Source organism: Microbacterium sp. SORGH_AS_0888 (assembly GCF_030818905.1).
GTDB lineage: Bacteria > Actinomycetota > Actinomycetes > Actinomycetales > Microbacteriaceae > Microbacterium.
The window spans coordinates 2945035-3060377 of record NZ_JAUTAZ010000001.1 but is presented as its reverse complement, the minus strand read 5'-3'; the positions used below and the strand labels follow the sequence as shown (position 1 = coordinate 3060377).

General features: G+C 70.6%; 101 protein-coding genes, 2 tRNA genes, 3 rRNA genes and 1 other RNA gene (2 of these 107 only partly in view). 42 read left to right on the top strand and 65 right to left on the bottom strand.

What is annotated here, in order from left to right:
* From QE381_RS14895 to ffs, 3 genes are all read right to left on the bottom strand, one after another.
* Window positions 1-489: the 5' end (the start) of an acetate/propionate family kinase gene (locus QE381_RS14895; RefSeq protein ID WP_307219403.1), read on the bottom strand. Its footprint begins 744 nt before the window's first position; only the first 489 of its 1233 coding nucleotides appear in the window; it begins with the start codon at window positions 487-489; its stop codon lies off the left edge, out of view.
* Between the two features lie 142 nt (window positions 490-631).
* Entirely contained in the window at window positions 632-2740 is a 2109-nt protein-coding gene (pta, locus tag QE381_RS14890) for a phosphate acetyltransferase (RefSeq protein WP_307219401.1), read from the bottom strand.
* Between the two features lie 181 nt (window positions 2741-2921).
* An RNA gene (gene ffs / locus QE381_RS14885) (signal recognition particle sRNA small type) lies at window positions 2922-3018 on the bottom strand.
* Window positions 3019-3097: 79 nt separating this feature from the next.
* Between ffs and QE381_RS14880 the strand changes: the two genes are divergently transcribed.
* Genes QE381_RS14880 through QE381_RS14870 form a run of 3 tightly spaced genes read left to right on the top strand, consistent with a single transcriptional unit; the run spans window position 3098 to window position 7598 of the window.
* Window positions 3098-4108: a MoxR family ATPase gene (locus QE381_RS14880; protein WP_307219399.1), complete on the top strand. Its 1011-nt coding sequence runs from the start codon at window positions 3098-3100 to the stop codon at window positions 4106-4108.
* Between the two features lie 3 nt (window positions 4109-4111).
* Window positions 4112-5413, top strand: coding sequence for a DUF58 domain-containing protein (locus tag QE381_RS14875; RefSeq protein WP_307219397.1), 1302 nt, complete (start codon window positions 4112-4114; stop codon window positions 5411-5413).
* Window positions 5403-7598, top strand: coding sequence for a DUF3488 and transglutaminase-like domain-containing protein (locus tag QE381_RS14870; RefSeq protein WP_307219395.1), 2196 nt, complete (start codon window positions 5403-5405; stop codon window positions 7596-7598). Before QE381_RS14875 ends, QE381_RS14870 begins: the two co-directional genes overlap by 11 nt.
* A 76-nt stretch (window positions 7599-7674) precedes the next feature.
* On the opposite strand, the gene QE381_RS14865 is transcribed toward QE381_RS14870, so the two are convergent.
* The 3 genes from QE381_RS14865 to QE381_RS14855 all read right to left on the bottom strand — a co-directional run bounded on the left by QE381_RS14865 (window position 7675) and on the right by QE381_RS14855 (window position 9058).
* Window positions 7675-8079, bottom strand: a complete 405-nt coding sequence (locus tag QE381_RS14865) for an arsenate reductase ArsC (RefSeq protein ID WP_307219393.1) — start codon at window positions 8077-8079, stop codon at window positions 7675-7677.
* Window positions 8080-8225: 146 nt separating this feature from the next.
* Window positions 8226-8317: transfer RNA gene (locus tag QE381_RS14860), tRNA-Ser, on the bottom strand.
* A gap of 51 nt (window positions 8318-8368) precedes the next feature.
* On the bottom strand, window positions 8369-9058 hold the full coding sequence (locus tag QE381_RS14855; protein ID WP_307219391.1) for a CoA pyrophosphatase: 690 nt from the start codon (window positions 9056-9058) through the stop codon (window positions 8369-8371).
* Window positions 9059-9134: 76 nt separating this feature from the next.
* Here QE381_RS14855 and QE381_RS14850 point away from each other — a divergent pair, with 76 nt between their 5' ends.
* On the top strand, window positions 9135-9494 hold the full coding sequence (locus QE381_RS14850; protein WP_307219390.1) for a nuclear transport factor 2 family protein: 360 nt from the start codon (window positions 9135-9137) through the stop codon (window positions 9492-9494).
* Window positions 9495-9501: 7 nt separating this feature from the next.
* Here QE381_RS14850 and QE381_RS14845 read toward each other — a convergent pair whose 3' ends face one another.
* Window positions 9502-9897: a DUF3054 domain-containing protein gene (locus QE381_RS14845; RefSeq protein WP_307219388.1), complete on the bottom strand. Its 396-nt coding sequence runs from the start codon at window positions 9895-9897 to the stop codon at window positions 9502-9504.
* Window positions 9894-10496: a helix-turn-helix domain-containing protein gene (locus QE381_RS14840; protein ID WP_307219386.1), complete on the bottom strand. Its 603-nt coding sequence runs from the start codon at window positions 10494-10496 to the stop codon at window positions 9894-9896. Before QE381_RS14840 ends, QE381_RS14845 begins: the two co-directional genes overlap by 4 nt.
* 28 nt (window positions 10497-10524) lie before the next feature.
* Between QE381_RS14840 and QE381_RS14835 the strand changes: the two genes are divergently transcribed.
* The 3 genes from QE381_RS14835 to QE381_RS14825 all read left to right on the top strand — a co-directional run bounded on the left by QE381_RS14835 (window position 10525) and on the right by QE381_RS14825 (window position 15241).
* Entirely contained in the window at window positions 10525-12063 is a 1539-nt protein-coding gene (locus QE381_RS14835; protein ID WP_307219384.1) for a bifunctional NAD(P)/FAD-dependent oxidoreductase/class I SAM-dependent methyltransferase, read from the top strand.
* A gap of 66 nt (window positions 12064-12129) precedes the next feature.
* Complete coding sequence (locus QE381_RS14830; protein ID WP_307219382.1) at window positions 12130-13515, top strand: HNH endonuclease signature motif containing protein; 1386 nt, start codon at window positions 12130-12132, stop codon at window positions 13513-13515.
* 241 nt (window positions 13516-13756) lie between these two features.
* Complete coding sequence (locus QE381_RS14825; protein ID WP_307219381.1) at window positions 13757-15241, top strand: MATE family efflux transporter; 1485 nt, start codon at window positions 13757-13759, stop codon at window positions 15239-15241.
* Between the two features lie 6 nt (window positions 15242-15247).
* On the opposite strand, the gene QE381_RS14820 is transcribed toward QE381_RS14825, so the two are convergent.
* The 7 genes from QE381_RS14820 to QE381_RS14790 form a co-directional block, all read right to left on the bottom strand.
* Window positions 15248-16909: an AarF/ABC1/UbiB kinase family protein gene (locus QE381_RS14820; RefSeq protein ID WP_307219379.1), complete on the bottom strand. Its 1662-nt coding sequence runs from the start codon at window positions 16907-16909 to the stop codon at window positions 15248-15250.
* 6 nt (window positions 16910-16915) lie between these two features.
* Window positions 16916-17503: a PadR family transcriptional regulator gene (locus QE381_RS14815; RefSeq protein ID WP_307219377.1), complete on the bottom strand. Its 588-nt coding sequence runs from the start codon at window positions 17501-17503 to the stop codon at window positions 16916-16918.
* Window positions 17504-17554: 51 nt separating this feature from the next.
* Window positions 17555-18598: an adenosine deaminase gene (gene add, locus QE381_RS14810; protein WP_307219375.1), complete on the bottom strand. Its 1044-nt coding sequence runs from the start codon at window positions 18596-18598 to the stop codon at window positions 17555-17557.
* Between the two features lie 8 nt (window positions 18599-18606).
* Window positions 18607-19665, bottom strand: a complete 1059-nt coding sequence (gene gnd / locus QE381_RS14805) for a phosphogluconate dehydrogenase (NAD(+)-dependent, decarboxylating) (RefSeq protein ID WP_307219373.1) — start codon at window positions 19663-19665, stop codon at window positions 18607-18609.
* A gap of 30 nt (window positions 19666-19695) precedes the next feature.
* The gene (locus QE381_RS14800) at window positions 19696-19944 is read right to left on the bottom strand and encodes a DUF6458 family protein (protein WP_307219371.1); all 249 of its coding nucleotides are present in this window, start codon (window positions 19942-19944) and stop codon (window positions 19696-19698) included.
* Window positions 19945-20274: 330 nt separating this feature from the next.
* Window positions 20275-21000, bottom strand: coding sequence for a DUF1361 domain-containing protein (locus QE381_RS14795; RefSeq protein ID WP_307219369.1), 726 nt, complete (start codon window positions 20998-21000; stop codon window positions 20275-20277).
* A gap of 4 nt (window positions 21001-21004) precedes the next feature.
* Window positions 21005-21925, bottom strand: coding sequence for a diacylglycerol kinase family protein (locus QE381_RS14790; RefSeq protein ID WP_307219367.1), 921 nt, complete (start codon window positions 21923-21925; stop codon window positions 21005-21007).
* A 29-nt stretch (window positions 21926-21954) separates the two neighbouring features.
* Here QE381_RS14790 and QE381_RS14785 point away from each other — a divergent pair, with 29 nt between their 5' ends.
* The 3 genes from QE381_RS14785 to QE381_RS14775 all read left to right on the top strand — a co-directional run bounded on the left by QE381_RS14785 (window position 21955) and on the right by QE381_RS14775 (window position 24253).
* Complete coding sequence (locus QE381_RS14785) at window positions 21955-23307, top strand: chloride channel protein (protein WP_307219365.1); 1353 nt, start codon at window positions 21955-21957, stop codon at window positions 23305-23307.
* Between the two features lie 45 nt (window positions 23308-23352).
* Window positions 23353-23946 carry a winged helix-turn-helix transcriptional regulator gene (locus tag QE381_RS14780; RefSeq protein WP_307219363.1) on the top strand — a complete coding sequence of 198 codons (594 nt, stop codon included), beginning with the start codon at window positions 23353-23355 and terminating at the stop codon, window positions 23944-23946.
* A gap of 70 nt (window positions 23947-24016) precedes the next feature.
* Window positions 24017-24253 carry a hypothetical protein gene (locus QE381_RS14775; protein WP_307219361.1) on the top strand — a complete coding sequence of 79 codons (237 nt, stop codon included), beginning with the start codon at window positions 24017-24019 and terminating at the stop codon, window positions 24251-24253.
* On the opposite strand, the gene fdhD is transcribed toward QE381_RS14775, so the two are convergent.
* Together fdhD and moaA are read right to left on the bottom strand one after the other, a co-directional pair.
* On the bottom strand, window positions 24217-25056 hold the full coding sequence (gene fdhD, locus QE381_RS14770) for a formate dehydrogenase accessory sulfurtransferase FdhD (RefSeq protein ID WP_307219360.1): 840 nt from the start codon (window positions 25054-25056) through the stop codon (window positions 24217-24219). The genes QE381_RS14775 and fdhD overlap by 37 nt on opposite strands.
* A gap of 1 nt (window position 25057) precedes the next feature.
* Window positions 25058-26128 carry a GTP 3',8-cyclase MoaA gene (moaA, locus tag QE381_RS14765; protein WP_373426957.1) on the bottom strand — a complete coding sequence of 357 codons (1071 nt, stop codon included), beginning with the start codon at window positions 26126-26128 and terminating at the stop codon, window positions 25058-25060.
* A 196-nt stretch (window positions 26129-26324) separates the two neighbouring features.
* Here moaA and QE381_RS14760 point away from each other — a divergent pair, with 196 nt between their 5' ends.
* Genes QE381_RS14760 through cydC form a run of 4 tightly spaced genes read left to right on the top strand, consistent with a single transcriptional unit; the run spans window position 26325 to window position 32191 of the window.
* On the top strand, window positions 26325-27767 hold the full coding sequence (locus tag QE381_RS14760; RefSeq protein ID WP_307219359.1) for a cytochrome ubiquinol oxidase subunit I: 1443 nt from the start codon (window positions 26325-26327) through the stop codon (window positions 27765-27767).
* A gap of 9 nt (window positions 27768-27776) precedes the next feature.
* The gene (gene cydB / locus QE381_RS14755; RefSeq protein ID WP_307219358.1) at window positions 27777-28808 is read left to right on the top strand and encodes a cytochrome d ubiquinol oxidase subunit II; all 1032 of its coding nucleotides are present in this window, start codon (window positions 27777-27779) and stop codon (window positions 28806-28808) included.
* Window positions 28809-28865: 57 nt separating this feature from the next.
* On the top strand, window positions 28866-30521 hold the full coding sequence (cydD, locus tag QE381_RS14750; protein WP_373426995.1) for a thiol reductant ABC exporter subunit CydD: 1656 nt from the start codon (window positions 28866-28868) through the stop codon (window positions 30519-30521).
* Window positions 30518-32191, top strand: a complete 1674-nt coding sequence (gene cydC, locus QE381_RS14745; protein WP_307219356.1) for a thiol reductant ABC exporter subunit CydC — start codon at window positions 30518-30520, stop codon at window positions 32189-32191. Before cydD ends, cydC begins: the two co-directional genes overlap by 4 nt.
* Before the next feature lie 6 nt (window positions 32192-32197).
* Here the strand turns inward: cydC and QE381_RS14740 are convergent, their stop codons facing one another.
* Entirely contained in the window at window positions 32198-33352 is a 1155-nt protein-coding gene (locus tag QE381_RS14740) for a DUF4190 domain-containing protein (RefSeq protein WP_307219355.1), read from the bottom strand.
* A 102-nt stretch (window positions 33353-33454) separates the two neighbouring features.
* Between QE381_RS14740 and QE381_RS14735 the strand changes: the two genes are divergently transcribed.
* Window positions 33455-35473, top strand: coding sequence for a VWA domain-containing protein (locus tag QE381_RS14735; protein WP_307219353.1), 2019 nt, complete (start codon window positions 33455-33457; stop codon window positions 35471-35473).
* On the opposite strand, the gene QE381_RS14730 is transcribed toward QE381_RS14735, so the two are convergent.
* From QE381_RS14730 to QE381_RS14710, 5 genes are all read right to left on the bottom strand, one after another.
* Window positions 35474-36511, bottom strand: coding sequence for a sensor domain-containing protein (locus QE381_RS14730; protein WP_307219351.1), 1038 nt, complete (start codon window positions 36509-36511; stop codon window positions 35474-35476). It abuts the gene before it with no gap.
* A gap of 98 nt (window positions 36512-36609) precedes the next feature.
* A complete protein-coding gene (locus QE381_RS14725) occupies window positions 36610-37632 on the bottom strand; it encodes an ATP-binding cassette domain-containing protein (protein WP_307219350.1) in 1023 nt (340 codons plus the stop codon).
* Window positions 37629-38441, bottom strand: a complete 813-nt coding sequence (locus tag QE381_RS14720) for an ABC transporter permease (protein WP_307219348.1) — start codon at window positions 38439-38441, stop codon at window positions 37629-37631. Before QE381_RS14720 ends, QE381_RS14725 begins: the two co-directional genes overlap by 4 nt.
* The gene (gene modA / locus QE381_RS14715) at window positions 38441-39250 is read right to left on the bottom strand and encodes a molybdate ABC transporter substrate-binding protein (protein ID WP_307219346.1); all 810 of its coding nucleotides are present in this window, start codon (window positions 39248-39250) and stop codon (window positions 38441-38443) included. Before modA ends, QE381_RS14720 begins: the two co-directional genes overlap by 1 nt.
* 3 nt (window positions 39251-39253) lie before the next feature.
* Window positions 39254-39646, bottom strand: coding sequence for a molybdopterin-binding protein (locus QE381_RS14710; protein ID WP_307219343.1), 393 nt, complete (start codon window positions 39644-39646; stop codon window positions 39254-39256).
* A gap of 110 nt (window positions 39647-39756) precedes the next feature.
* Between QE381_RS14710 and QE381_RS14705 the strand changes: the two genes are divergently transcribed.
* The 6 genes from QE381_RS14705 to QE381_RS14680 are packed head-to-tail and all read left to right on the top strand — an operon-like array spanning window position 39757 to window position 43656.
* Window positions 39757-40845 (top strand): ThiF family adenylyltransferase, encoded by a 1089-nt coding sequence (locus tag QE381_RS14705; RefSeq protein ID WP_307219341.1) that lies wholly within the window; start codon window positions 39757-39759, stop codon window positions 40843-40845.
* Window positions 40842-42071 (top strand): gephyrin-like molybdotransferase Glp, encoded by a 1230-nt coding sequence (gene glp / locus QE381_RS14700; RefSeq protein ID WP_307220555.1) that lies wholly within the window; start codon window positions 40842-40844, stop codon window positions 42069-42071. Before QE381_RS14705 ends, glp begins: the two co-directional genes overlap by 4 nt.
* Window positions 42072-42093: 22 nt before the next feature.
* Complete coding sequence (gene moaC, locus QE381_RS14695; protein WP_307219339.1) at window positions 42094-42570, top strand: cyclic pyranopterin monophosphate synthase MoaC; 477 nt, start codon at window positions 42094-42096, stop codon at window positions 42568-42570.
* An 8-nt stretch (window positions 42571-42578) separates the two neighbouring features.
* Window positions 42579-43166, top strand: a complete 588-nt coding sequence (locus QE381_RS14690) for a molybdenum cofactor guanylyltransferase (RefSeq protein ID WP_307219337.1) — start codon at window positions 42579-42581, stop codon at window positions 43164-43166.
* Window positions 43163-43423, top strand: coding sequence for a DUF6457 domain-containing protein (locus QE381_RS14685; RefSeq protein ID WP_307219335.1), 261 nt, complete (start codon window positions 43163-43165; stop codon window positions 43421-43423). The genes QE381_RS14690 and QE381_RS14685 overlap by 4 nt, the downstream gene beginning before the upstream one ends.
* A complete protein-coding gene (locus QE381_RS14680; protein WP_307219333.1) occupies window positions 43423-43656 on the top strand; it encodes a MoaD/ThiS family protein in 234 nt (77 codons plus the stop codon). The genes QE381_RS14685 and QE381_RS14680 overlap by 1 nt, the downstream gene beginning before the upstream one ends.
* Window positions 43657-43661: 5 nt before the next feature.
* Here the strand turns inward: QE381_RS14680 and QE381_RS14675 are convergent, their stop codons facing one another.
* A complete protein-coding gene (locus tag QE381_RS14675; RefSeq protein WP_307219332.1) occupies window positions 43662-44087 on the bottom strand; it encodes a molybdenum cofactor biosynthesis protein MoaE in 426 nt (141 codons plus the stop codon).
* Window positions 44084-44563, bottom strand: a complete 480-nt coding sequence (locus tag QE381_RS14670; RefSeq protein ID WP_307219330.1) for a molybdenum cofactor biosynthesis protein B — start codon at window positions 44561-44563, stop codon at window positions 44084-44086. The genes QE381_RS14675 and QE381_RS14670 overlap by 4 nt, the downstream gene beginning before the upstream one ends.
* Window positions 44564-44826: 263 nt before the next feature.
* Here QE381_RS14670 and QE381_RS14665 point away from each other — a divergent pair, with 263 nt between their 5' ends.
* Entirely contained in the window at window positions 44827-45099 is a 273-nt protein-coding gene (locus QE381_RS14665; protein WP_307219329.1) for a hypothetical protein, read from the top strand.
* Window positions 45100-45243: 144 nt separating this feature from the next.
* Here QE381_RS14665 and rrf read toward each other — a convergent pair.
* From rrf to QE381_RS14630, 7 genes are all read right to left on the bottom strand, one after another.
* Window positions 45244-45360 (bottom strand): 5S ribosomal RNA (gene rrf, locus QE381_RS14660).
* Between the two features lie 107 nt (window positions 45361-45467).
* Window positions 45468-48569 (bottom strand): 23S ribosomal RNA (locus QE381_RS14655).
* Between the two features lie 378 nt (window positions 48570-48947).
* Window positions 48948-50470: ribosomal RNA gene (locus tag QE381_RS14650) — 16S ribosomal RNA — on the bottom strand.
* The 16S, 23S and 5S rRNA genes sit together here, the layout of an rRNA operon.
* Window positions 50471-51000: 530 nt before the next feature.
* Window positions 51001-52494, bottom strand: coding sequence for an SDR family oxidoreductase (locus QE381_RS14645; protein ID WP_307220553.1), 1494 nt, complete (start codon window positions 52492-52494; stop codon window positions 51001-51003).
* A gap of 181 nt (window positions 52495-52675) precedes the next feature.
* The gene (locus QE381_RS14640) at window positions 52676-55099 is read right to left on the bottom strand and encodes an FdhF/YdeP family oxidoreductase (protein WP_307219327.1); all 2424 of its coding nucleotides are present in this window, start codon (window positions 55097-55099) and stop codon (window positions 52676-52678) included.
* A gap of 94 nt (window positions 55100-55193) precedes the next feature.
* Entirely contained in the window at window positions 55194-55841 is a 648-nt protein-coding gene (locus QE381_RS14635; protein ID WP_307219325.1) for a phosphatase PAP2 family protein, read from the bottom strand.
* A gap of 44 nt (window positions 55842-55885) precedes the next feature.
* Entirely contained in the window at window positions 55886-57193 is a 1308-nt protein-coding gene (locus QE381_RS14630; RefSeq protein ID WP_307219322.1) for a multidrug effflux MFS transporter, read from the bottom strand.
* A 113-nt stretch (window positions 57194-57306) separates the two neighbouring features.
* Here QE381_RS14630 and QE381_RS14625 point away from each other — a divergent pair, with 113 nt between their 5' ends.
* Window positions 57307-57729 (top strand): hypothetical protein, encoded by a 423-nt coding sequence (locus QE381_RS14625; RefSeq protein WP_307219320.1) that lies wholly within the window; start codon window positions 57307-57309, stop codon window positions 57727-57729.
* Window positions 57730-57833: 104 nt separating this feature from the next.
* On the top strand, window positions 57834-58766 hold the full coding sequence (locus QE381_RS14620) for an alpha/beta fold hydrolase (protein WP_307219318.1): 933 nt from the start codon (window positions 57834-57836) through the stop codon (window positions 58764-58766).
* A gap of 49 nt (window positions 58767-58815) precedes the next feature.
* Here the strand turns inward: QE381_RS14620 and QE381_RS14615 are convergent, their stop codons facing one another.
* The 4 genes from QE381_RS14615 to QE381_RS14600 form a co-directional block, all read right to left on the bottom strand.
* Entirely contained in the window at window positions 58816-61248 is a 2433-nt protein-coding gene (locus QE381_RS14615; RefSeq protein ID WP_307219316.1) for an HAD-IC family P-type ATPase, read from the bottom strand.
* An 87-nt stretch (window positions 61249-61335) separates the two neighbouring features.
* Window positions 61336-62307, bottom strand: coding sequence for a carbohydrate ABC transporter permease (locus QE381_RS14610; protein ID WP_307219314.1), 972 nt, complete (start codon window positions 62305-62307; stop codon window positions 61336-61338).
* Entirely contained in the window at window positions 62307-63647 is a 1341-nt protein-coding gene (locus QE381_RS14605; RefSeq protein WP_373426956.1) for a carbohydrate ABC transporter permease, read from the bottom strand. The genes QE381_RS14610 and QE381_RS14605 overlap by 1 nt, the downstream gene beginning before the upstream one ends.
* A gap of 83 nt (window positions 63648-63730) precedes the next feature.
* Window positions 63731-65059, bottom strand: coding sequence for an ABC transporter substrate-binding protein (locus QE381_RS14600; protein ID WP_307219312.1), 1329 nt, complete (start codon window positions 65057-65059; stop codon window positions 63731-63733).
* A 303-nt stretch (window positions 65060-65362) separates the two neighbouring features.
* Here QE381_RS14600 and QE381_RS14595 point away from each other — a divergent pair, with 303 nt between their 5' ends.
* Window positions 65363-66394, top strand: coding sequence for a LacI family DNA-binding transcriptional regulator (locus QE381_RS14595; RefSeq protein ID WP_307219310.1), 1032 nt, complete (start codon window positions 65363-65365; stop codon window positions 66392-66394).
* A gap of 53 nt (window positions 66395-66447) precedes the next feature.
* Here QE381_RS14595 and QE381_RS14590 read toward each other — a convergent pair whose 3' ends face one another.
* From QE381_RS14590 to rplJ, 3 genes are all read right to left on the bottom strand, one after another.
* Window positions 66448-71298 carry an ExeM/NucH family extracellular endonuclease gene (locus tag QE381_RS14590; RefSeq protein WP_307219308.1) on the bottom strand — a complete coding sequence of 1617 codons (4851 nt, stop codon included), beginning with the start codon at window positions 71296-71298 and terminating at the stop codon, window positions 66448-66450.
* 214 nt (window positions 71299-71512) lie between these two features.
* Window positions 71513-71902, bottom strand: a complete 390-nt coding sequence (gene rplL / locus QE381_RS14585; RefSeq protein WP_259606548.1) for a 50S ribosomal protein L7/L12 — start codon at window positions 71900-71902, stop codon at window positions 71513-71515.
* Window positions 71903-71941: 39 nt separating this feature from the next.
* A complete protein-coding gene (rplJ, locus tag QE381_RS14580; protein ID WP_307219305.1) occupies window positions 71942-72457 on the bottom strand; it encodes a 50S ribosomal protein L10 in 516 nt (171 codons plus the stop codon).
* Window positions 72458-72861: 404 nt separating this feature from the next.
* Here rplJ and QE381_RS14575 point away from each other — a divergent pair, with 404 nt between their 5' ends.
* The 4 genes from QE381_RS14575 to QE381_RS14560 all read left to right on the top strand — a co-directional run bounded on the left by QE381_RS14575 (window position 72862) and on the right by QE381_RS14560 (window position 77002).
* Window positions 72862-73524: a YqaJ viral recombinase family protein gene (locus tag QE381_RS14575; protein ID WP_307219303.1), complete on the top strand. Its 663-nt coding sequence runs from the start codon at window positions 72862-72864 to the stop codon at window positions 73522-73524.
* A gap of 139 nt (window positions 73525-73663) precedes the next feature.
* Window positions 73664-75370, top strand: a complete 1707-nt coding sequence (locus QE381_RS14570) for an MDR family MFS transporter (RefSeq protein ID WP_307219301.1) — start codon at window positions 73664-73666, stop codon at window positions 75368-75370.
* Window positions 75367-75873: a MarR family winged helix-turn-helix transcriptional regulator gene (locus QE381_RS14565; RefSeq protein WP_307219299.1), complete on the top strand. Its 507-nt coding sequence runs from the start codon at window positions 75367-75369 to the stop codon at window positions 75871-75873. Before QE381_RS14570 ends, QE381_RS14565 begins: the two co-directional genes overlap by 4 nt.
* A gap of 106 nt (window positions 75874-75979) precedes the next feature.
* Entirely contained in the window at window positions 75980-77002 is a 1023-nt protein-coding gene (locus QE381_RS14560) for an NADP-dependent oxidoreductase (protein WP_373426955.1), read from the top strand.
* 62 nt (window positions 77003-77064) lie between these two features.
* Here QE381_RS14560 and rplA read toward each other — a convergent pair whose 3' ends face one another.
* Both rplA and rplK read right to left on the bottom strand, forming a co-directional pair.
* Window positions 77065-77757 carry a 50S ribosomal protein L1 gene (gene rplA, locus QE381_RS14555; protein WP_307219297.1) on the bottom strand — a complete coding sequence of 231 codons (693 nt, stop codon included), beginning with the start codon at window positions 77755-77757 and terminating at the stop codon, window positions 77065-77067.
* Between the two features lie 14 nt (window positions 77758-77771).
* A complete protein-coding gene (gene rplK / locus QE381_RS14550; protein WP_196384053.1) occupies window positions 77772-78203 on the bottom strand; it encodes a 50S ribosomal protein L11 in 432 nt (143 codons plus the stop codon).
* A 159-nt stretch (window positions 78204-78362) separates the two neighbouring features.
* Between rplK and QE381_RS14545 the strand changes: the two genes are divergently transcribed.
* On the top strand, window positions 78363-79211 hold the full coding sequence (locus tag QE381_RS14545; RefSeq protein ID WP_307219294.1) for a MerR family transcriptional regulator: 849 nt from the start codon (window positions 78363-78365) through the stop codon (window positions 79209-79211).
* A gap of 92 nt (window positions 79212-79303) precedes the next feature.
* Window positions 79304-79657 (top strand): VOC family protein, encoded by a 354-nt coding sequence (locus QE381_RS14540; RefSeq protein ID WP_307219292.1) that lies wholly within the window; start codon window positions 79304-79306, stop codon window positions 79655-79657.
* A gap of 65 nt (window positions 79658-79722) precedes the next feature.
* Here the strand turns inward: QE381_RS14540 and nusG are convergent, their stop codons facing one another.
* The 6 genes from nusG to QE381_RS14510 form a co-directional block, all read right to left on the bottom strand.
* Entirely contained in the window at window positions 79723-80757 is a 1035-nt protein-coding gene (gene nusG / locus QE381_RS14535; RefSeq protein ID WP_307219290.1) for a transcription termination/antitermination protein NusG, read from the bottom strand.
* Window positions 80758-80792: 35 nt separating this feature from the next.
* Window positions 80793-81065, bottom strand: a complete 273-nt coding sequence (secE, locus tag QE381_RS14530) for a preprotein translocase subunit SecE (RefSeq protein ID WP_307219288.1) — start codon at window positions 81063-81065, stop codon at window positions 80793-80795.
* A 45-nt stretch (window positions 81066-81110) separates the two neighbouring features.
* A tRNA-Trp gene (locus tag QE381_RS14525) sits at window positions 81111-81183 on the bottom strand.
* Window positions 81184-81309: 126 nt separating this feature from the next.
* On the bottom strand, window positions 81310-81765 hold the full coding sequence (locus QE381_RS14520; protein ID WP_307219286.1) for a hypothetical protein: 456 nt from the start codon (window positions 81763-81765) through the stop codon (window positions 81310-81312).
* The gene (locus QE381_RS14515) at window positions 81762-82637 is read right to left on the bottom strand and encodes a hypothetical protein (protein WP_307219284.1); all 876 of its coding nucleotides are present in this window, start codon (window positions 82635-82637) and stop codon (window positions 81762-81764) included. The genes QE381_RS14520 and QE381_RS14515 overlap by 4 nt, the downstream gene beginning before the upstream one ends.
* A gap of 21 nt (window positions 82638-82658) precedes the next feature.
* Window positions 82659-83093, bottom strand: a complete 435-nt coding sequence (locus QE381_RS14510; protein WP_307219282.1) for a pyridoxamine 5'-phosphate oxidase family protein — start codon at window positions 83091-83093, stop codon at window positions 82659-82661.
* A gap of 165 nt (window positions 83094-83258) precedes the next feature.
* On the opposite strand from QE381_RS14510, the gene QE381_RS14505 reads away from it, so the two are divergent.
* Together QE381_RS14505 and QE381_RS14500 are read left to right on the top strand one after the other, a co-directional pair.
* Window positions 83259-85142 carry an HSP90 family protein gene (locus QE381_RS14505; protein WP_307220545.1) on the top strand — a complete coding sequence of 628 codons (1884 nt, stop codon included), beginning with the start codon at window positions 83259-83261 and terminating at the stop codon, window positions 85140-85142.
* The gene (locus QE381_RS14500; RefSeq protein WP_307219280.1) at window positions 85139-87934 is read left to right on the top strand and encodes a hypothetical protein; all 2796 of its coding nucleotides are present in this window, start codon (window positions 85139-85141) and stop codon (window positions 87932-87934) included. The genes QE381_RS14505 and QE381_RS14500 overlap by 4 nt, the downstream gene beginning before the upstream one ends.
* Before the next feature lie 6 nt (window positions 87935-87940).
* Here QE381_RS14500 and QE381_RS14495 read toward each other — a convergent pair whose 3' ends face one another.
* Genes QE381_RS14495 through gabT form a run of 5 tightly spaced genes read right to left on the bottom strand, consistent with a single transcriptional unit; the run spans window position 87941 to window position 94533 of the window.
* Window positions 87941-89305 (bottom strand): NAD-dependent succinate-semialdehyde dehydrogenase, encoded by a 1365-nt coding sequence (locus tag QE381_RS14495; protein WP_307219277.1) that lies wholly within the window; start codon window positions 89303-89305, stop codon window positions 87941-87943.
* A 30-nt stretch (window positions 89306-89335) separates the two neighbouring features.
* On the bottom strand, window positions 89336-90886 hold the full coding sequence (locus QE381_RS14490) for an APC family permease (protein WP_307219275.1): 1551 nt from the start codon (window positions 90884-90886) through the stop codon (window positions 89336-89338).
* Entirely contained in the window at window positions 90883-91764 is an 882-nt protein-coding gene (locus tag QE381_RS14485) for a universal stress protein (protein ID WP_307219273.1), read from the bottom strand. Before QE381_RS14485 ends, QE381_RS14490 begins: the two co-directional genes overlap by 4 nt.
* The gene (locus tag QE381_RS14480; RefSeq protein ID WP_307219271.1) at window positions 91761-93119 is read right to left on the bottom strand and encodes an NAD(P)/FAD-dependent oxidoreductase; all 1359 of its coding nucleotides are present in this window, start codon (window positions 93117-93119) and stop codon (window positions 91761-91763) included. The genes QE381_RS14485 and QE381_RS14480 overlap by 4 nt, the downstream gene beginning before the upstream one ends.
* Before the next feature lie 58 nt (window positions 93120-93177).
* Window positions 93178-94533, bottom strand: a complete 1356-nt coding sequence (gabT, locus tag QE381_RS14475; RefSeq protein WP_307219269.1) for a 4-aminobutyrate--2-oxoglutarate transaminase — start codon at window positions 94531-94533, stop codon at window positions 93178-93180.
* 303 nt (window positions 94534-94836) lie between these two features.
* Between gabT and QE381_RS14470 the strand changes: the two genes are divergently transcribed.
* Together QE381_RS14470 and QE381_RS14465 are read left to right on the top strand one after the other, a co-directional pair.
* Window positions 94837-96045 carry a PucR family transcriptional regulator ligand-binding domain-containing protein gene (locus tag QE381_RS14470; protein WP_307219267.1) on the top strand — a complete coding sequence of 403 codons (1209 nt, stop codon included), beginning with the start codon at window positions 94837-94839 and terminating at the stop codon, window positions 96043-96045.
* The gene (locus tag QE381_RS14465) at window positions 95963-96259 is read left to right on the top strand and encodes a helix-turn-helix domain-containing protein (RefSeq protein ID WP_307219266.1); all 297 of its coding nucleotides are present in this window, start codon (window positions 95963-95965) and stop codon (window positions 96257-96259) included. Before QE381_RS14470 ends, QE381_RS14465 begins: the two co-directional genes overlap by 83 nt.
* A 4-nt stretch (window positions 96260-96263) precedes the next feature.
* On the opposite strand, the gene QE381_RS14460 is transcribed toward QE381_RS14465, so the two are convergent.
* From QE381_RS14460 to QE381_RS14435, 6 genes are read right to left on the bottom strand one after another with little or no spacing between them, the layout of a single operon-like run.
* On the bottom strand, window positions 96264-97121 hold the full coding sequence (locus QE381_RS14460) for a MurR/RpiR family transcriptional regulator (protein WP_307219264.1): 858 nt from the start codon (window positions 97119-97121) through the stop codon (window positions 96264-96266).
* On the bottom strand, window positions 97111-97941 hold the full coding sequence (gene phnE / locus QE381_RS14455; protein WP_307219262.1) for a phosphonate ABC transporter, permease protein PhnE: 831 nt from the start codon (window positions 97939-97941) through the stop codon (window positions 97111-97113). Before phnE (QE381_RS14455) ends, QE381_RS14460 begins: the two co-directional genes overlap by 11 nt.
* A complete protein-coding gene (phnE, locus tag QE381_RS14450; RefSeq protein WP_307219260.1) occupies window positions 97938-98735 on the bottom strand; it encodes a phosphonate ABC transporter, permease protein PhnE in 798 nt (265 codons plus the stop codon). Before phnE (QE381_RS14450) ends, phnE (QE381_RS14455) begins: the two co-directional genes overlap by 4 nt.
* Window positions 98732-99550: a phosphonate ABC transporter ATP-binding protein gene (phnC, locus tag QE381_RS14445; RefSeq protein WP_307219258.1), complete on the bottom strand. Its 819-nt coding sequence runs from the start codon at window positions 99548-99550 to the stop codon at window positions 98732-98734. Before phnC ends, phnE (QE381_RS14450) begins: the two co-directional genes overlap by 4 nt.
* Window positions 99547-100524: a phosphate/phosphite/phosphonate ABC transporter substrate-binding protein gene (gene phnD, locus QE381_RS14440; protein WP_307219256.1), complete on the bottom strand. Its 978-nt coding sequence runs from the start codon at window positions 100522-100524 to the stop codon at window positions 99547-99549. The genes phnC and phnD overlap by 4 nt, the downstream gene beginning before the upstream one ends.
* Window positions 100525-100554: 30 nt before the next feature.
* The gene (locus QE381_RS14435) at window positions 100555-101232 is read right to left on the bottom strand and encodes an HAD family hydrolase (protein ID WP_307219254.1); all 678 of its coding nucleotides are present in this window, start codon (window positions 101230-101232) and stop codon (window positions 100555-100557) included.
* Between the two features lie 74 nt (window positions 101233-101306).
* Between QE381_RS14435 and QE381_RS14430 the strand changes: the two genes are divergently transcribed.
* Entirely contained in the window at window positions 101307-101993 is a 687-nt protein-coding gene (locus QE381_RS14430; protein WP_307219252.1) for an amino acid deaminase, read from the top strand.
* Between the two features lie 212 nt (window positions 101994-102205).
* Complete coding sequence (locus QE381_RS14425) at window positions 102206-103942, top strand: APC family permease (RefSeq protein WP_373426954.1); 1737 nt, start codon at window positions 102206-102208, stop codon at window positions 103940-103942.
* A 12-nt stretch (window positions 103943-103954) separates the two neighbouring features.
* Here the strand turns inward: QE381_RS14425 and QE381_RS14420 are convergent, their stop codons facing one another.
* Window positions 103955-105412 (bottom strand): helix-turn-helix transcriptional regulator, encoded by a 1458-nt coding sequence (locus tag QE381_RS14420; RefSeq protein ID WP_307219248.1) that lies wholly within the window; start codon window positions 105410-105412, stop codon window positions 103955-103957.
* Window positions 105413-105553: 141 nt separating this feature from the next.
* Between QE381_RS14420 and aceA the strand changes: the two genes are divergently transcribed.
* From aceA to QE381_RS14400, 4 genes are all read left to right on the top strand, one after another.
* Window positions 105554-106870, top strand: a complete 1317-nt coding sequence (aceA, locus tag QE381_RS14415) for an isocitrate lyase (RefSeq protein WP_307219246.1) — start codon at window positions 105554-105556, stop codon at window positions 106868-106870.
* A 193-nt stretch (window positions 106871-107063) separates the two neighbouring features.
* Window positions 107064-108701 carry a malate synthase A gene (aceB, locus tag QE381_RS14410; RefSeq protein ID WP_307219244.1) on the top strand — a complete coding sequence of 546 codons (1638 nt, stop codon included), beginning with the start codon at window positions 107064-107066 and terminating at the stop codon, window positions 108699-108701.
* Window positions 108702-108817: 116 nt separating this feature from the next.
* Complete coding sequence (locus QE381_RS14405) at window positions 108818-109633, top strand: alpha/beta fold hydrolase (RefSeq protein ID WP_307219242.1); 816 nt, start codon at window positions 108818-108820, stop codon at window positions 109631-109633.
* Window positions 109626-110201, top strand: coding sequence for a TetR/AcrR family transcriptional regulator (locus QE381_RS14400; protein ID WP_307219240.1), 576 nt, complete (start codon window positions 109626-109628; stop codon window positions 110199-110201). Before QE381_RS14405 ends, QE381_RS14400 begins: the two co-directional genes overlap by 8 nt.
* Here QE381_RS14400 and cofE read toward each other — a convergent pair.
* Window positions 110198-110962, bottom strand: a complete 765-nt coding sequence (gene cofE, locus QE381_RS14395; RefSeq protein ID WP_307219237.1) for a coenzyme F420-0:L-glutamate ligase — start codon at window positions 110960-110962, stop codon at window positions 110198-110200. The two genes, QE381_RS14400 and cofE, sit on opposite strands and share 4 nt — an antisense overlap.
* A 51-nt stretch (window positions 110963-111013) precedes the next feature.
* Here cofE and QE381_RS14390 point away from each other — a divergent pair, with 51 nt between their 5' ends.
* Window positions 111014-112213: a pyridoxal phosphate-dependent aminotransferase gene (locus QE381_RS14390; protein ID WP_307219235.1), complete on the top strand. Its 1200-nt coding sequence runs from the start codon at window positions 111014-111016 to the stop codon at window positions 112211-112213.
* A gap of 111 nt (window positions 112214-112324) precedes the next feature.
* Here the strand turns inward: QE381_RS14390 and QE381_RS14385 are convergent, their stop codons facing one another.
* From QE381_RS14385 to QE381_RS14365, 5 genes are all read right to left on the bottom strand, one after another.
* Window positions 112325-112729, bottom strand: coding sequence for an SIP domain-containing protein (locus tag QE381_RS14385; RefSeq protein ID WP_307219233.1), 405 nt, complete (start codon window positions 112727-112729; stop codon window positions 112325-112327).
* A 46-nt stretch (window positions 112730-112775) separates the two neighbouring features.
* Entirely contained in the window at window positions 112776-113912 is a 1137-nt protein-coding gene (locus tag QE381_RS14380; RefSeq protein ID WP_307219232.1) for a UDP-N-acetylmuramate dehydrogenase, read from the bottom strand.
* A gap of 4 nt (window positions 113913-113916) precedes the next feature.
* A complete protein-coding gene (locus tag QE381_RS14375) occupies window positions 113917-114321 on the bottom strand; it encodes a MaoC/PaaZ C-terminal domain-containing protein (protein ID WP_307219230.1) in 405 nt (134 codons plus the stop codon).
* Between the two features lie 97 nt (window positions 114322-114418).
* Window positions 114419-114865 carry a MaoC family dehydratase N-terminal domain-containing protein gene (locus tag QE381_RS14370; RefSeq protein WP_307219228.1) on the bottom strand — a complete coding sequence of 149 codons (447 nt, stop codon included), beginning with the start codon at window positions 114863-114865 and terminating at the stop codon, window positions 114419-114421.
* Window positions 114866-114915: 50 nt separating this feature from the next.
* Window positions 114916-115343, bottom strand: partial view of a sulfite exporter TauE/SafE family protein gene (locus QE381_RS14365; protein WP_307219226.1) — the 3' portion only. Its footprint extends 376 nt past the window's final position; the window shows 428 of its 804 coding nt (coding positions 377-804); its start codon lies beyond the right edge, outside the window; it ends in the stop codon at window positions 114916-114918.

Genomic DNA, 115343 nt, shown 5'->3' with positions numbered 1-115343 from the left:
CGCCGTGTCGAAGACCGCGACGTGGGGGATGTCGCCGAACGCCGCCCGTGCCGCCCGGATCCCCTGTACGGCGCCGGGGTTGTGCAGCGGCGCGAGCATCGAGAGGTCGTCGATGTTGATCTCGACGAGCGGCGTGATGAGCGTCGGCTCGAAGAAGCGCGCGCCGCCGTGCACGACGCGGTGCCCGACCGCGACCGGCGGCCGTTCGGCGAGCGACGGGCCGTTCTCGGCGAACGCCTCGAGCATGACGGCGAAGCCGGCCGTGTGATCGGGGATCGGCAGCTCGCGCTCGGTCGTGGCGTCGAGGACCGTCGGGGCCGCCGCATCCCCCTCGCCGAACGCGGCGGCGGTCACGGTGTGGCGCGCACGCCCGTCCGACTGGCCGATGCGTTCGACCAGTCCGGTGGCGAGCACGGCCTCCTGGGCCATGTCGATCAGCTGGTACTTGAATGATGACGACCCGCTGTTGACGACCAGGACGACGCTCATCGGCTCACTCTCTCCCCACCGCATCCCACATCCGCACACCCCTCCCCACCATGTCCCACTTCTGACCGCTCAGCACCCCGCTGAGCGGTCAGAAGTGGGACATGCATAGGGGGAAAGTGGGACATGGTGGTCATGGGCGGGGTCACTCTCCCTGCGCCTGGATGGCGGTGATCGCGATCGTGTTGACGATGTCGTCGACCAGCGCGCCGCGCGAGAGGTCGTTGATGGGCTTGTTGAGCCCCTGCAGCACGGGTCCGATCGCGACCGCGCCGGCCGACCGCTGGACCGCCTTGTACGTGTTGTTGCCGGTGTTGAGGTCGGGGAACACGAACACCGTCGCACGCCCCGCGACCTGCGAGCCCGGCATCTTCTTGGACGCGACGGCCGCGTCGGCGGCCGCGTCGTACTGGATCGGCCCCTCGACCGGCAGCTCGGGCGCGCGCTCGCGCACGAAAGCCGTCGCCTCGCGCACCTTCTCGACATCCGCGCCCGAACCCGACTCGCCGGTGGAGTAGGAGAGCATCGCGACGCGGGGCTCGATGCCGAACTGCGCCGCCGTCGCCGCCGACGAGATCGCGATGTCGGCCAGCTGCTCGGCGCTCGGGTCGGGGATCACGGCGCAGTCGCCGTAGACCAGCACGCGGTCGGCGAGCGCCATGAGGAACACGCTCGAGACGACGGAGACGTCCGGCCGGGTCTTGATGATCTCGAACGCGGGCCGGATGGTGTGCGCCGTCGTGTGCGCGGCCCCCGAGACCATGCCGTCGGCCAGGCCGCTGTGCACCATCATCGTGCCGAAGTAGGAGGAGTCGGTGATCGTGTCGGCCGCCTGCTGCAGCGAGACGCCCTTGTGCGCACGCAGCCGTGCATACTCCTCCGCGAAGCGGGTGCCGAGGATCGCATCGAAGGGGCTCACGACCTGGGCGTCGCGGATGTCGATCCCGAGCTCGATCGCACGCGCCCTGACCTCGATCTCCTCCCCGAGGATCGTGAGGTCGGCGATGCCACGGGCGAGCACGGTCGCGGCAGCGCGGAGGATGCGGTCGTCCTCGCCCTCGGGCAGCACGATGTGCTTGCGGTCGGCGCGTGCCCGCTCGATGAGGCCGTACTCGAACATGAGCGGCGTGACGACGGTGGGCCGTGCCAGCCCGAGCAGCCGGGTGAGCTCCGCACCGTCGATGTGCTGCTCGAAGAGCGCCAGCGCGGTGTCGTAGCGGCGCTGCGAGTCGGCGGCCAGACGTCCGCGCGCGTGCATGATCCGCACGGCGGTGTCGTAGGTGCCGCGCTCGGTCGTGATGATCGGCAGGCTCGACCCCAGCCCGTCGATGAGCCGGTCGATCGCCTCCGGCAGCGGGAACGGGCCGTTGAGCACGATGGCCGCGAGCGAGGGGAACGTGCCGGAGGCGTTCGCCAGCAGGGCCGCCAGCAGCACCTCCGTGCGGTCGGCGGGGATCACCACGACCGCGCTCTCGGTCAGGCGCGGGAGGACGTTGACCATCGACATCCCCGCGACGACGACGCCCAGCACCTCACGGGTGGTCAGCTCCGGGTCGCCCTTGATGAGCGTTCCGCCGACGGAACGGATGACGCCGCGCACGGAGGGGGCGACCAGGAACCGATCCTCGGGCAGCGCCCAGACCCGCACGCCGTCGCCGACGACGGCGCGGACGGCGGTGACCGTCGTGTCGAGGCGGTCGACCTCGACGCGGTTGGCGACGACCGCGAACAGCTCCGCGCGTGCGCTCTTGAGCTCGGCCAGGGTGAGCGCCGCGACCTGCGCGACCTCGTCGGGGGTGCGGGGGTCGCTCGTGCCGAGCGTCTCCCCCTCCCCCGGGAGCCCTCGACCGCCGAGGACGAGCAGCACGGGCGCGCCGAGGTTCGCGGCGATGCGGGCGTTGTACGCGAACTCGGCCGGGTTGCCGACATCCGTGTAGTCGCTGCCGAGGATCACGACGGCGTCGCACTGCGCCTCGACGGCCTTGAACCGCTCGACGATGCGGGCGAGCGCCGCGTCGGGGTCGGCGTGCACGTCGTCGTAGGTGACGCCGACGCAGTCGTCGTAGGAGAGCTGCACGCCGTCATGGCCGAGCAGCATCTCGAGCACGTAGTCCGGCTCCTCGGTGGAGCGGGCGATCGGTCGGAACACCCCCACACGTGCGACGGCATGGCTCAGCGCCTCGAGCACACCGAGCGCGATGGTGGACTTGCCCGAATGGCCCTCGGCCGAGGTGATCAGGATGCTCTGCGCCACCCGACCAGCCTAGGCGCTGCCCTCGCGGACGGTGCTCCGCATGTCTCGCCGTCGAGCTACCTTTCCCCGCCCGGATCCCCGCCGTTCCCCGCCCGGATCCTCGCCGTGCGCCGACATCCCCGAGTGCTGGGAATGTTCTCAGCAAATGCGGAGGAACCCTCGAAAGCAGGTGCGGGGCAAAAGAAAAGACCCTCCGCGCACCCGACAGAGCCTGGTTACCCTTGCTACGTTTCCGTCCTGGGGGAGTTGGCCTGGGTGCCGCCACGCGGAGAGCCGTGAACAGTCTAGCCCAGCCGGCCGAGGGGGTGCCGACCCGGGTTACGATCGCTGGAAGTGGCCCGACGCGGAGGAGTTCCGATGCCCGAGACAGAGCACGCCGTCGCCCCCGCGGACAGCTCGCACGTGGGTCCCGCCCGCTTCGCCGAGGTCACCGGGCGCATCAGCGCGTCGGTGGAGCGCGTCATCGACGGAAAACCGGATGCCGTCAGGGCCGCCCTCATCGCCCTGCTCGCCGAGGGCCACCTCCTCATCGAGGATGTGCCCGGCGTCGGCAAGACCATGCTCGCCCGCGCGCTCGCGGCGAGCGTGGCGGCCACGGTCCGCCGCATCCAGTTCACGCCCGACCTGCTGCCCGGCGACGTCACCGGCGTCTCGGTGTTCGACCCGGTCGCGCGCGAGTTCGAGTTCAAGCCGGGCGCGGTGTTCGCGCAGATCGTGATCGCCGACGAGATCAACCGCTCCTCCCCCAAGACGCAGTCGGCGCTGCTGGAGGCCATGGAGGAGCGGCAGGTCACGGTCGATGGCCGCTCCTACCGGCTCGCGGATCCCTTCCTCGTCGTCGCGACCCAGAACCCCCTCGACATGGAGGGCACCTATGCCCTGCCGGAGGCGCAGCGCGATCGCTTCATGATGCGCATCTCGATGGGGTATCCGGATGCCGCCGCCGAGGTCCTGATGCTGCGCCAGCGGGAGACCGCGAACCCGCTGGCCGATCTGCGCCCGGTGGTGTCGGCGGCCGAGGTGAGCGGGCTCATCGCATGGGCCCGCGGCATCCACGTCTCCCCCGCCGTCGAGGAGTACGCCGTCGCGCTCGCGCAGGCGACCCGGACCCACCCCGAGCTGAGGCTCGGCGCGAGCCCCCGTGCCACGCTGCAGCTCGTGCGCGCCGCCAAGGTGCAGGCGGCGCTCGACGGGAGGACCTTCGTGATCCCGGACGACGTCGCCCGCCTGGTGGTGCCGGTGTTCGCGCACCGGCTGATCCCCTCGCGCGCGGCGGTCGGGCGCGGCACCGACCCCGGCGAGCAGGTGACGGCGCTGCTCGAACGCATCGTGGGCACGATGCGGGTGCCCCTCGAGCCGCGCGGCTGAGAGATGCGCCGGATCCCGCTGACGCTCCGAGGCGCGGGAGCGCTGCTCCTGGCCGCCGCGTGCTTCGCGCTGGCCGCCCAGGTGGGGCTCGTCGGGCTGCAGATGCTGGGCGTGCTGCTGGTCGCCCTCGTCGCGGCGTCGGTGGTGTGGGTGTGGACCGTGCGCCGGGCAGCGGACGTCGCGCGCGCGGTCGCTCCGGCACTGCCCGCGGTCGGCGACACGGTCACGGTGCGGATGAGGATGCGGATGCGATCGGCGGCCGGGATGCCGGCGGGCCTCTGGCAGGACGCCGTGCCCGCCGGTCTGGAGGGCACGGCGTCGGGCGCCTGGGCCGCCGTGGGCTCGGGGTGGCGCGCGGATGAGCGGACGGCGGAACGCACCTACGCGCTGCGCGCGACCGAGCGCGGCGTCCACCTGATGGGCCCGCTCTCCGTGACCATCACGGACCCGTTCGGGATCGCGCGCCGCACGATCGAGCTCGGCGGGCAGACACGGCTCACGGTGACGCCGTCGCCGATCGGCCTCGCCCCGACGCCGGCGCCGCCCGGGAGGTCGGGCGGCGCCCACCCGACCCCTTCCCACCGATACGGCCAGGGCAACGACGATCTGGTCGCGCGCCCCTGGGCGCCCGGCGACTCCATGCGCCGCATCCACTGGCGCGCGACGGCACACCGCGACGAGCTCATGGTGCGGCAGGAGGAACGCGAGACCTCCCCGGAGGCGACGGTCGTGTTCGACCTCTCCAGCGAGCGGTTCTCCCCCGGCGCGAGCGCGCCCGGCGGCGACCCGCGCTTCGAGGTCGCGGTGACGGCGTGCGTGTCGGTGGCCGCGCGGCTCGTGCACGACGGCTTCGAGGTCGCGGTGACGGACGTGACCGGGCACCCGCTGTGCGAGACGATCGAGGCGGGCGACGAGGCGGGGATCGAGAGGATGCTGCTGGCCGCTGCCGCGCTGCACGTCGACGCCGGTGCGCCGCTGGCCGCGCTCGCCGCGCGCTTCGCGGGCGATGTCGCCGGACCGCTCGTGCTGGTGACCGGCGCCCTGCGGGAGGAGGAGGCGACGGCACTGTCGGCGGTGGCCGCCCACAGCACGCTGCCCGTGCTCCTCGCGATCGGCGCCGAGCCCGCGGTGGCGGGCGCCGCGCGGGGCTGGCGCGGTGGGGCCGTGACGGCGGCCACGGGCACACCCGACGAGGTGTGGGCACAGCTCGCGGGACCGGGCGCCGCGGATCGTGATCGCACGGGCTCGGAGATCGCCGCGGTCTGGTCCGCCGCGGTGGCGGGGGTGTCGCCTCGTGTCGCGTGACGACGCGCGCCTCGACGCCGCGCCCCGGGTGCCCTGGGCCGCTGCGCTCGGGGTCGAGCTCGCGCTGCTCGCCGCGCTCCTGCCGTCGCTGCGGGTGATCCAGTCCGGGCCGTGGCTGATCGGTGCGCTGGCGATGGCCGCGCTGCCGCTGGCGACCGGTCTGGCAACGCGGTGGCTGCGCTGGCGGGCGCCGTTCGTGGCGATCGCCGAGATCGTCGTGTGGGGCCTCGCGACGACGGTCGTGTTCTTCCGCGACACCGCGTGGTTGGGGTTCCTCCCGGACCCGGGTGTCCTGCGGCGCGCGGCCGATGACGTGGCGGCGACGTTCGGGCAGATGACGGTCGAGACGCCCCCGCTGCCGGTCACGCCGGAGGTCGCGTTCTTCCTCGTCTCGGCGACGGCGATGCTCGGGATCGTGCTCGACTACGTCGTCATCACGACCCGGCTGCCGTTGCTCGGCGCGGTCGCGGTCGTCGCGGTCTGGGCTGCGCCGGCGGTGGCGGTTCCCGGCCGCAGCGACGTGTGGAGCTTCGTGCTGCTGGGTGTCGGCATCCTCGTTCTGGTGTGGACCGAAGCCCGCTCGCGTCCGGGTGCGGACCGGCGTCTGTGGAGCGCGGCCGGCGCCGGTGCGCTGGCGATCGGGACGGTCGCGGTCGTCACGGCGCTCGTGGTGACGCCGTTGCTGCCGGCGCCGGTCGCCCGTGTGAGCCTCGGCGGGAGCGGCGGCACCGGGATCGACGCCTCGCTGCAGCTCGGCGACGACCTGCGGCGCCCCAACCCGTCGAAGGTCCTCGAGGTGCGTTCGACGCTCGGCGGGGCGCCGTACCTGCGGGTGGCGAGCCTGTCGCGCCTGGAGGGCGAGAACTGGCAGCCCGACCGCGGTGACCTCGGCGGCGGGTTCGCACCCGTGCCCGTCGACCCGGGGATTGCGACGACGGATGTCGAGACCGACATCGACATCGATGGCTTGCGTTCGCGCTACCTGCCGGTGACGTTCCCGGCCACGTCGGTCGAGGGCCTCACCGGCTCCTGGGGCGTGCTGAGCGAGAACCGCACGGTCGTCGCGATCGATGCGGACTCCTCGGATCAGTCGTACGCGGTGAGCAGCACGGTGCCGCGCCCGACCCTCGAGCAGATCCGCGGCGCCGCGGCCGCCGGAGTCGATCCCGCCTACACGGCGGTGCCGGCCGACACTCCGGAGATCGTGTCGCAGCTCGCGGATCAGGTGACGGCGGGCGCGACGACCGCCTACGACCGGGCGGCGGCGCTGCAGAGCTGGTTCCGCTCGAGCGAGTTCCGCTACTCCCTCGACGCTCCGGTGGCGGACGGGTTCGACGGCTCGGGCGTGCAGGCGGTCGCGGACTTCCTCCGCGTCCGCGCGGGCTACTGCGTGCACTTCGCGTCGGCGTTCACGCTCATGGCTCGGGAGCTCGGGATGCCGACGCGCATCGTCGTGGGCTATCTGCCCGGCACTGCGACCGGCCGCGTCGTCGACGGCAACCCGGTCTATGCGGTCACGAGCGACCTGCTGCACGCCTGGCCGGAGGTCTACTTCGAGGGCATCGGCTGGATCGGGTTCGAGCCGACCAACAGCCTCGGCACGCCGCCGGTGTTCTCAGGCAGCGGCTCCGCGAGCGACGCGCCGACGTCCGCTCCGACGACGGCTCCTGTGCCGACGGCGAGCGCGCCCGCCGCTCCCTCCGCCTCGGCGACCCAGCCTGCGGAGGAGCTCCCCGACGCCCCGGTCGGGACGCCGACTTCACGGGGCTGGTCGGTGACGGGCATCGTGCTCCTCGCGATCGTGATCCTGCTCGCGGTGCCGGGCACGATCGCCGCGCTGCGCCGGCGGCGGCGGATCCGACGCGGCGGGGCCGCCGCATCCTGGCTGCTCGTGCAGGAGACCGCGATCGATCTGTGGATCCCGGTGCGCTCGAGCGACACCCCGCGCGGCCTCGGCGCGCGGCTGACGGCGGCGGGCGCACCGCCGGAGGCCGTCGCGGCGCTCGTCGCGGCGATCGAGGTGGCGGGCTACGCGCCCGCCGACGAGGAGCGCGCCGATCCGTTGCGGGACGCGCTCGCGGTGCGGCGCGGACTGTTGTCCGCGGCGACGCCCGCACGCCGGGCGCTCGCGACACTCGCGCCGCGCTCGCTCGTGGTGCGCCCGGGCACGGCGTTCGCCGGCTGAGCTGTCATCGCGCTGTACGCCGACGGGGGATGCGGCCGCAGGAGGGCTCGGTGCGACGCCGGAGGGCCGCGCCCTCCTACGAGAGGCTGGCGATGAGCTGCTGCACGCGCCCCTTGATGTCGTCACGGATCTCGCGCACGACGTCGACCTCCTGGCCTGCGGGGTCGGTGAGCTGCCAGTCTTCGTATCGTTTGCCGGGGAAGATCGGGCAGGCGTCCCCGCATCCCATCGTGATGACGACATCCGCCTGGCGCACGGCGTCCGTCGTGAGGATCTGCGGTGTCGCGTGCGAGAGGTCGATTCCGTCTTCGGCCATGACGGCGACGGCCGCGGGGTTGACCGTGTCGCCGGGCTCGCTGCCCGCCGAGTAGACGTCGATCCGCTCGCCGGCGAGCGCTCGGAGATACCCCGCGGCCATCTGAGAGCGACCGGCGTTGTGCACGCAGACGAAGAGAACGGCGGGCTTGGTGGAGTCGGGCATCGCGTTCCTCGGTCCGGTCATGGGGGCGACACCATTCTCCTCGCGCGGCGCAGACCCTCGCGTCACGCGCCCCGGCTCACTCCCGAGCCGCGTGCACCGCGAACGCGAGAGTCCCGCCCGAATTCTCGTTCGGACGGGACTCTCCGTGGCGGAAGTGACAGGATTTGAACCTGCGAGACGAGTTACCCCGCCTACATGGATTCCAGCCATGCTCCTTAGGCCGCTCGGACACACTTCCAATCGTCGATCCTATCATCGCGGCGCACCCCGTCCGGTGCGCGGGCTCCGATCACGACGGCAACGGGAGCTCCCGGCTGTGGTCCCAGGGCTCGGTCCAGCCGAGGGCGTCGAAGATGGCGTCGAGCAGCACCGCCGTGAACCCCCACAGCACCCGGCCGTCGCGCAGGCGGAACGCGGGGCCGCGCCTCTGCGCACCGCCGGCGTGCAGCACCGTGACGCCACGGTTGGCGGGGTCGAGGAGATCGGCGACGGGGATGCGGAACACCGCCGCCGACTCGGCGACATCCACCACACCGACCGGCGAGGGCCGTCGCCACCAGCCGATCACCGGCGTGACCAGGTGCCCCGACCGAGCCAGCGGCACCTCCCCGAGCGTGCCGAGCACTTCGACGCCCTCGATGTCGAGTCCTGTCTCCTCCCGAGCCTCGCGCAACGCCGTCGCCGCCGGGTGTGCGTCGGCGGGCTCGGCCCGCCCGCCCGGGAACGCGATCTGTCCGGGGTGGGACCGCAGGGTCTCGGCGCGCGCGAGCAGCAGCACGTCGAGATCGGCCGAGACCGCGGCATCCTGGGCTGCTCGATCGCTCGGCCGCGCATCGAGAACCCCGAAGAGGATCAACACGGCGGCGCGTCGAGCATCGTCGCCCACGGGAAGCCGGTTCAGGACGCGCAGGTCCGCGCCGTCCGCGGCGACCAGGGCGGCCAGCTGCGCCCGCGCGGTGGAGGGGGCGTCGTCGGGCACCCGATCAGGCTACGCCGCACGCCGCCCCGGCGCGGTGAGGTGGACCGGAGCTCGCCGTGCGGGTAGACAGGAGAGCATGACGAGAGCGAGCGACTGGCTCGACGCCTACCTGCGGGCGTGGACGACGAAGAAGCCGAAACACGTACGAGCCGTCTTCACGGACGACGCAGAGTACTGGTTCCGGCCCGACGACCCGGCACCGGTGACCGGCATCGACGCGATCCTGGAGATGTGGGCCCGGGACGACGAGCCGTGCGAGCCGCGGATCGATCTTCGCGTGCTCGTCGAGAGCCCCGAGATCGCCGTCATCACCGGCAGCGTCGACTATCCGGGGCACCAGACCTACCTCAACATGTGGGAGGTCCACCTCGCCGAGGACGGTCGCGCCCGCCGCTTCGTCGAGTGGTTCATGACGCCCCGCAAGCGCGGAGCCTGAACCCGCGTCAGCCGCGTCGCGCACCCCGGCGGATGAGCGCGGCGAGCGTGCGCCATCCCACGAGGAACAGCAGCAGCACGATCGAGGCCACGATGACGAACGCGAGCTGCACGCCCTGACCGGAGATCGCGCGCAGGAGCATTCCGCCGGCGACCGTCACGCCCCAGACGCCGATGCCGGTGCGGACGGGAGCGGTCGGCGCGCGCCAGCCACGGGTGACGAGCCAGCCGGCGACGAGGCCCGCCAGGAACGGCCAGGCCGTCAGCGCCACCCCTCCGACCGAGACATCCTCGCGGTGGCTGGCGCGGCCGATCACGGCGAACACCACCACGAGCACCACATCCGTCGCGAACGACGTGGCGAGGGGGCGGGCGGCGAGAGTGGGGCGATCGGGCGACGTCACTCTCCCATCCTCCCCCCGCTCGCGCCCCGCACGTGCATCCGCGCCCCGTCGCCGTTGAAGATCGACAGGATCTCCGCCGGCCTGCTTCCGGCGGACCACATCGCGTGCGGGGTTCGGGTGTCGAACTCGGCCGCCTCACCGCGACCGAGCACGAGCTCCTGCGCTCCGAGTCGCAGACTCAGTCGGCCCGAAAGCACGTACAGCCACTCGTAGCCGTCGTGGACGCGCGGCTCCGGGGCGGTCCCTCGCGGCGGGTAGGTGATCTTGAACGTCTGCACCGGCGACTGGTCCGCGGTCAGCGGCGCGATGAGGACTCCATCGCGCGAGACCGCCGGCCGCCGCACCCGCGGGTCGCGTTCCGGCTCCGGCAGCAGGTCGTCGATGCGGATGCCGAGCTCTCTCGTGAGCGGAACGAGCAGCTCGAGGCTCGCCTGACGCTTGCCGGACTCCAGCCGGGACAGTGTGCTCGCCGACATCCCGGCACGCTCCGCGAGCTGCTCGAGCGTCCATCCACGGCCCGTGCGCGCGGAGCGCAGACGAGGCCCGACCTGTTCGAGCACGACGGCCCTCCTTGCTGATTCTGCAAACGAGTTTGCCATGTTGCCGAGCACGCGACACGGTGGGCACATGGATGTCGACGTGATCGTTGTCGGCGCGGGGCCTGCGGGCCTCAGCGCCACGCTGATGCTCGCCCGCTCCCGCCGGAGCGTTCTCGTGATCGACGACGGGAGGCCCCGCAACCGCTTCGCGGCCCACATGCACGGGCTCGTCGGTTACGACGGCACACCGCCCGCAGAGCTCACCGCGCGCGGGCGCGCCGATGCCGAGCGCTACGGCGTCGCCTTCGCCGACGACCGCGTGTCGGCCGCGACTGCCGGAGGCCGGCACATCACGCTGACCACGGCCGGCGGCGCGACGCACCGCGCACGCGCAGTCGTCGTCGCGTCCGGCATCGCGGACGTGCTGCCCGACGTTCCGGGACTCGCCGAGCGGTGGGGAACGACGGTGCTGCACTGCCCCTACTGCCACGGCTGGGAGGTGCGCGAGCAGCGCCTGGGCGTGCTGCTGACCTCGTCGATGGGTCTTCACCAGGCCGAGCTCGCACGCCAGCTCAGCGACTCCGTGACGGTGTTCACGAACGACGTCGCGATCGACAGCGCAGCACGCACGCGCCTGGCGGCACGATCGGTCACGATCGTCGACGGCTCCGTGTCCGCCGTGACGCAGGAGGCGACGGTGCACCTCGCGGACGGCGGGGTCGTCACGATCGATGCGCTCTTCACCGCCGGCACCCCTCGACCGCACGACGACTTCGCAGACGCGCTCGGCGCCCGTCGCGTGGACGATCTGCTCGAGGTCGATGCGCTGCACCGCACGAGCCATCCGCGGCTCTGGGCGTGCGGCAACGCCGTCTTGCCGTTCGCGAACGTGCCCCTCTCGCTGGGCGACGGCGCGATGACGGGAGCGGCGGTCAACGCCGCACTCACGGCCGAGGACTTCGATCACGCCGTCGCCGCGGCCGACGCGGCCCGGACGCAGACACCGGCGGAGCACTGGGACGGTCGCTACTCCGCCGCCGACCGCGTCTGGTCCGGCCGTGTGAACGCCGCGGTCGCCGACATCGCGGGCACCGTCGGCCCGGGAGCCGGCCGCACCTCCCTGGACCTCGGATGTGGCGAGGGCGCCGACGTGATCTGGCTCGCCGAGCACGGCTGGTCGGCGAGGGGCGTCGACATCTCGTCCGTCGCGGTCGCGCGGGCGACCGAGGCCGCTCGCGAGCGCGGTGTGCCCGCGCGGTTCGAGAGCGCGGATCTGTCCACGTGGGAGCCCGAGGACACCGTCGACCTCGTGACCGCGAGCTTCCTCCACTCGACCGTCGAGCTGCCGCGGGAGGACATCCTCCGCCGCGCCGCGACCTGGGTGGCCCCGGGAGGCCATCTCCTCATCGTCTCTCACGCCGCCCCGCCGCCCTGGTCGCATGCGCACCACCACCCGACGCTCCCGACGCCCGAGGAGGAGCTGCACGCCCTCGCCCTGGACGCCTCCTCGTGGGACATCCTGCTCTCGGAGGTGCGCGAGCGTACGACGACGGGGCCGGACGGCGAGCCCGCGGTGCTCGAGGACGGGATCGTGCTGGCCCGGCGTCGCGACGTTGGCTCAACGTAGATCTTTTCTTCGCTTATTATTCTGACATTCTGTTCACTTCATCGAATCTTTGTTCTATAATGAAGCATGGTCTCCCCCTCGACACACGACACGCAGACGACACCGGTCGCTGACCGCGTGCCGTGGGATGACGAGTCCTATCCGTTCGAGCTCGATGCGATGCTGTGCCCCGAGCCCCTCGACCGCGTGCAGGAGATCAGCACCCTGATGGGCGTGTTCCTGGCCGAGCGGGCGATGTGGATCGCCGCGATGTGCCGCGACGCCTTCGCGGGCGCCGGCGGATTCGGCGAGGCGGCGCCCGCCGTGCTCCTGCGCTCGCTGCGCCTGGAACTGGCTGCCGCCCTGCGCGTCACCGAGTACGTCGCAGGAGACCTGCTGCGTCGGTCCGTCGCCCTGTGCGATCACTTTCCGGAGGTGCTCACCGCGCTGAGCACCTCCCGCATCACGGAACGTCACGCCGACCTGCTGATCGACGCGCTCGAAGAGATCGAGCCGGAGCACTCGGGGCGTCTTCTCGAAGAGGGCCTCGCCCTTGCCGAGCGGCAGCCGGTCGGCACGTTTCGACGCGCGCTTTCCGCGCTCAGCAACACCCTGCGGGCCGCCACGCTCGAGACCCGGCACACGGAGGCGGTAGCGCATCGCCTGACCTCGATCGAAGCCGCCGCCGACGGCATGGCCTGGTTCCACCTCTACGGCCCGCACGTCGAGGTCCTGGCGATCCAGAGCCGCCTGACAGCCATGGCCTCCTCCCTGCGGGCCGGAGACGACGAGGAGACCCGCACGATCGATCAGCTGCGTGCCGATGTGGCCTGCGACCTGCTGATCGAGGGAGACACCCGCCTGCACCCCGCCGACGCGCGCGGCGTGCAGGCGACGGTGTCCGTCACGGTACCGGCCCTCTCGCTCCTGGACGAGGGCCGCGCAGGCTCCGCACCAGCGACGGTCGAAGGCATCGGGCCGATCCCGATCGCACGGGCCCGTGAGCTGTGCGGCGCGGCGAAGGGGTGGATGCGGGTGCTCACCCATCCCGAGACCGGCGTAGCCCTCTCCGTGGGCCGCGTGCAGTACCGCCCGCCCGCCGACATGGCGCGGTTCGTGAAGTGGCGAGCCGGCCGATGCATGGCGCCCGGATGCCACATGCCCGCAAGCCGGTGCCAGATCGATCACAACATCGCCTGGGAGCACGGCGGCTCGACCTCGGTCGACAATCTGACAGCGCTCTGCCAGGGACACCACACACTGAAGCACCACGGGGCCTGGAAGATCCGGCAGCTCGAGGGCGGAGTGATCGAGTGGACGTCGCCGACGGGGCGGATGTACCTCGTCGAGCCGCAGCGGCGCTTCCCGACGTTCCGCGACGACGGCGTGACGGACGATCCGCATCCGCCGAAGGTCTCGGACGCTCTCATACACGCCGGAGCCGACGCGACATCGGATCCACCACCCTTCTAGCCCCCACATCGGGCCCGAGCGACGGGGCGCGTAGGCGCACTCGCCTCAGGCCGCCGTGTGGCCGGGCCCCGCACCGACCGCCGGACCCCGTGTTCGACATCGTCGCGCAGCTCGAATCGATTCGATACACTGGGAGGACGGTCCTCACAGCCCTGCTCGGCGCGCCGTCGCCCGCGCTCCTGGTCGGCCGCCCCGATCACCCCTCGGTTTCGACCGCTCTCTTTCGACCCTTGAGTTTCGTATGTCCAGAATCCTGACCACGGGCAGCCCGTGGCGCGTCATCCTCGCGTTCTCCGTCCCCCTGCTCATCGGCAACGTCGTGCAGCAGCTCTACCAGTTCGTCGACGCGATCGTCGTCGGTCGTGAGCTGGGAGTCGATGCCCTCGCCGCGGTCGGCGCGACGGGGAGCATGCTGTTCCTGCTCATCGGTTTCGCCTGGGGCCTCACAACCGGCTTCGCGATCCCGACCGCGCAGGCCTTCGGCGCCGGCGACCACGCCGCCGTGCGTCGCTCGGTCGCGACGGGCACGGTGCTCACGGGGGTCACGAGCATCCTGCTCACGCTCGTCGCGCCGCTCATCGCCGGCCGCATCCTCGAGCTGCTGCAGACCCCGGCCGCCCTGCTCCCCCAGGCGACGACGTTCGCGCAGGTGAGCTTCCTCGGGGCGGGCGCGACCATGTTCTTCAACTACCTCTCGGCGATCATCCGCGCGATCGGCGACTCCCGCACGCCGCTCGTGTACCTGACGCTGGCCTGCGTGCTCAACGCCGGGCTGGTCGTCCTCTTCGTCGGACCGCTCGGACTCGGCGTCGCCGGGGCGGCGCTCGCCACCGTGGTCTCGCAGGCGGTGTCGGTCGCCCTCTGCCTCGCGCACGTGCGGCGCCGGATCCCCGTGCTCCACCTGCGCCGCAGCGACTGGCGCATCGGTCGGAACGACCTCGCCCTGCACCTGCGCCTCGGCCTCCCGATGGGGTTCCAGGCCTCGATCATCGCGATCGGCGCGCTGGCCGTCCAGGTGCGACTGAACGCGCTCGGAGCGGATGCGGTCGCGGCATACACGGCGGCCTCCCGCGTCGACGGGCTCGCCGTCGCGCTGCTCCAGTCGCTCGGCCTCGCCGTCTCGATGTTCGTCGCCCAGAACCACGGCGGCGGCCGACCCGACCGCATCCGACGGGGCGTCGCGCAGGCGAGCGTCATGGCCCTCATCGGCTCGGTCGCGCTCGGCATCGTGCTGGTGGTCTTCGGAGCGAGCATCGTGCGGCTGTTCGTCGGCGACGCCTCGGGCGACGTCGTCGACCTCGCGCACGTCATGCTCGTGATCAACGGCGCGACCTACGCGCTCCTGGGCGTGCTGTTCGTCACACGCGGAGCGCTGCAGGGACTCGGCCACGCCATGATCCCGACCGTGACCGGGCTCATCGAGCTCGGGATGCGGCTGGGCGCGGCCGTGATCCTGGGCGCAGCCCTCGGGTTCGTCGGCGTCGCCTGGAGCAACCCGCTGGCGTGGCTCGGCGCCGTCGCGGTGCTCGTCCCCGCGTACCTGCACGCGCATCGCGCGCTCGCCCGGCAGCCGCTCGGCCCGACCGACGCCGTCACGGCCGAGACCACTCCGATCCCGGTCATCGGCCCGGTCGACGGGTCGATGACCGTCGACGCCGTGGTCACGCGCCCGGTGCCGATCCAGCCGCAACGGGCCCGGCGCAGAACTCGGATGACTCGGCGCTGATGCCCGTCACGGCCGTCGGCGACGCGCGCCGAACAGGGCGTACAACAGCGGCGCGGCCGACACGACGAACATGACCCCGGAGAAGACGGGATCGCTGGCGCGCAGCAGCACGGCGGCCAGCAGGAACGCGGTGAACAGGACGCCGCCGAGGATCCGCTGCGCCAGCCGCTCCAGGCGCCCGAGCCGATCGTCCAGCCGCGACAGGTCGACCTGGAGCCGTCCGTCCTCGACCCGGGTGATGACGGTGTCCAGCCGCCGCGGAAGCCGCCAGAGCGCGGAGGCCGTGAGAACGCCCTGCTGCGCGAGATCTCGGACGACGCCGCTGCCCTGGTCCCGCAGCAGCCGCGCGGCATAGGGCTCCACGGAGTCCCAGACGTTGTAGTCGGGATCCAGCGTGCTGCACACGCCGGAGGTCATCGAGGCCGCCCGGATGACGAGCAGGAAGTTCTCCGGCAGCTGGAACGGCAGCGAGCGCATCACCTCGCCGAACTCGTCCGCGAACACGCGCATCTCGCGCGGGTCCACGTCACGCAACTGCGCGAACCCCATCCCGCCGAACCGCGCGAACAGCGCCGTCATGGCGCGTTCGAGCTCACGCGTGTCCGCCGACGGGAGCAGCACGCCGATGTCCTGGATGCCGGCGATCAACGCCGAGCCGTCGCGGGACGCGACCGCGATCAGCACCGTGCGCAGCCCATCGCGCACCGAGGGCGAGATCTCGCCCATCATGCCGAAGTCGATGAACGTCAGCCGCCACGCGCCCTGCGGCAGGGGCGTCACGAAGACATTGCCGGGATGGGGATCCGCGTGGAAAAACCCGTGCGTGAAGAGCTGGTCGAACATGACGGCGGCGAAGACCGTCGCCACGGCAGAGGGGTCGATCCCCGCCTCGCGCAGCGACGCGACATCCGAGATCTTGAGGGCGGTCACGTCCTGCAGCGTCAGCACCCGCCGAGTCGTGCGCTCCCACGCGATGGCGGGGACGCTCACGCGGTCGTCCTCCGCGAAGTCCGCCGCGAAGCGTTCGGCGTTCGCGGCCTCGTGCAGATAGTCGATCTCCGCAAGGCTCGTCTGAGCGAACTCCTCGACGAGCGCGGGCGCATCGACGCGCTGGGAGACGACGCGCACCCGCATCAGCCAGCCCGCCACCCGGCGAAGCGCCGCGAGGTCCACCTCGATGATCTGCTCGATGCCGGGACGTTGGACCTTGACGACCACATCGGCGAAGCCGGCGTCCGCCGCGAGTCCGGGAGCCAGCCGCGCACGGTGCGCTTGGCCGAGGGATGCGGCCGCCAGCGGCGACTCCTCGAACCGCTCGTAGGCGCGCGCCAACGGCATCCCGAGCTCCGCCTCGGCGAGCGCGCGGACCTCGGCGAAGGCGACCGGGGGCACCTCGTCCTGCAGTCCCGACAGCTCTTCGGTGATCTCCGGCGGCAGCACATCCAGTCGTGACGACATGAACTGGCCGACCTTGATCATGAGACCGCCGAGCTCGACCGCGAGCGCGTGGAACCGCCGGGCGAGGCGACGCATCCGCGCCTCCCGACCCTGCGCGGCGAACCGGGCGAAGCCGAGACGCGGCAGCGCCAGCTCGAACCACCACACCGAGACGAGCGCGCGGGCGGCGAACCTCAGGATGCGACGCGAACGAGCCGTCTGCGGGGCCACTCGCTCTCAGTCCTGCGCGAGGATGCCGTACAGCTTGCGCCGCGCCTCGTCGAGCACGTCGACGGCCTTCACGACCTGCTCCGAGCTGCCGGTGCGCGCAACCTGCGCGGCGACCTGTGCGAGCTCCATGCCCGCCTTCGGCAACGCCGTGACGCGGCCGCTGTCGCGCAGCCCCGAGCTCTCCCACGGCGCCTGCTTGTCGGCGGCCGCCTCCGCCTCGGCACGGCCGACCTCGGTCAGGGAGTAGGTCTTGCGACCGTTCGACTCCGAGGCCTCGATCATGCCCTCGTCGGAGAGGAGCTGCAACGTCGGGTAGACGGACCCGGCGCTCGGCTTCCACACGCCGCCGGAACGGTCCTCGATCTCGCGGATGATCTGGTAGCCGTGCATCGGCTGCTCGAGCAGGAGCGCGAGGACCGCGGCCCGCACGTCGCCGCGCCCCATACGGGGTCCGACACGCTTGTCGAACGCCGTGCGCAGCTGGTCGAACGCCTCACGCAGCCCGTCGGCACCGGGGATGCCGCCCAAGCCGTCGGCGAATCCCCCGAACCCCCGCGAGCCGCCGCCGAATCCCCCGCCGAACGTTCCACTCATGATGACCTCCCGATCCGTGAACGATACCTAACGATATATCGTTCATGGTCGTTATGGAAGGTCCCGGGCTCCCGCCAGCGCAGCGACGAGACCGTCGAAATCGGCGAGCCGCCGCCGCTTCTCCTCGTCGTCGCACCACGCCGCCTCGAAACCCGCGCGCGCCAGGCGCACCGCGTCCGCCAGCCCGACTCCCATCGCGGTCAGCGCCACGGTGTATTCGCGCCCGACGTCCGTCTTGAACAGCACGGCGTCGTCGGTCGCGATCGTCACGAGGAGACCCTCGCGGATCATCCGGGCGATGCGATGCCCCGGCTCGAGCTCCCAGTGCGACAGCTCGTACGTGGAATGCGGGGTGCAGGTGAAGGCGACGCCGGAGGAACGCGCGAACGCCAGCACCTCGGCATCGTCGACGACGCGGTAGCCGTGGTCGACACGGTCGACGTGGAGGGTCTCGATCGCATCGCGCACGTTCTGCGGGCTCGCCGCCATCGTCTCGCCGACGTGGGCGCTGCGGCGCAGACCGTGCCGCTCGGCGAGCGCGTAGGCCGCAGCGAAACGGAGCGGATCCTCGTCGAGCTCGGGCGTCAGGTAGTCCTGTCCGATGCCGACCACGGCCGGATGCGGGTGGGCGATCACCGTCTGGACCATGGCGACCGCCGCCTCCGGGCCCAGCGACCGGTTGATGGCCGCGATGATCCGATAGCCGACGCCGAGCTCCCGCTCCGCGCGCCCGAGTCCGTCGACGAGCGCATCGACGAGGCTCGGGTAGTCGACGCCGAGGGCCGCGAAGTTGTCGGGGTTGACGAAGTACTCGCGATAACGCAGATTGCCGGCGCGCACCGCGTCCACGACGCCTTCGTACGCGACCCGGGCGATGTCGGCCGGATCGCGCAGGACCTCCTGCGCGACCTGGAAGACGTCGAGGAAGTCGGGAAGCCCGCGGTAGTCGAGCAGTTCCTCGAGATCGTCGGTACGCAGGCGGACGCCGTAGCGGTGGGCCAGCTCACGCAGCGTCGTGAGCCGCATCGTCGCCACGAGGTGGCAGTGCAGCTCGGCCTTCGGCAGCAGCCGCAGGATGTCGGCGTCGCTGAGCACCCGCGGACCTAGGAGGTCGCGTCGGAGTGGGCGGCGCCGGCCTCCAGCCGATCTCCGGACGGCAGCTCCTGGTGACCGCCGAACTGCAGACGCATCGCCGAGAGCAGCTGGTTCGCGTAGTGGTCCTCGCCGCGGGAGGCGAACCGCTCGAACAGGGATGCCGCCAGCACCGGCGCCGGGACGCCCACGTCCACCGCCGCCTTGACGGTCCAGCGCCCCTCGCCCGAGTCGGACACGCGCCCCGCCAGTCCGTCGAGCGTCGGGTTCTGCGCGAGGGCCGCCGCCGTCAGGTCCAGCAGCCAGGACGAGATGACCGAGCCGCGGCGCCAGACCTCGGCGACCTTGGGAACGTCGATGTCGAACTGGTAGAACTCCGGCTCCTCGAGCGGCGCGACCTCGGCCGAGTGCGTGGCCTCGCGCACTCCCGCATCCGCGTTCTCGAGGATGTTCATGCCCTCGGCGAGCGCCGCCATGATGCCGTACTCGATGCCGTTGTGGACCATCTTCACGAAGTGGCCGGCACCGCTCGGGCCGCAGTGCAGGTAGCCGAGCTCCTCCGGCGCGTAGTCGCCGCTACGACCCGGGGTGCGCTCGACGTCGCCGGCGCCCGGCGCGATCGTGCGCAGGATCGGGTCGATGAGGGCGACGGCCTCGTCGGGTCCGCCGACCATCAGGCAGTAGCCGCGCTCGAGCCCGAAGACCCCGCCGCTCGTGCCGATGTCGACGTAGTGGATGCCCTTGTCGCGCAGGGCGGCGGCGCGGCGCACGTCGTCCCGGTAGTTCGAGTTGCCGCCGTCGATGATGACGTCGCCCGCCTCCAGGACCTCCGCGACCTGCCCGGCGACCGTTCCGGTGAGCCCGGCCGGGATCATGAGCCACACGACCCTCGGTCCGGTCAGCTTCGCCGAGAGGTCCTCGAGCGAGGAGGCTCCCGTGAAGCCCTCCTTCTCGAGCGCGCTCACCGCATCCTGGTTCACGTCGTAGACGACGCAGTCGTGACCGTCGCGCTGGAGTCGACGAACGATGTTGGCACCCATGCGGCCGAGGCCGATCATCCCGAGTTGCATGGCGGCAGTCTATTCCGGCCGGTCCCCCTGCTAGACCTCGTCGGTCCGCGTGGACTGCTCGGTCACCCGCTGCTGACCGCCCGGGCCGACCTCGCGCACGACCGAGCTGCTCGTGCGCTTGCGGGCGAGCAGGACGATGCCCAGGAGGGCGACGACGACTCCGGCGCCGATCAGGATGTATCCGACCAGGTGCAGATCCACCCAGGAAAGTTCGACGTCGAGTGCGAACGCCAGGATCGCGCCGATCACGATGAGGGCGATGCCCGCTCCGATGCTCATCTCCGACTCCTCCCCGGCGCACGGTGCGCCGATCACCCGCGATGCTGCCATGCGGGTGCGCGCTCACGCGGAGGGCTTGACAGCGCGGGCTACCGCCCTGGCGCCCCCGAGCGCTCAGCCGAGCGAGACGAAGCCGAAAACTCAGCCGAGCGAGGCGAAGCCAAAAACTCAGCCGAGCGAGACGAAGCCGAAAACTCACCCAAGCGAGACGAAGCCAAAAACTCACCCAAGCGAGACGAAGCCAAAAACTCACCCAAGCGAGACGAAGCCAAAAACTCACCCAAGCGAGACGAAGCCAAAAACTCACCCAAGCGAGACGAAGCCAAAAACTCACCCAAGCGAGACGAAGCCAAAAAGATACAGTGGCGCGTAGACGAGGGCGATCAGCAGCGCATGGGTCAGCACGAAGCCGCCGGCCTCGAGCGCCTTGCCGCGCTGCCGCAGATGTGAGACGAGCTTGCTCGCCATCGACCGCGGATGCCGCACGTCCCAGCTGTTGAACCTCAGATAGCGGCCGAGGTAGACGCCGACGGCGCCGAGCACGATCACGACCGCCGCGAACGCCCAGCTGGAGGCGGGCGGCACCACCCACGGCGTCGGATCGACCACGACGAGCACGAAGCCGGTCTGGATGACGGCGAGGCTCAGCACGGCGTTCGCGATGCCCGAGAGGGTGAGGGTCAGCGTCTGCACGATGTCGTACCAGAGCGGCACGGGATCGCCGTCCTGCCGATGGCTGAAGTTGAGCTCGGTGATCAGGTAGATCGAGTTCGGGAAGAACAGCAGCCACAGCAGGGTGCCGACGACGAGATAGGTCCAGAGGATGCCGGCGGAGAGACCGGTCGACAGGTTCGCCGCGACGGCGACCACGGGGCCGAGCACCGCGAGCCCGGCGACGGCGAGGACGGCCGCGAGCACCGGCACGGCCGACAGGCCGATGTTCACGAGCATCGGCCGGTAGAGCCGGACCCCGTAGACCGCGCTGCGCAGCCAGACCAGCACCGCCGCGTAGAGGTTCAGCAGGACGACGGCCGCCGCGGCGACGAGGATCGTCATGCGGTCAGCGCACCACGAGCGCGCCGGCGTCGATGGACGCGGTGAACGCGCCGACCTCGCCGACCTCCTCGCCGTCGATCTCGAACGCGCGCGGCTCGGGCAGCTCCACGCGCACCCGGCGCGCCTGCGCGTGGTCGACCGTCTGGGTGCTGGCCGCCTTGCGGTCCTTGTCGAACAGGCGGAGAAGGCCGTTCTCCCAGACCATCGAGCGCAGCGTGTCCATCCACTGCAGCACGCCGTCGCTGCGCACGACGAGCGTGTCGAGCACGCCGTCGTCGGGGACGGCGTCCGGCAGCAGCGTGATCCCGCCCTGCAGGGTGCCGCAGTTGCCGACAAGCACGGTGTGCGCGCTCGTCGCGACGGGGTCGCCGTCGTCGATTGCGATCGTCACGTCGAGCACGTCGGAGGCCGCCAGAGCGCGCCCCATGGCCTCCACGTAGGCGAGCCATCCGGCCTTGGACTTGAGGTCGTCGTCGGTCTCGGCCAGCATCTGGGCGTCCAGGCCGAAGCCGACCATGACGACGAACGCCTGACGGTCGCCGGTGTCCGTCTCGACCCAGCCGACGTCGATCGCACGCGCCTCGGCATCCGCGATCCGCCGCAGCGCCGCGGAGACGTTGCCGAGCGGCACACCGAGGTTCCGGGCGAGCAGGTTCCCGGTGCCCTGGGGCACGATCCCGAGGTGGACGCCCGTGCCGGCGAGCACCTCGGCGACGGCCCGGACGGTTCCGTCGCCGCCCGCCGCGATCACCAGATCGCAGCCGGCGTCGACCGCTTCCCGTGCCATGCCCTGTCCCGGGTCCTCCGGGGTCGTCTCGAACCAGTGGGTGTCGGCGTCGCCGCCGACCTCTGCCCAGGCCTTCTCGAGCGGCTCTCGCTCGATCTTGCTGGGGTTGAAGACGATTCCCACGCGCGACTGAGTCATGGGACCCATCATGCACACTCGCCGCGACCATGCGCACGCTTCCCGCGGCGACCCTTACGATGTGGCGGGTGATGGTCGAGCCCCCGCAACCCGACGAGTTCGGCGGAACCCGGCGCTCGCTGCTCGTGCTGGTCGTGGTCTGCGCGGTCGCCGGGGTGCTCGCGGGCCTCGTCGGCGGCGCCTTCCGCTGGCTGCTCGAGCGGGCGGATGCGGTCCGGTCCGGGATCGCGGAGTGGTCCCATACGCTGCCCGGCGGTGTGTTCGTCCCCGTCCTGCTGGTCGCCCTGTGCGCGGCGCTGGCCGCCGCGATCGTGCGGCTCTCGCCGCGGGCCGCGGGCAGCGGCATCCAGGATGTCGCGGCGGTCGTGCGCGGTCAGGTCAAGGCGCCGCCGGTCAGCGTGCTGCCCGCTCGATTCGCCGGCGGACTGCTCGCGATCGGCGGCGGACTCGTGCTCGGCCGGGAGGGCCCGACGGTGCACATGGCGGCCGCCATCGGGGCGACGGCCGCACGCGGCGGCCGGCTGCCGGTGACCGATGTGCGCACGGCCCAGAGCGCCCTGGCCGGAGCGGGGCTGGCGGTGGCGTTCGGCGCCCCGATCGCGGGCGCCGTGTTCGTCTTCGAGGAGATCACCCGCGCCGTCACGCTGCGAACCGCCCTGGCGACGCTCGCGGCGGTGGGCGGGGCGATGGCGGCGGCGCACCTCCTGGTCGGCGATGCGCTCGAGTTCCGGCTGCCGATCGTTCCGGAGGCGCCGCTGCACACGCTTCCGCTGATGGCCGCGCTCGGCGTCGTGCTGGGGGTCCTGGGGGCCGGGTACAACATCCTCGTCGTCGCGGCGACCGCGTCCGCGGCGCACCTGCGCCGACTGCCCGTGACCGTCCGCGCCGCGCTCATCGGCGCGCTCGTGGGCGGCGCCCTGTTCGTCGACCCGCTGATGGTGGGCGGCGGCGACGCGCTGACGCAGCTGCTGCTGGCCGGTCACGCCGTGGCTCTGCCAGTCCTGCTCCTGTACCTCGGCGTACGGTTCGTCGCGGGGCCGCTCTCGTATGCGGCTCGTACCCCCGGCGGCCTGTTCGCGCCGCTGCTGGCTCTCGGCGCCCTCGGCGGCACCGCGATCGCGGAGGTGTCGCGCGCGTTCGATCCGAGCCTCGGCACCGGGTTCTCGGTCGCGATGGCCGTCGTGGGGATGTCGACGATGTTCGCCGCGGTCGTGCGCGCGCCGGTCACCGGGATCGTCGTCATCATCGAGATGACGGGCGCGAGCATGCTGGCACTGCCCATGATCGTCGGGGCCGCGGCCGCCGTGCTCACGGCGACGATGCTGCGTTCACGTCCCGTGTACGACAGCCTGCGCGAGCTCATGGTCGCCGGCAAGCCGTGACCCGTTCCCCTGCCGCGCGCCGACCGGGCCGTGGATAATGGGGGCATGGCCGCCTACAGCGCGATCTCGAGCTACTCCCGCGTGCAACTGCTGCATCTGCTGCAGGGGCGTCCGCAGCGCTCGATCGCCGAGCTGTGCGAGGCGACGGGCCTGCACGCCAACACCGTTCGAGAGCACATGCAGCGTCTGATCGACGGCGGCTACGTCGTGGCCGAGACCGAGAAGCGCACGGTTCGGGGACGCCCCCGGGTGCTCTACAGCGCCGCGTCCCCCGACGAGGCGAGCCCCATCGCACAGCGCAAGGCGCGCGACGCGGCGCGACGCGGCGACCTCATGCGCCGCGTCCTCCCCGGCGCGCACGCCGCGGGCCTGCCCACCGAGGCGCTCCACCAGCTCGACGCGCTCACCGACGACCTCGGCGACGCCGGATTCGACCCCCTCGTCGACGAGTCGGCGCTCACGGTCGACCTGTCGCCGTGCCCGCACGGGACCGCGACGGACGCCGACCGACGGGTCCTCTGCCACGTGCACCTCGGGCTCATGGACGGCGTGCTCGCGCAGGCCGGTGGGCCGCTGCGGGTCGCGGGCATGGCGCCTTCGTGCGATCCCACGCAGTGCGTGGTGCGACTCGCGGGCTGAGCGCACGGGCCCACGGGCGCTGTGGATGACGGGGGGTCGCCGCCGCGCGCGGATCGTCAGAGCACCGGGCGTGGAGATCGCGATCACCGACTCCCGACGGGGACAGGAGACGCAGAGCGACCGGGAGGCGCTGGTCACGACGGCGCTCGCGATCCTCGACTGCAGACCCGGGCGGCGCCAGGGACACGACCGGCGGCGCCGGAGGACGGTGAACGCCTACGAGATCCTTGTCTCGGAGCAGACCATGGGTCGATCAGACCGTGCGCTCGATCATGGCTCGACCGTGATCCGCTCTGCGCCCGCGTAGACGTTCATCGACTGCCCGCGCACGAAGCCGGCGAGCGTCAGCCCACTGGCGGCGGCGAGCTCGACCGCGAGCGAGGAGGGCGCCGACACCGCCGACAGGATGGGGATGCCGGCCATGACGGCCTTCTGCACGAGCTCGAAGCTCGCGCGCCCCGACACCTGCAGCACGGTCCCGCCCAACGGGAGTCGGTCGTTCAGCACGGCCCAGCCGACGACCTTGTCGACGGCGTTGTGCCGGCCGACGTCCTCGCGCAGCACGAGCATCTCGCCCGTGGTGGCGTCGAAGAGCGCGGCCGCGTGCAGCCCGCCCGTCTTCTCGAACACGGCCTGCCCCGCCCGGAGCAGCTCGGGCAAGCGCGCGAGGGATGCCGCCGCCACCGTCGTCTCGTCGGCGGCGACGTCGTACGCGGACACCGTCTCGACCGCGTCGATCGAGGCCTTGCCGCAGACGCCGCAGGAGCTCGTCGTGTAGAAGTTGCGCGACAGCGCCGACTCGGGCAGCCGCACGCCGGGAGCGAGGGTCACATCGAGCACGTTGTACGTGTTCTCGGCGCCGCCGGTTCCGGGACCGCCGCAGTGGATCGCCCCGAGGAACTGGGCGCCGTCGGCGACGACGCCCTCCGAGACGAGGAATCCGGCTGCGAGCTCGACATCCGCGCCGGGAGTGCGCATGGTGACGGCCAGGGGCTCGCCCGCGACACGGATCTCCAGCGGCTCCTCGACAGCGAGCACGTCGCCGCGACGCCGAGGCTGCTCCCCGAGGGTTATCCGCACAACAGGACGTCGAGCGGTGATGCGCCCCATGTCAGCCTCCGATCGCATTCATGCCGCGTGCCGGCTGCAGGAACCCCGGGTCGTCGATCGCATGTCCCGGGAGCTTGCGCAGGATGCAGGCGCGCAGCATCCCGTCGAGGTCGTCGTCGCCCGCGCCGCCCCGCAGCAGCGGCACGAGGTCGAACTCGGTCGTCGAGAACAGGCAGTTGCGCAGCTGGCCGTCGGCGGTCAGCCGCAGTCTGTCGCAGTCGCCGCAGAAGGGGGCGGTGACGGAGGCGATGACCCCGACCGTGTCGGGGCCGCCGTCGAGTCGCCAACGTTCGGCGGGCGCGCCGCCACGGCCCGGGACCGGCGTCAGCTCCCACCGGGCCGAGAGCGCGCCGAGGATCTCCTCGCGCGTCACCATCTGCGCGCGATCCCACGTGTGGCCGGCATCGAGGGGCATCTGCTCGATGAAGCGCAACTGGGCCCCCTGCGAGACGGCGAACTCGACGAGCTCGACGAGCTCGTCGTCGTTCACGCCCCGCATCGCGACGGCGTTGAGCTTGAGCGGGCGCAGATCGGAGGCCGCGGCCGCCGCGATGCCCTCGAGGACCTCGGGCAGGCGATCGCGGCGCGTGAGCGCGGCGAACCGGTCGCGGCGGATCGTGTCGATCGAGACGTTGACCCGGGAAAGCCCCGCCGCGACGAGGTCCGGCAGCAGCTCGGGGAGCCGGATGCCGTTGGTCGTCATCGCGATCTGCACCGGCCCGTCGGGGCCTCGGACCGCCGCGAGCCGGGCCACGACGTCGACGACGTCGCGGCGCAGCAGCGGCTCGCCGCCGGTGAGCCGGAACGTGGTCACGCCCGCCGCGGCGGCGATCCGCGCGACGCGCTCGATCTCGTCGACCGTGAGGATGCTCTCGCGCGCGAGCCACTCGTTGCCCTGCTCGGGCATGCAGTAGGTGCACCGCAGCGAGCAGCGGTCGGTGAGCGAGATGCGCAGATCGCGGTGCACGCGGCCGAAGGTGTCGACGAGCGGCGCCCCGGGCGCCGCCTCGTACGCGGACGGATCGATCTCCGGAAGGCGGGCGCGCGGCATTCCGACGTTCACCGCGCTCATCGCGTCGCACCCGTGCCGAACCGCATCTTTCGAGACTACGGCGTCGGAGATGTCTCGGCTCCGAGACATCTCGATTATTCACGGCGCCGGTCCGACGGAACGCCGAACAAACGTTGAGACAATCTGAAGGAACCGTGTCGGGCCGTCCCGTCCGTGGGGTCGGTGCAGCGTGGCCGATGCGGAGAAGGGCACGGCTATGGACCTCCTCGATCCGCTCATCCTTGCGCGGTGGCAGTTCGGCCTCACGACGTTGTACCACTTCCTCTTCGTTCCGCTCACCCTCGGGATGGGGCTCGTGGTCGCGATCTTCCAGAGCGCCTGGGTGCGCACGGGGAACACGACGTGGCTGCAGCTGACGAGGCTGTTCGGCAAGATCTTCCTCATCAACTTCGCCATGGGCGTCGTGACCGGCATCGTGCAGGAGTTCCAGTTCGGCATGAACTGGTCCGCCTACTCGCGGTTCGTCGGCGACATCTTCGGCGCACCGCTCGCGTTCGAGGGTCTTCTGGCGTTCTTCTTCGAGGCGACGTTCATCGGACTGTGGATCTTCGGGTGGGACCGACTGTCGAAGCGCGTGCACCTGGCGACGATCTGGATGGCGTGGATCGGTGCCACCCTGTCCGCCTACTTCATCCTCGCCGCCAACGCGTTCATGCAGAACCCGGTCGGCTACACGATGGCCGAGGACGGTCACCGAGCCGAGCTGACGGACTTCTGGGCCGTGCTGACCAACAAGGTGGCGCTGGCGACGTTCCCGCACACGATGTTCGCCTCGCTCATGTTCGCCGCCGCCGTCGTGATCGCCGTCGCGGCCTGGCACCTCGCGCGCCACCAGCACCTCGACATGATGCGCTCCGCACTGCGGTTCGGGATGTGGACCATGCTGATCGCGTTCGCCGGCGTCGCCCTCGCGGGCGACCAGCTGGGCCTCGCGATGGTCGAGACCCAGCCGATGAAGATGGCCGCTGCGGAGGCGCTCTACAACACGGCCACCGGGGCCAACGCATCCTTCTCGATCTTCTCGCTCGGGACGCCGGACGGCTCCAGCGAGATCTGGTCGCTGCGTGTGCCGTACCTGCTCTCGTTCCTGTCGACGCACAGTCTCGACGGCACGGTCGAGGGCATCAACGACCTGAACGCGCTGTACGCGCAAAGGTGGCCGGAGCTCGCCCAGCAGCTCGCCGCCCGCGGAGACAACTTCGCACCCACGATCTGGGTCACGTACTGGTCGTTCCGCTGGATGATGGGCTTCGGCGGTCTCGCCGCCCTCGTCTCGGTCGTCGGCCTGTGGCTGACGCGCAAGAACGCGAAGCGCGCGGTGCCGCAGTGGGCGTGGCGGATCGCGATCTGGTCGGCGCCGCTGCCGCTGCTCGGGAGCCTGGTCGGCTGGGTGTTCACCGAGATGGGCCGTCAGCCATGGATCGTGTTCGGGCTGATGCTCACCGAGGACGGCGTCTCGCCGTCGGTCCCCGGCTGGAACGTGCTGATCTCGCTCATCGCGTTCACCGCGATCTACGCCGTGCTCGCGGTCGTCGAGTTCGGCCTGATCCTGAAGACCGCCAAGAAGGGCCCCGAGCCCCTCCCCGACCCCGAGACGGCGTCCGAGGATGCCGCGAACGTGCCCACCACGGTGTACTAGGAGCCCCTCATGGATCTCGCATACCTCTGGTTCTTCATCGTCGGGGTGCTGTTCGTCGGCTACTTCGTCCTCGACGGCTTCGACTTCGGCGTCGGCATGTCGCTGCCCTTCCTCGGGAAGGACGACGTCTCCCGCCGCCAGATCATCAACACGATCGGCCCGGTCTGGGACCTCAACGAGACGTGGGTCATCGTCGCGGGCGCCTGCCTGTTCGCCGCGTTCCCGGAGTGGTACGCCACGCTGTTCAGCGGCTTCTACCTCGCGCTGCTGCTGATCCTGCTGGCTCTCATCGCCCGCGGCGTCTCATTCGAGTACCGCCACCAGCGCGACTCGCTGCGGTGGAAGAAGGGCTTCGACACCCTGATCGTGGTCGGCTCGGCGCTGCCGGCCTTCCTCTGGGGCGTCGCCGTCGCGAACATCGTGCACGGGGTTCCGATCGACGCGAACCACGAGTTCACCGGATCGCTGCTGACCCTGCTCAACCCCTACGGGCTGCTCGGCGGGCTCACGACGCTGCTGCTGTTCTTCACGCACGGCGTGTACTTCGTCGCGCTGAAGACCGATGGCCAGGTGCGCCAGGACGCCCGTCGGCTCGCGACGCGCTCGGGCATCCTCACGGTGGTCGTCGCGGCGGCGTTCCTCATCTGGACGGTCGTGAACGCCGCATCCGGCAGCGCCCCGGCGCTGGCGCTCGTGATCGCGTGCGCAGCGCTCGCCGCGGTCCTGCTGATCGGATCGGTCGTCGCGAACCTCGCCGGCCGCGAGGGCTGGGCGTTCGGCTTCGGCGCGGGCACGGTGGTGTTCGCGGTGCTGACGCTGTGGCTGGCGCTCTTCCCGAACGTGATGCCCTCCACGACCGACCCGGCCTTCAGCCTCACGATCGAGAACGCCTCCAGCACCGACTACACCCTGACGATCATGTCGTGGGCGGCGCTCATCTTCCTGCCGCTCGTGCTGCTCTACCAGGGCTGGACGTACTGGATCTTCCGCAAGCGCGTGTCGCGGTCGAGGATCGAGCAGGCCGCCGCGCAGGCGCACTGACCGATGCCCGGCGCGGGGGGACGTCGGGCATCCGCATGACAGGATCGAAGAGTGACGATCGACACCGCGGCGGCGCCCACGCGCCCCCGTAGCCGCCCCGTCGACCCTCGCCTGCTCCGCTACGCGACCGCCGCCCGCGGGTTCCTCGGGATCACGGGCGCGATCGTGCTGGCCCAGACCGGCGTCATCATCGGCTTCTCCTACGCGCTGAGCCGAGCGCTCGTCGGAGTCATCGAGGGCGAGCCCCTCGCGGAACTGGTCCCCTGGATCCTCGGCGGAATCGCTTTCACCGTCGTGCGCGCACTGCTGATCGCCGCCTCGGAGCGCACGTCCGCAACCGGAGCAGCGCGGTCCTCCCTGCAGCTGCGCGACCGGCTCGTACGCGCCGTCGAGAAGCTCGGACCGGGCTGGCTGGCGCGCCGAAACAGCGCCGCCCTGGCCGTGACAGCGGGTCACGGACTCGAGGCGCTCGACGCCTACTTCGGCCGGTACCTGCCGCAGCTCGTCGCCACAACCATCACGATGCCGATCCTCATCCTCGCGATCCTCGTGGCGGATCCGCTCTCAGGACTGACGGTGATCGTCACGATGCCGCTCATCCCCATCTTCATGGTGCTGATCGGACTCGCCACCCGAGCCGTGCAGAACAAGCAGTACAGCACGCTGCGAGTGCTGGCAACCCGCTTCGCGGACACCGTCGCGGGGCTGTCGACCCTCAAGATCTTCGGCCGCCAGCACCGCGCAGCGGCGACGATGGAGCGGGTCACCGCCGACTACAAGCGCGAGACGATGGCCGTCTTGCGTGTGTCCTTCCTCTCCGGTTTCGCGCTGGAGTTCCTGGCCTCGATCTCAGTGGCGATCATCGCGGTCACGATCGGGTTCCGGCTTCTGGCGGGCGAGATGCCGCTGCTGGTGGGACTGTTCGTGCTGTTGCTCGCACCGGAAGCGTATCTCCCGCTGCGCCAGGTCGGAGTGCAGTTCCACGCGGCAGCCGAGGGCGTCGCCGCCACCGGCGAGATCTTCGAGACGCTCGACGCCGCCCGCGCTCTCCGTCCTGCTCCCGGGGGTGCGAGCACCCCCGACGCGCGAACGACACGAGAGCTGATCGCCGCGCGGGGTCTGACGATCCGACGCGGCGAGCACCTGATCGGTCCGATCGACCTGCGCGTGGATGCGCGTGAGATCGTGCTCCTGGCCGGACCGAGCGGGGCCGGGAAGTCGAGCGTGATCGCGGCGCTGCTCGGCTTCGCGGATGCCGAGGGCACGATTCTCGTGGACGGGCACCCCGTCGCGGACGCACGGGACGCGCTCGCTTGGGCCGGACAGCGCCCTGGCCTGATCTCGGGCACGGTCACGGACAACATCACGCTCGGCGACTCCGCCCCCGATGCCGCTCTCGTGGCTCGATGCCTGGCGGACGCACTCGTCGACGTGCCGCCCGGGCTCGAGCTGGGGGCGGCGGGAGCGGGCCTCTCCGGCGGGCAGGCCCAGCGCGTCGCGGTGGCACGCGCGCTCTACCGACGGCGTTCGAGCGACGCTCGAGTGCTCGTGCTCGACGAGCCCTCGAGCGCGCTCGATGCGGCGACCGAGAGCGAGCTGTGGCGGATGCTGCGGGCCGAGGCCGACGACGGCGCCGGCGTGCTGCTGATCTCGCATCGCCTCACGGCGCGGACGATCGCCGATCGTGTCGTCGCCCTGGAGGTTGCACGATGAGGACGAGCGAGGTGCTCCGATCGGCGCAGCCTCCACTACGCCGGTTCTGGTGGGCGATCGCGGCGGGCACGGGCACGGCGGTCAGCGCGATCGCACTGCTGGCGGCGAGCGCGTGGCTCATCACCCGCGCCGCCGAGCAACCCGAGGTCATGTACATCAGCGCGGCCGTCGTCGCCGTGCGCGCCTTCGCGCTCGGGCGCGGCACCTTCCGCTACCTCGAGCGTCTGACCAGCCACGACGCCGCGCTGGGGCAGCTCGCCTCGGTGCGGGCGGGCCTCGTGCGCCGTATCGTCCCGCTCGCGCCCGACGGCCTGGGAACGACGAGGCGCGGCGCCCTGCTCTCGCGCCTGGTGGATGACGTGGACGAGCTGCAGAACCTGTCACTGCGTGTGGTCATGCCGCTCGCCGTCGCGGGACTCGCGTCGCTGGCGAGTGTCGTGTTCGTCGCGTTTCTCTCGCCCGGCGCGGCAATCGTGCTCTTCGGCTGTCTCGCCGGCGCGTTCGCCCTCGCGGTCTGGCTCGGATGGATCGCGGGCGGCCGCGCCGAACGCGACATTGCGCCGCTGCGCTCCCGCCTCTCCGATGCACTGCTGGACGAGTTCGTCTCGCTCGAGGTGCTCACCGCTTACGGCGCGACCGGAGCGGCCCACGAGCGGGTCCGCGCCGCCGACGAAGCGCTCCGGCGGGCGACCGTTCGGCGGGCGACCGCGCAGGGGCTGACCGCAGGCGCCGTGTCTCTGCTCGCGGGCGTTGCGTCGTTCGCCGCGCTGCTGGTCGCGTTGCCCGGTCTGGCCGCCGGAGGGCTGACGGGCCCGGTGCTCGCAGTCGTCGTGCTGCTGCCGATGGCGGTGTTCGAGGTGTTCGGCCCGGTGCCGCTCGCGCTCGCATCCTGGCGACAGGTGCGTTCCGCCGCCGAGCGGATCGCACGGACGGTGCCGGACGACGTACCTGCGGGTCTCCCCCGGGATGAGCCTCCTGCGGAGGGGAGGGGTCCTGTGCTGGGCGACGGCATCCGTCTCGCGGGACTCGGTGCGCACTGGCCGTCGCGCGGCGGAGAGTCGGCCGATGGGGGCACACTCCACCACGTCGATCTGGAGGTGGCGCCGGGCGAGCGGGTCTTGGTGACCGGGCCGAGCGGTGCCGGCAAGACGACGCTCGCCCACGTTCTCGTACGGTTCCTGGACTACACCGGCTCATACCGGATCGGCGGCCGAGAGGTGCGGGAGCTGAACGGTGACGACGTGCGACGCACGATCGGCCTATGCGAGCAGTCCCCCTATCTGTTCGACGAGTCACTGCGTCAGAACCTCCTGTTCGCGCACGACACGGCGGCCGATGACGAGCTGTGGGAGGCTCTGGACCGGGTGGGGCTCGCCGAGTGGGCGCGCGAGCACGGCGGCCTCGACACGCCGCTCGGCGAGCGGGGCGGGCTCGTCTCGGGCGGTCAGGCGCAGCGCATCACGCTGGCCCGCGCGCTCCTGACCGGCTTCCCGGTGCTCGTGCTCGACGAGCCCACGGCGGGCGTGGACCCTGCGGCATCCGATGCGCTGTTGCGCGACCTCCTCCAGGCGGTCGATACGGATCGCGCCGTCGTGCTCGTCTCCCACGTCGCGATCCCGGAGGGACTGGTCGACCGCGAGGTTCGGATCGAGGGCGGTCGGACGGTCTGATCGGCCTCAGAACCGCAGCATCGCCCCGACCACGATCAGGTAGAAGAGCACGACCACGGCCCCAAGCCCGACACCGATGTAGCCGAGCACGAGTCCGGCGACCGCGAGACCGCGGCCGGACTCGCCGGTGCGCGCGATCTGGGCCAGCGCGATGTGCCCGAAGATGATGCCGAGCAACGAGACGACGAAGGCCGAGACCAGCGCCATGACGGCCATGGTGTTCGTGCGGCTCGTGGCCGGGATCATGACGTAGGCGACCTGCGGCGAGCCGGGAGCGGCGGGCGCGATGGCGAACGGCATCTGCACAAGACCGGTCTGGGCGGCCGCTACCGGACGCTGCACCAGGCGTCGCTCCGACACGCGGCTCAGGGTGCGTGCGATCCAGACGACCAGCAGGGCCGCGGCCGCGCGGATCAGAACGAAGAGGACCCCGAACAGTACCGGATCGCCGACCACGACGGAGAGCGCGAAGGTACTCCAGGTCACCGTGACCGCCAGAAGGACGACGATCGGAACCGTGGCATAGGCCGCACCGCGGAGGGGACGACCGATGGCCCAGCCCAGGAAGAGGAGCACGCTCATGAGGACGGAAAGGAGGACCGCGGTGGGCAGCCCGAAGAAGACCGGCGTGATGTCGAGCGTCACCGGCAGATAGAGGGCCGCGGACACCAGACCCATGGCGACGGCACCCGCCTTGCGCCCGGCTGTGGGGGCAGCGATACCCGCGCATACAGCAAGGGCGACACCCGGTGCCGAGACGGCGAAGCGAGCCCCGAGCTCCGCGAAAGCGAAGAGCACGTCGTTCTCCGCGTAGACGAGGAAGGCGAGGTTGTCGAACAACATGGTGACCGCGGGCGCCACGAGCACGACGACGAGCACCGCGATCCACAGCGTGCGCCGGCGCGTACGAGCGGCGGGCCGGGGGAGTCTCGGCGACCGATCGGCCGCCGGATCCCCGAACGGCGAGGGTGCGACGGTCTCGGCGACCCGTGGCGCAGGCGCCTGGTCCCGGGCCCACGCGACGAGTGCCGGGTACGCGTTCGGATGCCGCCCCACGGCGTCGGCGAACTCGGGGTACGTCCCCGCGATCTCGGCAAGCGCCGCCGCGTCCGTCGCCCGCTCGTGCAGCATGGACCACGCGGCATCACGTTCGTACACCATCCCCATCCCCCGTTCCCCTGGGCTCATCATGCCGTATCGGCGCGCATCGCCGCACAGCTCAGGCGCTAGCCTGGTGCCGGGCAGCGTCGACGGGGGAACGGCATGGGGAAGCGCGGCACACGCGGGGTCATCGCGATGATCGGGGCCGCGACGATCGCGGCGGGCGTCCTGGGAGGCGTCGCGCCCGCATCCGTCGCCGCGGGCACGGACACCCCGCCGCCGGTCGTGTTCATCGTCGACGCCTCCGGCTCCATGGTGCGCAAGACCCCGAGCGGGCAGACCCGCATGGATGCCGCCAAGTCGGCCGTGAAGACCTCGATCGCCGCGCTGCCGTCGGGCAGCCAGGTGGGGCTGCTCGTCTTCGGGACGGGCACCGGAAACACGGATGCCGAGCGCACGTCCGGCTGTTCGGACGTGAAGACCCTCGCGCCCCTCGGGGCCCTCGACGCCGCGGCGATGTCGGCTCAGGTGGACTCGATCAAGGAGTCGGGGTTCACCCCGATCAGCACGGCGCTGCGCCAGGCGTTCGGCATGCTGCCCGCCGGCCAGAGCGGCAACGTCGTGCTGATCTCGGACGGCGTGGACACCTGCTCTCCGCCGTCGTCGTGCGAGGTCGCCGCCCAGCTCCACGCGCAGAGCCCGCAGATCGCGATCAACGTCGTCGCGTTCGGGGTGGACGACGACGAAGAGGCGCAGCAGCAGATGACCTGCATCAGCGGCGTGGGCGGCGGGGTGGCCTCCTCGGCCACCGACACGACCCAGCTCGCGGCGCAGCTGCGCGCGGCGACCAGCAGCCGGAACGCGCTCGGCACCGCCGGGATGAACGGCATCCGACTGGGGATGACCCTCGCCGAGGTGCGGCACCTGATCGACGGCGCGACCGTGAGCGCGCCCACGACGACCGACGGGGTGGAGATCGTGTACGTCGACTGTTCGTGGGGGCGCATCGAGCTCCACGACGGCCGGGTCTATGCGATCGCTCCTACCGAGACCTCCGTCGCGACGGCCGACGGGATCGCCCCGGGCGCGTCGTTGTCGGACGTCGAGGCCCTCTACGGCAAGCCCGTCGACACCGGCTCCGACTCGAACGTGTACCAGCTCGCCCGCGGCAGCAGGGACGCCTACCGGGTCTACACCGACTCCGCGACGCGCACCGTGAAGCGCGTGATCCTCTGTCGCTGCGCACCGATCTCGGCCGTCTCCACGAACGCCGCCGATTGGGAGATCACCTTCGACGGCGTCGGGCCCCTCCGGCTCGGCATGACCCCGGAAGCGATGTCGGCGGCGGTGCCGAGCATCATCCCCGGATCGCGTGGTCAGGTGTTCACACTCGGCGACGTCTACAGCGGGTCGTTCTGGCTGACGGCGAACGTCGAGAACAACGCGCTCGTGAGCATCGCGGTGCGTGACCCTCGCGCGACGGCGACAGCCGTCTCAGGCCTGGGCTACCCGGCAGCGTCCGGCATCCGGCTGGGAGAGAGCATGTCGACCGTGCTCAGCGCCTACCCGGGCGGGATGTTCTACCGCAACTACGCGGGCGGGATGAGCGACTACGTCGTGACCGATCGTGAGGGCCACGTGCTCAGCTTCGCGGCTAGTGGCGGCACGGGCGGCAGCTCCACCGACTTCGCCGGGAGCATCCGCACCGGGCGCCTCCGTTCGGTGACGCTCGAGGACGCGAGCGCGACACGGGCGCCCGCGCCGCCCGCCGCTGTGCCCTCACCCACGGCAGCAGCATCGCTTCCGGGTCTGCCGAGCGACCTGGACGGCAAGTGGTGCTCGAAAGCCGGCGCCGACTGCCTGTCGTTCGCGGAGCTCGCGGCAAAGCGACCGGATGCCTGGGTCGCCAGCACCGAGAAGACCTCGTATGGGTCGACTCGTCTCTCCCTCTGTCTCCACGACGACTTCGGCGATCGGACGTGCACCACGGCCTCAAGCATGTACCTGGAGTACTTCCCGGCGGGCGTCGCGTGGAACTGCCCCGGCCAGAGCGGCTTCACGACGTGCAAACCGGACTACACGAGCGAGCACGACACGTCCCGGGCACGTCTCGTCGTCCGCCTCAATCATCAGCAGGACTCCTCCTACACCGACGTGGAACCGAAGTACAAGGTCGGCTGACTACCGGTAGCCGATCTCGTCGGTGAGACGGGCACGTGCCTGAGTCGTGAGGTCCGTGAGTGCCTTTCCGTAGGCCGCCGCATCTACCGCGGCAGAGCTGTCCGGAACCGAGACCACCACGATCACGTTCCCCTCTCGTGCGAGCGCACGGGTGGTCTTGCCGTCGTCGTCCGTCTCCCGCACGACGAAGTATGAGCCGTCGTCCGTGGCCCCTGCGGCGAGTTCGAGCGTGAACGTGCGGTACGCGGTAGATCCGGATAGCAACTGGAACCGGGAGCAGCCGGCGACGGTCTCGGCGAATGAGCGGTAGTACGCCTCGGCCTGCGCATCGGTGGGGAACTGCAGCGCACTCCAGATGGCCCTGTCCGTCGCGCCGTTCACCTGCCAGGTCGCGCGGCGAACCCCCACGATGCTGTTGTCGTCCGTGAGGATCCACCGTATGCACGCGCGCACATCGGTCGCCGCACCCTCGCTCTCGCCCGAGGTGAGGTACGACGCATCCTTCTCGGTCTGCGATCCCCCCGGCGACAGGGAGTTCCGCTGCGCGTCGTCCAGCAGGAACCAGTCGAGCTCGTCGCCGATGTAGACGGGGTCGCCGGGGAGCGTCCGAGTGGGCGCAGGGGAAGTCCCGCCCGCCGCCGCATCCGTCGGCGAGGACGTGTCACCACCCCCGCCCCAGAGCGTGGGCAGCAGCGCTGCGGCCGCCCAGCCGGCCCCGCCGAGCACGAGCACACCCGCCGCGACGGCGCCGCCGATGACGGCCCACCGCGGCGCCCGGCGCCCGGCGGGACGGTTCGGCTCGGCGAAGGGGTTGCGCGGTGCGATCTCGGGCGACGCGGCCGGTGCGGGCGAAGCATCCGGGGCAGACACCGGCGAGACGATCCCGTTCGCCCAGGCGATCAGTTCCGGATACGCGTTCGGATGGCGCGCCACGGCCTCGGCGAACTCCGGATAGGCCGCGGCGATCTCGGCGAGCGCCGCCGCATCCGTCACCGGGTCGTGCAGCATCCGCCACGCGGCATCGCGCTCGATCGGCATCCCCATCCCCCGTTCCCCTGCGCCCATCATGCCGCATCGGTCGTCACGCCGCATGGGTCGTCACGCCGCATGGGTCGCGGGAGGAAAAGGTCGGGGGCTCAGCCCGGCAGGGATCGCAGGCGCCCGGCGTCGACCGACACATGGACGTCGTCGCCCGGGGCGAACGGATGGCGCGCCCACTCCTCGAGCGTCAGATCGCAGGCCACCTGCGGCTCGGCCGTCACGACCCGCACGCCGCCGAGCGTCTGCTCGACCCGCACGACCCGCGCTCGCCACCCGATGCCCCGAGCACCGGAGCCGTGCGCACCGGAGACGTCCGGACCCGCGGCAGAGAGCCGCACGGAGCTCGGGGGGAACACCGCGACTCCGGGCTGACCAGCGAGCCCCGCAACGCGGTTGAGCCCGGCCTGCTCGGCGACGAACGGCGTCGCGGGCGCGGCGAGCACCTCGCGGACGCCGCCCTCCTGGGTCACACGCCCCGCCTCCAGCACGACCAGCCGGTCGGCGAGCGCGACGGCGTCGACGGCGTCGTGGGTCACCACGACGCACGTCGTGTCGACGAGCAGCTCGGCCAGGAGGGCCCGCACCGCGCTCGCGGTCACGCTGTCGAGCGAGGTGAGCGGCTCGTCCAGAAGCACGAGGCGCGGCGCGGCGGCGAGCGCTCGGGCGACCGCGACGCGCTGCTGCTGTCCGCCCGAGAGCGCCGCCGGACGCCGGTCCGCAGCACCCGCGAGCCCCACTCGCTCGATCAGGTCGTCCGCCCGCGCGTTCGCCTCGGCGCGCGCCACCCGCCGTGCGCGCAACCCGAATGCGACGTTCTCCCGGATGGTCAGGTGCGGGAAGAGCCGCGCGTCCTGCCCGAGCAGCACGGTCCCGCGCGCCGCAGGCTCGACCCGGCGCCGCACCGTCGACAGCACGCGTCCATCGATCCGGATCTCGCCGTCCGTGAGCGGCGCGAGCCCGGCGAGGGCCGCGAGCAGCGTCGACTTCCCCGCGCCCGAGGGCCCCATGACCGCGACCGTCTCCCCGGCCGCGGCGTCGAGGCGCGCGTCGAGGTCGAAGCCGGAGCCTCGCTCGACGCGGAGCCGCGCCGTCAGCGTGCCCGCGGCATCGCCCGTCACCGCACGCTCCCCGGGCGCCATGCCCGCACGAGCAGCAGCACGGCGATCGCCGTGATCAGCAGCAGCAGCGACAGCGCGATCGCGGTGCCCTGGTCGACTCCCGCGCCGTTGAAGGCGGTGTAGATGGCGAGCGGCATCGTCTGCGTCACCCCGGGTGCGTTGCCCGCGAACAGCGCCGTCGCCCCGAACTCACCGATCGCGCGCGCGAAGCACAGCACGGTGCCGGCGATCAGGCCGGGCGCGGCCAGCGGCAGCGTGATGCGCCGCAACACCGTCCAGCGGCCGGCGCCGAGGGAGGCGGCCGCCTCTTCGAAGCCGGTCCCGGTCGAGCGCAGCGCCCCTTCGACCGAGAGCACGAGGAACGGAAGCGCGACGAAGGTCTGGGCCAGCACGACCGCCGCCGTCGTGAACGGCAGACGCACCCCGATGGCGCCCAGCAGATCGCCGAGCCAGCCGTTGCGGCCGAAGAGGAACAGGAGCGCGACACCGCCCACCATGGGCGGCAGCACGAGCGGCACCGTCACGAGCGCGCGCAGCAGCGCGGCGGTGCGCGGCGCACTGCGGGCGATGAGGATCGCCATCGGCACCCCCACGGCGACGCACACGGCCGTCGCGGTGACCCCGGTCGCCAACGACAGGCCGAGCGCCGAGACCGCAGCCTCGGAGGTGATGTCCGTCCACAGCGTGTCCACCTGAACGCGGGCGACGAGCGCGGCGAGCGGGACGAGCAGGAACGCGAGGCCCACGACCGCGGGCAGGACGAGGATGCGGGGCGCGTAGCCGCGTGCTCGTCCGCCGTCGACCGGCATCAGGGCTTTCCGAAGCCCAGCTCGGAGAGGATCGCCTGCCCGTTCTCGCCCACGACGTAGGCGACGAACGCCTTCGCCACGGCGGCGTCGGGCGCACCGTTCAGGGCGACGATCGGATAGGTGTTGACGACACCGGCCGCACCGTCGGGGACGATGGAGGAGACATCCTTCCGACCGATCACATCCGTCGCGTACACGAGCCCCGCGTCCGCCTCTCCGGCGGCGACCTTCGTGAGCACGGCCGTGACGTTCTGCTCGCTGCTGGCGGGGGTGACGGCGAGCCCGGCGTTCGACAGGAGCTTCTGCGCCGCCGTGCCGCACGGCACGCCGTTCGCGCAGAGCACGACCTTCACTCCGGGCTTGGCCAGATCGGCGAGCGTCGTGATGCCGGCGGGGTTCGCCTTCGGCACCGCGATCACGAGGGTGTTCGTGGCGAACGGCTGCGGGTCCTGCGCGAGCCCGGCACCGGTGACCTTGGCCATGTTCGCCTCGTCGGCCGACGCGAACACGTCCACCGACGCGCCGCCGATGATCTGCGTCGCGAGTGTCGAGGACCCGTCGTACGAGATCGGCTCGATATCGACGCCCGGGTTGTCCTGCACGAACGCCTTCGCGATCTCGTCGAACCCCGTCTTGAGGGATGCCGCCGCGTACACCGTGAGCCTGCCGGTGAGCGCCTCACCGCTGGCGGAGAGCGCGGGCGCCGGAGCCGGCGCGGCACTCCCTGCCGCGCAGCCGCTCAGAGCGACGAGGGCGGCAAGGGCGCCGGCGAGCGCGGCGAGGAGACGGGATGGGGTGCGTCTGGACACGGGTCAGCCTTTCGGGGTCTCGACGACGACAGTGGTGGCTTTCACGACGGCGACGGCGAGCGAACCGGGTTCGAGCGCGAGGTCGCGGACCGCCTCGGCCGACATGAGCGAGACGACGCGGTGCGGACCCGACTGGAGGTCGACCTGGGCCATGACGCCGTCGATCTGCACGCGTGTCACGAGCCCGGTGAACCTGTTGCGGGCGCTGGAGAGCACGTCCGTGGGGTCCGCGGCCGCGTGGGCGAGCTCGACGGCCCGGGCTGCCAGGTCGGCTCCGGGGATCTCGACGGGACTCGAGCCGTTCGTCGACAGCACGCCCTGATCGATCCAGCGACGTACCGTGTCATCGCTGACGCCGAGCAGGCGGGCGGCGTCAGCGATGCGATAGCTCGTCATCCGCCCAGCATATCCGCATGTACGGATGAATGAATTCATCTGATCCGCATCTGCGGATCACTGACCGGGCGACCGGCCGCAGCTGTTCCGTCGCGGGCTAGCCTGTCGTCATGCCCCTGTCGCTGCCGCCGCTCGTCGCGCCCGTGGCGTCCCTCAGTGACGCCGAACGAGCGCGCACGCTACGCCACGCCGCCCTGCGCGGCTTCGGCGAGCTCGCGCAACGCCGACTCGCCGCGGCTCACGTCGCGATCGTCGGCGCGGGCGGCCTCGGCTCCCCCGCCGTCCTCGCGCTGGCGGCGGCCGGGGTCGGCACCCTCACCGTGATCGACGACGACGAGGTCGATGTCACGAACCTCCAGCGGCAGGTCCTGCACCGGATGTCGGACGTCGGGGCGCCGAAGACCGACTCCGCCGTGCGCGTGGCCGCCGATCTCAGCCCCGAGACCCGCGTGCAGGCCGTGCGGCGCCGGATCGACGCGGATTGCGCCGATGAGCTGCTCGCCCCGGCGGACCTCGTGCTCGACGGCTCGGACACCTTCGCGACCCGCGCCGTCGTCGCCGCGGCCTGCGAGCGCCTGGGCGTCCCGCTCGTGTGGGGCGTCGTGCAGGAGTTCCATGCGCAGGTGACGGTGTTCTGGTCCCGCCCGCCCGCCGGACACGTGCCGGTCGTCCTGTCCGACCTCCATCCGCCGGAGGCGGCGGGCGAGGCGCCGAGCTGCGCCGAGGTGGGCGTCCTCGGCGCCCTGACCCTGCAGGTCGGCTCGATCATGGCGACCGAGGCGATCAAGCTCCTGACCGGCGTCGGCGAGCCGCTGCTCGGCCGCGTGCTGCTCATCGACGCGCTCCGCGCCCGCCACACCGAGGTGCCGCTGCGTCCCGCCACAGCCACCGCCGCCGTTCCGTCCGAGCGCCCCGGCATCCCCCTCGTCACCGCCGAGGAGATGCTCGCGGCCCAGTCCGCGGAGGGCGCGATGCTGCTCGACGTGCGCGAGCCGTGGGAGACGGCGACGGGCACGGTCGAGGGGTCGATGCTCGTCCCGCTCGCGGAGCTCCTCCGAGACCCGGACCAGATCGAGGCGTCCCGTCCCGTCGTGGTGATCTGCGCGAAGGGGATGCGGGCGCTCACCGCGGCGCAGGCCCTGCGCGAGCGCGGGGTCGAGGCGCGCGTGCTGGCCGGAGGGCTCTCCGCATGGGCATGAGCCCGCTGGCGACGGTGGAGGACCATCTCGCGCACGTCCTCGATGCGGTGCGACCGCTGCCCGCCGAGACGGTCGACACGGCGGACGCGCGGGGGCGCGTGCTCGTGGAACCCGCGCACGCCGCGATCGACCTGCCGCCCTTCGACAACTCCGCCATGGACGGCTTCGCCGTCCGGGCCGCCGATGTCGCCGGTGCGACCCTCGCCGCCCCCGTGCGGCTGACGGTCGCGGGGGACCTCCCCGCCGGCACGGCGGAGGACCCGCCCCTGTCCCCCGGCCAGGCCATCCGCATCATGACGGGCGCGCCGATGCCGGCCATGGCGGACGCGATCGTCCCCTTCGAGGACACGCTCGGCGGACTGGCCGACTCGCTCGGCGAGATCGCCGTCACGGCCGCGCCGGTCGTCGGTGCTCACCGGCGTCGCCGCGGCGAGGACACGCGCCGCGGCGACGCCGTGCTGGCAGCGGGGGTGCGGCTCGGCCCGCTGCAGCTGGGGGCGCTCGCGGCGGCCGGGGTCGCCCGTCTGACGGTCTCGCAGCGCCCGCGTGTCGTCGTGGTCGCGACCGGCAGCGAGCTCGTGCCGCTCGGCGAGCCGCTGCGACGCGGTCAGATCCCGGAGTCGAACGGCACGATGCTCGCGGCCCTCGCGGCCGAGGCCGGCGCCTTCGTCGTGCGCCGGGAGAGCGTCGACGACGAGGGCAGTGCCCTCGCCTCGCTGCTCGCCGAGGTCACGACGGGCGAGGACGCCGCCGACGCGGTCGTCTTCAGCGGCGGCGTGAGCGCCGGCGCCTACGAGGTCGTGCGCACCACGGTGTCGCAGATGCGCTTCGGCGGCGTCGCGATGCAGCCCGGCAAGCCGCAGGGCTTCGGGGTCGCGGGCCGCACGCTCCTGTTCGGACTGCCGGGCAACCCCGTCAGCTCAGCGGTGTCGTTCGAGGTGTTCGTGCGCCCCGCCCTGCTGGCGATGCAGGGGGCGACGGAGCTCCGCCGCCGGCGACTGCGCCTTCCCGCAGGGGCCGGGTGGCGCACGCCGCCCGGCCGTCGCCAGTACCTCCCCATCGTGATCGACCGGACGGACCCCGCCGCGTGGAAGGCGGTCCCGGCGTCCTCCGGCGGCTCGCACCTCGCCGGCCGGCTCGGCGGTGCGGAGGCGTACGCGATCGTGCCCGCCGAGGTCACCGCCGTCTCCGCCGGCGATCTCGTCGACGTCATGCTCCTCGATTGACCCCGCCACGAAGGACACACACATGAGCTTCACCCACCTGGATGCCGCCGGCCACGCCCGCATGGTCGACGTGACCGAGAAGCAGCCCACCGTGCGGTCGGCGACCGCCGCGGGCTTCGTGCGCTGCGCGCCCGCCGTGATCGCGGCCCTGCGCGAGGGAACGGCGCCCAAGGGCGACGTGCTCGCCGTCGCCCGCATCAGCGGCATCCAGGCGGCCAAACGCGTGCCCGATCTCCTCCCCCTCGCACACGTCATCGGCGTCCACGGCGCCGTCGTCGACCTCGAGGTCACCGACGACGGGGTCGAGATCGAGGCGACCGTGCGCACGGCCGACCGCACCGGGGTCGAGATGGAGGCGCTCACGGCCGTCGCGGTCGCGGGGCTCGCCGTCGTCGACATGGTGAAGGGCATGGACAAGGGCACGGAGATCGAGAGGGTCCGCCTCGTCCGCAAGACCGGCGGGAAGAGCGGCGACTGGACCCGGCCCGACGAGTCCTGAGGCACGCCATGATCCTCACCGCGATCCTCCTCGCCGGCGGTCGCGCGAGCCGCCTGGGCGGCGCGTCCAAGCCGCAGCTCGAGGTCGGCGGCCGCTCGCTGCTGCAACGTGCGGTGTCGGCGGTCGAGGAGGCGGGCGCGACCGCCGTCATCGTGGCAGGTCCCGAGGCGGGGCCCGCGCTGCCCGTCACCTGGGTACGCGAGGACCCCCCGTTCACGGGGCCCGCGGCCGCGATCGTCGCCGCCATGGCGCACGTCCCGGCCGACTCCGACTGGACGCTCGTGCTGGCGTGCGACCTCGTGAACCCCGACGCCGCCGTGCGGCGCCTGGCGACCGACATCGCGCTGCTCCCCGAGGTCACGGACGGGATGTGTCTGGGCGACGCGGGCTCGCGACCTCAGTGGCTCACCGGCGCGTACCGCACCGCGGCCCTGCGCCGCGCAACGGCATCCGTCGCAGATGCGGGCCGCGACCTCCCGGTCCGAGCGCTGATCGACGACCTGGCGGTCGCGGTCGTGCGCGTGGACGACGACGTGGTCGCCGACGTGGACACGTGGGAGGATCTCGAACGAGCTCGCGAGAAGGAGAACACATGAGCACGCACCTGCCCCCCGAGGCGCTTGACGCCTGGGCCGCCGCACTGCGCGACCGGCTCGGCCTCGGCGAGGAGGATCTGCCGATCGCGCTGATCCTCGACCTGGCAGCCGACGTCGCCCGCGGCGTCGCGCGTCCCGCGGCGCCTTTCAGCGCCTTCGCCGCCGGTCTCGCGGCCGGCCGTGCGGGCGGCGCCCCGGAGCAGGTGCGCGAGACCGTCGCGGCCATCTCCGCGCTGGCGGCGGAGTGGGAAGCCTGATGGCCCGGGTGCGGTACTTCGCCGCGGCGGAGGAGATGGCAGGCCTCGCCTCTGAGGAACGGAGCGAGCAGACCCTCGGCGAGCTGCGGGCGGCTCTCGCCACGGAACGGTCGGGGCTCGGCGGCATCCTCCCCCGCTGCGCCGTGCTGGTCGACGGCTCACGATCGGACGACGACGCGCCTCTCTCGCCGACGACCGTCGTCGACGTGCTCCCACCGTTCGCAGGCGGATAGGCCGGTCAGCCGCCGATCCCCTTCCACAGCGACTCGCCGTCGGCGGTCCACTGCTTCTTCCATACCGGCAGCTCGCGCTTGATCTGCTCGATCACGGTGCGGCAGACGACGAACGCATCGTCACGGTGCGCCGAGGCCACGGCGATGACGACCGCGAGGTCGCCGACGACGAGCCGGCCGACACGATGGCTCACGGCCACGAGTGCCCGACGATCTCCGATCGCGTCCGCCGCGATGCGCCGGAGAGCGGCTTCGGCGTCCGGGTGCGCCGAGTACTCCAACGCCACGACCGGGGTCTGCGCATCGGGGTCCTCCACGCGTACGCGGCCGGCGAAGCTCGTCACCGCTCCCACCCATGGCTCCTCCACGGCGAGGAGGTGGGCGTCGAGGTCGAGCGCGGACTCCGAGATCCGCGCGATCGTCACGGTCATCGGTGATCGGCTCCCTCGACCTGGCCCAGCACGTGGGCGGCGACGGACAGGACGACCGGCATCCCGGAGGCCACCGCGCGCGGAGAGCCGGGAAGGTTGACCACGAGCGCGTCCCCGGCGATGCCCGCACGGCCGCGCGAAAGCATCGACGCCGCCGTGTCGGCGAGGCCGACTCGGCGCAGCTCCTCGGCGATCCCGGGTATCTCACGATCGAGCACCCGGCCCGTGCCCTCGGGCGTCTCGTCACGGGGCGAGAGTCCCGTGCCGCCGGACGTCACGATCAGGCGTATGCCGTCGGCCATAGCGGTCCGGATCGCGCGCTCGACCGAGCTCGCACCGTCCGGCACGATCACCGGATCCGCGCAGTCGAATCCCGCCTCACGAAGCGCCGCGACCGCGACGGGGCCGCTCGTGTCCTCTCGCTGTCCGGCCGCGGAGCGGTCGGACACGGTGATGACACGGGCGATAGCGGGCACCGAGCAACCCTATCGCGCGAACGCGCACCCACACCGCTCGCGCATGACGCTCCGCCGGCGCTCGAGCCGGTGGACCGGAGGGAGACGCTCGCCGCATCCGACGCGAGGCACGCGCCGGAACATCCGGGATCGACGTCCTGCCCGATCGATGTTTCCGGGTTTTCCGGATCGGGCAGAAGTCGCCGATCTCGCCGACACGTCGTTGTTACTGTCGCGAATGCCGCCGGCTCGCGCGGCAGTTCACCCTCACCCATGGAGTCGCTGTGTTCATAAGGAAGGTCTCCGCGCCGATCGTCATCCTCCTCTCCGCCGCCCTGCTGTTGAGCGGTTGCGGAGGATCGAAGGACGTCACCTGCGGCGACTATAAGAAGATGAGCTCAAATGATCAGAAGTCGGCCATCAAGAGCTATTACGCCGCGAAAGGAGAGAACAACCCGAGCAACGGCAAGATCCTGCTCACGCAGCAGTCCGCAAAGCTGTACTGCGCCACGGCTGGACATGATTCCGACCCGATCAGCAAGATCGATGGCAACTGAGCAGCGGACCGACCGCACTCTCCGGCCGCGGAAGGTGCGGAGCGCGTCCGCACTTCGAAGCGCGTCGACGTCACGCTCGGTGACGCAAAAGCTCTGTTAACGGGGAATGGCCACCCTGCGTTGGGTGGCCATTTCCTGAAAGAAGTCCGGCGGTGTCCTACTCTCCCACAGGGTCCCCCCTGCAGTACCATCGGCGCTGAGAGGCTTAGCTTCCGGGTTCGGAATGGGACCGGGCGTTTCCCTCTCGCTATGGCCGCCGAAACACTATTGATGTTTCAACCAAAAACACACAACAAAAGTCGTTTGTCGTGTGGTTCTCGACCGTACATCGAGAACCACTCAGTGGACGCGGGCACCTAGAACGGTGTGTTATCAAGTCATCGGCTTATTAGTACGAGTCAGCTGCACGCATTACTGCGCTTCCACATCTCGCCTATCAACCCAGTAGTCTGGCTGGGAGCCTCTCACCCGAAGGTATGGAAGTCTCATCTTGAGGCCGGCTTCCCGCTTAGATGCTTTCAGCGGTTATCCATCCCGAACGTAGCTAATCAGCGGTGCTCCTGGCGGAACAACTGACACACCAGAGGTTCGTCCAACCCGGTCCTCTCGTACTAGGGTCAGATCCTCTCAAACTTCCTACGCGCGCAGCGGATAGGGACCGAACTGTCTCACGACGTTCTAAACCCAGCTCGCGTACCGCTTTAATGGGCGAACAGCCCAACCCTTGGGACCTACTCCAGCCCCAGGATGCGACGAGCCGACATCGAGGTGCCAAACCATGCCGTCGATATGGACTCTTGGGCAAGATCAGCCTGTTATCCCCGAGGTACCTTTTATCCGTTGAGCGACAGCGCTTCCACAAGCCACTGCCGGATCACTAGTCCCGACTTTCGTCCCTGCTCGACCTGTCAGTCTCACAGTCAAGCTCCCTTGTGCACTTACACTCGACACCTGATTGCCAACCAGGTTGAGGGAACCTTTGGGCGCCTCCGTTACTTTTTGGGAGGCAACCGCCCCAGTTAAACTACCCACCAGGCACTGTCCCTGAACCGGATTACGGTCCGAAGTTAGATATCCAGAGTGACCAGAGTGGTATTTCAACAATGACTCCACACGAACTGGCGTCCATGCTTCACCGTCTCCCACCTATCCTACACAAGCCACACCGAACACCAATACCAAGCTGTAGTAAAGGTCACGGGGTCTTTCCGTCCTGCTGCGCGTAACGAGCATCTTTACTCGTAATGCAATTTCGCCGAGTTCGCGGTTGAGACAGTTGGGAAGTCGTTACGCCATTCGTGCAGGTCGGAACTTACCCGACAAGGAATTTCGCTACCTTAGGATGGTTATAGTTACCACCGCCGTTTACTGGGGCTTAAATTCGGAGCTTCGCTTACGCTAACCCCTCCTCTTAACCTTCCAGCACCGGGCAGGCGTCAGTCCGTATACATCGTCTTGCGACTTGGCACGGACCTGTGTTTTTAGTAAACAGTCGCTACCCACTAGTCTCTGCGGCCACCACACCCTTTTCGGAGCACGTCCGTATAAGTGGATGGCCCCCCTTCTCCCGAAGTTACGGGGGCATTTTGCCGAGTTCCTTAACCACGATTCTCTCGATCTCCTCGGTATTCTCTACCTGACCACCTGAGTCGGTTTGGGGTACGGGCGGCTAGAACCTCGCGTCGATGCTTTTCTCGGCAGCATAGGATCACCCACTTTTCATCCGCATCGTGTCTCAGCCTTCACGAGTGACGGATTTGCCTATCACTCAGCCTACGCACTTGCACCAGGACAACCATCGCCTGGCTTGGGCTACCTTCCTGCGTCACACCTGTTAATACGCTAACCGCACCAGCATGGGGTCATGCGCTAGCCCAACAGCCGCTCCCCGAAGGGTTGAGCCACTGGATTCGGGCACTTAGCACCACTGGATTAGCTTGGGCGGTTCTTCGCCGGTACGGGAATATCAACCCGTTGTCCATCGACTACGCCTGTCGGCCTCGCCTTAGGTCCCGACTTACCCAGGGAAGATTAGCTTGACCCTGGAACCCTTGGTCTTTCGGAGGACGTGTTTCTCACACGTCTTTCGCTACTCATGCCTGCATTCTCACTCGTGTCGCGTCCACGGCTGGGTCACCCCGCCGCTTCACTCGCGACACGACGCTCTCCTACCCATCAACACGGCTGGACCACGAAGGCCTACCAAAAATGTCAATGCCACAACTTCGGTGGCGTGCTTGAGCCCCGTTACATTGTCGGCGCGGAATCACTTGACCAGTGAGCTATTACGCACTCTTTCAAGGGTGGCTGCTTCTAAGCCAACCTCCTGGTTGTCTAAGCAACTCCACATCCTTTCCCACTTAGCACGCGCTTAGGGACCTTAGTTGGTGGTCTGGGTTGTTTCCCTCTCGACTATGAAGCTTATCCCCCACAGTCTCACTGCTGCGCTCTCACTTACCGGCATTCGGAGTTTAGCTGACGTCAGTAACCTTGTAGGGCCCATCGGCCATCCAGTAGCTCTACCTCCGGCAAGAAACACGCAACGCTGCACCTAAATGCATTTCGGAGAGAACCAGCTATCACGAAGTTTGATTGGCCTTTCACCCCTATCCACAGCTCATCCCCTCAGTTTTCAACCTAAGTGGGTTCGGCCCTCCACGACGTCTTACCGTCGCTTCAGCCTGGCCATGGATAGATCACTTCGCTTCGGGTCTAGGACACGCGACTCAATCGCCCTATTCAGACTCGCTTTCGCTACGGCTACCCCACACGGGTTAACCTCGCCACGTATCGCTAACTCGCAGGCTCATTCTTCAAAAGGCACGCTGTCACCCCTACCAAGGAGGCTCCAACGGTTTGTAAGCAAACGGTTTCAGGTACTATTTCACTCCCCTCCCGGGGTACTTTTCACCTTTCCCTCACGGTACTTGTCCGCTATCGGTCATCTGGGAGTATTTAGGCTTATCAGGTGGTCCTGACAGATTCACACGGGATTTCTCGGGCCCCGTGCTACTTGGGATACTCTTCACGCCAAGAGAAGCATTTCGACTACGGGGTTGGCACCCTCTATGACCTGGCTTTCAAACCAGTTCGTCTATACCTTCTTGTAACGCCGACCACTCGGCAGAATGATCAGAAAAGTCCCACAACCCCCAACGTGCAACACCTGCCGGCTATCACACACGCTAGGTTTAGCCTGTTCCGGTTTCGCTCGCCACTACTCACGGAATCGCGGTTGCTTTCTCTTCCTGTGGGTACTGAGATGTTTCACTTCCCCACGTTCCCTCTACCCGCCCTATATATTCAGACGGGAGTCACCAGGTACGCACGCGCCCTGGCGGGGTTTCCCCATTCGGACACCCTCGGATCAAAACTTGCTTATCAGTTCCCCGAGGCTTATCGCAGATTGCTACGTCCTTCTTCGGCTCCAGATGCCAAGGCATCCACCGTTTGCTCTTAAAGACTTGAAATCACATGAGTTCGAATCGTCAATCGAAATTGACTAATGATCTTTAAGATCATCTTCACGAGATGAAAAATCATCTCGAAGATGCTCGCGTCCACTGTGTAGTTCTCAAAGTACGGGCGGTACCCTCCCCCACCCCCCAAAAACAGGAGACAAGAAAAGGCCCAGAAGTCCCAGTTCGACCAAAAGGCCGGCCCGGTCCCTCAGGACCCAACAGCGTGCAGCCGCCCGCTTGCATCCCCCACCGTTCCCGATCCGAAGACCGTACTAACTGGAGTCAACCGCGCTGACGGCATGTCAAATGTTCCACCCATGAGCTCCCAGCGAAGAACATACGCCTTCGACCTGGGTTCTGGACTCCGAAGAGTCAGATGCTCCTTAGAAAGGAGGTGATCCAGCCGCACCTTCCGGTACGGCTACCTTGTTACGACTTAGTCCTAATTACCGATCCCACCTTCGACGGCTCCCTCCACAAGGGTTAGGCCACCGGCTTCAGGTGTTACCGACTTTCATGACTTGACGGGCGGTGTGTACAAGACCCGGGAACGTATTCACCGCAGCGTTGCTGATCTGCGATTACTAGCGACTCCGACTTCATGAGGTCGAGTTGCAGACCTCAATCCGAACTGGGACCGGCTTTTTGGGATTCGCTCCACCTCACGGTATTGCAGCCCTTTGTACCGGCCATTGTAGCATGCGTGAAGCCCAAGACATAAGGGGCATGATGATTTGACGTCATCCCCACCTTCCTCCGAGTTGACCCCGGCAGTATCCCATGAGTTCCCACCATAACGTGCTGGCAACATAGAACGAGGGTTGCGCTCGTTGCGGGACTTAACCCAACATCTCACGACACGAGCTGACGACAACCATGCACCACCTGTTCACCAGTGTCCAAAGAGTCCCGTATTTCTACGGTGTTCTGGTGTATGTCAAGCCTTGGTAAGGTTCTTCGCGTTGCATCGAATTAATCCGCATGCTCCGCCGCTTGTGCGGGTCCCCGTCAATTCCTTTGAGTTTTAGCCTTGCGGCCGTACTCCCCAGGCGGGGAACTTAATGCGTTAGCTGCGTCACGGAATCCGTGGAATGGACCCCACAACTAGTTCCCAACGTTTACGGGGTGGACTACCAGGGTATCTAAGCCTGTTTGCTCCCCACCCTTTCGCTCCTCAGCGTCAGTTACGGCCCAGAGATCTGCCTTCGCCATCGGTGTTCCTCCTGATATCTGCGCATTCCACCGCTACACCAGGAATTCCAATCTCCCCTACCGCACTCTAGTCTGCCCGTACCCACTGCAGACCCGAGGTTGAGCCTCGGGATTTCACAGCAGACGCGACAAACCGCCTACGAGCTCTTTACGCCCAATAATTCCGGATAACGCTTGCGCCCTACGTATTACCGCGGCTGCTGGCACGTAGTTAGCCGGCGCTTTTTCTGCAGGTACCGTCACTCACGCTTCTTCCCTGCTAAAAGAGGTTTACAACCCGAAGGCCGTCATCCCTCACGCGGCGTTGCTGCATCAGGCTTCCGCCCATTGTGCAATATTCCCCACTGCTGCCTCCCGTAGGAGTCTGGGCCGTGTCTCAGTCCCAGTGTGGCCGGTCACCCTCTCAGGCCGGCTACCCGTCGACGCCTTGGTGAGCCATTACCTCACCAACAAGCTGATAGGCCGCGAGCTCATCCCTGACCAAAAAATCTTTCCCACCAATGACCATGCGGCCCTGGTGCATATCCAGTATTAGACGCCGTTTCCAGCGCTTATCCCAGAGTCAGGGGCAGATTGCTCACGTGTTACTCACCCGTTCGCCACTAATCCAAGGTGCAAGCACCCCTTCATCGTTCGACTTGCATGTGTTAAGCACGCCGCCAGCGTTCATCCTGAGCCAGGATCAAACTCTCCGTAAAAGAAAAAAGCCACACCATCGGGAAAACGACAATGCAGCGAGTTCAATCTGACCAAAGCTGAACCATCAAAACTGACGATCCAAACGCCTCCCCCACAAAGAAGGAGGACTTTGATCCAAAGGAATCTCAACCCAACCAAAAAGGCCAGGACGAGGTAAAATTGGCATTTGACAAGTGCACGCTGTTGAGTTCTCAAGGAACGGACGCTCCAACCATCAAGTCTCACGACCATCACCGCTGGGCAACCTCACTACCTTATCCGACCCCATCAGCGAGTCAAAACGGCGCTTCGCCTCGGATAACCGACGCAGTGGTCCCAGATCTGACCCGGATGAAACCGGACCCCCAATCTTAGACACAAGAAGCGGAAAACCGCAACCAGATCTTCGAAGGTAAAGGGGGATTCGTTCTCCGCTTGAGGGGGCGCAGGCTCTCGGCCTTCTCGCTCTTCCCTGTGGGGCTAACAAGTAATAACCTACGCCGACCCCACCCATCCAGCAAATCGCACCCGCATCCCGGGCGTGTCGCGCTCACGCCTCGGCGGCCGCCGTGATCCGGTTGGCCATCCCGCGGAAGATGAAGCCGTGGAACGGCAGCACGCCGAGCCAGTACAGCCGCCCCGCCAACCCGCTCGGGAAGAACACGGCGCGTTGCCGGTAGCAGGCTCCGGTCTCCCCCGCCGGTGCGGGTTCGCAGACCAGATCGAGCCAGGCCAGGCCGGGCACCTTCATCTCCGCACGCAGGCGCAGCAGATGCCCCGGCTCGACGCGCTCCACCCGCCAGAAGTCGATCACGTCTCCCACCGCCACGCGCGAACGACGGCGCCGGCCACGGGCGAGCCCCACTCCCCCGGCCACGCGGTCCATCCACCCGCGCAGCGCCCACAGCACGGGAGAGGAGTACCAGCCGTTACGTCCTCCGATGCCCTCGATGACCGCCCACAGTCGTTCCGGCGACGCGGTCGTGCGCGCCGTCCGCACATCGGTGAACACGGTGCGCCCGGCCCAGTCCGGGTCGCTCGGCAGCGGGTCCGAGGGCGCACCGCCGACCTCGGCATCCTGCCAGCTGGTCTCCACATCGTCGGCCTCGACGCGACCGAGCGCGAGGCTGACGGCGCGGCGGTACGGGGTCAGGCCCGTCGCCGGCGGCGGGATCAACGCGTCCACGGAGCGGTCCTTGACGATGCACTCGTTCTCGAGTGAGGCGATGAGCGGGCGCGCGATCGGCACCGGGACCGGCGTCACGAGCCCCACCCACAGCGACGCCAGCCGGGGCGTCAGGACGGGAAGCGCCGCGATCGCGCGCTGCCGCAGCCCCGCCTCGAGGGCATAGCCGTTCATCATCTGGCCGTAGCGGAGAACGTCGGGGCCGCCGATGTCGACCGCACGATTCACCTCGGGCGCGACGCGGGCGGCCCCCATGAGGTACCAGAGCACGTCGCGGACGGCGATCGGCTGGATGCGGTTGCGCACCCACCGCGGCGCCGGCATGTACGGCAGCACCTCGGTCAGGTGACGCACCATCTCGAACGAGGCCGAGCCGGATCCGATGACGACGCCCGCCTGCAGCACGAGGGTCGGCACGCCCGAGCGCAGGAACACCTCGCCGACCTCGACGCGCGAGCGCAGATGCGGCGACAGCGTCACGTGCTCGGGGTGAAGCCCGCCGAGGTACACGATCCGGGACACGGATGCGGCCGCCGCCCCCTCGGCGACGGTGCGCGCCACGCGCAGGTCGGTCTCCTCGAAGCCGGCGCCCGCGCCCATCGAGTGGATGAGGTGGAACACCACGTCGACGTCGCGCATCGCGAGGCCCACCGCATCCGCATCGTCCGCGGAGCCTTCGACGATCTCGACCTGGTCGCCCCAGGGAAGGCCCGTCACGCGCGCCGCATCGCGAGCGAGCACCCGCACGCGGTAGCCGGCGTGGACGAGCCGCGGCGTGAGGCGTCCGCCGATGTAGCCCGTCGCGCCCAGCACGAGCGCCCGCGGCGGCTCACCGTCCTCGCGCGGGCGGGCCCGCAGCGCGGACTCGAGCCCGGTGGGAGAGCTGAGATCCTGCGCCCGCGTGGCATCGCTGGCGTCGGCGGGCTCGGTGTCGGTGTCGGTGTCGGTGTCGTCGGCGAGGTCGCTCACAGCGTCACGGTAGAGCCGCGACCCGAGGGACAGGCCCCCCTTGACTCCGCGCGATTCGTCGCTCGCTCCGCTAGGCCGCCCGCTCCAGACGGACGACGACCGCCTTCGAGGTCGGTGTGCCCGAGACGTCCGCCACCGACTCGAGCGGCACCAGCACGTTCGTCTCGGGGTAGTAGGCGGCGGCGTTGCCCCGCGGCGTCGAGTACGCGACGAGCCGGAAGGCCGGCGCCCGGCGCTCCTGCACCGCGCCGTCCGGCGCCGTCCACTCCGAGACGAGATCGACGACGTCGCCGTCGGCGAAGCCGAGCTCGACGATGTCGTCGGCGTGGAGGAGCACCACGCGGCGGCCGTCGTGGATGCCGCGGTAGCGGTCGTCCTTGCCGTAGATCGTGGTGTTGTACTGATCGTGCGAGCGCAGCGTCTGCAGCAGCAGACGGCCCTCGGGGATGTGCGGGTACTCGAGCGGGTTGGCGGTGAAGTGCGCCTTGCCGTCCGTCGTCGCGAAGCGTCGTCCGTCGCGCGGCCCGTTGGGCAGGAAGAACGTGCGGCCCTTGTCGATCCGGCGCTCGTAGTCGTCGAACCCCGGGATGACGTTCTGGATGTGCGTGCGGATGAGCGCGTAGTCGTTCTCCAACGCCGACCAGTCGGCATGCGGCACGTTCGCCGGGTGCGCGAGGCCGACCGGATCGACCTGCGAGGCCTGCTCGACCGGATCGCGCTCGACCTGGTGGCGATCGACATCCCCACCATGGGAGGCCGAGGCATCCGGAGCCGAGCCGCTCTCGCCGAACAGCAGCCCGCACAGCCGCGCGATGATCGCGACCTCGCTCAGCAGATCGTCGGAGGGCGGCGTGAGCCGGCCCCGTGACGAGTGGACCGCCCCCATGGAGTCCTCGACGGTGATGCGCTGCTCGCGTCCGCCGCGCACGTCGCGGTCGGTGCGCCCGAGGACCGGGAGGATGATCGCGCGCTTGCCGGTGACGACATGGGAACGGTTGAGCTTGGTCGAGACCTCGACGGTGAGGTCGAGGGTCGCGCGGGAGCGCTCGACGATCTCGGTGTCGGGGGTCGCGGAGACGAAGTTGCCGCCCAGAGCCATGAAGAAACGGGCCTTGCCGGCATCCATCGCCCGGATCGCGGCGACCACGTCGTAGCCGTGCTCACGCGGCGAGGAGAACGAGAACTCGGCGTCCATCGCGTCGAGGAAAGCGTCGGCAGGCTTCTCATAGATGCCGACCGTGCGGTCGCCCTGCACGTTCGAGTGCCCGCGCACCGGGCACACGCCCGCTCCGGGCCGCCCGATGTTGCCCTGGAGCAGCAGAACGTTGACCACCTCGCGCAGCGTGGGCACGGAGTGCTTGTGCTGCGTGAGCCCCATCGCCCAGCAGACGATCGTGGCCGGAGAGGTGCGCACGGCCTCCGCGATCTCCCGCATCTCGGCCTCGGACAGCCCCGTGGCCGTCTCGAGCTCCGACCAGGATGCCGCGGCCATCGCGCTCGTGTACTCCTCGAAGCCGCTCGTGTGCGCGGCGATGAACGCGTGGTCGAGCACGCCGCCCGCGCGCTCCTCGACCTCGAGGAGGTGCTTGCCGATCGCCTGGAACAGCGCCTGGTCGCCGCCGAGACGGATCTGCACGAAGCGGTCGGCGATGGCGGTGCCGCCCAGCAGCACCCCCTTGACCGTCTGCGGGTTCTCGAAGCGCATGAGCCCGGCCTCCGGCAGCGGGTTCACGGCGATGATCGTCGCGCCGTTCTGCTTGGCCTTCTCGAGCGCGCTCAGCATCCGCGGATGGTTGGTCCCGGGGTTCTGGCCGGCGACGATCAGGAGCTTCGCGGTGTGGATGTCCTCGATCGAGACCGTCCCCTTGCCGATCCCGATCGTCTCGGTGAGCGCGGAGCCGCTCGACTCGTGGCACATGTTCGAGCAGTCCGGCAGGTTGTTGGTGCCGAGGCCCCGCACGAGCAGCTGATAGAGGAAGGCCGACTCGTTCGAGGCGCGTCCGGAGGTGTAGAAGATCGCCTGGTCCGGGTCGTCGAGACCGCGCAGGGTGTCGGCGATCTCGCCGAGCGCCTCGTCCCAGGAGGCGGGACGATAGTGCGTGGCCCCCTCGTCGAGGATCATCGGCTGCGTGAGCCGCCCCTGCTGACCGAGCCACCAGTCGTCGTGCGTGCGCAGCTCGTCGAGCGAATGGGACGCGAAGAACTCGGGGCCGACCGTGCGCAGTGTCGTCTCCTCCGCGACGGCCTTGGCGCCGTTCTCGCAGAACTCCGCGACGTGACGGTGGTCGGTCTCCGGCCAGGCGCATCCGGGGCAGTCGAATCCGTCCTTCTGGTTGACGCGCAGCAGGGCCCGCGCGCTGCGGACGACGCCGGCCTGCTGGTACGCGATCCCGAGGGCGTGCATGACCGCGGGGACGCCCACCGCGACCTTCTTCGGGTGCCCGACGCGCAGCTTCGCCTCGTCGATGTCGTCCTTCGGTGCCTTCGTCGCCATGCCCCGATGCTACCGCCGGACCCGCGAGACCAGTCCGCGGCGCCGAGACCGGCGGTTTTCTCGCCGGTCTCGGCGCGCCGGACTGGTCTCGCGGTCAGAGGACGGGGCGACGCGGGAGCGGGGCGGAGGGGAGCGGGGGCGGGGGCGCGAAGGCGGCGGCCACCACGAGCGCCGCGCCGGCCCCGACCAGCGCTCCGCCGAGCACGTCGCTCAGCCAGTGCGCGTGCACGGACGTGCGACTGAGGCCCATCACCACGATCCAGCATGCGCCCAGGGCGCCCACCCACCACCGCCCGAACACGACGGTGGCGACGACCGCCACGGTCGCCGCTGCCGCCGTATGGCCGGAGGGGAAGGAGCCGTAGTCGCTCAGGACGAGGATCTCCTCCGGGCGCGCGCGGCCGAAGAGGTGCTTGAGCACCTGCACCGCCACGGCGCTGACCAACTGCGCCGCCACGAGGTAGAGCGCCGCCCACCGTCGCCCCACGGCGACCAGCGCGGCGGCGCCCCCGAGCGTCACGAGCACGATGCTCACCCACACCCCGCCGAGCACGCCCAGCACGCGACCGAGACCGTGGACCACCGGCGAGTCCAGGTCGACGAGCAGGGTGTTCCACCAGGCGTCGATCGCGAAAGGGCCCGAGCCCCGCAGGAGCACGGCGGCTCCGAGCACGCCCGCCAGCAGCAGGAGAAGGATGCCGACCACGAGCGTCCGCGTCGGCGGGTGCGGGACACCGTCCATCGCCCCATTGTGCCGCCCCGCAGGGCTCAGGACGTGAGCAACGCTCAGGGCGCGAGCAACGCCACGGTCCGCGGCCGCACGACGAGCCAGAGCGCCGCGACCGCGATCACCGCGCACCCGACCATGACCGACGCCATGGTCGTCGCCGTGATGCCCGCATCCTTCGCGATCCACCCCACGAGCGGCGACACGAGGCCGGCGACCCCGAAGTTCGTGGCGCCGATGATCGACTGCGCCGTGCCGGCCGCCGAGCCGTGGCGATCGAGCGCCAGCACCTGGACGCACGGCAGCGTGAACCCGCACGCCGTGATGAACACGAACAGGGGAACGATCGTGCCCCACAGCCCCCAGCCGAGCTGGTCGGTCACGATGATGGCCGCGCCGGCGACGACGAGGACGGCCGTCGAGAACGCCATGACCCACTGCGGCCCGAACCGCGCGGCGAGCCGCGACGCGGCCTGCACTCCGATGATGATCCCCAGCGAGTTGACCGCGAACAGCAGCCCGTACTGCTGCGCGTCGAATCCGTAGCTCTGCTGGAACAGGAACGAGGATGCCGAGAGGTAGGAGAAGAGCCCGGAGAAGCTCATGCCGCCGATCACGAGCACCCCGACGAACACGCGGTCGCCGAAGACGCTGCGGTAGCGCTGCCACACGGTCGTCGAGCCGCGCTCCTCACGCCGCGCCTTCGGCAGCGTCTCGGGGACCAGGAACAGCGAGCACACGAGCATGACGGCGCCGTACAGCGCCAGCACGACGAAGATGCCGCGCCACGGCATGACCCCGAGCAGCCACGAGCCGACGAGCGGGGCGAGCACGGGCGCGACGCCCGAGACGAGCGCGAGTCGCGACAGCATCACGACCAGCCGCTTGCCGCCGAACAGATCGCGCACGATCGCCGCCGCCACCACGCCGCCCGCCGCCGCGCCGGCGCCCATGACGACCCGGGCGACGCCCAGCAGCAGGAGGTCGGGGGCGATCGCGGCCGCGACGCTCGCCACCACGTGCAGGGCCGTGACGGCGAGCAGCGGCACGCGACGCCCGACCTTGTCGCTGAGGGGCCCGACGATCAGCTGACCGACGGCGAAGCCGATCATGGTGCCGGTGAGGGTGAGCTGGATGGCGGCCGCGGTCGTGTGGAAGTCGGCCTCCAGCACCGGGAACGCCGGCAGGTAGAGGTCGATAGTGAAGGGGCCGAGCGCCGTGAGCGCCCCCAGCAGCACCACGTAGACGGCGCGACGGCGGGCCGTCATGGCATCTCCGGGGTGCAGCACGAGCGGGGCGGTGCGCGGGTCGCGCCCCAGGGCGCGGATCGCGCCGGTGGACGGCCGCGGGTCGACGGATTCGGGCACGTCAGTTCCAGTTCACGAGAAGGGGGACGGCGGTCGAAACGATTCGACGCCGGTGTCCGATGCTACCGGACGCGGCCGCCTTCCGCTCCGGGCGGGCGCGCTATCGTGGGGCCGTGACGGAGAAGCACGTGCGCCGCCCCCTCGTGGTGACCCTCGCTGTCGTGCTCGTGACGGTGAGCGGGCTGCTCAGTGTCGGCCTCGGCATCCTCATCCTCCTCAGCCGCTACCGGGTCGCCGAGTCCGACGTCCTGACGGTCTCGCTCGTGGGGGCGGGAACCATCCTCTTCGGGCTGCTCACGCTCGCCGTCGCAGGCGGCATCCGCAGGGGCAGCCGGCTGTCGCGGCTCCTCGTCACCCTCTACGCCGTGCTCGAGCTCGTCCTGCACGTCGTCACGATCGTGACGAGCGACACCTGGGACGCGTCCAGCGCGCTCGACATCCTGCTCGGCCTCGCCCTGCTGGTCGTGGTGTGGGCGCCGCCCGGGTCGCGCTACTTCGTCTCCCGGGAGCCGGCGCCGGATCCGATGGCGGTCTGATCGACCGCGTCCGGCGCCGCGCGGTTCTAGGCTGGAAACGCGGCCGTCCTGCGGTGTCCCCGCGTCCGGCGGGCACGCGGCGCGGCGCGGACGAGGAGAAGACGATGGCGTTGCACGAGGTCGAGTTCGCTTCCGCGAACGGGCGGGACACGATCTTCGGATGGATCTACGAGCCGGTTCGGCCGGCCCGCGGCATCATCCACCTCATCCACGGGCTCGGCGAGCACTCCCGCCGCTACCTGCCCCTCATCGTGACGCTGCTCGACGAGGGATTCGTGGTGGTCGCCGGCGATCACGCCGGTCACGGCAAGACCGCCATGACCAGCGGCGTGTGGGGCGATGCGGGCGACGACGCCGACCGCGTGGTCGTCGAGGACGAGTGGACGCTGCAGGAGCTCGCGCGGGACCGGTTCCCCGAGCTGCCGGTCGTCGTGTTCGGCCACTCGTGGGGCTCCATGATCGCGCGCGGGCTCGCGCAGACGCCGCGCGCCGCACTGGCGGGCCTGGTCCTGGGCGGGATCGCCGCGCAGATGGAGGGCATCGAGCAGCGCATCGATCGCGTCGCCCTCGCGGCCGAGACCGACACCTCACGCCCGGCGCCGGACGCCTACGGCATCGCGATGTTCACCGACTTCACCAGCCGCTACGGCGAGGGAGCCGGCCCCACGGACTGGATCGCCGCCGACGCGGACGTCGTGCGCGATCACGGGCGCGACCCCCTCAACAACTTCGGAGCGCCGCTGACGACGCGGTTCCTGCAGGGGTTCGTCGCGCTCTACGACCGGGTGAACGGGGACGATTGGTACGGCGGCGTCCCGGCCTCGCTCCCGGTGCTGATCCTCGCGGGCGACGCCGACCCGGTGGCCAACTTCGGCGAGGGCGCCTACCACGTCGGGAACCGTCTCATCGACTCGGGCCATGCCGACGTGCGGGTACGGGTGTACTCCGGCTTCCGCCACGAGGTGCACAACGAGCCCGAGATCCGGGCCGACGTCGCACGGGAGATCGTGACGTTCGCGTCGCGCGCGACGAGCTGACGGGCCGGCCGGCCGACCGGCCGACGGTCAGACCTCAGACGGGCAGACCTCAGACGGCGGCACGATGGGCGGCCGTCGCCCGCAGATCGCGCCGCACGAAGCGCAGATGGAACAGCCGCACGATCTCGATCAGACAGATCGCGGCGATCGTGTAGCCGGTCAGCACCCACGCGGCCGCCTCGCCCGGATCCGTCAGCTCGAAGAACACCGAAGCGAGCGGGATCGTGAACAACGCCGTCAGGGCGATGAACATGGCTCCGATCACGACGACCTTGTAGCGGTTGAGCGGGCGGGAGAGGACAGCGAGCACCCAGATCCCGACGATCGCGAGGATGATGGTCGACCCCGTCCGCAGCTGCGGCATCTCGACGCCGAGCGCTCGGCAGGTGAGGGTGTACCCCGCGAGCGTGAGGGCCACGACGATGCCCGAGGGGATCGCGAACGACAGCGAGCGGCGGAGGAACCCCGGCACGTAGCGGCGCGCGTTCGGCATGAGCGCGAGGAAGAACGCCGGGATGCCGATCGTCAGGCCGTCCGTGATCGAGAGCTGCCGCGGCAGGAACGGGAACTCCAGCACGAGGCAGCCGAAGAGGATCGCGAGTCCCGTCGCATAGGTGGTCTTGGTGAGGAACAGCATCGAGACCCGCTCGATGTTGGCGATCACCTGTCGACCCTCCGCGACGACGTCGGGCAGGTGCGAGAACCTGCCGTCCAGCAGCACGAGGCGCGCGACCGCCTTGGTCGCCGCGGCGCCCGAGTTCATGGCGATGCCGATGTCGGCGGTCTTGATCGCGAGGGCGTCGTTGACGCCGTCGCCGGTCATCGCCACCGTGTGCCCCCGGCTCTGCAGCGCCACGACCATGTCCTTCTTCTGGTCCGGCGTCACCCGGCCGAACACGGTGTGCCGCTCGAGCACGTCGGCGAGCGCCTCCTGGTCCTCCGGCAGCATCCGCGCGTCATAGCCCTCATCGACCTCGACCCCCACCTCTCGGGCGATCGCGGCGACGGTGCGGGGGTTGTCGCCGGAGATGATGCGGATGCCGACCCCCTGCTCACCGAAGTACGCCAGCGTCCGGGCGGCGTCCTCGCGCACCTGCTCACGGAACGTGACGACCGCCACCGGCTCGACGTCAGCCGGCAGGAGCTCGGCCTCCTGCTCGGCCGGGGTCAGCGGATGCGGCGAGCGGCCGAGCACGAGCGTGCGCAGTCCGGTCGAGGCCAACCGGGTGACGGCCGCGCCCAGCGGGTCCGCGACATCCGTCGCCCGCGCGCCGAACACCATCTCCGGCGCACCGAGGACCCAGGTGCCCGTGTCGCCGAGGGTCGCCGCGCTCCACTTGCGCGCGGAGGAGAACGGGATCGTGGCGGACGCGACGAGACGGGGGTCGGGATAGGCCTCGCGGAGGCAGCGCGCCGTCGCGTTGGCGTCCGGGGCCGCGCCGTACCAGCCGAGCGCCGACTCCCAGCCGGGCACCGCGTCCGGCAGCGCGAGCGCCCCGTCGTACGCGATCTCGCCCACCGTGAGCGTGCCGGTCTTGTCGAGACAGACGACGTCGACGCGCGCCAGTCCCTCCACGGCCGGCAGCTCGTTGACGAGCACCTGCTTCGAGGCGAGCCGGGCTGCTCCCACCGCGAAGGCGATCGAGGTCATCAGGACGAGTCCGAGCGGGATCATCGCCGTCAGCGAGGCGACGGTGTTCACGACGGCCTGAACCCAGCGACCGCTCTGGAAGACGCTCCCCCAGCCGCCCGCGACCTGCACCTGGGCGTTGAGCACGAGAAGCCCGATCGGCCCGATCGCCCACCCGACCCAGCGCAGCACCCGATCGATCGAGGAGCGCAGCTCGCTGCCGACCATCGAGAAGCGCTTGGCCTCGGCCTGGAACGCGTTCGCGTAGGAGTCGGCGCCCACCCGCACGACACGCGCCTCGCCCTCGCCCCCGACCACGACCGAGCCCGACAGCGCTTCGCTCCCCGCGGGCTTGTCCACCGCATCCGACTCGCCCGTGAGCATGGACTCGTCGATCTGCAGGGCACGCGAGCCGAGCACCTCGGCGTCGGCGGCGACCTGATCCCCGGCGCGGAGCACGAGGATGTCGTCGAGCACGACCTCGGCCGGCGCGATCTCGATCTCGGCGCCCGAGCGTCGCACGCGCGCGCGGGGCGCGTTCAGCAGGGCGAGCCGATCCAGCGCCGCCTTGGCACGGAACTCCTGGACGCATCCGATGATCGCGTTGGAGAACGCCGCGAGCCCGAACAACGCGTCCTGCCACCGGCCGACCAGCAGCAGCACGAGGAAGCATGCCCCCACGATGCCGTTGAACAGCGTGAAGACGTTGGCGCGGACGATGCTCCAGACCGAGCGACTCGTGTCGGCGTCATAGGCGTTCGTGCGTCCCGCGGCGATCCGCTCCGCGACGTCGGCTTCGCCGAGCCCCGTCGTCGCCTGGCCACCCGCCGTCTGGTCCCCCGCCGTCGCCATGGCCTTCACCCTATCCGCGAGACCAGGTCCGCGCGCTGAGACCGGCGGGCTCATCGCCGGTCTCAGCGCGTCGGACTGGTCTCGCGGTCAGCCCTTCGTCGCGCCGGCCAGCAGACCGCGGACGAAGAACCGCTGGAGGGCGAAGAACACGATCAGCGGCACGATGATCGAGATGAAGGTACCGGCCGACTGCAGGTACCACTTGTTGCCCCACGACCCCGACAGCGAGTTCAGCGTCTGGGTCAGCGGCAGCGACGAGCTCGGCGCGAAGATCGTGGCCACCAGAAGGTCGTTCCACACCCACAGGAACTGGAAGATCGCGAAGGACGCGATCGCCGGCATCGCGAGCGGCAGGATCATCCGGAAGAAGATCTGCCCGTGCCCGGCCCCGTCGACGCGCGCCGCCTCGATCAGCTCGCCGGGGATCTCGCGGATGAAGTTGTGCAGCAGGAAGATCGCCAGCGGCAGCGCGAAGATCGAGTGCGCGATCCACACGGTCGCGAAGCTGTGCTCCACGCCGCGGAGGGCGAAGCCGGGGAAGATGTTCACGTCACCGATCGTGAGGCCGCGCGAGAAGAGGCTCAGCAGCGGCACGAGCGCCATCTGCAACGGCAGGATCTGCAGCGCGAACACGAACGTGAACACGGCGCTGCGCCCCTTGAAGGGGATCCACGCGAACGCGTAGGCGGCCAGCGACGCGAGCGCGATCGGGATGACGGTGGCCGGGATCGAGATCGCGAGCGAGTTGACGAACGACTGGCTGAGCGTGAGCGCCGTGCCGCCCGAGGTCAGCGCCTCGACGTAGTTCTGCAGCGTGAAGCTCGGGTCGACGAAGACGGTCCACCACCCGGTCGAGTTCGCGTCGGCGCCGGGCCGGAACGACGTGACGAACAGGCCGAAGGTGGGGATCGTCCAGAAGATCGCGATGACGATCGCCGTGATCGTCGCGCCCTTGGACGTGAGGCGCTTGTGCGCCTCGCTCTCGCTCTTGCGTGCGCGGCGCGCCTCGTCGCGCACGGCCTTGCGGCCGATCGTGGGGACGGTGTCGATGGAAGCCATCAGCGGATCTCCTCCTGCTTGCGCATCTGCCGCACGTTGTACACGATCAGCGGGGTCACGATGAGGAACAGCACGACCGCCAGCGCGGAAGAGTGGCCGTAGCTCTGGAACCGTTGCTGCTGGTTGACCATCTCGAAGGCGAGCACGGTCGAGTTGGAACGACCGCCGGTCATGACGGCGACGATGTCGTAGACCTTGAGGGAGGCGATCGTGATCGTGGTGAGCACCACGATGAGCGAGGAGCGGATGCCGGGCACCGTGACGTTCCGGAACCGCTCCCAGGCGTTCGCGCCGTCCAGCTGGGCGGCTTCCAGCTGCTCCGTGGGAACGGCCTTGATGGATGCCGAGAGCACGACCATCGCGAAACCGGTCTGGGTCCAGATGAACACGACCAGAAGGCAGAAGGTGTTGATCAGCGGCTGCGCGTCGAGCCAGCTGACGGGCTCGCCGCCGAACATCGTGATGATCGCGTTCAGGATGCCGACCTGCTGGCCCTGCCGGTAGTCGTACACGAACTTCCAGATGATGCCGGCGCCCACGAACGAGATCGCGTAGGGCATGAACAGGAAGACCTTCAGCAGCTTCTCCCCGCGTGCACGGTCGATGAAGGCGGCGTAGGCCAGCCCGATCGTGGTCGAGAAGATCGGCGCGACGACACCCCAGATGAGGGTGTTGATGACCGACCAGAAGCCCTCCGGGTTGGTGAAGGTCCAGATGTAGTTCTCGAACCAGACGAAGGTGTCGCCCGTCTTGTCGAAGAACGACTGGTAGACCGTCGAGATGGCCGGGTAGACCAGGCCGACCAGCAGCATCGTCGCCGCCGGCGCCAGGAAGATGACGAGCTGGAACACGTAGCCGGAACCGGCTCGTGCACGGTAGTCGGCGAAGAACAGCAGCGCGCCGGCGAGGAGGGCGATCGCCACGACGTACACGACCGCGTTCTGGTAGGGCCGCAGCAGCAGGAAGGCGATCAGCGGGACCACGATGCTCGCGGCCAGCCGCAGCCAGAAGTAGCCCCGCCCGGCCCGCGGCGCGTACTCGATGAGCACGAGGATGACACCGACGACGACGCCGAAGACCACCAGCACGAGGGGGATCTGCACGAGCGGGTTCAGCCCGCCCAGCCAGACGAAGAAGCTGTTGAGCGAGAAGCCGATCGTGGTGGGAGCGGCATCTTTGTTCCCGCCACTGGTCAGCAGCAGGATCAGCATGACCACGAGGCCCAGACCGGCGACGACCGCGACGATGCCGGCGATGCGTCTCATGGTCCCGGATGGCGCGCCCTCCGGCGCCTCGGAGGTCACGGGCGGTGGAGCTTCGGTGGTGGTCGGCGTCGACATGTACTCCCCTTGGTTCGGGCTCGCTCAGGTGAGAGGGGTGGGGCCACCCGCGGAACGGGCGGCCCCACCGTGCGAGCGATCGATCAGTTGTTGTAGCCCGCCTGGATGTCGGACAGCACCTGGTCGGTCGGCTTGCCGTCGATCCAGTTGACCATGCCCTTCCAGAACGATCCCGAGCCCACCGACGCCGGCATGAGGTCGGACGCGTCGAAACGGACGACGGTCTTCGGGTCCTGCAGCGTCTTCATCGCGTCCACGAGGAAGGGGCTGGAGGCCAGCGAGGCGTCGGCGTTCTTGTTGGCCGAGATCACACCGCCGAGCTTGACGCGGGCGTTGGCGAAGTCGGGGCTTGACATGTACTCCAGGACCTTCTTGACGTTGTCCGAGTCGGAGAACGCGGTCACGAACTCACCACCGGCCTCGACGTAGGTGTCGCCGCCGGCCTTGACGCCCGGGAGCAGGAAGGCGTAGACGTCGCCGTCCGGCGCGACCGTCGGGGTCTTGCCGTCGGCGGTCTTCACGTCGAGGAAGTTCGACGAGAGGAACGAGGCCTGGTGCGTCATCGGGCAGGTGCCGTCGGCGACCTTGGCGGCCACGTCCGCGAACGCGGTCGAGTTGATGCTCTTGACGTCGCCGAAGCCCGCGTTGACGTAGCTGGGGTTCAGCAGGATGCCGCCCAGGGCGTCGAAGGCGTCCTTGACGGGCTGGTCGGTGAACTTGACCGTGCCGGCGACCCACTGGTCGTACACGTCGGGGCCGGACTGGCGCAGCACGAGGTCCTCGATCCAGTCGGTGCCGGGCCAGCCGGAGGCGTCGCCGGAGCTGAAGCCGGCGCACCAGGGAGCGGCACCCGTCTTCTGCTGGATCGTCTGGGTGAGCGTCAGGAGCTCGTCCCACGTCTTCGGGATGGAGACGCCCCACTCCTTGAACTTCGCCGGGGAGTACCAGACGTAGCCCTTGACGTTGGCGAGCATGGGCGCCGCGTAGAACGTGCCGTCGACCGTGCCGTAGGTCTTCCAGTCCGAGGACCAGTTCTCGTCGACGTTCTTGGAGACCGCGTCGGTGGCGGGCTTGACGTCCCCGGTCCCGACGAGGCTCTTCAACAGACCGGGCTGGGGCACGATCGCGATGTCGGGCGCCGAGCCTCCGGCGACCTTCGTGACGATGTTGCCCTCGAAGCTCTTGTCGCCCGTGTACTCGACCTTGATGCCGGTGTCCTTGGTGAACTGCTCGAACGACTGGTTCAGCAGATCGGCCTCGGACCCCGTGATGCCTCCCGCGATCTGGACGGTCCCGCCGCCCGCGTCGCTGCTGCCGCCCGAGGGGCTCTCGGCGCAACCGGCGAGTGCGAGACCGGCGATGCCGGCCAGGGCGATCGGCACCAGGACGCGGCGCCGTGTTGTTCTGAGCATGTGATTCCTCTCCTCATTGAGTGCGGACGTCTGTTGTCCGACACATCAGATCCACTCAGGAACCGATTCCACGCAACAGTAGGGGAATCGGACCGGGATCACAATACAACCGGATCACGACTCGGTAAAGGTCGCGATGGGAGCGCTCCCTTTCGAAAATATGAGAGATGGGAGCGCTCCCTCGGCACGACACGCGTCCATGGGAGCGCTCCCCAGCGATGGCCACAATCCTGAAACCGATTCCACATTGTGCGAGGAGCCCCTAACATGTGAGAGGGTCATCGCGGACACGGAGGAGCACACATGAGCGGGATCGTCGACGTCGCCCGCCTTGCCGGGGTGTCGAAGTCGACCGCGAGCCGTGCGCTGAGCGGAGCGGGCTACGTCTCCCCCGCGACCCGCGATCGTGTCGAGCGGGCGGCGACATCCCTCGGCTACGTGCCCTCCACCAACGCGCAGAGCCTGTCGACGGGGCGCACCCAGAACGTCGGCGTGGTCATGCCCTACGTCAACCGGTGGTTCTTCTCCGAGGTCCTCGAAGGCGTGCAGTCCGCCCTCCTCGCCCGCGGCCTCGACCTCACGCTGTACGACGCGACGCCCGGGTCGCAGCGACGGCGGCTGATCTTCGACGACTTCCTGGCGCGCAAGCGGTTCGACGGGCTGCTCGCGATCGGCGTGGAGCCGGAGGAGGACGAGCTGGACCGGATGCTCTCGCTCGGCAAGCCCGTCGTGAGCGTCATCGGCCCGAGCCCGCGCACGAGCGTCATCACGATCGACGACGAGGATGCGGCGCGGCGCGCGACCGAGCATCTGCTCGCCCTCGGTCACCGCCGGATCGTGTTCCTCGGCGCGGGCTCCGAGACCCGCTGGCCCCACGTCGAGTCGGCGCGGGTGGCCGGCTACCGGGCCGCGATGACCGACGCCGGGCTCGCCGACGAGATCCGTCAGGTGCCCGCCGTGCTGTCGATGCCCGACGGCTACGCGGCCGCCGTCGACATGCTCAGCGACGCCCGCTCACGGCCCACGGCGATCGTCGCCGCGTGCGACGAGGTCGCCGTCGGCGCGATCGTGGCCGCCCGACGTCTCGGCATCCTCGTGCCCTCGAGCCTCAGCGTGATCGGGATCGACGACCACGAGTACGCCGACATGTTCTCGCTCACGACGCTGCGTCAGGTGCCGCGCGAGCAGGGGATCACGGCGGTCGAGCTGCTGGAGCAGCACATCGAGGACCCCTCTCGTCCCCCGGAGCAGATCACCATCAAGCCGCGGCTGATCGTGCGCAACTCCACGGCGCCGATCGGCCAGGGGGCGATCCCCCGCATCGACCTGGCGTGATCACGACGGAGGGGGAACCGGTTCCGGCTCCCCCTCCGTCGTCGAGCGTCTGCTCAGGCGCGGCGTCGACGCGTGACGATCCGGGCGCTCAGCCCCAGCCCCAGCAGCAGCACCGCGGCGAACACGATGCCGCCCAGCGGGCCGCCGTCGCCGCCCGTCGCCGCGAGCTCGCGGATGCCGACGGCCTGCCAGCCGATGACGTTGCCCGCCGCGTCCTGCACGACCAGCCGGTGATCGCCCGACACGTTCGCCGGCAGGGTGACGGTCACGTTGCCCGCCGCATCCACCTGCTTCCATCCGAGGAACACCGGGTCGGAGTGCAGCCAGACCGCGACCCACTGGCCGGCGTAGGCGACGCCGATGTGGATCGTGATCGTGGCGCCCACCGAGAGCTGGCCGCCGCCGGCGTTGATGATGTTCTGCAGCGTCGAGGTGAGCGCGCTCTCCGGCGCGGGGGTGCTCGGCTGCGTGGGCTGGCCACCGCTCGCCCCGCCGCCGTCCCCGCCGCCCGTCGCGGCGAGGACCGTGAGCGGCAGTCGCACGACCGTTCCGCTGTCGGGAGCGGTGAGCACGATCTCGACGGCGCCCGTGACCCCCGAGGGGAGCGTCAGCGCGACGTTCGCGATCCCGTCGTGCACCGCGATGGGCGCGTACGCCGCATCGCCGATCCGGGCCTCGAGCGTCGTGTTGACGGGCGAGCCGAGCGAGGTCAGGTCAAGACCCGAGACCTGGAAGCTCACGAGGCCGCCTTCGGCGACGGCCGCCGGGAGCCCCGTGACCTGGGCGCTGCGGCTCGCGAACGAAGGCGAGAGCGGCGAGTTGGTCTGCAGGTACTGGATCCACGCATCCCGGTCGATGAGGCCCGAGTCCCGCGTGTCGGTCCCCTGGGCGAGCGTGCGGAAGTTGTCGCCGCCCTGGAGCAGGAAGCTGAACGACCCGACCCGGTACGACTTCGCAGGATCCAACGGCACGCCGTCGATCCAGACGCTCGTGATGTGCGAGCCCTGCGGCGCCTGCGCGTCGTAGGTGTACGACACGTTGTCCGAGAGCCCGAGCTGCAGATAGGGGCGCGAGGGCACGTTGCCCTTGTCGTCGAGCTGCCACTGCTCCTCCAGCACGCTCTTGAACTGCGCTCCCGTCAGTGTCGTCGTCCACAGGTTGTTCACGAACGGCAGCACGGCGTTCGCCTCGGCGTAGGTGATGACGCCGTCATCGCCCTTCCGCAGCTCGGCGCGCAGACCGCCGGGGTTCACGATCCCGATCTCGGCGCCACCGCGGTCCGCGGCGCTCAGCGACGAGACCAGCGAGTCCGCCACGAGGTTGCCGAGCGTGGACTGCTTCGCGCGGTTGTCGCGCACCGAGCCCACGTACGCCGTCGTGATGTCCGCGGTCACGGAGCCGACCGGCTGGTTGCCGATCAGCGTCGCCGCGGCGATCGCCGCATCCACGATCCCCTTGACCTCGGCCACCCGCGGGTAGGTCGCGGTCAGCGTGGCGTCATCGGTCGTGGTGCGCGCCACGTTGCGGACCGTGGACGAGAGCACGCGACCGGTGGTCGGGTCGAGCGTCAGGACGACCTGACCGATGTTCTCGCCGTAGCTCCCCGTCTGCAGGACCGGGCGCGTGGCACCGGGCACGCCGGGCACCGGCGCGTTCCATGCGTACTTCTTGTGGGTGTGCCCGGTGAAGATCGCGTCGACGGATGCGGAGGTGTTCTGCACGATCTGCGCGAACGCCTTGCCTGCGGCGAGCTCGTCCGCCAGCGAGGCGCTCTCCGCGTCGCCCGCGGCCGCGCCCTCGTGGTACTCCGCGATGATCACCTGCGCCTCGCCGTTGCTCGGGTCGCCGTCGGTGAGTCGCGCAGCCACCCGGTTGACGGCCTCGACGGGATCGCCGAAGTCGAGCCCCGAGATCCCGCCGGGCGCGACCAGCGAGGGCGTCTCCTGCGTCACGGCACCGATGACGGCGACCGTGAGCCCCTGGACCTCGAAGGTCGTGTACTCGTCCAGCGCGGGTGTCGTCGTGCCTTTCACGTAGACGTTCGCCCCGAGGTACGGGAAGTCCGCCTCGTCCGCCACCCGGCCGCTGAGGTCGGAGAAGCCCTTGTCGAACTCGTGGTTGCCCACCGCGGAGGCATCCAGTCCGAGCGCGTTCAGCACGTCCAGCGTCGGCTTGTCGTCGGCGGACGACGAGGCGAACAGCGAGGCACCGATGTTGTCACCGTCCGAGAGGAACAGCGTGCTGTCGGGGTGCTGGGCGCGCAGCTGCTCGATCGTGCCGGCGAACTTGACCGTGTTGGTGTCGATCCGACCGTGGAAGTCGTTGATGTTCAGCAGGTTCAGCTCGACCGGTGCGACCTCCGGCAGGTCGACGCCGACGACGATCGGATCGTGGTCGCTCGACCGATAGGGCGAGGCGTCGTAGAAGTTCGTCGCGTTGTAGTTGTACCGGCTGTACTCGAGCGCGATCGACTCGCCCGCGTTGATGTTCCAGATGTCGGCACCCGTCACGGCCTTCTCCGCGTCCGGGGACGCGAGGATGTGGTCGAGCGAGCCCGACGCGCCGTCGAACGAGTAGCTGTACTTGCCCGTCTTGGAGCCCTGGTCGACGTACCCCGCATCCGTGAGCACCCGGATCGGGTCCTCCTTCGTGTACGCGTTGAAGTCGCCGATCAGGAAGACCTTCGTCGTGCCGAACTTCTGCTGCAGCGTCGAGGAGAAGCTCAGGAGCTCCTTCGCCTGGGCGACGCGCGCACCGTTTCCGGCACCCTGACCGTCACCGGCGTCGCCGTCTCTGCTGCCGCTCGCGCGCTTCGACTTGAAGTGGTTGACGATCGCGATGAACGCCTGGTCGTCGGACGCGCCGACGCGCGCGAACGCCTGCGCCAGCGGCTGCCGTGCGTTCTGGAACGCCTCGGCATCATCGATCACGCTCTCGCCGACCGGCTTCACGGCGGCCTTCTTGTAGATGAAGGCCGTGCGGATCACATCCTCCTTGGCGGGCACGGCGGCGGGCGAGGGCACGTACGCCCACTCCTCGGCACCGAGTGCGGCGTTGAGGGCCGCCACCAGGGTCGCGACCGCGGCGTCCCGGTCCTTGCCCGCGATGGTCGAGTTCTCGATCTCCTCGAGGGAGACGACCTCGGCGCCGAGGCCGTTGATCGCGGCGACGATCTTGGCCTGCTGCCGGGCGAGGTTGGCATCGTCGGCCGCGCCGCGCACCGAGGGACCGTTCGAGCAGGTGTTGACCGTGATCGGGTTGCCCTCGCGGTCGTTGTAGAACGTGCAGGAAGCGCCGGCGGCGACCGCATCCTCACCCGTGGTGGGGAAGTAGTTCAGCACGTTGAAGCCGGCGATCTGGATGTCGCCGCCGACGTCCGCGGGAGAAGACGTGCGCGTGTTCGCGAACGTGGCCGGCTGCACCGAGGCGGCGTTGTCGACCGTGAGCTGCTGGGTCGGCTGCAGGTTCCACTGGCTGTTGCGGTACTCGAGGACGACGGGGCGCGTGAAGGTCACCGCGGCCCCGACGCGCACCGGCGCCGTGGTGGAGAGGTAGGGCAGGGGGATGGACGTGTTCGCCGCGGAGGTGAAGTTCAGCGACGAGCCGTCGTCGAGCGTGACGGCACGAGCCGCGTTGTCGGCGACGGCCGCGGTGTACGCGTCGGTGCCGGGGGCGGCGACCTCCGTGGGCGTGAGCAGCGGCCGGTCGCCGGCGGCGAGGCCGATCGAGGCGTAGTAGTTCGTGTCGTAGGTGTCGCTGACGGTGAACGCCCCCTGGGGCGCCAGCAGCATCCCTTCGAGGCGCTCCCGCTCGGCGTCGGTGGCGGGCCAGGAGACCGCGGCGGGCGTGACCGGCGCGACGCTGTCGGAAAGCACCGTGACCCCCGAGGCGGCGGGGCTGATCTCGGTCGTGCCCCGGTATTCACTCACCGGGCCCGTCACCTCGACGTAGTCGCCGACGGCGACCTTGGCGACGGCGGAGGAGCCGAAGACGAAGACCGCGTCGGATGCGGTGTGCGCAGCCGTGTCGATCGCCCCGCCCGTGCCGGGCGTCTGGATGTAGAAGCCGTTGAACCCGCCGCGCGGGTAGGCGGCCGTGACGACACCGCGGGTCGTGACCGTGGTGCCGGCCAGCGGGCTGGTCTCGCCCGTGCCCTGGATGGCGGCGATCGGGGTGACGCCGTCGGGTGTGGTCGGAGCCGAGCCGGACTCGCTCGGCTCGGGCTGGGGCTCACCGGACTCGCTCGGCTCCGGCTGCGGCGTCGACCCGCCCGATCCCGAGGACTGCGGGGTGGGGGCGGCGACGGTGAAATCGGCCGAGTTGACGTTGGTGTCGGCGCCGTCCGTGCGTGTCGCTGCGGTGGTGTTGCTGAGCTTCGCCGCTGCAGACCCCTCGAAGGTGTTCGCGCCGTAGCCGATGAGATCGACGACCTGCGCGGCGCCGACCACACTGCCGGTGCCCGGGTTGATCGCCTCGGTCGTGTCGGCGAGCCACACCGTGCCGGCGGTCCCGCTCATCGCGATCGTGCCGGTCGCGTCAGGGGTCGGCAACGGCGTAGTCCCGCCGGATCCGGCCGCCTCCGCGACCAGGTAGGTCGCGCCGGGCTCGATCGAGCCGGTCAGCGCCGTCACCCCCGTCGCCGCTCCCGTGCCGGTGCCGCTGCGGTACTGGACCGAGTACCCCTCGAGCGAGAGGGCGGTGTCGCCGGCGTTGTAGAGCTCGATGAAGTCGTTCGTGTAGGTCGCGCCGTTGTTCCCCCCGCCGCCGTAGACCTCGTTGATCACGACGCGAGCGCCGGTCGCGGCGCTCGCGGGGATCGGAACGAGCACGGCCGCGCCGAGGACGGCACCGACCCCGAGCGCGGACGTGAGGGAGAGGCGACGGCCTCGCTGGGAAAACAACATGAGTCTCCTCTGGATTCCTGGTGCAGACCCGTCGAGGCTACGAGTCGAACCGTGACGGTTTCGGGTCACAACGGAACACGCAGGTAAACAACAGAGGAGAGTTCTCTCATCTTTTCGGCAGGCCGAAATATCGTCGTCGACACCGCACCGGGAGACGCACGAAGCCCCCGGATGCACACGGCATCCGGGGGCTTCGTGAAGAAGGAACGAGTCCTTACTTGAGGGTGACGGTCGCGCCGGCCTCTTCCAGAGCGGCCTTGGCCTTCTCGGCGGTCTCCTTGTTGGCGCCCTCGAGGACGGCCTTGGGGGCACCGTCGACGACGGCCTTGGCCTCGCCGAGGCCGAGCGAGGTGAGCTCGCGGACGACCTTGATGACCTGGATCTTCTTGTCGCCGGCGGCCTCGAGGACGACGTCGAAGGAGTCCTTCTCCTCGGCCTCTTCGGCGGGGGCGCCACCGGCGGGGGCGCCGGCAGCGGCGACCGCGACGGGCGCGGCGGCGGTGACGTCGAAGGTCTCCTCGAACGCCTTGACGAACTCGCTGAGCTCGATGAGCGTGAGCTCCTTGAACGCGTCGAGCAGCTCCTCAGTGCTGAGCTTTGCCATGTTTTTCTCCTTGTTCGGGGTTGTTCAGCCGGGCCTGACTCAGGCCGCGGACTCCTGCTTCTCGCGCAGCGCGTCGACCGTGCGAACGGCCTTCGACGGAAGCGCAGTGAAGACGTATGCCGCCTTGGTCATCGTCGCCTTCATCGCACCGGCGAGCTTCGCCAGCAGGACTTCACGGCTCTCGAGATCGGCGAGCTTGTTGACCTCTGCAGCGGTCAGGGGGGCACCGTCGAAGTACCCGCCCTTGATGACCAGCAGAGGGTTAGCCTTGGCGAAGGCACGCAGGCCCTTGGCGACGGCGACCGGGTCACCGTGCACGAAGGCGATGGCGGACGGGCCCTTGAGCTCGTCATCCAGGCCCGAGACCCCCGCGTTTGCCGCGGCGATCTTGGTCAGCGTGTTCTTCACCACGGCGTACTCCGCGTCCTGACGGATGCTGTTGCGCAGCTCCTTGAGCTGTGCAACCGTCAGACCGCGGTACTCGGTCAGCAGAACGGCGGTCGAGTCCTCGAAGTTCTTCGTGAGCTCGGCGACCGATGCATCCTTCTGCGCCATGGCCACTCCTTGTGTGTACGAGGCGCTCCGCGGTGGCGGAGCGCCGGCCTGGACCGCTGCATCGAGAGCTCGGCACCCATGACAAAAGCTCCGGCGCAAGCGCACGGAGCTTCAAGTCCGGAATCCCGGAGAATCGTTCGTGACACCTGCGCGGGCCCCTGCTGAGCAGAGCTTCGATCGACCTGCGCTTTCACGCATGACGATGACCAGCGGTCTTCGGCTTCGTACACTGTACCCCATGACGTCCGCTCCGCCGAATCGTCCGAGGTTCGGAGGATGCCGGCGCATCGCCGGTCGTGATCGCGGCCAAGGCGCGGGGGCTCGTGCTCTTCGCGGGAGGGGCGGTGCCGCTCGCGGGGTGTCGCAGGAACGCCGCGGCGCGACGCCGGGTTAGCCTCGAAGGCATGACTCCGGAGGCCTTCGCCCGCATCGCCCCGGACCTCGCCGCACGCATCGTCGCGGACTCCCGCGACCGCGTCGGCTGGCTCCGCGCCCGCTCGCGCGGCATCACGGCGACCGACGTCGCCCAGCTCACGAGCCCCGCGGCCATCGCCCGCGCCGCGGACGCCAAGCTCGGCGCCGGCCGCGGCTTCTCCGGCAACGCCTACACCGACCACGGACGCCGCCGCGAGCCGGCCATCGCCGCGTGGGTCGCGGCGACCCACGGCATCCATCCCTCCAGCGCGCTCTTCCACGCCGAGATCGAGAAGCGCCACCTGGCCACCCCGGACGGCATCGCGGTCGACGCCGAGGGCCGCGTCACGCTCGCCGAGATCAAGACCACCAACAAGGCGTGGCGGTCCATCCCGCGCGGCTACCTGCGGCAGGTCTGGTGGCAGCAGCACGTGCTCGGCGCGGAGCGCACGCTCGTGACCTGGGAGCAGCACGACGGCTTCGTCCCGGTGGACGACGAGCCCCGGTGCGCCTGGGTCGATCGCGACGAGAGCGAGATCGCCCGCCTGGTCGCTCTCGCGACAGCCCTCATCGACGAGCTCCACCGGCGCACCCGCCCGCCGCGCGTCGCCATGGACCGCGACGCCTTCCGCGCCCTCGCGCTCGCCGACTGATCCTCGGCGCCGCGCACCGCCCCGCGGCGCCGTCGCGTCGCACGCCTCCGCAGCCACCGGGCGATAGTTGACGTATCGCAACCTTCGGGTTTATGGTTGACACGTCTCAACATTTGACGTCCGTCAACCAAGGATCTCCATGACTCTCCCCTCCCCCACTCTCGGCGACACGGCGAGAACGCCGCGTCGCGTCCTCGAGGCGCTCTCCGGACTCCTGCTCGGCATGTTCGTGTCGATGCTCGCCTCGACCGTCGTGTCGACCTCGCTCCCCGTCATCATCCATGACCTCCAGGGCGGCCAGAGCGCCTACACCTGGGTCGTCACCGCGACGCTGCTCACCACCGCGATCTCGACGCCGATCTGGGGAAAGCTCGCCGACCTCTTCAACCGCAAGGTCCTCTTCCAGCTGGCGATCGTGATCTTCGTGCTCGCGACCGCCGCGGCCGGCTTCTCCCAGACGCCCGAGATGCTGATCGGCTTCCGCGCGGTGCAGGGGCTCGGCGCGGGCGGGCTGGCGGCCCTGAGCCAGGTGCTCATGGCCGACATCATCAGCCCCCGCGAGCGCGGCCGCTACATGGGCCTGTTCGGTGCTGTGATGGCCGTCGCGACCGTCGGCGGACCGCTCCTGGGCGGTGTCATCACGGACGCCTGGGGATGGCGCTGGAACTTCTACGTCGCGCTCCCCTTCGCGGTCGCGGCCCTCCTGATCGTGCAGCGCACCCTCACGCTCCCCGCGCACCCCCGGCGCAAGGTCTCGATCGACTACACCGGGATCGTGCTGCTGTCGGCCGCGGTCTCGCTGCTGCTCATCTGGATCACGCTCGCCGGAGACTCCTTCGACTGGTGGAGCGCGCCGACCGCATGGATGGTGGGCGGCGCGGTCGTGGCGACCGTCCTGTTCGTGCTCGTCGAGCTGCGCGCGAAAGAGCCGCTCATCCCGCTCTCGCTCTTCCGCAACCGCACCTTCACGCTCGCGGTCATCGCCTCGCTCGCGACGGGGATCGCGATGTTCGGCGCCTCGATCTACCTCAGCCAGTACATGCAGCTCGCACGCGGAGCGACCCCGACCGAGGCCGGTCTCATGACGATCCCGATGATCGCGGGCCTGCTCGTGTGCTCCGTCGTCGGCGGCGCCCTCATCACCCGGTTCGGCCACTGGAAGCCCTTCCTCGTCGTCGGCGCCGTGCTCATGATCGCCGGCGCCTCCCTGCTCGCGACGATCCACTACGACACGGACTTCGCGCTCGTCTCGCTCTACATGTTCCTGCTCGGTGCGGGCGTGGGCCTCACGATGCAGAACCTGGTCCTGGTCGTGCAGAACACCTCCCAGCCGACCGAGATCGGCGTCGCGAGCTCGGGCGTGACCTTCTTCCGCAGCCTCGGCGGCACGGTCGGCGTCGCCGTCATGGGTGCAGCCGTCGCCTCACGCGTGACCGGCCTCGTCTCCGACCGGACGGGCGACATCCGCGCGGCTCTGGCGACCCTCGGCGATCAGGCGCAGACCTGGGCGACGGCGCTGCAGTCGGGCTCGCTGCCCCAGGTGTCCGCCATGCCGCAGGCGCTGCGGGTCGTGTTCGAGGACATCTATGCGAACGGCATCTCGCACTCGTTCTTGATCGCGGTTCCGTTCGCTATCCTGAGCCTTGGCGCCATCCTGTTCCTCCCGAACAAGCCGCTCACCCGAATGACAACGAGCGAGCGGATCGCCGCCAGCGAGGCCGACCTCGCCACGGTGTCGGTTCCCGAGGCCATGGACACGCTCGCCACCGCCGGTGGCGTCCGCCTCCCGGACGATGCGAAGGATGCGGAGGAGCCCCCCACCACTTCACACGATCGGAAGCGATGACCCAGCCCGCCGCGGACCGCCCCGACCAGACCCGCGAACGGGCGGTCCGCGACCTCGAGGAAGCCTTCGCCGAGCTCATGCGGGAGTTCCGGAGCATCTACGCGCAGGCCGCGACGACCGCCGCGCCGGGCATGCTCCCCGGCACCTTCAAGACCCTCATCGTCATCGCACGGCAGGGACCGCTCACGCAGTCGGTGCTCGCCGAGCGGATCGCGGCCGACAAGGGGCTCGTCAGCCGGCAGGTCACCGAGCTCGAGGGCCTCGGCATGATCGCCCGCACCGCGGATCCCACCGACGGCCGCGTGCGGCTGATCGAGATCACGGAGTACGGCCGCGATCGGGTGCGGACGGCGCTGGACCCGTACCAGTCGATGCTGCTCGGCGCGCTGAAGGACTGGCCGCTCGTCTCGATCGAGCGTCTGACGAGCCTCATCCACGCCCTCGCCGCCGGCGTCGCTCCCCACGCCGACGACGTCTTCGAGTCCCCGCAGCGCGACGCATAGCGTCTTTCCCTCGTCTCGGCGGCGTAACACCGCCGAGACAATCCCGCGCTTGACTGGTGATCCCGGCACGCGCGGCGAGCCCCAACGGCACGTGGAAGGAGCATCGATGCGATCCCGACCCCTGGTGCACGATGCATCCGGCCCGAGCGCCGCGACGGCGCCGCCCCTCAGCATGCGGGCGGCCGTGGTCGACGGCCCCGGCCCCGCCGACGCACTGCGGCTGGCCGAGCTGCCCGTGCCGGAGCCCGTTCTCGGCGAGCTGCTCGTGCGCGTCGTCGCCGCCGGCGTGAACCCGATCGATGCGAAGACGCGGGCCGGCGCCGGCGTCTCCGGGCAGCTGGGCGGGACGCCCGCCGCCCTCGGGTACGACTTCAGCGGCGTCGTCGTCGCAGCGCCCTACGAGACCCACCCGCTGCAGCCGGGGACCGAGGTGTTCGGGATGGTGCCCTTCCCGCGCACCGGCGGCACCTACGCGGAGTACGCGGTCGTGCCCTCGCAGTCGGTGAGCCGCAAGCCGTCGCTCCTGTCGCACGTCGAGGCGGCGGGCGTGCCGCTCGCGGCGCTCACGGCGTGGGGCGTCGTGGTCGAGATCGCACACGCGCACGAGGGCCAGCGCATCCTCATCCACGCCGGCGCCGGCGGGGTGGGACACTTCGCCGTGCAGCTGGCGGCCTACTTCGGCGCCCACGTCACGGTCACGGGCTCGGCACGCAACGCGGCGTGGCTGCGGGAGCTCGGCGCCGCCCGCGTCATCGACTACACGAGCGAGCGGTTCGAGGACGTGGTGAGCGACCTGGATGTCGTGATCGACCTCGTCGGCAACGCGCACGACGACACCGGCACCCGCTCCCTTCAGGTCCTGCGCCCCGGCGGTCTCTATGTCATCGTGCCCACGGGGGCGTACCCGGGATACGCGGACGCTGCGGCCGCAGCCGGCGTGCGTGCGACCTCGTACAAGGTGATCCCCGACGGGGACGTGCTCGCGACCCTCGGCCGGCTGTTCGACTCGCGGTCGATCCAGGTGTACGTGGACCAGGTGTTCGGACTGGATGCGGCGGCCGCAGCGCACGCCGCGATCGAGAGCGGCCACACGCGCGGCAAGATCGTGCTCCAGGTGAGCGAGGACTGACCGGCGCAGACCCGAAGGGGCACCCGCCGGATGTCGGCGGGTGCCCCTTCGTGTGCGTCGGGTCAGGCGAGCGCGTTGACGTCCAGCGGGATGCCGGGGCCGAACGTGGTCGACACGGCACCCTTCTGGATGTAGCGCCCCTTCGAGCTCGACGGCTTGAGCCGGACGATCTCGTCGATCGCGGTGGTGAGGTTCTCGTTGAGCTGCTCGGCCGTGAACGAGGCCTTGCCGACGACGAAGTGCACGTTGGCGTGCTTGTCGACGCGGAACTCGATCTTGCCGCCCTTGATCTCCTCCACGGCCTTCGCCGGGTTGGGGGTCACGGTGCCGGTCTTGGGGTTCGGCATCAGGCCGCGGGGACCCAGCACCTTGCCGAGCCGGCCGACCTGTCCCATGAGCTCGGGGGTCGAGACGGCGGCGTCGAAGGACGTGTAGCCCCCGGCGACCTTCTCGATGAGCTCGGCGCCGCCGACCTCATCGGCGCCCGCCGCGATCGCCGCCTCGGCCGCGGGGCCGGTCGCGAACACGATGACGCGGGCGGTCTTGCCCGTGCCGTGCGGGAGGATGACGGTGCCGCGCACCATCTGGTCCGCCTTGCGGGGGTCGACGGAGAGCTTGAGCGCGACCTCGACGGTCGAGTCGAACTTCTTCGAGCCGGTCTCCTTGGCGAGGGCGACGGCCTCGCTCGTGGAGTAGAACGTGTCGCGGTCGATCTTCGCCGCGGCGGCCTCGTAGGCCTTGGACTTGGTAGCCATAGTCGTTATCCCCCTCAGTCCTCGACCGTGATGCCCATGGAACGGGCGGTGCCGGCGATGATCAGCGAGGCGGCCTCGATGTCATTGGCGTTCAGGTCGGGCATCTTCGTCTCGGCGATCTGACGCACCTGGTCCTTGGTGAGCTTGGCCACCTTGGTCGTGTGCGGGGTCGGCGAGCCCTTGGCGACGCCGGCGGCCTTCTTGATGAGCTCGGCGGCCGGCGGGGTCTTCAGGATGAACGTGAAGCTGCGGTCCTCGTAGACGGTGATCTCCACGGGGATGACGTTGCCGCGCTGCGACTCGGTCGCGGCGTTGTACGCCTTGCAGAACTCCATGATGTTGACGCCATGCTGACCGAGCGCGGGGCCGATCGGCGGCGCCGGGTTGGCGGCACCGGCGTTGATCTGAAGCTTGATCAGGCCGGTCACCTTCTTCTTCGGTGCCATTCTTCTTCCTTCTGTCGAGCGCACGTCCGACGGGACGGTGCGCGCTTCCACGCATCCGGCGGACCCGGATCGTGGTGGGACGTCGCGCAACACGTGCGCAACCTGTCAAGGATACCCCATCAGTCCTCCCACCGGGAGGGCTCGGCCAGACTGGACGGCATGGACGACGGCATCCGGGCACCGCTCATGAACATCGGCGACTTCTCTCGGTACTCGGGGCTGAGCGTCCGGATGCTGCGCCACTACGCGGATCGGGGCGTTCTCGTGCCGGCCGAGCGCGACGGGAGCAGCGGGTACCGCCGCTACTCGCCCGCGCAGCTGCGCGAGGCCGCGCGGGTACGGCTGCTGCGGGATGCCGGGTGCGGCATCCCCGTCATCGCCGAGCTGCTGCCGCTGTTCGCGGAGCCCGACGCGCTCCGGGGACGGCTGCGGGAACACCTCGATGAGCTCCGCGCGCAGGCCCGTCGGATCGCGGATCAGCAGGCTCTCGCGAGCCGCCTGCTCGGCGAGCTCGACGCGCGTGCGGGGCATCCGGAGGTCGTCGAGCGACTCTTCCCCGCCGTGCGCGTGCTGCTGCTGCGCCGCACCGTCGCGGACTACCCGGCGGAGGGAAAGCTGTGGGACGGCTTCCGACAGCCCGCAGCCGCGCTCACGGCACACGATCCCGGGGTCTTCGGCGACACCGTAGGGGCGACCTACTACGACGACGAGTATCGGGATGCCGACGTGGAGATGGCGATCTGGCGCGAGTACCGCGGCCGTACCGCGCCGGAAGGCGGCTACGAGATCGTCGAACTGCCCGCTCAGCACGTGGCCACCGTGACCCATCGCGGCAGCTTCGAGACCATCAGCGAGGCGACCGCCGCCGTCGGCACGTGGATCGCCGATCGGAAGCGTGTCCGCACGGGCCCGATCTTCACCGTGTACGTCTACGGGCCCGGACGCGATCCGGACCCCGCGACCTGGATCACGGAGGTCAACGTGCCGATCGCGCCCTCCGCCGTTTGACTCTCACACTGCTTGACTCTCACACTGTGGCAGGCCCGAGGCTCGCAGCAACCGGCCAGGAGGCCGGCCACCCCGCGAGAGAGGACCCGACGATGACCGACCACGTGACCTACTTCGAGATCGGCACGACAGACCCCGGCGCTGCGCAGGCCTTCTACGGCGCGACGTTCGGGTGGGCCTTCGGCCCGATCACACCGGGCGGCTATCGCATGATCGCCGGCGCCGGCAACGGCGGCGGACTGTGGGACTCCACCGATGTCGGCGGCGAGGGGTGGGCCGTCTTCTACGTCGAGGTGGACGACATCCACGCGAAGATCGCACAGGCGTCCGCGAACGGCGCGGACACCGTGATCCCGCTCGTCGACAACGGCGCCATCCTGTTCACGCACCTGCGCGATCCGCTCGGCAACCGTTTCGGGCTCTGGCAGCGCAAGACGGCCGACTGATCCGCCTCATACGAGAGAGGGGGCGGATGCCTGCGCATCCGCCCCCTCTCCCATGAGTGCCGTGGCTAGAGCTTGGTGACCTGGTCGAAGGACAGCTCGACCGGGGTCTCGCGCTCGAAGAGGGAGACGAGGACCGTGAGCTTGCCGCTCTCCGGCTTGATCTCGCTGATCGTCCCGGGAAGACCCGCGAACGAGCCCTCCTTGATCGTGATGGTCTCGCCGATCTCGTAGTCGACCTCGGCGGGGATGACGCGCGCGGCGGCCGGCGCGCCCTTGGCGGCTCCGCCCTTGGCGGGCGCGGGCTCGGCGACCTGGACGAGGGACTTCAGCATGTTGAAGGCCTCTTCGAAGCGCAGCGGAGTCGGGTTGTGGGCGTTGCCGACGAACCCGGTGACGCCCGGCGTGTGCCGCACGACCGACCAGGTGTCCTCGTTCAGCTCCATGCGCACGAGCACGTAGCCGGGGATCCGGACGCGCGTGACCATCTTGCGCTGCCCGTTCTTGATCTCGACGACGTCCTCCATCGGGACCTCGATCTGGTAGATGTCCTCCTCGACCTCGAGCGTCGACTTGCGCTGCTCGATGTTGGCCTTCACCTTGCGCTCGAAACCGGCGTAGGAGTGGATGACGTACCACTTGCCGGGCAGCTCGCGCAGCTCGGCACGGAAGGCCTCGTAGGGGTCGAGGTCGTCCTCGGCGGCGTCCTCGACGAAGTCCTCGTCGAGGACGGGCTCGTCCGGCTCGCCGTTCACATCGGGGCCGTCGTAGGGCGTGACGTCGTCGGCGAGCGCGGCGCCGCGCTCGGACTCCTCCTCGGCGAGCGCGTCGGTGAGGACCTCGGCGGCGGCCTCGGCCTCGCTGGTCTCGTCGATCTCGAGTGCGTCGTTCACGATGGCGTCCGCCTCCGGGTCGTCAATCTCGATGTCCTCGTCGTCACCGAGGTCGTCTTCCTCGCCCTCGATGTGGACGGCAAGGTGCTCGGCGGGCTCGGAGTCGCGCTCCTGGGCGGCGAGGATCTCGCCCTCCTGCGCCTCGTCGTCCTCGCTGGACTGCTCGGCCGCAGTGGCCCAGTCGACGTCGTCGCGGTACTTCTCAGACACTCGTTACTCTCTCGTTCCTGCGGCGGGTGCCGCCCTCAGGCGGCGCCGACGGGCGTTCCGAACACGACCGTCGTCAGCCAGACGAACAGGGTGTCGAGCCCGTAGACGACAGCCATCATCACGAGCACGAAGCCCAGAACGACCGCGGTGAACTTCAGAAGTTCCTTGCGGGTCGGCGTGACGACCTTGCGGAGTTCGGCGAAGACCTGACGGATGAAGACGACGATGCGCACGAAGAAGTTCGGCTTCTTCTCGCGCGTGCCGCCGCCTGCTGCGACGACTTCGCCCTTCGAGGCGTCCTGGATCATGAACCCACCTGAATCACTTGTGGTGTGCCAGCATGCGCTGACGCGCAGGGCGGACAGGAATCGAACCTGCAACCTGCGGTTTTGGAGACCGCTGCTCTGCCAATTGAGCTACCGCCCTAGGGGGCCTTTCGACCCCGAAGACCGCACTCCAGCCATGAACCTGATGGGGGGATGCCCTTCGGGCACGGCAAAAGAATGCAGACTTCAACTGCATGTCCAGTGTAGGGCATGGTCCACGAGGTGGCTAACCGGCGGCGAGGCACGGTGTGAACACGGCGATCGCGATGACCGGCCCGTCGGCGGTCACCGTGGCGACGGTGCCGTCCTCGTCGGTCCACGCCGACTGCCGAGGCTCGGGCGCGCGGATGGTGTCCCAGCGACCGGGGTCGAGCCGGGCGGCGACGGCGTCCACGACGAGGGACGCGTCGGCGTCGGCCGCCTCGACCGCCAGGGTGCCGCGCGCGGTGTAGACCCGCTGCACGCTGCCCTCGGGACGGGCGCAGGCCAGCTCCGAGGGGTCGTCGACCTCGAGCGTGCGCAGCACGGCGGTGTCGACGCGGCCGGCGGCGGCGACGAGATCGTCGAAGACCGCGGATGCGGCCTCCTCCGCCGCGCGGGGATCGCGGGGCGCGCAGGCGGCCAGCCCCGCCACGAGGACCAGGAGCGCGCCGCCGACGGCGAGACGACGAGCCGCGTTCACGGCCGGATCACCTCGCTCACCTCGTACGCCGCGGCGACGGGCGGCGTCGTCACGGCGCCGAGAGCCACGAGCCGATCCGGCAGCCAGCCCTCGTACCAGTCGTCGACGTCGCACGGGGACGACGAGTCCTCGTAGTCCTCGCGGGGGATCCCATGGACGAAGACGGCGCGGCAGCTGGCATCGCTCTCGATGTCGTGGGCGTAGTCGTCGTGGAAGATGCCGGCTCGCGCGGCACGGACGAAGACCGGGTAGTAATGCTCGTACTGGTACCAGTGCATCGCCTCGTGCACGAAGACCGACCTCACGAGCGACTCCGCGCCCGGGTCCCACGCGAGGAAGAGACGATTGCGGTAGTCGGAGTCGTAGCATCCACCGGCCGCGTACGACCACCCCTCGTCCCCGCCCGCGTTGTAGCCGCAGTTGCCCGGTCCCGCATCGAAGACGAGCTGCACCGCGGTGGCACCGATCGAGTCGAGGAACGCACGGCCGGTCGGGTCGTCGCCGGGCATGCTCTGGCCGCCCGGGTTCGCGACGCCCGCAGGCGGCACGTCGTCGCGCGCCCGCCACGCGGCCACCTCGGCCTCGTCGGCGTCCCAGGCGGCGACGTCGGCGCGATAGGCAGCGCGCTGGCTCGCGATGCGCTGCGCCGTCTCGCCCTCGCCGGCGATCGCCGCGGCGATCGCGCGTTCCTGCGCGGGACTCACGGCGCGCGAGGACAAGGCGGCCTCGCGCGCGCCGAGCACGAGGGCCAGGCCGGCGCCGGCGACCGCGAGCGAGACCACGAGTCCCGCGAACGAGACGAACCACGGCCACACCGGCGGGCGACGCGATGTCGTCGAGGCCTCGAGCACCGGCGCTTCATTGAGGGGCATGAGCCCGAGGATAACGCCCCGTCAGCTGCTCTCGACGCCGTAGCGGTCGGGCTCCGGCCCGCGGAGGAACGCCCGGCCGGAGACCGCGTCGGGTGTGATCCGCACATACGTGTACTTCAGGGTCGGGATCCACGGCCGCAGCGGCAGCTCATCCGCGGCCTCGACCGCGTCGGAGGTGTCGAGGCGTTCGGCGGCGCCGCGCACGACGACGCTCCACGCGTCATCGTCGGTGTGGTCGTCGACCTCGAACAGCACGTCGTCGTTCGCGGTCAGCTCGAACAGCTTGCTGCCCTCCGCCGTGCGGAACACGATCGTGCGCTCGTCGACGACGTAGTTGACGGGGAAGATGTCGATCACCGCCCCGACGCGCGTCACGATCCGACCGAGCTCCTGCGAGGCGAGGCGCTCCCAACACTCCCGATCGTCGAGGCGGCTGACCGCATCCGTGGTGTCCATGGCTCCATCCTGCACCCGGTCCCCGCGCCGGTGCGCGGCGATTCTCAGAGTTACCCACAGATCCCCGCACGCGCCCGTTCGTGCCGGCGACGCCTGGCTAGCCTGGGAGGACCCGATCCCGACGCGCCTCCCCCGGCGCGCGCCGGACGAGCCCGAGGAGCGACACTGGACCAGGACACGGCGGCGCATCAGTTCCAGGTCGATCTCCGCGGGGTGATCGACCTGCTCAGCCGGCACATCTACTCGGGGCCCCGGGTCTATCTGCGCGAGCTCCTGCAGAACGCGGTCGACGCCATCGCGGCACGCGTGCAGCTCGACGGCCGCGGCGGCCGCGTCCGGATCACCCCGGTGAGCGCCGCGTCGGCCGAGTTCGTGATCCGCGACGACGGCGTGGGACTCACCGAGGCGGAGGTCGCCGATCTCCTGGCCACGGTGGGACGCAGCTCGAAGCGCGACGTCCTCGATCTGCCGCGCAGCGACTTCCTCGGGCAGTTCGGGATCGGCATGCTCTCGTGCTTCATGGTGTGCGACACCATCGTGATCCGTTCGCGCAGCGCCGCGGGCGGCGACGCCGTCGAGTGGACCGGGCACGCGGACGGCACGTTCACGGTCGGCGCGTGCGCGGACGAGATCCCGGTGGGCACGAGCGTTCACCTCGCGCCGCGCGCCGACACGCTCTCGCTCGTGAGCACGCCGACGGTCCTCGACCTGGCCGAGACGTTCGGTGCCTACCTGCCCGTGTCGATCGTGGTGGACCTGCCCGGCGGCGGAGAGACCCCGATCACCGGCCCCGCCCCCTTCCTCGCGGACGACGCCGAGACACGGCTGCGGTACGGACGCGAGCTGATCGGCGCCGAGCCCTTCGACGCGATCCGGCTGTCGGTCCCCGCCACGCAGACCCGCGGGACCGCGTACGTGCTCCCCTTCGCTCCCCCGCCGGCGGCGCGGCAGAGCACCCGGGTGTACCTGCGCGGCATGCTGCTCACCGAGCGGGCCGACGACATCCTGCCCGACTGGGCGTTCTTCGCCCGCGCCGTGATCGACGCCGGCGGCCTGCACCCGACGGCGAGCCGGGAGTCGCTCGTCGACGACGACGCGCTCGAGCAGACGCGGCGCGAGCTCGGCGACGGCGTGCGGCGCTGGATCCTGGACCTGGCGCTGCACGAGCCCGCCCGGCTGGCGCAGTTCGTCGCGATCCACGAGCTCGCGCTCAAGTCGCTCGTGCGCCACGACGACGAGCTGGCGCGGTTCATCGTGCGCTGGCTGTCGGTCGAGACGACGCACGGGCGGCTGCGCATCGACGACCTGGTGCACCGCTTCCCGCACGTGCGCTACGCCGAGACGGTGGACGAGTTCCGTCAGGTGGCCAGCGTGATCGACGCGGGAACCGTGCTCGTCGACGGCGGGTACGTGTACGACGCCGAGCTTGTCCGGATGCTCCCCGATCTCTTCGACGAGGTCACGGTCGAGCGCGTCGACGTGGTGGGAGAGCTCGACCGGCTCGACCTGCCGCCCCTGGACGACAGGGATGCGGCGCTGTCGCTCGAACGGCGAGCGCATCTGGCGCTGCCCGAGGTCGAGGTCCTGGTGCGCTCCTTCGCCCGCACCGAGCTGCCCGGGCTCTTCGTCGCCGACCCGGATGTTCTGCGCGCCCTCGACCGCGGACGCGCGCGCAGCGCCGGAGGGGCGCTGTGGGGCGGCGTGCTCGACCGTGCCGCGGCCGCGGCGCCGCGTTCGGGGGGCGCCGCCGCAGCGCGCCTGTGCCTCAACTGGTCGAACGCCCTCGTGCGGCGCCTCGCCGCGGCGGAGGGCGGGCGCGTGTTCGACGCGAGCGTGCGAGTGCTCTACGTGCAGTCGCTGCTCGCCGGCCATCATCCGCTGGGCCCGGGCGACCGGGCGGTGCTGACGAGCTCGCTGTCCGAGCTGCTCGACCGCGCCCTGGGCGCCGGAGCGTCCGAGGATCCCCATCCCCACAGGGGAGACAGGGGAGAACACGACCCCCACGGCTCACAGCACGACCCCCGCAGGAACGACGAAGGACCGTCATGACGAGCTATCCCACCCGCCTCCGGACACTGTTCGACCAGATCGACACCACCCCCTGGGGGCCCGCGGAGCGCGCCCTGGTGGCGCAGGCGGTCGCGCTCGCGCAGGAGAGCGGCGACGAGCGGCTCGAGTACGAGGCCCGCATGCGCCAGACGGCGAGCGCGAACATGACCGGCGACACGGATCTGATGCTCACCTCGTTCGCCTGGTGCCTCGCTCACCACGACACCGACCCCACCCGTTTCCCGGCGGTCGTCGATCCCGCGGGCGACCTGATGTGGCAGTTCAAGTGGATGGCGGGCGCGTTGCGCGACTCGCCCGAGTTCGCCTCGGAGCAGATCGCCGCCGTGCTCGACGACATGGAGGAGCACTACCGCCGCGCGGGGATCGGGCCGAGCGGTGTGCTGATGGCGCGGTTCGAGGACGCGTGGTCCGCGGGTCGCATCGCGGAGGCGACGGCGCTGCAGGAGCGGCTGGCGGCGACGCCGCGCGACGATTACAGCCACTGCGACGCATGCGTGCGCAGCAACGTCGCGGCGTTCTTCGCCGAGACCGGCCGCGAAGAGGCGGCCATGGGGCTCGTCCAGGAGATGCTCGAGGGAGGGTTCTCGTGCGGTGAGGAGCCCGAACGGGCGCTCGGCCGCATCCTGCTGCCCTATCTCCGCGCCGGCCGGCTCGACGAGGCCCGGACGGCGCACCTGCGCAGCTACCGGCTCGCGCGCGAGAATCCCGCCAACCTCGCGATCATCGCCGACAACGTGGTCTTCTGCGCGGTCACGGGCAACGAGGCCCGCGCGCTCGCGCTCGTCGAGAGGCACCTGCCCTGGCTCGTCCACGACGGGCTGGATGCCGCAGCCCACGAGACCGCGCTGGCCTCGTTCGCGATCGCCCTCGACGCCGTCGCGGTCGCCGGCCACCCCGATGCCCCCGTCCGCGGGTCGGATGCCGAGGACCTGGCAACCGTGTTCGGGCCGCACGAGGGCCCGTGGCGCGCCGCCGAGCTGGCCCGGCGCGCCTGGGACGAAGCCGAGCGCATCGCGGCCAGGTTCGACGCCCGCAACGGCACGGACGCCCACGCGGGCGCACTCCTCCGGCTGCGCGAGAGCGCCGCGGTCCGCTACGACGTGCCCATCCGCTCGCACGAGTTCGGGGCATCGCCCGTCGCCGCGCCCGCGCAGACGCCCCGCGAGCGCATCGAGCGCGCGCTCGCCCTCGCCAGCGCGGCCTCGGTCGCAGCCATCCCCGCCATCGAGGCGGCGCTGCCGGACGCCACGGACGAGGAGGCGGTCACGCTGAGCTCGCACCTCGTCGCAGCCCTCGTCTCCGCCGACCGGATCGAGGATGCGACCACGGCGCTGGCCGAGCGCCTGCGCGTCCTGCGCCGTGCGGGGCACGACGCGCAAGCCGATCTCGAGCAGCGACGGGGCCTCGTGCTGTTCGGCGCCGAGCTGGAGGCCTCGCTCCCGCTCCTGCGCGCCGACCTCGACGAGCTCGGCGAGCGCCATGACGAGGTACGTGCCGACCTGCTGCTCACGCTGGCGATGGGACTGCTGTGGTCGGGCGCGCACGGGGAGGCGGCCATCTGCGCACACCGCGCCGCTGCGCTGTTCGCGGGGTGCGGCGACCTCCGACGATCGCACGGGGCGCAGCTGCTGGAGGTCGACGCCCTCGCGGCCGGTGGGGAGCTCGAGCAGGCGCGCGAGGCGGCCGAGGCGCTGATCGCGCTCGAGGGACTCGACGACGGACGCCGGGCTCGTGCGCTGGCGACCCGCGCCCAGCTGCGCGGCGGAGCGGAGGAGTACGAGGCGGGGGCGGCCGACGCCGACGAGTCGACGCGTCTGCTGCTCGCGATCGGCGCGGACGACCGCACGGTCGCCGACGCGTTCTTCCTCGCCGGCGCGCTCCATGAGGACGCCGGCGAGCCGGCCGCGGCCGTCAGCCGCTACCGCGTCGCGGCGGAGCGTCGAGAGGCCGCCGGTCTCGGCTCGATCGAGCTGCGCTATCGCCTGGGCCGGGCGATGCTGTCGAGCGGGCTCTCCCAGGAGGCCGTCGACGTGCTGGACGAGGTGCTCAGGGACGAGAGCGAGGCCTCGGTCGAGCCCGCCTCGCTGGCCGTGACGGCGGGGCTGCTGGCCCGCGCGTACGCGGCCTCCGGCGACATCGGCACCGCGATCGGGGCGTGGGGCTACGCGGCAGAGCTGCAGGAGGAGGCGGGCGAGGCCGCCGGCCGCGCCTTCGCGCTCGTGGAGCGCGGAAGACTGCTGGGCCGCGTCGGTGCGGTCGATGAGGCACTCGAGTCCTTCGCCGAGGCCGCGGGTCTCGTCCGCGGCGACGACGAGCAGGTGGGTCTGCTCGCCGAGGCTCTGCACCTGCTCGCCCAGGCCCACCAGCAGCGCGGCGACGATGAGGCGTTCACGGTGCTCGACGAGGCCCTGACACTCGGCCGTGCGCACGAGGCCGACTGGTTCGTCGCCGACGTCCTCGACACCCGTGCGCGCCTGCTCGTCTCCCGCGACCGTGTCGAGGAGGCGGTGGCGTGCGCGTTGCAGGCCTCCGACGGCTTCGCCGCCACGGGAGACCTCGGGGGCGCGGCGAGCGCGGAGCTGGTCGCGGCGCGCGCACTGCGCGACGCGGGCCGTGAGGCGGATGCGGTCGCCCTCTACCGCGCCGCGTGGGAGCACGCCGCAGACGTCGCCGAGCTCCAGCATGCCGCCGCCCTGGAGCTCGGCGACGTGCTGGAGCAGCTGGGACGCCACGGGGAGGCCGCCGACATCCGCGCGACCCTCCCCGCGTGACGGCGCTCAGCCGGCGACGCGGATGAGCTTCTTGTTGACGAACTCGTCCGCTGCCAGCAGCCCCATCTCGCGGCCGGTGCCGCTGCGCTTCACTCCGCCGAACGGGAGCTCGGGCGAGTCGGCCAGCACGCAGTTGACGTAGACCATGCCGGCGTCGATCCGGTCGGCGACGCGCTCGGCCTGCGCCGGGTCGGTCGTGAAGATGTAGGAGCCGAGCCCGAAGCCGGTGTCGTTGGCGAGCGCGACCGCCTCGTCCTCGTCGCTGACCCGGTACACGACCCCGACCGGCCCGAAGAACTCCTCGCGGTAGGCGTCCATCGCGGGCGTCACCCCGGTGAGCACGGTGCCGGGGAAGAAGGCGCCGTCCCGCGTGCCGCCGGTGACCAGCTGCGCGCCCTGCGCCACGGCACGATCGACCTGCTCCTGCAGCCGCTCCGCGGCGGCGAGCGAGGAGAGCGGACCGAGCACGGTGTCCTCGGCCATCGGGTCTCCCACGACGGCGGCGGCCATGGCGGCCGTGAACTTCTCCAGGAAGGCGTCGTAGAGCCCGTCGATCACGACGAAGCGCTTCGCCGCGTTGCAGGACTGCCCGACGTTGTCCAGTCGTGCGTCGACGGCCGCCTGGACCGCGGCGTCGAGGTCATCCGTGGAGAAGAGCAGGAAGGGGTCCGAGCCGCCCAGCTCGAGGGCGACCTTCTTGAGGTGGCGTCCGGCGATCTCCGCGACGGCTGCGCCCGCGCGCTCCGAGCCCGTGACCGACACGCCCTGCACCCGGGGGTCCGCGATGACGGTGGCGGCCTGGTCGTTGGTGGCGTAGAGGTTCAGGTAGGCGCCCGCGGGAAGCCCGGCATCCCGGTAGATCTCCTCGATCGCGGCTGACGACTCGGGGCACTGCGGAGCGTGCTTGAGGAGGATCGTGTTCCCGAGCACGAGATTCGGCGCCGCGAAGCGCGCCACCTGGTAGTAGGGGAAGTTCCACGGCATGATCCCGAGCAGCACCCCGAGCGGGGCCCGACGGATGACCGCGGTGCCTTCGCCGAGGATGTCGAGAGGGGCGTCGCGCGTGATCTCCTCGGCGTGGTCGGCGTAGAACTCCGTGATGTCGGCGGCGAAGTCGACCTCCCCGTACGCGGCCGAGAGCGGCTTGCCCATCTCGCGCACGATGATCTCCGCCAGCCGGTCCCGGCGCTCACGGTGGAGCTCGGCCGCGCGCCGCACGATGGCGGCGCGCTCCGGCACCGGCACGGTCCGCCAGTGGCCGAAGGCGGCGTCCGCCTCGGCGATCTTCTGCGCGAGCTCCTGGTCGGTGAGGGTGGGGTAGGCGGCCAGTCGGCGGCCGTTCGCCGGGTTGACGACGGCGTAATCGCTCATGGGTGTCTCCGATCGTTCTCGAACATGCGGTCAGCGGCGGGCCCGGCGCAGGCTGGGCGGGGCATCCAGGGACAGCGTCTCTCCCCGGAAGAAGGCGGGACGCCGGATGGACTGCCAGATCATGATCACGATACCGAGCAGGATGATCACGACGCCGAGCACGAACACCAGCCCGACCCCGAGGACGTCCGTGCCGCTGCCGTACGCGGGGTCCATGCTGTCCACGAGCGTGGTCACGAACAGCACCGCGAGGATCGCGCCGCCCACGAGCGGGAACAGGAAGGTGAACAAGACGTTGCGCACCGAGTCGAACCACTGCTTGCGGAAGTACCAGACGCACGCGAACGCCGTGAGGCCGTAGTAGAAGCAGATCATCATGCCGAGGGTCAGGATCGTGTCCTGCAGCACGTCCTTGCTCAGGAAGCGCATGACGGCGTAGAACACGGCGGTCACGATCGCCGAGGCGAGCGTCGCGTAGCCGGGGGTGAAGAACCTCGGGTTGACGCGGCCGTAGGCGGGCGGCAGCGCCCCGTAGTGCCCCATCGCGAGCAGCGTGCGGGCGGGCGAGACGAACGTCGACTGCAGGGATGCGGCGGAGCTGGTGAGCACGGCGAGCGAGACGAGGAACGCGAGCGGCCCGAGGATCGGCCCCGACAGGTAGAAGAACACGTTCGACTGGATGTCGGGGTTGCCCAGACCGAGCTCGCCGTCGCCGACGCCGGCGAACATGATCAGCGCGATGCCGAGCATGAGGTAGAGCAGCACGATCGTCACGACCGTGATGGTCGCCGCCCGCCCGGGCGTCTTGTCGGGGTCCTTCGTCTCCTCGTTCATCGTCAGGGTGACATCCCATCCCCAGAAGATGAAGATCGAGAGCGAGAGGCCGGCCGCGAACGCGCTGAAGGAGCTCACCGCGAACGGGTTGAACCAGTTCCCGTCGAACGGGGTCGGGTCGAACGCGTCGCCGTCGACGGCGTGGAAGATCGCGACGGCCGCGAAGAGGACGAGCACGATCAGCTGGAAGCCGACGAGGACGTACTGGAGCTTCTGGGTCGTCTGCACGTCCCGGTAGGAGACGAAGGTCGCGGCGGCCACGAAGGCGAGGCACACCGCCACGTTCACGATCGGGATGCCGGTGATGTCGGCGAGTCCGGCGTTGCCGGTGATCTGAGCCAGGAGCAGGAAGAGGAAGTCCACCGCGATGCCGGCGAGGTTGGAGAGCACGATGATGGTGGCGGCGATGAGACCCCATCCGGCCATCCAGCCGATCCACGGGCCGAACGCCCGCGTCGCCCAGGTGAAGGACGTGCCCGAGTCGGGCATGCGGTTGTTGAGCTCGCGGTAGCCGAAGGCCACCAGCAGCATCGGGATGAAGCCCACGAGGATGACGGCGGGCACCTGGGTGCTGACCGCGGACGCCGTGGGGCCGACCGCAGCCGTGAACGTGTAGGCCGGGGCGACGCAGGAGATGCCGATCACGACGGCGCCGATCAGCCCCACCGTCCCGGCCGACAGGCCCTTCCGGGACAGCCCGCCGGTGACCGGATCGGACGCCGGGACCGACCGCTCGGGAGCGCTCATCGCCCCTCCCCCTCTCCCCCGCGCGTGCGCGGGACGACGATCATGGGGACCGGGAGCACGTGCAGCATCTTGGACGCGGTGGACCCGAGGAAGAGCCGCCGCGGCTGGGCGAGCCGGCTCGAGCCGACCATCGCGACCTCCCCCGGCTCCCACACGAGCGCCTCGACGGCCTCCTCGATGCCGGCTCCCGTCCCCACGACGGCGTCGGCGTCGACGCCCGCCGGCAGCGCGGCGCTCGCCTGGGCGAGCACCGCGTCCGCGTGCGCGGCGCCGGCGAGCCGGATCACCCCCGTGTCGACACCGGAGGGCATGTCGACGGTCGCGAGCGAGACGAGCCGGAGCGGCACCCGCGCGGCACCCGCGAGGGCGACCGCCTCCTCCAGGAGGACGTCGCCGCCCGGGCGGGTGCCGATCGCCGCCGTCACGCGGTCGATGCCGGGGCCGACGTGCAGGTCACGGCTTCCCGCGGGGGCGAGCGCGACGGGGACGTCGGAGAAGTGCACGAGCTCGGAGGCGACGGTGCCGATGCGGTGGCGGCCGCGGAGCCCGCCGTCGGCGCCGATGACGATCATCCCCGCGCCGAGCTCCGCCGCGGCGGCGACGAGTCCCTCGGCGGCGGACTCGGCGTGACGCAGGTGCGCGAGCGGGGTGAGATCGGCCGGGACGGTGGCCGCGGCATCCCGCAGCCATCCCTCGGCCGTGTCCCGCACGAGCCGGTCGTAGGAGGCGTCCGGCGGCACGATGACGCTGCGCTCCTCGGAGGGCAGGACCAGCACGAGGTGCAGGGGCGCCCCGGTCGCGCGGGCGAGGCGGACACCCAGCGCGAGCGCGTCGGCGCCGGCCTCCGTCGCGGTGTACGCGACGAGGACGGGGCTCATGACCCCAGGCCGTCCGCGATCTGGGAGGCGACCAGGTGGCCCATGCGGATGGCGCCGTCCACGTGCTGGTAGCCGGCGCCGGCCATGTCGCTGCACGCGAAGTGGATGGGCCCGACCGCCGAGCGGAGGTCTGCGCCGTAGCGGTGCAGACCGCCGAGGTCGAAGCTCGCGGCATACGCGCCGCGCGTCCACTCCTCCGACCCCCAGTCGCTCTCGTAGTAGACGACGGGGTCCTTCGCCTCGGGCCCGTAGTAGTGGCTGAGGGACTCGAGGATGCGCTCCTTGCGCTCCTCGGCGCTCAGCCGGAACAGGTCGTCCGCGGTGCGGTCGGAGACGAAGCCGACGAGGGTCCCCCGTTCGTCGCCGTGGTTGGTGTTGTCGTACGCCTCGTGGGAGAGCTCGTACGGGCTGAAGGCGGTGCCCGACAGGCCCTGCTCACGCCAGAACGGGCGGTCGTACACGGCGTGCACCTTGATCACGAAGCCCATCGACAGGTGCTGGTGCAGCTGGTGCTGCAGACGCGGCAGCGGCGGGACGAACCCGATGCGCTGGTAGAGCACGGGCGCGGCGGCGAGGATGACGCGCCGCGCCCGCACCGTCATCGACTCCGCGTGCACCGTGACGGCGTCCTCGCTCCACTCGAGCGTGCGGACGGGCTGGTCCAGGAACACGTCGTCCCCGAGTCGCTCGGCCAGGAGGATGGGGACCTGCTGGAGTCCGCCGACGACCCGCTTGTCGAGGATGAAGTCGGCATCGACCAGGTTCGAGTAGGACCCCGCGCTCGCCGCCATGAGCAGCGACTGCAGCAGCGAGAACGAGTGCGTGGGCTTGGTGAGCATGGCCGAGCCGGTCGCGAACGCGAGGTTGCGCACGGCCTCGTCGTCGTCGGTCTGCTGCCGCAGCCAGGCGTCCCACGAGACGGTGTCCCACTCGGCGGCCTTCTCGTGCGCCCAGGGACGGTCGGGGTCGATCTCGGCGACCATGGCGTCCAGCCGCTCGGTGACCTCGGCGATCACCTGCGCGGTCGAGGCGGCGACGGGGAACATCTCGCCCGTGAAGCGGCGGGCGACCCCGTCCGGTCCGACGTAGACGCTGTCCCCGTCGCGGTAGCGACTGAACGTCTCGAGTCCGAGCTCCGCGATCGTGTCGATCAGCGCGTGCTGGTCCGGCGAGACCCACTGGCCGCCGATCTCGAGCATGGCGCCCTCGATCGTGTCGGTCCACAGGCGGCCGCCGACGCGGTCGCGGGCCTCGAGCACGGCGACCGACAGGCCTCGTGCGCGCAGGTCGTTCGCGGCGGTGAGACCGGCGGCGCCCGCGCCGACGATGACGACGTCTCTGGTGATCTCGGTCATGCTGACTCCTTCGTCCGGTGTCGTTCTCGTGTCGTTGGTCGGTGCGCGCACGCCGCGCTCAGCTCGTGGCGAGGGCCCGGGCGACGACCTCGAGGCCCTCGCTCAGCAGCTCGTCGGGGATCGCCAGCGGCGGGAGGAAACGGATGACGTTGCCGTAGGTGCCGCAGGTGAGCACGATGACGCCGTCCGCGATGCAGGCCTTCGCGACGGCCGCGGCGAGCGCCGCGTCGGGCTCGCCGGTGTCCGGGAGCACGAACTCGACCGCCACCATGGCGCCGCGCCCGCGGACGTCGCCGATGCGGGCGTCCTGCTGCTGCAGCGCCGTGAGGCGCGAGACGAGGATGTCGCCGACGGCGCGGGCACGCGGGATCAGCCCCTCGTTCTCGAAGACGTCGATCGCCGCGAGCGCCGCCGCGCAGGCGACGGGGTTGCCGCCGTACGTGCCGCCGAGGCCGCCGAGGTGGGAGGCGTCCATGATCTCGGACCGGCCCGTGACGGCAGCCAGCGGCATCCCGCCCGCGAGTCCCTTCGCGGTCGTGACGAGGTCGGGGACGATCCCGAACAGCTCGCTGGCGAACATCGCACCGGTGCGGGCGAACCCGGTCTGCACCTCGTCGGCGATGAAGACGACACCGTTCTCGCGACACCACCGCACGAGCTCGGGCAGGAACCCGTCGGCGGGGACGATGAAGCCGCCCTCACCCTGGATGGGCTCGATGATGACGGCGGCGAGGCCGGCCGCGCCCACCTGCTTCTCGATGACCGAGATCGCGCGGCGAGCCGCGGCGGGCCCGTCGAGGCCGTCGCGGAAGGGGTAGGACAGCGGCGCGCGGTAGACCTCGCCGGCGAAGGGCCCGAAGCCGCTCTTGTACGGCATGGCCTTGGCGGTGAGCGCCATCGTGAGGTTGGTGCGCCCGTGGTACGCGTGGTCGAAGGCGACGACGGCGGGTCGGCCGGTGTGCTTGCGGGCGATCTTCACGGCGTTCTCGACCGCCTCCGCGCCGGAGTTGAACAGCGCGGTCCTCTTCTCGTGGTCGCCGGGGGTGAGGCGGTTCAGCGCCTCGGCGACGGCGACGTAGGACTCGTAGGGCGAGACCATGAAGCAGGTGTGGGTGAACTGGGCGACCTGCGCCTGGACCGCCTCGACGACCTTGGGGTGGGCGTTGCCGACGGTCGTGACGGCGATGCCGCTGCCGAGGTCGATGAGGGAGTTGCCGTCGGCGTCGACGACGACCCCGCCGCCCGCCGCCACGGCCTCGATCGGGACCGTGTGACCGACGCCGGCGGAGACCGCCTGGGCCTTCCTGGCGAGGAGTGCCTGCGAGCGGGGGCCGGGGATGGCCGTGACCAGGCGACGCTCCTGCGGGAGCGTGGGGCCGCCGAGGGGAAGGGTGGGCGCGTCGGTGAGGCTCATGGCGCGAGCGTAGAGGCCGCGTGCCGCCGACAGCACTCGCCCGCACGTACATGAATCGGATACGTTGGTGCCACCACGTACATGCGGTCGCAAGAACGCAGGGACGTCGCACCATGTCGGCGGAGCCCTGCGACATCCGCGTGGTTCTGCGACGCACGCGAGACGACGAAGGGACGCTGGTGCCGATACCGGCCGAGGAGCCGACCCTGCGCGCGCTGCTGGCCCGCCGCGAGCTCGACCCTGCGCCTCGCCTCGACCGAGGCCGCGCTCGACCCGGGAGCGCTGGACGCCCCGCTGCGCTGGGTGCACAGCTCCGACCTCGCCGACCCGACCCCTTTCCTCACCGACGACCTGCTGCTGCTGACCACCGGCACCCAGTTCGCCGGAGCGGACGAGGACGCCCCCTACCGGGCCTATGTCGCCCGGCTGCGCACGCGCGGCGTGCGGGGGCTCGGGTTCGGCACGGAGGTCGTGCGCGACGGCATCCCACCCGCGCTCGCCGCCGCCTGCCACGACGAGCGGATGCCGCTGTTCGAGGTGCCGTACCGCACACCGTTCATCGCGCTCGCCCGCGCCAACGCCGAGGCGATCGCGGCTCAGTCCTATGCGCGCCGCACCTGGGCGCTCGCGGCGCAGCGGGCCATCTCGCTCGCCGCCCTCCGCCCGGACGGCCTCGGCGCCACCATCGGGGAGCTCGCCGGCCAGCTCGAGGCCTGGGTCGGACTCTTCGACGCTGCCGGCTCCCTCATCCGGAGCGCCCCGGCTGCATCCCCGGGCGAGGAGCTGCTCGCCGCGGTGACCGAGGAGGCGCGGGTCGTGCTGCGGCGGGGTGCGCTCGCCGCGTCCTCGCTCGAGATCGCCGGGCACCGCGTGACGATGCAGACGCTCGGACGCGGCGGCCACCTGCGCGGGGTCGTCGCGATCATCGGTCCCGAGCTCGATCTGGAGGCCCGCAGCGTCGTGACCTCCGTCGTCGCGATGACGGGACTCGCCCTCGAGCAGGGGGTGGGGCTGGCCCGTGCCCGCTCCGCGCTGCGCTCGGGGCTGCTGCAGACGCTGCTCGGCGACGACCCGCAGCTCGCCCGCCGCGTCTCCCGCGAGCTGTGGGGTCCGCTGCCGCCGGCGCCGGTGACCGTGTCGGTCGCGACGGTGGCGCCGAACCGGATGGACGCCGCGGTCGACTGGCTCGAGCTGCGCGCGGCCGAGGGCCGCGGCATCCCCTTCCACGCGCGCAGCGCACAAGGGGCTCGTCGTCGTCGCTCCCGCGGCGGACGACCGCACGTGCGCCGCGCTCGCGGAGCTGCTCGACGCCGCCGTCGGCGTCTCCGACCCGACCGACTACGCGGGCTTCTCCCGCGCTCACGCGCAAGCCCTCGCGGCACTGCGCGACGCCGCCCCCGGCACGGTCGCGCGCTTCTCCGACGCGGCCGTGCGCGGCCTGCTCGCGAGCCTCGACTCCCCGACCGCCCGCGCGATCGCCGACGCCCGGCTGGAGCCGCTGCGCGCGCATGACGCGGCAGCCGGCAGCGCGCTGCTCGAGACCGTGCGCACCTGGCTCGCGCACGACGCCCGGATCGACGAGGCGGCGCGCGTCCTCGGCGTCCACCGTCACACGGTGCGCGCCCGCGTCGCCCAGGCCCAGCAGCTGCTGGGCGTCGACCTGTCGAGCTTCCCCGCGCGGGCGGAGCTGTGGGCCGCGCTGGTGGCGGCCGACGCGACGGCGTGACGGCTCAGGCCTGCGAGTCGCCGAGGTTCTCGGAGAGGATGCCGAGCACCTGCGCACGGACGATCCGCGCACGTTCGGGCATCGCCTCGGCCACGCGGTCGACGAAGGCCTCGACGAAGGCGGCGTGGGCGACGCGCGAGGTGTGGGCGAGCTCCTCCCGGAAGCTCACCCCCGTGGGGGCGATCACGAGCGAGAGGTCCGACAGGTCCGCCAGCGGACACGAGGCGAACGACGTCACCGCGATGACGCGTGCGCCCGCGGCCTTCGCGCCGCTCGCGGCCCGCAGGCTCGACTCGTTGGCGCCGGACCCGCTCACGACGACGCAGACGTCGGCCGCCGTCAGCTGACGTGCGGCGATCTGCTGCGCGATCGCGTCCGGGATGACCTCGGCGGGTCGCCCGACCGCGGTCAGCCGCATCGCCAGGTCGCTCGCGACCGGAGCGGACAGGCCGTTGGCGACCACGAGCAGGCGCGACGCCCCCGACACGAGCGCGATCGCCTCGGCGATGTCGGCATCCGACATCATGCTCGTCGCCGTGGCCAGGGACTGCGCGGTGCGCGCGAGCGCCGCGCGCACCGCGCCGAGCGGGCCGTCGCCGTGGTCGTCCGCGCGGTCCGACTGGGCCCCCAGCTCGGCGGCCAGCGCCACCCGCAGCTGCGGATATCCGCGATAGCCGAGGGACTGGCACGCCCGCACGACCGAGGAGCGCGCGACGCCCGCCCGGTCGGCGAGCTGCTGCGCCGTGAGCTCGACGACGGCATCCGGCTCGGCGACGATGAGGTCCGCGACCCGCCGCTCGGTCGGCTGCAGGGCGTTGCGCAGCGCGGCGATGCGCACCGTGGTCGGAGCGTCAACGGGCACGCGGACCCTCCATGATTCGCCGGCGGAGCACGCCGCTTGCGGCATCGATCGCCATCGTCACGACGATGACCACGATGAGCAGCATCCCCACGGTGGACCACTCCCGGTACTGGGTGTAGGAGGTCAGCATATCGCCGATGCCCCCGACGCCGATGAGCCCCAGCACGGCCGAGGAGCGCACGTTGATCTCGAAGCGGTACAGCCAGAACGAGAGGAAGACCGGCTGCGCCTGCGGCCAGACTCCCCACCGCAGCACCTGCGGCGTCGAGCCCCCGGCGGCCCGCGCCGCCTCGATCGGACCGACCGGGACCGCCTCCACCGCCTCGTAGCCCCACTTGCCGAGGGTGCCGATGCCGCCCACGGCGAGCGCGAGGGCACCCGTGAGCGGGGTGAGTCCGGTGACCGAGAGGATGATGATCGCGATGATGAGCTCCGGCACGGCCCGGATCACCGAGAACATGAGCCGCAGCGCGCCGCGCAGCCAGACCGGGCCGAACCCGCGCGCCGCGAACAGGCTCACGGGAGTCGCCACGAGGATGCCGAGGACCGTGCCGACCCAGGCCATCTCGACGCTGCGCCACGTCTGCCAGAGCGCCTCGGGGAGCTTGGACCACTCCGGCGAGGAGAACATGAGCCAGGTGTAGCGGGCGAGATCCGCGGGCAGGTCCGCCAGGTGATCCCACGGCACCTGCACCGACCAGAACGCGACGACGACAACGATCGTGACGCCGATCGTCGAGATCGGGCGCCAGACCGACCGCGGGCGGACGGGGACGACGCGGGATGCGGCCGCGGCAGAGCGGGCGAGCGTCGCGCTCATACGAGCCTCCTGCGGATCGCGTCGCTCGCGACGTCGATCGCGATGACCACGACGAGCACCTCGAGGATGATGAGCGAGAGCTGGTCGTACCGGTAGAACGTGCGGACGGCGTCGATCAGCAGACCGATGCCTCCCGCGCCGACGAGTCCGAGGACCGTGGACGCGCGGACGTTGAGCTCGAAGACGTAGAGCGTCTGCGAGACGAACGCGGGCCACGCGTCCGGAAGGGCGATCGCGCGGTTGATCTGGGCCTGCGTGCCGCCCGCTGCCCGCCCGGCCTCGATCGCGCCGACATCCGTCGCGTCGATCGACTCCGAGACCAGCTTGACGATGATGCCGATGTTGAAGATCGCGAGCGCGATGATGCCGGGGAGCGCGCCGACGCCCACCATCGCGACGATGATCGCGGCGTAGACGAGCTCGGGAACCGCGCGGATGACGTTGAGGACCGTGCGGACAGCGCCGCGGAACACCGGTTGGGGGTTGGTGGGTCGCGCGGCCCACATCGACAGCGGGAGGGACACGGCGGCCCCCACCACGGTTCCGAGGACGGCCATCTGCAGCGTCTCCACCATCGGCGCGACCGTGCGCGGGAAGAAGGACCAGTCGGGCACGAGCAGCTCGGCGATCTTGTCGGTGCCGTTGCGCCAGTTCGCCAGGATCGGGGCGAGGTCCAGGCCCACACCGATCCCCGGCAGGCAGGTGACGACCGTGATCGCGACGACCGCCGCGAGCGCGACCCACACGCCGGCACGCGGCCGAGGCCGCGGCGGGACGACGAGCGGGCCGCTCACCGGTCGAGCCGATCGTCGCCCGTGAGGGAGCGGCCGTAGATGTGCTCGAAGTCGGCGTCGGTGGCCTCGGCGGCGAGCCCGTCGAAGACGACCTCGCCCGCCCGCATGCCGATCAGCCGGGTGCCGTACTGCCGCGCAAGGTCGAGCAGGTGGATGTTGACGAGCACCGTGATGCCGAGCTCGGCGTTGATGCGGCGCAGGTCGCCCATGACCCCGTGGGCCGTGGGCGGGTCGAGGCTCGCGACGGGCTCGTCGGCGAGCACGATGCGCGGCTGCTGCGCGAGAGCACGGGCGATCGCCACGCGCTGCTGCTGCCCGCCGGAGAGGGCGGAGGCGCGCTGCCAGACCTTCGGGAGGATGCCGACCCGATCCAACGACTCGAACGCGATCTGCTTGTCGGCCTCGCGATACGCACCCACGAGGGTGCGCCACCTCGGGGTGTGGGTGAGTCGCCCGACGAGCACGTTGTTCAGCACGGTGGTGCGACCGGCGAGGTTGAAGCTCTGGAACACCATTCCGATCTGCCCGCGGAGCCGGCGCAGTCGCGACCCGCGGGCCGTGTCCACGCGCTGCCCGCCCACCGTGACGGCGCCCTCCGTCACGGGCACGAGACCGTTGATGGTGCGGATGAGCGTCGACTTGCCCGAGCCGGAGAGCCCGACGATGCAGACCATCTCGCCCGCGGCGATCTCCAGATCGACGCCGCGCAGCCCCACGGTGCCGTTGGGATAGCGCACGGTGACGCCGTCCAGGCGGATGCCCCAGGGCGTCGAGGCGACGGCCTCGACGCCCTGGGTGTGAACCGGATGCGTCACTGGAGTCCCAGCTGCTGCGCGGCGCGCGCCACGACGTCCAGGGAGGCGGGGTCGGCGGGGGCGAGCTTGGTGATGGAGTAGATGCTCTGGAGCACCTTGGAGCCGTCGTCGGTGTTCGAGTAGGACTCGAGCGCCTGCGTGATCTTGTCCTGCAGGGCGGGCGAGAGCTTCGAGGAGACCGCCACGCCGTCGTTCGGGATCGGGTCGCTCAGCGCGAAGACGACGACCTTCTGGCCCACGTCTGGGGTGTCCTTCTTGACGAGGGTCCGCGCGTCCCAGAAGCTGAAGCCGACCTCGGCGTCGCCCTTGTACACGGCCATGACGGAGGCGTCGTTCGCGGTGACGGGGATCTTCTGGAAGCCGTTGTCGATGTCGACGCCCGCCTCCTTCAGCGCGAGCATCGGGTAGATGTAGCCGGCGGGCGAGCCGGGCCCGAGGACGGCGACCTTGGCGCCGGCGACCTTGGTGATGGCGTCGAGACCGCTCGGGGTCGCGAGCGAGTCGGTGCCGTTGCAGTACAGCATCCCGTCCTTGTCGACCGGGGTGTCGGAGCAGTACTTGCCCGGGTTGTTCGTCATGAACTGGGCCGGGTAGGTGATCGCGCCGTTGCGCTCGGTCTGGAGCACGACCTTCGCCCCGTAGCGGTCGTTCGCCTGCCACAGCTGGAGCGAGGGGAGGAAGCCGATCTGGGCCTGGTCGGCGCCCATCGCCTCGACGGCGGCCTGGTAGTCCTTCGAGACGACGCCCGTGACGGGGATGCCGAGGGTCTTGCTCAGCATGTCGGTGAGCGGCTTGGCGGTGTCGACGAGGCCGGCCTGGTCCTGCGAGGGGACGAGGGCGAGCACGAGCGAGGAGGGGTCGGCGGCGGCCCCGGAGCCGGCGGGGTCCGAGCTGCCGGCGCAGCCGGCGAGGGCGATCGTGGCGGCCAGCGCCGTGATCGTGGCCGCCGCGAGGCGGGAGCGGGTGAGTCGCATGGGATTCCTTCTGTGTCGGGTGGGGCGGGGTCAGCGGGTGCGGGCGGGGGCCTGCACCCATTCGGTGAGGGCGGGGAGGAGCTCGGGGAGCGTGCGGGCCCGGAAGGTCGGGGTCGCCAGCGGGTCGGGGTAGCCGCCCACGAGGGCGGTCGCGTGGCCGCGCTCGTGGGCGGGGGCCAGATCGTTGCGCCAGATGTCGCCGATCGCGAGGACCGGTGCGGCGGGGTCGATCGCGTCGAGCACGCGGCCGAGGCCTTCCGGCTTGGCGGCCTCCGCGACGACGCGGTCGAAGCATCCGTCGAGTCCGAGCGCGGTGATCGCCTCGGGCAGGCGCACGGCGGGCGCGTTCGTCACGAGGTAGCGGGCCGCGTCGACGCCCTCGAGGAAGTCGGCGAGGCCCGCTGCGACCTCGATCGGGGCGTCGGGCGTGGCGAGCAGCGCCCGGCTGGCGGCGTACCCGCGGGCGAGCGCCTCCGACGATGCTCCGGCCGCCGTCGCGAGCAGACGCACGAGATCGTAGGCGTCGATCGCCGCCTCCCCTCCCGAGGGCGCTCCGACGTCGCCCGGCGCGAGGCGCGCCGCGACGTCGTCGACGAAGGCGGGCCCGAGGCCCGCCTCATCGGCGACGGCGCGCGCATAGGCGCGCACGGGCCCGTCGCCGAGGGCGACGGTACCGTCGAAGTCGAAGATCAGGATGGGACGAGGCACGGGACTCCTTGGGCGTTTCTGCGAGGCGCGCCCGGTGGACGCTTCGTCCATGGTGCAGGAGAATTGTGGACGAAATGACCGCTTCCGGTGAACAGCATGTGAAATCCTTCGACGCGGAGCTGGCCCGGCTCGACGCCGCGGCCCGTATCGCGCCGGAGGATCCCGCATCCGCTCTCCGCTCCCTGCCCTGGCTCGTGGCATCGATCCACGCCGATGCGCGGGCCGGGCGGTTCGCACACTGGGGCCGCTCCCGCGCGATCGACGAGAACACCGGGACGGCGACCGTGCCGAGGCCCCTGTTCGACGAGCTCCACCGGGCGGCGGGCCTGGCAGGACGCTTCCCCGACGGGAACGCCGGCCTCCTCCACGTCTACGGCTACCTGCTGTCCACCGAGCCGACGCCCTACGGGCTCAAGCGGGAACGCTGGCTGGACGGGACACTGGCCCAGGCCTACGACCTGCCCCCGGTCGCCTTCCTCCCGTGGAGCCGCGCGACGCCGGGCACCCTGCTCGACCGCGTCACCCGGGCGGCGGATCGCCTGCTCGACGAGCATCCGCGGCGCACCCAGGACTGGGGCGGCGCGGTCGCCACGATCGCGATCGGCGCCGGCACCCCGGCAGCGCTCGCGTGCTCCCTCACCCGGCACGGGGAGCGCCGGATCATCACGACCTTCCCGGTCTCCGACCCCGAGGCCGTTCTCGCCGCGCTGGACGCCGAGCCGCCGCGCCCGCGATGGAACGCCGCGCCCGACGAGGGGTGAGCCGCACCGCCGCTATCGCCGACGTGCACGGGTATTCGTTCCACAGAAAGACATAGGCGACGGAAACCGTCGCGAAACGCCGTGGAAACGATCATTTTCCTTGTCCGGCGCGCGGAGGCGGAATAGCTTCTCGCTAGGCCCGACGCTGCCACGAGGTCGACGCCGCATCCACCGACGCTCCGCCCCACCCGAGTTCCGCGAGCAGGAGAAGCATGACCAGCGTGGCCGAACCCACCCCATCCACCGAGGACAAGGGCCTGCGAAAGGGGGCGGTGGGCCTGCTCGGAAGCGTCGTGATCGGCATGTCGTCGACGGCGCCCGCGTACAGCCTGGCCGCGAGCCTCGGCCTCGTGGTCGCCAGCGGCGGCGCAGTCCTGGCCGGCGTCAAGGCGCCGGCCATCATGCTGCTCGCGTTCGTGCCGATGTGGATGATCGCGGTCGCCTACGGGGAGCTGAACAAGGCCGAGCCCGACTGCGGCACGACCTTCACCTGGGCAGCGCGCGCGTTCGGCGCCGTGACGGGCTGGCTCGGGGGCTGGGGCATCATCGCCGCCGACGTCATCGTCATGGCCAATCTCGCGCAGATCGCCGGATCGTACGGCTTCACCCTGGTCGGGACGATCGCGCAGGACGACGACATCACCGCGCTCTCGGGCGACACCCTCTGGTCCACGGTGGCCGGGGTCGCCTGGATCGTGATCATGACGGTGATCTGCTACATCGGCGTGGAGGTCTCCGCCCGTCTCCAGTACGCCCTGCTCGGGATCGAGCTCGTCGTCCTCGTGCTGTTCGCCGTCGTCGCGCTCACCCGCGTCTACACCGGGAACGGCACGGCGGACTCCCTGACCCCCTCGCTCGACTGGCTCTGGCCCGGCGGCCTCGACTTCGGCGACGTCATCGCGCCCGCGATGCTGACGGCGATCTTCATCTACTGGGGCTGGGACACGGCGGTGTCGCTGAACGAGGAGACGAAGGACCCGAAGAAGACGCCGGGACGCTCCGCGATCATCTCGACCCTCCTGCTGCTGGTCACCTACGCGCTCGTCTCGATCGCGGCGATCGCCTTCGCCGGCGTCGGCACGGACGGGATCGGCCTCGGCTCGCAGGAGAACGCCGCCGACGTGTTCTCCACGATCGCTCCGACGCTGTTCGGCGACAGCGTCTGGGGCAAGGCCGCCGTCGCGCTCCTCGCCTTCTCGATCCTCACGTCCGCATCCGCCTCGACGCAGACGACGATCCTGCCGACGGCCCGAACGGCACTGTCCATGGCCGCGTTCAAGGCGATCCCCTCGCACTTCGCGCGCGTGCACCGTCGGTTCCTCACGCCGACGTGGGCCACGATCGGGATGGGGGTCGCCTCGATCGGGTTCTACGTGCTGTTCACCGTCATCTCGCCCACCCTGCTGACCGCGCTCATCGGCTCCGTGGGGCTCATGATCGCCTTCTACTACGGGCTCACGGGCTTCGCCTGCGTGTGGTTCTACCGGCGCACCCTCTTCTCGAGCGTCCGCAACGCCCTGATGCGCGGTCTCGTGCCCCTGTTGGGCGGCATCATCCTCGCCGTCACGTTCGTCTACGGGCTCGGACAGTTCGCCTCTCCGAGCTGGCTGCAGGATGCCGACGGCAACGACGTGACGATCCTCGGCATCGGAGCGGTCGCCGTGGTCGGCATCGGGGCGATCCTGCTCGGCGTCGTGCTCATGCTCGTGTGGTGGGCCCTCTCGCCGGACTACTTCCGCGGACGCACGCTCAGCCGCGCCCAGGCCGTGTTGGTCCTGGAGGGCGTCGACGACGAGGGTCCCACGTTCGGGCTCCCCGACTCGGGGCGGGAGCCGACCGTGATCTCCCCCGACCTGTCGAACCTCCCGACCGGACGCATCGCGATCGACGAGCTGACCGGCATCGAGTACCGCCGCGAGAAGCCGCGGGGCCGAGGCGCCGGCGACTGATCCCCGCGCGGGTCAGCGCGGCGCGTGGGCCGCGAGGAACTCGTACACCTCGGTCGTGTCGACGCCCGGGAACGCCCCGGTCGGCAGGGTCGCCAGCAGCGTCCGCGGCGTCCGCACGTTCGGCCACGCGTTCTCGCGCCATTGAGCCTCCAGCTCCGCGGGGGCGCGGCGGCAGCACACCTCGACCGAGTGCTTCGACACCCCCCGGTTGGGGGTGTCGCGCCCGAGGAACCACTTCGTGTCGTCGAAGCGCACACCCACGCTCACGGAGTGGAGCCCCTCGCTGGAGTTCTCCACCCTCGCCGTGCACCAGTAGGTGCCGTTGCCGGTGTCGGTGTACTGGTAGTACGGGTTGAACCGGTCGTCGACGTCGAAGACCACGCGGCTGGTCCAGCGACGGCAGCACATCTGTCCCTCGATCGCCCCGAGACGATCGGTCGGGAAGTTCACGTCGTCGTTCTCGTAGGCCTTCGTGATCGTGCCCGACTCGTGCACCTTGAGGAAGTGCACGGGGATGCCGAGGTGCACGGTGGCGAGGTTGGTGAACCGGTGGGCGGCCGTCTCGTACGACACGGAGTACCCGTCGCGAAGGTCCTCGATCGAGATGGCCTTCTGCGCCTTCGCCTCCTGCAGAACGGGGACGACGTGGGACTCGGGGATGAGGAGCGCTCCGGTGAGGTAGTTGGTCTCCACGCGCTGCCGGAGGAACTCCGCGTAGCTCGTGGGCTCGCGGTGTCCGAGGATGCGGCTGGACAGCGCCTGCAGCACCGCCGTGCGGGGGTCGCCCTTGGCCGCGACGCGACTCGAGAGGTAGAGCCGGCCGTGGGCCAGATCGGCGACGCTCCGCGTCGTCTGCGGCAGGTCGGGCACGTAGTGGAGCGTGAACCCCAGGTGGGCGGCGATATCGCTCGCCGTGCGCTGGGTGAGGGGGCCGCCCGGGTGGCCGACGGCATCCAGCAGCTGACGGGCCTGCCGCTCGAGGTCGGGGAAGTAGTTGTTCTCGTCGCGCATGAGGTGCCGCAGCTCGACGTTGGCGCGGCGGGCCTCCTCGGGCGTGGCCGAGCGCTCGTCGCGCAGGCGCTCGATCTCGCCCTGCAGCGCCAGCAGGGCGCGCAGCGCCTCGTCCGGCACCGTCTTGCCGATGCGGAACGGCGCGATGCCCAGCGCCTGGAACGTCTGCCCGCGCATGGCGCGCTCGAGCGCGACCTCGAGCGTCGCGCGCTCGTCGAGCGGCTCGGCCTCCAGCAGCGCGTCGATCGAGGTGCCGAGCGCCTTCGCGATCGCCCGCAGCAGGGTGAGCTTGGGCTCACGCTTGCCATTCTCGATCATCGACAGCTGGCTCGGCGCACGCTCGACCGCGGTCGCGAGCTCCTCGAGCGTCAGGCCCCGCTGCGTGCGCAGCTGCCGGATCCGGCGACCGATCGTGAGGGCGTCGGCCTCGGGTTCTTCGATCTCTTCTGCGATCGTCATGGCCGCGATTCTGTCACAGGAGGAGAAATATCGACAAAATTCTCATGGGAAATGTTCTTTCCACGTGCCGTTCTTCACCGAAAGTGGTTCTACGACATACGGGACAGCGAGCGTCCCGCCACCCGACCGTAGGAGATCGAGATGAGCATCACATCCACCCCCGGAACTCCCCCGCTGCGCGCCGGGGACCAGACCCAGACCGCCGCGGAGCTCCAGGAGATCTGGGACACCGACCCCCGCTGGGACGGCGTCGCCCGCACCTACACCGCCGAGGACGTCATCCGGCTGCGCGGCTCGGTCCGCGAGGAGAACACCCTCGCCCGCCGCGGCGCCGAGAACCTGTGGAACCTCCTGCACACCGAGGACTACATCAACGCGCTCGGCGCCTACACCGGCGGCCAGGCGGTTCAGCAGGTGCGCGCAGGCCTCAAGGCCATCTACCTGAGCGGCTGGCAGGTCGCGGCCGACGGCAACCTCGCCGGCCAGACCTACCCCGACCAGAGCCTGTACCCCGCCAACTCGGTCCCCGCCGTGGTTCGGCGCATCAACAACGCGCTGATCCGCCAGGACCAGATCGAGCACGCGGAGGGCGAGATCACGCGCGACTGGCTCGCCCCCATCGTCGCCGACGCCGAGGCGGGCTTCGGCGGCCCGCTGAACGCCTACGAGCTCGCACAGTCGCTCATCCAGGCCGGTGCCGCCGGCATCCACTGGGAGGACCAGCTCGCGAGCGAGAAGAAGTGCGGGCACCTCGGCGGCAAGGTGCTCGTGCCGACCCAGCAGCACGTGCGCACCCTCAACGCGGCACGTCTCGCGGCGGATGTCGCGGGGGTCCCGACCGTCATCATCGCCCGCACCGACGCCCTGGCGGCCGACCTGCTCACGAGCGACGTCGACGAGCGCGACCAGGCGTTCACGACCGGCGAGCGCACGAGCGAGGGCTTCTACCGGGTGCGTCCCGGGCTCGAGGCCGTCATCAGCCGAGGCCTCGCCTTCGCCCCCTACGCCGACCTCATCTGGGTCGAGACCGGCGAGCCGGACATCGAGCTGGCCCGCGAGTTCGCCAAGGCGATCCACGCCGAGTACCCCGGCAAGATGCTCGCCTACAACTGCTCCCCCTCGTTCAACTGGAAGCGTCACCTGAACGACGAGCAGATCGCGACCTTCCAGAAGGAGCTGGGCGAGCTGGGCTACGCCTTCCAGTTCATCACCCTGGCCGGCTTCCACGCCCTGAACTACTCGATGTTCGAGCTCGCGAAGGGCTACGCCGAGAGCGGCATGACCGCCTACGTCGAGCTGCAGGAGAAGGAGTTCGCCGCGGAGGCCCAGGGTTACACCGCGACCAAGCACCAGCGCGAGGCGGGCACCGGCTACTTCGACTTCGTCTCCACCGCGCTCAACCCCGACAGCGCGACCCTGGCCCTGGCCGGCTCCACCGAGACCGCCCAGTTCCACTGACCCCATCCATCCACCGTTCCCCCGATGTCCCACTTCCCTACGGGGGATGTCCCACTTTCTCCCGCTCCGCGACCCCGCGAGCGGCAGAAAGTGGGACATGGGGCATCAGACAGACCGTCAGAGACACCGACAGACAGTCCGTCGCAGACACAGACACAGACACAGACCGTCAGAGATACAGAAAGACAGGGCCATGACTCCCACCGCCACGGGCATCGCGCCCGAGACCACGACCCCCACGATCGAGATCACCGGACCGCTCCGCGAGCGCTACGACGAGATCCTCACCCCCGAGGCGATCGCCTTCCTCGCCGAGCTCCACCACCGTTTCGCCGGACGCCGCCACGATCGCCTCGCCGACCGCATGCGTCGCCGGTACGAGATCGGCAACGGCCACGACCCGCGTTTCCGCGACGACACGGCGCACATCCGCAGCGACCGCAGCTGGAAGGTCGCGGGCGCAGGCCCCGGCCTCGAGGACCGCCGCGTCGAGATCACGGGCCCCACCGACCCCAAGATGACCATCAACGCGCTGAACTCCGGCGCACGCGTATGGCTCGCCGACCAGGAGGACGCCACGAGCCCCACCTGGAAGAACGTCATCGAAGGACAGCTGTCGCTGCGCGACGCCATCCGCGGCGAGCTGTCGTTCACCTCCCCCGAGGGCAAGCAGTACACGGTCACCGCCGAGCGCACGCCCACGATCGTGATGCGCCCCCGCGGCTGGCAGCTGCCCGAGCAGCACATCGCGTTCACCGACCGGAACGGCCGCACGACGTCCGCCTCCGGCTCGCTCGTCGACTTCGGCCTCTACTTCTTCCACAACGCGAAGCGGCTGATCGAGAACGGCACCGGTCCGTACTTCTACATCGCCAAGCTCGAGTCGAGCGAGGAGGCGAAGCTGTGGGACGACGTGTTCACCTTCAGCGAGCAGTACATCGGCATCCCGCACGGCACGATCCGCGCGACGGTGCTGATCGAGACGCTGCCCGCCGCCTTCGAGATGGAGGAGATCCTCTACGAGATGCGGGACCACATCGCAGGCCTGAACGCCGGACGCTGGGACTACATCTTCTCGATCATCAAGAACTACCGCGGACGCGGTGCCCGGTTCGTCCTGCCGGATCGCAGCGAGGTGACGATGACGGTGCCGTTCATGCGGGCCTACACCGAGCTGCTGGTGAAGACCTGCCACTCCCGGGGCGCGTACGCGATCGGCGGCATGAGCGCCTTCATCCCCAACCGCCGCGACCCGGAGGTGACCGAGCGCGCGTTCGAGAAGGTCGCCGCCGACAAGAAGCGCGAGGCCGGCGACGGCTTCGACGGCACGTGGGTGGCCCACCCCGACCTCATCCCGACCGCGATGGCGGAGTTCGACGCGGTCCTCGGCGATCGACCGAACCAGCTGGAGCGCACGCGCGACGACGTGACCGTGACGGCATCGCAGCTGATCGACGTGCACATCGGGCGCCCGATCACGGCGGGCGGCGTGCACGGCAACGTGTCGGTGGCGATCCGCTACATCGAGGCGTGGCTGCGCGGACTCGGGGCCGTCGCGATCGACAACCTGATGGAGGATGCGGCGACCGCCGAGATCTCCCGTTCGCAGATCTGGCAGTGGATCCACCAGGACCGCCAGACCGACGACGGCACGGCCATCACGCGCGAGTACGTGGAGGGCCTGATCGATCAGGTCCTCGGCGAGGTGACCCGCTTCGACGGCGACCGCTTCGACGACGCGGCCGACGTGTTCCGAGAGGTCGCACTCCAGGAGGAGTTCCCGGCCTTCCTCACGACCCCGGCCTACATCCGGTTCCTCGCCGACTCCTGACCGCGCGAGAGGGCCGGTGCGCAGCGACGACCTCGTGGCGCACCGGCCCTCTTTTCCGTGTCCCGACACGCTTCTGCGTCTTGACACATTTGGCTAACGCAATTAGCTTTTAGGCTATGACGACGAGCCTGGCTGTCCACCGCCTCTCGCGACCGGGTGGCCGCATCGCCTATCGGATCGAGGGCGAGGGACCTCTCGTCGTCTGCATCCCCGGCATGGGGGAGCTCTCCTCCTCGTACCGTTTCGTCGTGCCCGCCCTCACGGCCGCCGGCTTCCGGGTGGCCACCATGGACCTCCGCGGCCACGGCGACAGCGACACCACCTTCGACTCCTACGATGCCGCCGCGGCAGGCTCCGACGCGCTCGCCCTGCTCGCCCACCTCGGCGGCGACGGCATCCTCGTCGGCAACTCGATGGGCGCCGGAGCCGCCGTCTGGGCGGCCGCCGAGGACCCCGCGCTCGTGCGCGGCATCGCCCTCCTCGGGCCGTTCGTGCGCAACACGGCCATCAACCCCCTGGCCGCGGCGCTCTTCCGCGTCGCGATGGGCGGGCCGTGGGCCGCCGCGGCGTGGCTCGGCTACCTGCCCACGCTCTACCCGCTCGAGACACCGGCCGACTTCGCGGCCCACCGCGACGACATCCGCGCCTGGCTCCGCACACCCGGCGCGGCGAGGGCCTTCCGGCGCACGACCCGCACGGATCATGCCCCCGCCGCGGCGCGCATCGAGCGGGTCGCGGCCGCCGCGCTCGTGGTGATGGGAACCGCCGACCCCGACTTCCCGGACCCGGAGGACGAGGCCCGATGGATCGCGGATCGGCTGAACGCCCGCCTCCTGCTCATCGACGGCGGGGGCCACTACCCGCAGGCCGAGAGCCCCGACCTCGTCGGGCCCGCGCTCGTCGACTTCGCCCGCGAGGTCTTCCGTGCCTAGGGCCGGTGTGACGGCGGCCCGCGTGGTCGCGTGCGCGGCCGACATCGTCGACGACGTGGGCTGGGAGGGCCTGACCCTCGCCCTCGTCGCCGATCGGCTCGGCGTGCGCGTGCCGAGCCTCTACAAGCACATCGTCTCGCTCGATGCGCTGCGCTCGGATGTCGCCGTCGCCAGCACCTCGGAGATCGCCGCGACGCTGCGCGACGCATCCGTCGGCGTCGCGGGCGCCGACGCGCTGCGCGCGCTGGCGAACGCCTACCGCTCCTATGCGCATGCGCACCCCGGCCGGTACGCCTCGCTGCAGCGCGCCGACGCCGACCCCGCGTCGCCGCTGCACCGGGCGGCCGACGAGGTCGTCGGCCTCTTCGCGACCGTGCTCATCGGCTACCGCATCGACGGAGACGACCTCGTCGATGCGGCCCGCGCCGTGCGCTCGTCCCTGCACGGCTTCGTGTCCCTCGAGGCGATCGGCGGGTTCGGGCTCCCCCGCGACATCGACCGCAGCTTCGACCGGCTGGTCGCCGGACTCGATGCGATGCTCCGCGGCTGGGACGGGGCGGCGCCCTAGCTGCCCGCCTCCGCGCGACCGGCGGCGAGCCCCGCCGCGTACGCCTCGTCCGCCCCGAGGCGGAACATGTCGCTCTCGCCCGTGCGCGGGAGGATGCGCGCACCCGGCGTGTCGACGTCGTCGGTGACGAACCGTCCGGCACCCCGCACCACCGCGACCGGCGAGCCCGTCGCCTTGCCCTTGACGAGGTCCGCGGCGCCCGCGAGCTCATCGGCGACGACCGGCACCGTCACCGCCAACGGCCGCCCCTGGGTGTCGGTCGTGCCGCGCAGGTCGTCCACGACCAGGATGCCGGCGGCACCGATCGCGATATCGGTCTGGCCGATGCGCCACGCCCGGCCGAGCGTGTCGCTGAGGATCACGCCCAACCGCACGCCGAACCGCTCGCGCAGCGCCGCGCAGAGCGCACGGGCGGAGGCGTCCGGGTCGAGCGGCAGCAGCAGCACGGTGCCCTCCGGCGTGTTCGAGGCATCGACGCCCGCAGCCGCCCCGACGATCCCGAGCCGGTTCTCGACGATGCGTGTGGCACCGCGGGTCGCGACCACCCTGACGGTCTCGGCCGTGATGGCGTCCTCGCGGTCCGCGGCGGCGACGATGCGCCCCTCGGCCTTGGAGACGATCTTGCTCGTCACGACCAGCACGTCCCCGTCGCGCACGCCTTCGGCATCCGCGGCGAGCGCGTCGCCGATCATCCGCGCGAGATCGTCGCCCGGGACGATCTCCGGGATGCCGTCGAGAGCCCACAGTCCGATTCCGCGCATCCTGTCATCGTTCCACAGTCGGCGAGCGCCTCCCGCGGCTACGCTCGTATCGTGACCGAACGCGCACCGCTGTCCCGCAAGCTCTCCGCCATCGCCGAGTCCGCGACCCTCAAGGTCGACGCCAAGGCCAAGGCCCTGAAGGCGGAGGGCCGTCCGGTCATCTCCTACGCGGCGGGCGAGCCGGACTTCCCGACGCCGCAGTTCATCGTGGATGCGGCCGCGGAGGCGCTTCACGATCCCGCGAACTTCCGCTACACCCCGGCGGCGGGGCTTCCGGTGCTGCGGGAGGCGATCGCCGCGAAGACGCTCCGCGACTCGGGTCTCGAGGTGTCTCCGTCGCAGGTGATCGTCACCAACGGCGGCAAGCAGGCCGTGTACCAGGCGTTCCAGACCGTCGTGAACCCCGGCGACGAGGTGCTGCTGCCGGCGCCCTACTGGACGACCTACCCGGAGGCGATCGCCCTCGCCGACGGCGTGCCCGTGGAGGTCTTCGCCGGCGCCGACCAGGGCTACAAGGTCACGGTCGACCAGCTGGAGGCCGCTCGCACCCCGCGCACCCGCGTGCTCGTCTTCGTGTCGCCGTCGAACCCCACCGGGGCCGTCTACACGCCGGAGGAGACGACCGCGATCGGCGAGTGGGCGCTGGCGCACGGCGTCTGGGTCCTCACCGACGAGATCTACCAGAACCTCGTCTACGACGGCGTCCGCGCGGTCTCCATCGTCGAGGCCGTGCCGGAGCTGGCCGGGCAGACGCTGCTGCTCAACGGCGTGGCGAAGACGTACGCCATGACCGGCTGGCGCGTGGGCTGGATGGTCGGCCCCTCCGATGCGATCAAGCTCGCCGCCAACCTGCAGTCGCACCTGTCGAGCAACGTCAACAACATCGCTCAGCGTGCGGCCGCGGCTGCCATCACGGGGCCCCAGACCGAGGCGGAGCAGATGCGGCAGGCGTTCGACCGCCGCCGACGGCTCATCGTCGCCGAGCTCTCCAAGATCCCCGGTGTCACGGTCCCCGTCCCGCTCGGCGCCTTCTACGTGTACCCGGACGTGACCGGGCTCCTGGGCCGGGAGTGGAACGGCACGACGCCGACGACGACGCTCGAGCTGGCAGACCTCATCCTGGATGCCGCAGAGGTCGCGGTCGTGCCGGGTGAGGCCTTCGGCCCGTCGGGCTACCTGCGCCTGTCGTACGCGCTCGGCGACGACGCCCTCCTCGAGGGCGTGCAGCGCCTGCAGCGCCTGTTCTCCTGACCTCCTCTTTCCCCCCGGGGCGGGTGCGCGCGAGGGGGAGAGAGGGCGGCGCGAGAGAGCGCCGCGCGCGAGACCGAAACCCACCCAAAGGCGGCCCCGCGCGCGGCGGGCTTATGCGGGGCGCAGGTGCGCCTGGGCCATCCGCACGATGTGCGGCGCGGTGCGCGGCCCGAGCCAGACCGTGCAGTGCACGGCCGGATCGCAGGCCCACTCGGCGCACCAGGCGTAGACGCCCATCGCGAGGCGCTCACCACGGCCGCGGACCGCGAGCGGCGACGGATCGCACGGCTGCCGGTCGCGCACGAGCCAGGTGACGGACACGTGCTCGGGAACGCGGACGCGGTGACGCTGGATGGTGGCGAACGCCTCGATGAGCACCGTCACGGAGACCTCGACCGGCAGGCGCTCGGCGATGCGGACCATGTCCGGCACGTCGTTGGCATCGCCCGCGAGCAGCACAGCGCCCGTCAGGGTGTCCCAATCGGGCTCGAGGAAGGGGCCGGCTGCCATGTCCATGGCTAAGACATTAGGTTAGCCTTACCTACATTGCAAGCCCTGTGGGTCAGAGCTCCACACCCACCAGCACCGGCTCCGGCTGCAGCAGCAGACCGAACTCCTGCTGCACCCGCTGCTGGATGAACCGCGCCAGCTCGGCGATCTCGGCGGCGCTCGCTCCGCCCCGGTTGGTCAGGGCGAGCGCGTGCTTGCTCGACACCGCCGCCCGCGACCGCGGGAGGGCGAAGCCCTTGCGGATGCCGGACTGCTCGATGAGCCACGCCGCACTCACCTTCACCTCCACGGACCGGGAGGCCGGCGGCGGGACGTAGCCGTCGAAACGATCGAGCGGGATGATCCGCACGGGCTCGATCACCGGCTCCATCGGCCACCGCGGGCACGCCTCCGGCAGTGTCCGTGCGAAGGCCTCCGAGACGATCGCGTTCTGGAAGAACGAGCCGGCCGACCAGGTGTCGGGATCGTCCGCGTCCAGCAGCATGCCCTTCGAACGCCGGGTCGCCAGCACGCGGTCGCGGACCCACCCGAGCGACACCTCGGCATCCGGTGCGAGCCCCAGCGCCCGCCGGAGCTGCTCGCCGTGCACGCGGACGTCACCGCTGCCGACCTCGGTCAGCTCGAGCGTGACCGAGAGGATCACGGCACGCCGCGCGGCGACGGAGCCGTAGTGGTGCTTGAGCACCGACGTGCGGAAGCCGAGGCCCAGCTCGGACGCCGGGACCCGCTCGACCTCCCCCGAGGACTCGTCGAGCACCTCGACCTCGACGAGCGTCTGGGCGATCTCCTGCCCGTACGCACCGACGTTCTGGACCGGGGCCGCACCCACAGTGCCGGGGATCCCCGACATGGCCTCGATCCCCGAGAGTCCCCTTTCGACGGTCTCGGCGACGAGGGTGTCCCAGTCGTGGCCCGCCTCGACCCGCAGGCGCACCCTCCCGGGCGCCGACCCGGGGAGCTCCTGGACACCCGCACTGCGCACGCGCACGACCGTGCCGTCGAAGGGCTCGTCGCCGACGAACAGGTTCGAGCCGCCGCCGAGGACGAACCAGTCCTCGCCGCCCTCCCAGACGTCCCGGAGCACGCCGATGAGGTCCGCGCGCGCGTGGGCCTCGAGGAGCCGGCGTGGCGGGGCGCCCGTGCGCAGGGTCGTGAGGGCGGCGAGCGGCGTCGAGGTGTTCTCGGGCATGAGGTCAGACCCGCCGCACGCGCACCTGCGCCTTGCCGAGCACGGTCGTTCCGCCGGCCGTGACCGTCAGGTCGATGCGGGCGGTCTCGTCGTCGAGCGCACCGACGGCGGCGCGCACGGCGACGTCGGCCCCGGCGTCGGGATCGACCACGACGGGCCGCGTGAACCGCACGCCGTACTCGAGGATGCGTCCGGCATCCCCGAGCCACGGGACGATCGTCTCGACCGCGAGCCCCATCGTGAGCATGCCGTGCGCGAGCACACCCGGGAGCCCGACGCGGGCGGCGACGTCGTCGCGGTAGTGGATGGGGTTGAAGTCGCCGGACGCGCCGGCGTAGCGCACGAGCGACTCGCGGGTGAGGTGCACCTCGCGCTCGGCCACGACCTGTCCGACCTCGAGCTCGCTCACCGACCGCACCTCCCCTGTGCATGTCCCAGTTCCGACCGGAAGGCGGCATCCTCAGCGGTCGAAACTGGGACACGACCCATCTCGAAGTGGGACATGCTCATTCGGCGCCTCCGATCAGCAGGACGGATGTCGCGGTCACGACGTGGGCGCCCTCGGCATCCGTGATCTCGGTGTCGCTCGTGACCATCGCCCCCGAGCCGACCGCGCGGACGCCGGTGACACGGATACGGCCCGTCAGCTCGTCGCCCGCCGTGATCGGCCGCGAGTAGCGGAACCGCTGCTCGGCGTGGATCGTGCGCTCGAGCACGATGCCGGAGTCGGGCTCCCCGATCAGCTGCTGCAGGGCGAGGTCCTGAACGACCATCGCGAACGTCGGCGGAGCGACCACATCGGGGTATCCGAGAGCCTGCGCCGCCGCCGGATCGGTGTGCTGCGGATCGGTCGCGAAGACGGCACGGGCGAACTCACGCACCTTCTCCCGCCCGACCAGGTAGGGAGGCGTCGGCGCGAAGTCACGGTCGACCAGTGCGGGGTTCACAGACACTCCCCCATCCTATCGAGGAGCGTCCGCAGCCCCTCCGGACGGCCACGCCGTCATGCCGACGTGCGCGACCGGATGGCCTTCAGCGCCAGCTGCGACGCGATGAACACGAGATAGACGGCGAACAGGATGTTCCCCAGCAGCGGGTCGACGACTGTCGCGAGCCACGCGCCGAGCGCGGTCGTGCAGCACGCGGCCACGCCGATGGCCACCGCCGCGAGCAGGTCGACGTTGCGGCGCTTCACGTTGCCGACCGTCCCCGAGATCGCGGTCGGGATCATCATGAGCAGCGACGTCCCCTTCGCGAGCAGGTCGCTCATGCCGAACCCGAGCATCAGCACGGGGACCACGACGATGCCGCCGCCCACGCCGATGAGCCCCGAGACGATCCCGGTCACGACGCCCGTCACCGCGAGCGCGGCCCCGCTCCACCAGGTCACGTCGAAGGGCTCGCCGCGCGACGGGATGACGATGAACAGCA

Bases quoted from the DNA above. Each gene is read 5' to 3' on its own strand.
- cydB (WP_307219358.1), top strand. From the start codon at position 27,777: ATGGATCTCGCATACCTCTGGTTCTTCATCGTCGGGGTGCTGTTCGTC.
- QE381_RS14720 (WP_307219348.1), bottom strand. From the start codon at position 38,441: ATGCCGGTCGACGGCGGACGAGCACGCGGCTACGCGCCCCGCATCCTC.
- QE381_RS14840 (WP_307219386.1), bottom strand. From the start codon at position 10,496: ATGGCAAACTCGTTTGCAGAATCAGCAAGGAGGGCCGTCGTGCTCGAA.
- fdhD (WP_307219360.1), bottom strand. From the start codon at position 25,056: ATGGGGCGCATCACCGCTCGACGTCCTGTTGTGCGGATAACCCTCGGG.
- aceA (WP_307219246.1), top strand. From the start codon at position 105,554: ATGAGCATCACATCCACCCCCGGAACTCCCCCGCTGCGCGCCGGGGAC.
- QE381_RS14675 (WP_307219332.1), bottom strand. From the start codon at position 44,087: ATGACCGTGACGATCGCGCGGATCTCGGAGTCCGCGCTCGACCTCGAC.
- rplJ (WP_307219305.1), bottom strand. From the start codon at position 72,457: ATGGCGCAGAAGGATGCATCGGTCGCCGAGCTCACGAAGAACTTCGAG.
- QE381_RS14590 (WP_307219308.1), bottom strand. From the start codon at position 71,298: ATGTTGTTTTCCCAGCGAGGCCGTCGCCTCTCCCTCACGTCCGCGCTC.
- QE381_RS14735 (WP_307219353.1), top strand. From the start codon at position 33,455: ATGGGGAAGCGCGGCACACGCGGGGTCATCGCGATGATCGGGGCCGCG.
- QE381_RS14635 (WP_307219325.1), bottom strand. From the start codon at position 55,841: ATGGACGGTGTCCCGCACCCGCCGACGCGGACGCTCGTGGTCGGCATC.
- QE381_RS14730 (WP_307219351.1), bottom strand. From the start codon at position 36,511: ATGCCGATCGAGCGCGATGCCGCGTGGCGGATGCTGCACGACCCGGTG.
- gnd (WP_307219373.1), bottom strand. From the start codon at position 19,665: ATGCAACTCGGGATGATCGGCCTCGGCCGCATGGGTGCCAACATCGTT.
- QE381_RS14640 (WP_307219327.1), bottom strand. From the start codon at position 55,099: ATGGCGACGAAGGCACCGAAGGACGACATCGACGAGGCGAAGCTGCGC.
- QE381_RS14685 (WP_307219335.1), top strand. From the start codon at position 43,163: ATGAGCACGCACCTGCCCCCCGAGGCGCTTGACGCCTGGGCCGCCGCA.
- QE381_RS14615 (WP_307219316.1), bottom strand. From the start codon at position 61,248: ATGGCGACGGCGGGGGACCAGACGGCGGGTGGCCAGGCGACGACGGGG.
- QE381_RS14560 (WP_373426955.1), top strand. From the start codon at position 75,980: ATGCGATCCCGACCCCTGGTGCACGATGCATCCGGCCCGAGCGCCGCG.
- QE381_RS14540 (WP_307219292.1), top strand. From the start codon at position 79,304: ATGACCGACCACGTGACCTACTTCGAGATCGGCACGACAGACCCCGGC.
- QE381_RS14825 (WP_307219381.1), top strand. From the start codon at position 13,757: ATGTCCAGAATCCTGACCACGGGCAGCCCGTGGCGCGTCATCCTCGCG.
- QE381_RS14795 (WP_307219369.1), bottom strand. From the start codon at position 21,000: ATGACGATCCTCGTCGCCGCGGCGGCCGTCGTCCTGCTGAACCTCTAC.
- glp (WP_307220555.1), top strand. From the start codon at position 40,842: ATGAGCCCGCTGGCGACGGTGGAGGACCATCTCGCGCACGTCCTCGAT.
- QE381_RS14500 (WP_307219280.1), top strand. From the start codon at position 85,139: ATGACGAGCTATCCCACCCGCCTCCGGACACTGTTCGACCAGATCGAC.
- QE381_RS14605 (WP_373426956.1), bottom strand. From the start codon at position 63,647: ATGTCGACGCCGACCACCACCGAAGCTCCACCGCCCGTGACCTCCGAG.
- QE381_RS14515 (WP_307219284.1), bottom strand. From the start codon at position 82,637: ATGCCCCTCAATGAAGCGCCGGTGCTCGAGGCCTCGACGACATCGCGT.
- QE381_RS14610 (WP_307219314.1), bottom strand. From the start codon at position 62,307: ATGGCTTCCATCGACACCGTCCCCACGATCGGCCGCAAGGCCGTGCGC.
- QE381_RS14880 (WP_307219399.1), top strand. From the start codon at position 3,098: ATGCCCGAGACAGAGCACGCCGTCGCCCCCGCGGACAGCTCGCACGTG.
- QE381_RS14385 (WP_307219233.1), bottom strand. From the start codon at position 112,729: ATGGACATGGCAGCCGGCCCCTTCCTCGAGCCCGATTGGGACACCCTG.
- QE381_RS14690 (WP_307219337.1), top strand. From the start codon at position 42,579: ATGATCCTCACCGCGATCCTCCTCGCCGGCGGTCGCGCGAGCCGCCTG.
- QE381_RS14380 (WP_307219232.1), bottom strand. From the start codon at position 113,912: ATGCCCGAGAACACCTCGACGCCGCTCGCCGCCCTCACGACCCTGCGC.
- rplA (WP_307219297.1), bottom strand. From the start codon at position 77,757: ATGGCTACCAAGTCCAAGGCCTACGAGGCCGCCGCGGCGAAGATCGAC.
- QE381_RS14835 (WP_307219384.1), top strand. From the start codon at position 10,525: ATGGATGTCGACGTGATCGTTGTCGGCGCGGGGCCTGCGGGCCTCAGC.
- aceB (WP_307219244.1), top strand. From the start codon at position 107,064: ATGACTCCCACCGCCACGGGCATCGCGCCCGAGACCACGACCCCCACG.
- QE381_RS14420 (WP_307219248.1), bottom strand. From the start codon at position 105,412: ATGACGATCGCAGAAGAGATCGAAGAACCCGAGGCCGACGCCCTCACG.
- moaA (WP_373426957.1), bottom strand. From the start codon at position 26,128: ATGAGCGCGGTGAACGTCGGAATGCCGCGCGCCCGCCTTCCGGAGATC.
- QE381_RS14875 (WP_307219397.1), top strand. From the start codon at position 4,112: ATGCGCCGGATCCCGCTGACGCTCCGAGGCGCGGGAGCGCTGCTCCTG.
- QE381_RS14565 (WP_307219299.1), top strand. From the start codon at position 75,367: ATGACCCAGCCCGCCGCGGACCGCCCCGACCAGACCCGCGAACGGGCG.
- QE381_RS14430 (WP_307219252.1), top strand. From the start codon at position 101,307: ATGACCGCTTCCGGTGAACAGCATGTGAAATCCTTCGACGCGGAGCTG.
- QE381_RS14680 (WP_307219333.1), top strand. From the start codon at position 43,423: ATGGCCCGGGTGCGGTACTTCGCCGCGGCGGAGGAGATGGCAGGCCTC.
- QE381_RS14780 (WP_307219363.1), top strand. From the start codon at position 23,353: ATGGCCGCCTACAGCGCGATCTCGAGCTACTCCCGCGTGCAACTGCTG.
- gabT (WP_307219269.1), bottom strand. From the start codon at position 94,533: ATGAGCCTCACCGACGCGCCCACCCTTCCCCTCGGCGGCCCCACGCTC.
- QE381_RS14545 (WP_307219294.1), top strand. From the start codon at position 78,363: ATGGACGACGGCATCCGGGCACCGCTCATGAACATCGGCGACTTCTCT.
- QE381_RS14760 (WP_307219359.1), top strand. From the start codon at position 26,325: ATGGACCTCCTCGATCCGCTCATCCTTGCGCGGTGGCAGTTCGGCCTC.
- QE381_RS14830 (WP_307219382.1), top strand. From the start codon at position 12,130: ATGGTCTCCCCCTCGACACACGACACGCAGACGACACCGGTCGCTGAC.
- QE381_RS14425 (WP_373426954.1), top strand. From the start codon at position 102,206: ATGACCAGCGTGGCCGAACCCACCCCATCCACCGAGGACAAGGGCCTG.
- QE381_RS14490 (WP_307219275.1), bottom strand. From the start codon at position 90,886: ATGAGCGCTCCCGAGCGGTCGGTCCCGGCGTCCGATCCGGTCACCGGC.
- rplK (WP_196384053.1), bottom strand. From the start codon at position 78,203: ATGGCACCGAAGAAGAAGGTGACCGGCCTGATCAAGCTTCAGATCAAC.
- QE381_RS14785 (WP_307219365.1), top strand. From the start codon at position 21,955: ATGCGCACGCTTCCCGCGGCGACCCTTACGATGTGGCGGGTGATGGTC.
- QE381_RS14600 (WP_307219312.1), bottom strand. From the start codon at position 65,059: ATGCTCAGAACAACACGGCGCCGCGTCCTGGTGCCGATCGCCCTGGCC.
- QE381_RS14790 (WP_307219367.1), bottom strand. From the start codon at position 21,925: ATGACTCAGTCGCGCGTGGGAATCGTCTTCAACCCCAGCAAGATCGAG.
- QE381_RS14595 (WP_307219310.1), top strand. From the start codon at position 65,363: ATGAGCGGGATCGTCGACGTCGCCCGCCTTGCCGGGGTGTCGAAGTCG.
- QE381_RS14865 (WP_307219393.1), bottom strand. From the start codon at position 8,079: ATGCCCGACTCCACCAAGCCCGCCGTTCTCTTCGTCTGCGTGCACAAC.
- QE381_RS14575 (WP_307219303.1), top strand. From the start codon at position 72,862: ATGACTCCGGAGGCCTTCGCCCGCATCGCCCCGGACCTCGCCGCACGC.
- cydC (WP_307219356.1), top strand. From the start codon at position 30,518: ATGAGGACGAGCGAGGTGCTCCGATCGGCGCAGCCTCCACTACGCCGG.
- QE381_RS14510 (WP_307219282.1), bottom strand. From the start codon at position 83,093: ATGGACACCACGGATGCGGTCAGCCGCCTCGACGATCGGGAGTGTTGG.
- moaC (WP_307219339.1), top strand. From the start codon at position 42,094: ATGAGCTTCACCCACCTGGATGCCGCCGGCCACGCCCGCATGGTCGAC.
- secE (WP_307219288.1), bottom strand. From the start codon at position 81,065: ATGATCCAGGACGCCTCGAAGGGCGAAGTCGTCGCAGCAGGCGGCGGC.
- phnD (WP_307219256.1), bottom strand. From the start codon at position 100,524: ATGCGACTCACCCGCTCCCGCCTCGCGGCGGCCACGATCACGGCGCTG.
- QE381_RS14570 (WP_307219301.1), top strand. From the start codon at position 73,664: ATGACTCTCCCCTCCCCCACTCTCGGCGACACGGCGAGAACGCCGCGT.
- QE381_RS14710 (WP_307219343.1), bottom strand. From the start codon at position 39,646: ATGACGAGCTATCGCATCGCTGACGCCGCCCGCCTGCTCGGCGTCAGC.
- QE381_RS14740 (WP_307219355.1), bottom strand. From the start codon at position 33,352: ATGGTGTACGAACGTGATGCCGCGTGGTCCATGCTGCACGAGCGGGCG.
- rplL (WP_259606548.1), bottom strand. From the start codon at position 71,902: ATGGCAAAGCTCAGCACTGAGGAGCTGCTCGACGCGTTCAAGGAGCTC.
- QE381_RS14705 (WP_307219341.1), top strand. From the start codon at position 39,757: ATGCCCCTGTCGCTGCCGCCGCTCGTCGCGCCCGTGGCGTCCCTCAGT.
- QE381_RS14800 (WP_307219371.1), bottom strand. From the start codon at position 19,944: ATGAGCATCGGAGCGGGCATCGCCCTCATCGTGATCGGCGCGATCCTG.
- QE381_RS14405 (WP_307219242.1), top strand. From the start codon at position 108,818: ATGACGACGAGCCTGGCTGTCCACCGCCTCTCGCGACCGGGTGGCCGC.
- QE381_RS14480 (WP_307219271.1), bottom strand. From the start codon at position 93,119: ATGACCGAGATCACCAGAGACGTCGTCATCGTCGGCGCGGGCGCCGCC.
- QE381_RS14495 (WP_307219277.1), bottom strand. From the start codon at position 89,305: ATGAGCGATTACGCCGTCGTCAACCCGGCGAACGGCCGCCGACTGGCC.
- cofE (WP_307219237.1), bottom strand. From the start codon at position 110,962: ATGCGCGGAATCGGACTGTGGGCTCTCGACGGCATCCCGGAGATCGTC.
- QE381_RS14485 (WP_307219273.1), bottom strand. From the start codon at position 91,764: ATGAGCCCCGTCCTCGTCGCGTACACCGCGACGGAGGCCGGCGCCGAC.
- QE381_RS14815 (WP_307219377.1), bottom strand. From the start codon at position 17,503: ATGAGTGGAACGTTCGGCGGGGGATTCGGCGGCGGCTCGCGGGGGTTC.
- QE381_RS14620 (WP_307219318.1), top strand. From the start codon at position 57,834: ATGGCGTTGCACGAGGTCGAGTTCGCTTCCGCGAACGGGCGGGACACG.
- QE381_RS14850 (WP_307219390.1), top strand. From the start codon at position 9,135: ATGACGAGAGCGAGCGACTGGCTCGACGCCTACCTGCGGGCGTGGACG.
- phnE (WP_307219262.1), bottom strand. From the start codon at position 97,941: ATGAGCGCGACGCTCGCCCGCTCTGCCGCGGCCGCATCCCGCGTCGTC.